Source organism: Marinimicrobium hydrolyticum (genome assembly GCF_030848505.1).
Taxonomy (GTDB): domain Bacteria; phylum Pseudomonadota; class Gammaproteobacteria; order Pseudomonadales; family Cellvibrionaceae; genus JAVDDU01.
Genome location: NZ_JAVDDU010000003.1, coordinates 1 through 115,343 on the forward strand (window position 1 = coordinate 1; position 115,343 = coordinate 115,343).

At 56.2% G+C, this 115,343-nt stretch carries 95 protein-coding genes, 1 tRNA gene, 2 pseudogenes and 1 riboswitch (1 of these 99 running past the window's edge); of the genes and pseudogenes, 37 read left to right on the forward strand and 61 right to left on the reverse strand.

The genetic code is table 11. The annotated features are described in order from the left end of the window. The first annotated feature begins 992 nt into the window (after positions 1–992). The 6 genes from rpsU to RBH33_RS06180 all read left to right on the forward strand — a co-directional run bounded on the left by rpsU (position 993) and on the right by RBH33_RS06180 (position 10,736). Entirely contained in the window at positions 993–1,208 is a 216-nt protein-coding gene (gene rpsU / locus RBH33_RS06155; protein WP_306731276.1) for a 30S ribosomal protein S21, read from the forward strand. A gap of 57 nt (positions 1,209–1,265) precedes the next feature. Next, the gene (locus RBH33_RS06160; RefSeq protein ID WP_306731277.1) at positions 1,266–1,721 is read left to right on the forward strand and encodes a GatB/YqeY domain-containing protein; all 456 of its coding nucleotides are present in this window, start codon (positions 1,266–1,268) and stop codon (positions 1,719–1,721) included. A gap of 810 nt (positions 1,722–2,531) precedes the next feature. Continuing rightward, positions 2,532–4,487: a DNA primase gene (dnaG, locus tag RBH33_RS06165; RefSeq protein WP_306731278.1), complete on the forward strand. Its 1,956-nt coding sequence runs from the start codon at positions 2,532–2,534 to the stop codon at positions 4,485–4,487. Positions 4,488–4,633: 146 nt separating this feature from the next. Further along, positions 4,634–6,469: an RNA polymerase sigma factor RpoD gene (gene rpoD, locus RBH33_RS06170; RefSeq protein ID WP_306731279.1), complete on the forward strand. Its 1,836-nt coding sequence runs from the start codon at positions 4,634–4,636 to the stop codon at positions 6,467–6,469. Between the two features lie 120 nt (positions 6,470–6,589). Continuing rightward, the gene (gene rdgC, locus RBH33_RS06175; RefSeq protein WP_306731280.1) at positions 6,590–7,495 is read left to right on the forward strand and encodes a recombination-associated protein RdgC; all 906 of its coding nucleotides are present in this window, start codon (positions 6,590–6,592) and stop codon (positions 7,493–7,495) included. Between the two features lie 286 nt (positions 7,496–7,781). After that, complete coding sequence (locus RBH33_RS06180; protein WP_306731281.1) at positions 7,782–10,736, forward strand: TonB-dependent receptor; 2,955 nt, start codon at positions 7,782–7,784, stop codon at positions 10,734–10,736. 787 nt (positions 10,737–11,523) lie between these two features. Here the strand turns inward: RBH33_RS06180 and lipA are convergent. From lipA to RBH33_RS06240, 12 genes are all read right to left on the reverse strand, one after another. Continuing rightward, positions 11,524–12,537 carry a lipoyl synthase gene (gene lipA / locus RBH33_RS06185; RefSeq protein WP_306731282.1) on the reverse strand — a complete coding sequence of 338 codons (1,014 nt, stop codon included), beginning with the start codon at positions 12,535–12,537 and terminating at the stop codon, positions 11,524–11,526. A gap of 46 nt (positions 12,538–12,583) precedes the next feature. Beyond that, positions 12,584–13,207: a lipoyl(octanoyl) transferase LipB gene (gene lipB / locus RBH33_RS06190; protein WP_306731283.1), complete on the reverse strand. Its 624-nt coding sequence runs from the start codon at positions 13,205–13,207 to the stop codon at positions 12,584–12,586. Then, complete coding sequence (locus tag RBH33_RS06195; protein ID WP_306731284.1) at positions 13,207–13,479, reverse strand: YbeD family protein; 273 nt, start codon at positions 13,477–13,479, stop codon at positions 13,207–13,209. Before RBH33_RS06195 ends, lipB begins: the two co-directional genes overlap by 1 nt. Before the next feature lie 105 nt (positions 13,480–13,584). Then, positions 13,585–14,736 (reverse strand): D-alanyl-D-alanine carboxypeptidase family protein, encoded by a 1,152-nt coding sequence (locus RBH33_RS06200; protein WP_306731285.1) that lies wholly within the window; start codon positions 14,734–14,736, stop codon positions 13,585–13,587. Between the two features lie 52 nt (positions 14,737–14,788). Beyond that, positions 14,789–15,607 carry a septal ring lytic transglycosylase RlpA family protein gene (locus RBH33_RS06205; protein WP_306731286.1) on the reverse strand — a complete coding sequence of 273 codons (819 nt, stop codon included), beginning with the start codon at positions 15,605–15,607 and terminating at the stop codon, positions 14,789–14,791. Beyond that, positions 15,604–16,614 (reverse strand): lytic murein transglycosylase B, encoded by a 1,011-nt coding sequence (mltB, locus tag RBH33_RS06210; RefSeq protein WP_306731287.1) that lies wholly within the window; start codon positions 16,612–16,614, stop codon positions 15,604–15,606. The genes RBH33_RS06205 and mltB overlap by 4 nt, the downstream gene beginning before the upstream one ends. Positions 16,615–16,641: 27 nt before the next feature. Next, entirely contained in the window at positions 16,642–17,793 is a 1,152-nt protein-coding gene (gene rodA / locus RBH33_RS06215; protein WP_306731288.1) for a rod shape-determining protein RodA, read from the reverse strand. After that, on the reverse strand, positions 17,790–19,685 hold the full coding sequence (mrdA, locus tag RBH33_RS06220; protein ID WP_306731289.1) for a penicillin-binding protein 2: 1,896 nt from the start codon (positions 19,683–19,685) through the stop codon (positions 17,790–17,792). The genes rodA and mrdA overlap by 4 nt, the downstream gene beginning before the upstream one ends. 64 nt (positions 19,686–19,749) lie before the next feature. Next, complete coding sequence (gene rlmH / locus RBH33_RS06225) at positions 19,750–20,217, reverse strand: 23S rRNA (pseudouridine(1915)-N(3))-methyltransferase RlmH (RefSeq protein ID WP_306731290.1); 468 nt, start codon at positions 20,215–20,217, stop codon at positions 19,750–19,752. Positions 20,218–20,235: 18 nt separating this feature from the next. After that, the gene (gene rsfS, locus RBH33_RS06230) at positions 20,236–20,577 is read right to left on the reverse strand and encodes a ribosome silencing factor (protein WP_306731291.1); all 342 of its coding nucleotides are present in this window, start codon (positions 20,575–20,577) and stop codon (positions 20,236–20,238) included. A gap of 40 nt (positions 20,578–20,617) precedes the next feature. Further along, positions 20,618–21,268 carry a nicotinate-nucleotide adenylyltransferase gene (nadD, locus tag RBH33_RS06235; RefSeq protein WP_306731292.1) on the reverse strand — a complete coding sequence of 217 codons (651 nt, stop codon included), beginning with the start codon at positions 21,266–21,268 and terminating at the stop codon, positions 20,618–20,620. Positions 21,269–21,301: 33 nt separating this feature from the next. Then, positions 21,302–22,567 (reverse strand): glutamate-5-semialdehyde dehydrogenase, encoded by a 1,266-nt coding sequence (locus RBH33_RS06240; protein ID WP_306731293.1) that lies wholly within the window; start codon positions 22,565–22,567, stop codon positions 21,302–21,304. Between the two features lie 179 nt (positions 22,568–22,746). Between RBH33_RS06240 and RBH33_RS06245 the strand changes: the two genes are divergently transcribed. The 5 genes from RBH33_RS06245 (at position 22,747) to RBH33_RS06265 (ending at position 26,968) form a co-directional block, all read left to right on the forward strand. Beyond that, positions 22,747–23,253 carry a glycine zipper 2TM domain-containing protein gene (locus RBH33_RS06245; RefSeq protein WP_306731294.1) on the forward strand — a complete coding sequence of 169 codons (507 nt, stop codon included), beginning with the start codon at positions 22,747–22,749 and terminating at the stop codon, positions 23,251–23,253. Between the two features lie 155 nt (positions 23,254–23,408). Beyond that, positions 23,409–23,732: a PepSY domain-containing protein gene (locus RBH33_RS06250; protein ID WP_306731295.1), complete on the forward strand. Its 324-nt coding sequence runs from the start codon at positions 23,409–23,411 to the stop codon at positions 23,730–23,732. Between the two features lie 15 nt (positions 23,733–23,747). After that, positions 23,748–24,437: a response regulator transcription factor gene (locus RBH33_RS06255; RefSeq protein WP_306731296.1), complete on the forward strand. Its 690-nt coding sequence runs from the start codon at positions 23,748–23,750 to the stop codon at positions 24,435–24,437. Beyond that, complete coding sequence (locus RBH33_RS06260) at positions 24,437–25,798, forward strand: ATP-binding protein (RefSeq protein ID WP_306731297.1); 1,362 nt, start codon at positions 24,437–24,439, stop codon at positions 25,796–25,798. The genes RBH33_RS06255 and RBH33_RS06260 overlap by 1 nt, the downstream gene beginning before the upstream one ends. A gap of 213 nt (positions 25,799–26,011) precedes the next feature. Further along, complete coding sequence (locus RBH33_RS06265; protein ID WP_306731298.1) at positions 26,012–26,968, forward strand: DegV family protein; 957 nt, start codon at positions 26,012–26,014, stop codon at positions 26,966–26,968. Here RBH33_RS06265 and RBH33_RS06270 read toward each other — a convergent pair. Together RBH33_RS06270 and galE are read right to left on the reverse strand one after the other, a co-directional pair. Next, positions 26,965–27,918: a calcium/sodium antiporter gene (locus RBH33_RS06270; RefSeq protein WP_306731746.1), complete on the reverse strand. Its 954-nt coding sequence runs from the start codon at positions 27,916–27,918 to the stop codon at positions 26,965–26,967. The genes RBH33_RS06265 and RBH33_RS06270 overlap by 4 nt on opposite strands. 68 nt (positions 27,919–27,986) lie before the next feature. Further along, a complete protein-coding gene (galE, locus tag RBH33_RS06275; protein ID WP_306731299.1) occupies positions 27,987–29,033 on the reverse strand; it encodes a UDP-glucose 4-epimerase GalE in 1,047 nt (348 codons plus the stop codon). A gap of 376 nt (positions 29,034–29,409) precedes the next feature. Here galE and RBH33_RS06280 point away from each other — a divergent pair, with 376 nt between their 5' ends. The 3 genes from RBH33_RS06280 (at position 29,410) to RBH33_RS06290 (ending at position 34,216) form a co-directional block, all read left to right on the forward strand. After that, positions 29,410–31,332 (forward strand): PrkA family serine protein kinase, encoded by a 1,923-nt coding sequence (locus RBH33_RS06280; RefSeq protein ID WP_306731300.1) that lies wholly within the window; start codon positions 29,410–29,412, stop codon positions 31,330–31,332. Between the two features lie 82 nt (positions 31,333–31,414). Beyond that, positions 31,415–32,701: a YeaH/YhbH family protein gene (locus RBH33_RS06285; protein ID WP_306731301.1), complete on the forward strand. Its 1,287-nt coding sequence runs from the start codon at positions 31,415–31,417 to the stop codon at positions 32,699–32,701. 3 nt (positions 32,702–32,704) lie between these two features. After that, positions 32,705–34,216, forward strand: a complete 1,512-nt coding sequence (locus RBH33_RS06290) for a SpoVR family protein (protein ID WP_306731302.1) — start codon at positions 32,705–32,707, stop codon at positions 34,214–34,216. A 21-nt stretch (positions 34,217–34,237) separates the two neighbouring features. Here RBH33_RS06290 and RBH33_RS06295 read toward each other — a convergent pair whose 3' ends face one another. The 4 genes and pseudogenes from RBH33_RS06295 to RBH33_RS06305 all read right to left on the reverse strand — a co-directional run bounded on the left by RBH33_RS06295 (position 34,238) and on the right by RBH33_RS06305 (position 37,255). Beyond that, positions 34,238–35,443, reverse strand: a complete 1,206-nt coding sequence (locus tag RBH33_RS06295) for a cation:proton antiporter (protein ID WP_306731303.1) — start codon at positions 35,441–35,443, stop codon at positions 34,238–34,240. A 61-nt stretch (positions 35,444–35,504) separates the two neighbouring features. Beyond that, positions 35,505–35,987 (reverse strand): GNAT family N-acetyltransferase, encoded by a 483-nt coding sequence (locus RBH33_RS06300; protein WP_306731304.1) that lies wholly within the window; start codon positions 35,985–35,987, stop codon positions 35,505–35,507. Next, positions 35,987–36,130: pseudogene (locus tag RBH33_RS17740) on the reverse strand (YdeI/OmpD-associated family protein); the annotation flags it as partial. The pseudogene RBH33_RS17740 and the gene RBH33_RS06300, both read right to left, overlap by 1 nt. Before the next feature lie 168 nt (positions 36,131–36,298). Further along, positions 36,299–37,255 carry an HPP family protein gene (locus RBH33_RS06305; RefSeq protein ID WP_306731305.1) on the reverse strand — a complete coding sequence of 319 codons (957 nt, stop codon included), beginning with the start codon at positions 37,253–37,255 and terminating at the stop codon, positions 36,299–36,301. 122 nt (positions 37,256–37,377) lie between these two features. On the opposite strand from RBH33_RS06305, the gene RBH33_RS06310 reads away from it, so the two are divergent. Together RBH33_RS06310 and RBH33_RS06315 are read left to right on the forward strand one after the other, a co-directional pair. Further along, a complete protein-coding gene (locus RBH33_RS06310; RefSeq protein ID WP_306731306.1) occupies positions 37,378–37,638 on the forward strand; it encodes a GNAT family N-acetyltransferase in 261 nt (86 codons plus the stop codon). 122 nt (positions 37,639–37,760) lie between these two features. Further along, a complete protein-coding gene (locus RBH33_RS06315) occupies positions 37,761–38,072 on the forward strand; it encodes a hypothetical protein (protein ID WP_306731307.1) in 312 nt (103 codons plus the stop codon). A gap of 7 nt (positions 38,073–38,079) precedes the next feature. Here the strand turns inward: RBH33_RS06315 and RBH33_RS06320 are convergent, their stop codons facing one another. From RBH33_RS06320 to RBH33_RS06335, 4 genes are all read right to left on the reverse strand, one after another. Continuing rightward, positions 38,080–38,868: a DUF481 domain-containing protein gene (locus tag RBH33_RS06320; RefSeq protein ID WP_306731308.1), complete on the reverse strand. Its 789-nt coding sequence runs from the start codon at positions 38,866–38,868 to the stop codon at positions 38,080–38,082. 180 nt (positions 38,869–39,048) lie between these two features. Continuing rightward, positions 39,049–41,241, reverse strand: a complete 2,193-nt coding sequence (locus tag RBH33_RS06325) for an alpha-glucuronidase family glycosyl hydrolase (protein WP_306731309.1) — start codon at positions 41,239–41,241, stop codon at positions 39,049–39,051. Between the two features lie 135 nt (positions 41,242–41,376). Continuing rightward, entirely contained in the window at positions 41,377–41,727 is a 351-nt protein-coding gene (locus RBH33_RS06330; RefSeq protein ID WP_306731310.1) for a PilZ domain-containing protein, read from the reverse strand. Then, a complete protein-coding gene (locus RBH33_RS06335; protein WP_306731311.1) occupies positions 41,717–44,065 on the reverse strand; it encodes a DUF1631 family protein in 2,349 nt (782 codons plus the stop codon). Before RBH33_RS06335 ends, RBH33_RS06330 begins: the two co-directional genes overlap by 11 nt. A gap of 436 nt (positions 44,066–44,501) precedes the next feature. Beyond that, a riboswitch (guanidine-I (ykkC/yxkD leader) is annotated at positions 44,502–44,618 on the forward strand. A gap of 80 nt (positions 44,619–44,698) precedes the next feature. Between RBH33_RS06335 and RBH33_RS06340 the strand changes: the two genes are divergently transcribed. The 7 genes from RBH33_RS06340 (at position 44,699) to RBH33_RS06370 (ending at position 54,791) form a co-directional block, all read left to right on the forward strand. Continuing rightward, on the forward strand, positions 44,699–45,742 hold the full coding sequence (locus tag RBH33_RS06340) for a putative urea ABC transporter substrate-binding protein (RefSeq protein ID WP_306731312.1): 1,044 nt from the start codon (positions 44,699–44,701) through the stop codon (positions 45,740–45,742). Between the two features lie 47 nt (positions 45,743–45,789). Further along, positions 45,790–46,608, forward strand: a complete 819-nt coding sequence (locus RBH33_RS06345; RefSeq protein WP_306731313.1) for an ABC transporter permease — start codon at positions 45,790–45,792, stop codon at positions 46,606–46,608. A 2-nt stretch (positions 46,609–46,610) separates the two neighbouring features. After that, the gene (locus RBH33_RS06350) at positions 46,611–47,417 is read left to right on the forward strand and encodes an ABC transporter ATP-binding protein (RefSeq protein ID WP_306731314.1); all 807 of its coding nucleotides are present in this window, start codon (positions 46,611–46,613) and stop codon (positions 47,415–47,417) included. A 20-nt stretch (positions 47,418–47,437) separates the two neighbouring features. Next, positions 47,438–48,172 (forward strand): urea amidolyase associated protein UAAP1, encoded by a 735-nt coding sequence (locus RBH33_RS06355; RefSeq protein ID WP_306731315.1) that lies wholly within the window; start codon positions 47,438–47,440, stop codon positions 48,170–48,172. Between the two features lie 13 nt (positions 48,173–48,185). After that, the gene (locus tag RBH33_RS06360) at positions 48,186–48,827 is read left to right on the forward strand and encodes an urea amidolyase associated protein UAAP2 (RefSeq protein ID WP_306731316.1); all 642 of its coding nucleotides are present in this window, start codon (positions 48,186–48,188) and stop codon (positions 48,825–48,827) included. 293 nt (positions 48,828–49,120) lie between these two features. After that, positions 49,121–52,735 (forward strand): urea carboxylase, encoded by a 3,615-nt coding sequence (gene uca / locus RBH33_RS06365; protein WP_306731317.1) that lies wholly within the window; start codon positions 49,121–49,123, stop codon positions 52,733–52,735. A 208-nt stretch (positions 52,736–52,943) separates the two neighbouring features. Then, positions 52,944–54,791, forward strand: coding sequence for a fasciclin domain-containing protein (locus RBH33_RS06370; protein WP_306731318.1), 1,848 nt, complete (start codon positions 52,944–52,946; stop codon positions 54,789–54,791). Between the two features lie 103 nt (positions 54,792–54,894). Here RBH33_RS06370 and pnp read toward each other — a convergent pair whose 3' ends face one another. The 15 genes from pnp to bioB all read right to left on the reverse strand — a co-directional run bounded on the left by pnp (position 54,895) and on the right by bioB (position 70,971). Then, entirely contained in the window at positions 54,895–57,027 is a 2,133-nt protein-coding gene (gene pnp / locus RBH33_RS06375; RefSeq protein ID WP_306731319.1) for a polyribonucleotide nucleotidyltransferase, read from the reverse strand. A 232-nt stretch (positions 57,028–57,259) separates the two neighbouring features. Further along, positions 57,260–57,529 carry a 30S ribosomal protein S15 gene (gene rpsO, locus RBH33_RS06380; protein ID WP_306731320.1) on the reverse strand — a complete coding sequence of 90 codons (270 nt, stop codon included), beginning with the start codon at positions 57,527–57,529 and terminating at the stop codon, positions 57,260–57,262. A gap of 119 nt (positions 57,530–57,648) precedes the next feature. Continuing rightward, a complete protein-coding gene (truB, locus tag RBH33_RS06385; protein WP_306731321.1) occupies positions 57,649–58,623 on the reverse strand; it encodes a tRNA pseudouridine(55) synthase TruB in 975 nt (324 codons plus the stop codon). After that, on the reverse strand, positions 58,623–59,036 hold the full coding sequence (gene rbfA, locus RBH33_RS06390; RefSeq protein WP_306731322.1) for a 30S ribosome-binding factor RbfA: 414 nt from the start codon (positions 59,034–59,036) through the stop codon (positions 58,623–58,625). The genes truB and rbfA overlap by 1 nt, the downstream gene beginning before the upstream one ends. A 108-nt stretch (positions 59,037–59,144) precedes the next feature. Beyond that, positions 59,145–61,751 (reverse strand): translation initiation factor IF-2, encoded by a 2,607-nt coding sequence (gene infB, locus RBH33_RS06395; protein WP_306731323.1) that lies wholly within the window; start codon positions 61,749–61,751, stop codon positions 59,145–59,147. Between the two features lie 71 nt (positions 61,752–61,822). Continuing rightward, entirely contained in the window at positions 61,823–63,304 is a 1,482-nt protein-coding gene (nusA, locus tag RBH33_RS06400; RefSeq protein ID WP_306731324.1) for a transcription termination factor NusA, read from the reverse strand. A 43-nt stretch (positions 63,305–63,347) separates the two neighbouring features. After that, positions 63,348–63,803, reverse strand: coding sequence for a ribosome maturation factor RimP (rimP, locus tag RBH33_RS06405; RefSeq protein WP_306731325.1), 456 nt, complete (start codon positions 63,801–63,803; stop codon positions 63,348–63,350). Between the two features lie 255 nt (positions 63,804–64,058). Continuing rightward, positions 64,059–64,135: transfer RNA gene (locus tag RBH33_RS06410), tRNA-Met, on the reverse strand. A gap of 143 nt (positions 64,136–64,278) precedes the next feature. Beyond that, positions 64,279–64,461 (reverse strand): DUF3094 family protein, encoded by a 183-nt coding sequence (locus RBH33_RS06415; protein WP_306731326.1) that lies wholly within the window; start codon positions 64,459–64,461, stop codon positions 64,279–64,281. Between the two features lie 92 nt (positions 64,462–64,553). Continuing rightward, entirely contained in the window at positions 64,554–65,390 is an 837-nt protein-coding gene (locus RBH33_RS06420; protein ID WP_306731327.1) for a putative metalloprotease CJM1_0395 family protein, read from the reverse strand. Positions 65,391–65,408: 18 nt separating this feature from the next. Continuing rightward, positions 65,409–65,660 (reverse strand): hypothetical protein, encoded by a 252-nt coding sequence (locus RBH33_RS06425; protein ID WP_306731328.1) that lies wholly within the window; start codon positions 65,658–65,660, stop codon positions 65,409–65,411. Between the two features lie 726 nt (positions 65,661–66,386). Next, the gene (gene bioD, locus RBH33_RS06430; protein ID WP_306731329.1) at positions 66,387–67,073 is read right to left on the reverse strand and encodes a dethiobiotin synthase; all 687 of its coding nucleotides are present in this window, start codon (positions 67,071–67,073) and stop codon (positions 66,387–66,389) included. After that, complete coding sequence (gene bioC / locus RBH33_RS06435) at positions 67,066–68,700, reverse strand: malonyl-ACP O-methyltransferase BioC (RefSeq protein WP_306731330.1); 1,635 nt, start codon at positions 68,698–68,700, stop codon at positions 67,066–67,068. Before bioC ends, bioD begins: the two co-directional genes overlap by 8 nt. Continuing rightward, a complete protein-coding gene (gene bioF / locus RBH33_RS06440) occupies positions 68,693–69,868 on the reverse strand; it encodes an 8-amino-7-oxononanoate synthase (RefSeq protein ID WP_306731331.1) in 1,176 nt (391 codons plus the stop codon). Before bioF ends, bioC begins: the two co-directional genes overlap by 8 nt. Before the next feature lie 44 nt (positions 69,869–69,912). Beyond that, on the reverse strand, positions 69,913–70,971 hold the full coding sequence (gene bioB / locus RBH33_RS06445) for a biotin synthase BioB (RefSeq protein ID WP_306731332.1): 1,059 nt from the start codon (positions 70,969–70,971) through the stop codon (positions 69,913–69,915). 193 nt (positions 70,972–71,164) lie between these two features. Here bioB and RBH33_RS06450 point away from each other — a divergent pair, with 193 nt between their 5' ends. Beyond that, positions 71,165–71,917, forward strand: coding sequence for a ComF family protein (locus tag RBH33_RS06450; RefSeq protein WP_306731333.1), 753 nt, complete (start codon positions 71,165–71,167; stop codon positions 71,915–71,917). 12 nt (positions 71,918–71,929) lie between these two features. Here the strand turns inward: RBH33_RS06450 and RBH33_RS06455 are convergent, their stop codons facing one another. Together RBH33_RS06455 and RBH33_RS06460 are read right to left on the reverse strand one after the other, a co-directional pair. After that, a complete protein-coding gene (locus RBH33_RS06455) occupies positions 71,930–72,298 on the reverse strand; it encodes a hypothetical protein (RefSeq protein WP_306731334.1) in 369 nt (122 codons plus the stop codon). A 2-nt stretch (positions 72,299–72,300) separates the two neighbouring features. After that, a complete protein-coding gene (locus tag RBH33_RS06460; protein ID WP_306731335.1) occupies positions 72,301–73,887 on the reverse strand; it encodes a S41 family peptidase in 1,587 nt (528 codons plus the stop codon). A gap of 187 nt (positions 73,888–74,074) precedes the next feature. Here RBH33_RS06460 and RBH33_RS06465 point away from each other — a divergent pair, with 187 nt between their 5' ends. Beyond that, the gene (locus RBH33_RS06465) at positions 74,075–75,064 is read left to right on the forward strand and encodes a serine/threonine protein kinase (RefSeq protein ID WP_306731336.1); all 990 of its coding nucleotides are present in this window, start codon (positions 74,075–74,077) and stop codon (positions 75,062–75,064) included. Between the two features lie 40 nt (positions 75,065–75,104). On the opposite strand, the gene hflC is transcribed toward RBH33_RS06465, so the two are convergent. The 3 genes and pseudogenes from hflC to RBH33_RS17745 form a co-directional block, all read right to left on the reverse strand. Then, entirely contained in the window at positions 75,105–76,046 is a 942-nt protein-coding gene (hflC, locus tag RBH33_RS06470) for a protease modulator HflC (RefSeq protein WP_306731337.1), read from the reverse strand. Continuing rightward, positions 76,043–77,068 carry an FtsH protease activity modulator HflK gene (gene hflK, locus RBH33_RS06475; RefSeq protein ID WP_306731338.1) on the reverse strand — a complete coding sequence of 342 codons (1,026 nt, stop codon included), beginning with the start codon at positions 77,066–77,068 and terminating at the stop codon, positions 76,043–76,045. The genes hflC and hflK overlap by 4 nt, the downstream gene beginning before the upstream one ends. Before the next feature lie 689 nt (positions 77,069–77,757). Beyond that, a pseudogene (locus RBH33_RS17745) lies at positions 77,758–78,015 on the reverse strand (glycerophosphodiester phosphodiesterase); the annotation flags it as partial. Here RBH33_RS17745 and RBH33_RS06485 point away from each other — a divergent pair. The 4 genes from RBH33_RS06485 to RBH33_RS06500 all read left to right on the forward strand — a co-directional run bounded on the left by RBH33_RS06485 (position 77,963) and on the right by RBH33_RS06500 (position 81,450). Beyond that, complete coding sequence (locus RBH33_RS06485) at positions 77,963–79,501, forward strand: phospholipase D-like domain-containing protein (RefSeq protein WP_306731340.1); 1,539 nt, start codon at positions 77,963–77,965, stop codon at positions 79,499–79,501. The pseudogene RBH33_RS17745 and the gene RBH33_RS06485 overlap by 53 nt on opposite strands. Positions 79,502–79,596: 95 nt before the next feature. Beyond that, positions 79,597–80,406, forward strand: a complete 810-nt coding sequence (gene cysE, locus RBH33_RS06490; RefSeq protein ID WP_306731341.1) for a serine O-acetyltransferase — start codon at positions 79,597–79,599, stop codon at positions 80,404–80,406. Further along, positions 80,399–80,911: a DUF411 domain-containing protein gene (locus tag RBH33_RS06495; protein WP_306731342.1), complete on the forward strand. Its 513-nt coding sequence runs from the start codon at positions 80,399–80,401 to the stop codon at positions 80,909–80,911. The genes cysE and RBH33_RS06495 overlap by 8 nt, the downstream gene beginning before the upstream one ends. A 191-nt stretch (positions 80,912–81,102) precedes the next feature. Further along, on the forward strand, positions 81,103–81,450 hold the full coding sequence (locus tag RBH33_RS06500; protein ID WP_306731343.1) for a hypothetical protein: 348 nt from the start codon (positions 81,103–81,105) through the stop codon (positions 81,448–81,450). Here RBH33_RS06500 and RBH33_RS06505 read toward each other — a convergent pair. From RBH33_RS06505 to pomA, 5 genes are all read right to left on the reverse strand, one after another. Next, positions 81,444–83,102 carry a cation:proton antiporter gene (locus RBH33_RS06505; RefSeq protein WP_306731344.1) on the reverse strand — a complete coding sequence of 553 codons (1,659 nt, stop codon included), beginning with the start codon at positions 83,100–83,102 and terminating at the stop codon, positions 81,444–81,446. The two genes, RBH33_RS06500 and RBH33_RS06505, sit on opposite strands and share 7 nt — an antisense overlap. Before the next feature lie 78 nt (positions 83,103–83,180). After that, positions 83,181–83,741, reverse strand: a complete 561-nt coding sequence (locus RBH33_RS06510; RefSeq protein ID WP_306731345.1) for an HNH endonuclease — start codon at positions 83,739–83,741, stop codon at positions 83,181–83,183. 461 nt (positions 83,742–84,202) lie between these two features. Further along, positions 84,203–84,760, reverse strand: coding sequence for a PilZ domain-containing protein (locus RBH33_RS06515; protein ID WP_306731346.1), 558 nt, complete (start codon positions 84,758–84,760; stop codon positions 84,203–84,205). Further along, a complete protein-coding gene (locus RBH33_RS06520; protein ID WP_306731347.1) occupies positions 84,757–85,740 on the reverse strand; it encodes a MotB family protein in 984 nt (327 codons plus the stop codon). Before RBH33_RS06520 ends, RBH33_RS06515 begins: the two co-directional genes overlap by 4 nt. Positions 85,741–85,752: 12 nt before the next feature. Beyond that, a complete protein-coding gene (pomA, locus tag RBH33_RS06525) occupies positions 85,753–86,514 on the reverse strand; it encodes a flagellar motor protein PomA (RefSeq protein WP_306731348.1) in 762 nt (253 codons plus the stop codon). Positions 86,515–86,732: 218 nt separating this feature from the next. Here pomA and RBH33_RS06530 point away from each other — a divergent pair, with 218 nt between their 5' ends. The 5 genes from RBH33_RS06530 (at position 86,733) to RBH33_RS06550 (ending at position 93,842) form a co-directional block, all read left to right on the forward strand. Further along, the gene (locus tag RBH33_RS06530) at positions 86,733–86,984 is read left to right on the forward strand and encodes an exodeoxyribonuclease VII small subunit (protein ID WP_306731349.1); all 252 of its coding nucleotides are present in this window, start codon (positions 86,733–86,735) and stop codon (positions 86,982–86,984) included. Next, positions 86,984–87,874, forward strand: a complete 891-nt coding sequence (locus tag RBH33_RS06535; RefSeq protein WP_306731350.1) for a polyprenyl synthetase family protein — start codon at positions 86,984–86,986, stop codon at positions 87,872–87,874. Before RBH33_RS06530 ends, RBH33_RS06535 begins: the two co-directional genes overlap by 1 nt. A gap of 767 nt (positions 87,875–88,641) precedes the next feature. Continuing rightward, a complete protein-coding gene (dxs, locus tag RBH33_RS06540; protein ID WP_306731351.1) occupies positions 88,642–90,522 on the forward strand; it encodes a 1-deoxy-D-xylulose-5-phosphate synthase in 1,881 nt (626 codons plus the stop codon). A gap of 136 nt (positions 90,523–90,658) precedes the next feature. Continuing rightward, positions 90,659–91,990, forward strand: a complete 1,332-nt coding sequence (locus RBH33_RS06545; protein ID WP_306731352.1) for a sugar porter family MFS transporter — start codon at positions 90,659–90,661, stop codon at positions 91,988–91,990. Positions 91,991–92,420: 430 nt separating this feature from the next. Then, positions 92,421–93,842 (forward strand): cellulase family glycosylhydrolase, encoded by a 1,422-nt coding sequence (locus tag RBH33_RS06550; protein WP_306731353.1) that lies wholly within the window; start codon positions 92,421–92,423, stop codon positions 93,840–93,842. Between the two features lie 90 nt (positions 93,843–93,932). Here RBH33_RS06550 and RBH33_RS06555 read toward each other — a convergent pair whose 3' ends face one another. The 8 genes from RBH33_RS06555 to grpE form a co-directional block, all read right to left on the reverse strand. Continuing rightward, positions 93,933–95,657 (reverse strand): diguanylate cyclase domain-containing protein, encoded by a 1,725-nt coding sequence (locus tag RBH33_RS06555; protein WP_306731354.1) that lies wholly within the window; start codon positions 95,655–95,657, stop codon positions 93,933–93,935. After that, positions 95,658–97,958, reverse strand: a complete 2,301-nt coding sequence (locus RBH33_RS06560; RefSeq protein WP_306731355.1) for a sugar ABC transporter substrate-binding protein — start codon at positions 97,956–97,958, stop codon at positions 95,658–95,660. 310 nt (positions 97,959–98,268) lie between these two features. Then, positions 98,269–99,858: an MFS transporter gene (locus tag RBH33_RS06565; RefSeq protein WP_306731356.1), complete on the reverse strand. Its 1,590-nt coding sequence runs from the start codon at positions 99,856–99,858 to the stop codon at positions 98,269–98,271. A gap of 66 nt (positions 99,859–99,924) precedes the next feature. Continuing rightward, positions 99,925–101,076 carry a Gfo/Idh/MocA family protein gene (locus RBH33_RS06570; RefSeq protein WP_306731357.1) on the reverse strand — a complete coding sequence of 384 codons (1,152 nt, stop codon included), beginning with the start codon at positions 101,074–101,076 and terminating at the stop codon, positions 99,925–99,927. Between the two features lie 12 nt (positions 101,077–101,088). Next, positions 101,089–102,141, reverse strand: a complete 1,053-nt coding sequence (locus RBH33_RS06575) for a sugar phosphate isomerase/epimerase family protein (protein WP_306731358.1) — start codon at positions 102,139–102,141, stop codon at positions 101,089–101,091. 291 nt (positions 102,142–102,432) lie between these two features. After that, on the reverse strand, positions 102,433–103,560 hold the full coding sequence (gene dnaJ, locus RBH33_RS06580) for a molecular chaperone DnaJ (RefSeq protein WP_306731359.1): 1,128 nt from the start codon (positions 103,558–103,560) through the stop codon (positions 102,433–102,435). 113 nt (positions 103,561–103,673) lie between these two features. Then, positions 103,674–105,599, reverse strand: coding sequence for a molecular chaperone DnaK (gene dnaK / locus RBH33_RS06585; RefSeq protein WP_306731360.1), 1,926 nt, complete (start codon positions 105,597–105,599; stop codon positions 103,674–103,676). A 154-nt stretch (positions 105,600–105,753) separates the two neighbouring features. Next, positions 105,754–106,335, reverse strand: a complete 582-nt coding sequence (grpE, locus tag RBH33_RS06590) for a nucleotide exchange factor GrpE (protein ID WP_306731361.1) — start codon at positions 106,333–106,335, stop codon at positions 105,754–105,756. Positions 106,336–106,550: 215 nt separating this feature from the next. On the opposite strand from grpE, the gene recN reads away from it, so the two are divergent. Continuing rightward, positions 106,551–108,218 carry a DNA repair protein RecN gene (gene recN / locus RBH33_RS06595; RefSeq protein ID WP_306731362.1) on the forward strand — a complete coding sequence of 556 codons (1,668 nt, stop codon included), beginning with the start codon at positions 106,551–106,553 and terminating at the stop codon, positions 108,216–108,218. A 28-nt stretch (positions 108,219–108,246) separates the two neighbouring features. On the opposite strand, the gene fur is transcribed toward recN, so the two are convergent. After that, positions 108,247–108,654 (reverse strand): ferric iron uptake transcriptional regulator, encoded by a 408-nt coding sequence (fur, locus tag RBH33_RS06600; protein ID WP_306731363.1) that lies wholly within the window; start codon positions 108,652–108,654, stop codon positions 108,247–108,249. Between the two features lie 77 nt (positions 108,655–108,731). Between fur and RBH33_RS06605 the strand changes: the two genes are divergently transcribed. Next, complete coding sequence (locus tag RBH33_RS06605; RefSeq protein WP_306731364.1) at positions 108,732–109,181, forward strand: outer membrane protein assembly factor BamE; 450 nt, start codon at positions 108,732–108,734, stop codon at positions 109,179–109,181. Positions 109,182–109,221: 40 nt separating this feature from the next. Here RBH33_RS06605 and RBH33_RS06610 read toward each other — a convergent pair whose 3' ends face one another. From RBH33_RS06610 to RBH33_RS06620, 3 genes are read right to left on the reverse strand one after another with little or no spacing between them, the layout of a single operon-like run. Then, a complete protein-coding gene (locus RBH33_RS06610) occupies positions 109,222–109,542 on the reverse strand; it encodes an RnfH family protein (protein WP_306731365.1) in 321 nt (106 codons plus the stop codon). Positions 109,543–109,546: 4 nt separating this feature from the next. Further along, on the reverse strand, positions 109,547–110,002 hold the full coding sequence (locus tag RBH33_RS06615; protein WP_306731366.1) for a type II toxin-antitoxin system RatA family toxin: 456 nt from the start codon (positions 110,000–110,002) through the stop codon (positions 109,547–109,549). Between the two features lie 16 nt (positions 110,003–110,018). Next, on the reverse strand, positions 110,019–111,386 hold the full coding sequence (locus tag RBH33_RS06620; RefSeq protein ID WP_306731367.1) for a sodium-dependent transporter: 1,368 nt from the start codon (positions 111,384–111,386) through the stop codon (positions 110,019–110,021). A 159-nt stretch (positions 111,387–111,545) separates the two neighbouring features. Here RBH33_RS06620 and smpB point away from each other — a divergent pair, with 159 nt between their 5' ends. Beyond that, positions 111,546–112,025, forward strand: a complete 480-nt coding sequence (gene smpB, locus RBH33_RS06625) for an SsrA-binding protein SmpB (protein ID WP_306731368.1) — start codon at positions 111,546–111,548, stop codon at positions 112,023–112,025. A gap of 840 nt (positions 112,026–112,865) precedes the next feature. On the opposite strand, the gene RBH33_RS06630 is transcribed toward smpB, so the two are convergent. Beyond that, the gene (locus RBH33_RS06630; RefSeq protein WP_306731369.1) at positions 112,866–114,161 is read right to left on the reverse strand and encodes an adenylosuccinate synthase; all 1,296 of its coding nucleotides are present in this window, start codon (positions 114,159–114,161) and stop codon (positions 112,866–112,868) included. A gap of 47 nt (positions 114,162–114,208) precedes the next feature. Beyond that, positions 114,209–115,343 carry the 3' portion of an ATP phosphoribosyltransferase regulatory subunit gene (locus tag RBH33_RS06635; protein ID WP_306731370.1) on the reverse strand. Its footprint extends 44 nt past the window's final position, so only the last 1,135 of its 1,179 coding nucleotides appear in the window; its start codon lies beyond the right edge, outside the window; its stop codon occupies positions 114,209–114,211.

Below are 115,343 nucleotides of genomic sequence, written 5' to 3' on the forward strand. Positions count from 1 at the left end.
GCCACCGCAGTCAACCACCAGAACATGAGCGGCGCCAACCGGCCGCTTGTTTGACTCCGGAACCATACCAACTTCCGCAAGACTCATTTTTGCTCCTTAAAATTTGGTGTTTGGTATGCACAAGCTAACCTGGATAAGTAGAATTGACTCAGATCAAACATCATGTGCAAGCAATTTGAGCAGCTATACAGACTATTCGTGAAGCATCTTTTTGTCCAGCTTACTGCCTCAAAAGCATCATTAAAGACACTCTTCCGCCTGAAGGATTCACTGAACACCGACTTTTGGCAGATTACTCTTTGCAACAAATGTCAAAGCGCGACTTTAGTCACATCGTGCAATTATTTTGTCTCCAAAAAACAGCCGTTAACGCTACAACTCTATCTTTCACGTAGCGTGTACGTTTGCTTTTCTCCTGCAAGAAAAATTTCTGACTGAAAAAATTTTTAATTGAAATTTGTGTGACTTGATAACCGATTGGCGACTTACGAATTCCCTACTTTTCTTAAAGAGTTAAAAAGTCGAAAGGCTCTAAGGGATGAATCGGAAAAACTTTTGTTCATTCGCAAACGGATACAACATACCTTTGTCGAATCAGACATACTGAGCAATGTTTCACCCCATCAGTTTGGCTCTACGCACAGAAGTGACAAGACGTTTTTTCTTCAGCTACCGATTGGCGCTTATTGATCAAATCGGCAGACGCTGTACGCCTAGCGCACCTACGCCTGTATAGACTTTGTGGAATAGCAGAGCTTCCTGGCCATCAACACGGAAAGCCGAGGAGGGCAGCGCGGGAGGAAGCTCTCGGAGCACGCGCAGCCCCCATTTCTAGCTCCTTACGATGGCTAAGAGGGGATGGCAGGCAGGGACCTGGGTATTTCCGCCTCACTGCTTGCAGAGGGTGAGAGAAATGTATAGAATCTGCGGCCCTCGGATCCCGGAGCGTTCAAGGAGCGTCTGGGAAGAATTTATAGATTAAAGGTAAAAGCATGCCTTCAGTTAAGATCAAAGAGAACGAGCCTTTTGACGTGGCCCTGCGTCGCTTCAAGCGGTCTTGCGAGAAAGCCGGCATTCTGGCCGAAGTCCGCAGCCGTGAAGCCTATGAGAAGCCCACAGCTGTGCGTAAGCGTAAAGCCGCTGCGGCCGTAAAACGGCACGCCAAGAAGGTTCAGCGCGAGTCCAAAAAGTTCCAGCGCCTATATTAAGGCGTAGTACCCGGCTTAACCCTACGTCCGACTTAGTCGTTCCGATTAGAGGTTGACATGCCCGGCTCAGAACTGAAGACAAGCATCAATGATGCCCTCAAAACCGCCATGCGCTCGAAAGAGAAGGAGCGCGTGGCGGTGTTGCGTCTAATTATGTCCGAATTCAAGCGCATTGAAGTGGATGAGCGCATTGAAGTCGACGACGCCCGGGCTTTAGCGGTTCTGGACAAAATGCTCAAGCAACGCCGGGATTCGGAGCAGCAGTACCGGGACGCCGCCCGCCCAGATCTGGCGGACCAGGAAGCTTACGAAATCGTCGAAATTCAGCGTTTTCTCCCCCCTCCTCTGACCGACGCTGAGCTGGATGCACTTATAGACCAGGCCATTGCGGACACCGGCGCCAGCGATCTGCGCGCCATGGGCCAAGTTATGGCTCAGATCAAACCCCAAGTACAAGGCCGCGCCGATATGGCGGAGGTCAGCTCTCGCCTTAAGACTAAGCTTATTGCTTAGCTCACATCTCCTGCTACACCTCAGAACATAGCTGGTACGGCTTCGGCGCTTTGATCGAATGCTACGAGTGTGGCAGGCACACCCGGACACGCCGTAAATATGTCCCTATAGGCTTGACGCCGACATCCCTGTCGGCGACAGTCCGGGAATGCCTGCCACACTCTCCGCCGTGCCATTCCGGAAGAAATGAGAAATAAGAGAGTGTGTTAGCGGATATGACATGCTTGAACATGGATTCCCGCTTTCGCGGGAATGACGAGCAGTGGCAACCTAACTTAAAGAATCACCGAAAAGCCCAGGATTACCCTATCGTCGTCCCCGCGAAAGCGGGGATCCACTCGCTAACCAATAACCCGGCTGGCGCAACTATACTTTTGGCACCAGGACGGTTGCGATTGCTTATTGGCACCCAGCGTCCCGCAAGGGTTTGGGGAGCTACCTCCGTCACCGCATGGCCAAGCGCTTGCAAGGCACCGTCTTGCGCGCAGACCGAACGATCAAAACCTACAGCGACGGGTTCGTTCAAGTGTATGGACTCTAGCCCTGCCACGCTCCCTTATTTCCCGAAACTTCCAGAGTGGCACCGCGGAGAGTGGGATAGGGGCTCCCGGACCGTATGCAGCATGGATGCTGCATCCGAGCCCCCAGGGAAGGGTTCACGGCGTGTCCGGGAGCCCCTATCCCACTCGGAGCACTCCACCGAAGAGACAGCAAATCCATGACGCATGTCGGCGACTTGAAACCCCAAATTGGTGGCCCAAAGACGCCATATAATCCATACTGGCACCCCATAACAGCGACAGACAACGTATGGCCGGCCTGATCCCCCAAAGCTTTATTGACGACCTACTCGACCGCCTCGACATCGTCGAAGTGGTGGATCACCGTGTCAAACTGAAAAGAACCGGCAAAAACTACAGCGCCTGCTGCCCGTTCCACGACGAGAAAACCCCCTCCTTTACCGTCAGTCCAGACAAACAGTTTTACTACTGCTTTGGCTGCGGAGCCAGCGGCAACGCCCTGGGCTTCATCATGGACTACGAGCGCATGGCCTTTCCCGAGGCTGTGGAGCAACTCGCCAACCTCGCCGGCCTCGAAGTACCCCGGGAAACGCAAACCCAGGCCCAGCGCGAACAGGCCGAGACCAAAAAAAGCCTCTACACCCTTCTGGAGCAGGCCGACGACTACTTTCAGGATCAATTGCGCACCAGCCCCGCCCGCAGCCACGCCGTTGACTACCTCAAACGGCGCGGCCTCGATGGGCGCATTGCCAAGGACTACGGCATCGGCTTCGCACCGCCTGGGTGGGACAACCTGCTCAAGGCCCTGGGGCAGGACGCGGAAAACCAGCAACTGCTGATTGAAGGCGGCATGCTGATCCACTACCCGGAGGAAAAAAAGCTCTACGACCGCTTCCGCCACCGAATTATGTTCCCGATTCGGGACACCCGCGGGCGGGTTATCGGCTTCGGCGGCCGGGTGCTGGGCGACGACAAACCCAAATACCTGAACTCCCCGGAAACTCCCGTGTTCCACAAAGGGCAGGAGCTGTACGGGCTCTATGAAGCCAAACTGGCCTACCGCGAACTGCCCCGGCTGCTGGTGGTTGAAGGCTATATGGATGTGGTCAGTCTGGCCCAATTCGGCATTCGCTACGGTGTTGCCACCCTGGGCACCGCGTGTGGCGAAGAGCACTTACTGCGCGCCTTCCGGCACACCAAAGAAGTGGTGTTTTGCTTCGATGGTGACAAAGCCGGGCGCCAGGCGGCTCAGCGGGCACTGCTCAACTCCCTGCCAGTGATGGAGGATGGTCGCCAGGTAAAATTCCTGTTTCTGCCCGAGGGAGAAGACCCCGACACCCTGGTCCGGCAGGTGGGCGCCGAAAAATTCACCCGCATGGTGGAAATGGCCGTCCCCCTGGAGGACTACCTGTTCGACGCTGTATCCGAGGACATCAATTTACGCTCCATGGAAGGCCGGGCACGCCTGAGCAAGCGGGCGGCGCCCCTGATCCACAAGCTTCCCCGGGGGGTTTTTCGGGAGCTGATGTTTGACAATTTGGCCACTCGCACAGGCCTGAATCGGCAGATGCTTCAGGAATTGGTCGCCGAGCCGGTTGAACTGGCAGCACTTGCGGAGCCCGAACCTCGCCGGGAACCGACCGCCTCGCCGGCGCACGAACCACCAATGGCGGCACCCGATGACTATGAAGATTACGCCGCCCAGGCCTCGGCTGCCCCTTCAGGGCCGCCTGACACCGCGCCTTCCCGGCCCGTGCTGCGCACGGGCAAGTACCTGATGCCACCGGCCCACAAAGCCATAGGTCTGCTGCTGACCTACCCTGTCCTGGCGGCAGAAGCCGATCAGGACGAGTGGCTGACCCGAGACGAGCCGGAATTACAACTGTTGGGGCAGCTTTTGACCCTTTTGAGGGAACGCCCACACTATCAGCTGTCTCATATAATCGGTTACTGGCGGGGCACTTACGGCGCCGAAGAAACCGAGCGGTTGGCCCATATTGCCGGCCACGACCTTCTGAGCGCCGCCACCGCCCAAGCCCAGCCTCGCCAGGATAAGCCGGCCCGAGCCAATTATGACACTCGGGCCGCCTTCGGCGACTGCCTGAATAAGTTGCGTCAACACTTAAAAGCAAAAAAATCCGCCCTTTCCCTGGCTAAACTCAAGGAAGCTGACTTTACTAAGATGACAAGGGAAGAACGGCAAGCCCTGGTAAAAGAGGCCCTGGCCTACAAGAATTCCCAATAAAACCTGATTGACGCAAGCCGCCCGATCAGAGGCCAAAACAGTCGCAAAATGCTGCGGGGCATTGAAGTTATAGAATCAGACCCAACATATGGGATATAATCCCGCGCTTTGCATTTCTCACCCACACCTAGGTTACAAGGTTCCGAATGGCTGAAAACGCTCAACAGCACCAGTCTCGCATCAGAGAGTTGATTGCCCGAGGCAAAGAACAGGGCTACCTCACCTATGCTGAGGTCAACGATCACTTGCCGGAAGACATCTCAGACCCGGACCAGGTCGAAGATATTATCCAGATGATCAACGACATGGGCATTCGTGTATACGAAATAGCCCCTGACGCTGACACCTTGTTAATGACCGATGGTGACGCTTCCGCCGATGAAATCGCGGCGGCTGAGGCAGCGGCGGCTCTGGCAGCGGTGGAAACCGAAGCTGGCCGGACCACAGATCCCGTACGCATGTACATGCGGGAAATGGGCACGGTCGAGCTGCTCACCCGCGAGGGTGAAATCGCCATTGCCAAGCGCATCGAAGAAGGCGTGCGCGAGCTCATGCACGCTCTGGCACACTGGCCGGGCGCCGTACAAAAAATTCTCGACGAATACCAGTTGGTGGAGCAGGAAGAGCGACGCCTGGCCGATGTAGTCATTGGCTGGCTGGATCCGGCGGATGACATTCCAGCCGTGAACACGGCCGCCAATGCCTCTGCTGGCAACGGTAAGGCCAAGGCTGAAGACGACACCGACGCAGACGATGAGGAAAGCACCTCAGGCGTCGACCCGGAAGAAGCCAAGCAACGCTTCGCTCAGTTGCGCAAGCAGCTGGCTAAAGCCGAGAAAACCGTCGCCAAGCACGGCCGCGAGAGTGCGCAGGCTGCAAATGAGCTGGCCGCCTTGGGCGAACTGTTCAAGTTCTTCAAGCTTCCTCCGCGCCAGTTCGAGCCAATCTACCGGGAAGCGCGCACTGTTCTAGACCGCGTGCGCCAGGAAGAACGTACCGTTATGAAGTTGTGCGTGCGTCAGGCGAAAATGCCTCGCAAGACGTTTATGCGCGAGTTTCCGGGTAACGAAACCAACGATTCCTGGATTCCGGACGTTATTAAGAAGAAGCGCGACTACTCCGACGCTCTGAAACCCGTTGAAGAAGATATTACGCGCGCCCAGCGTAAGCTCCTGCAACTGGAAGAAGAGAGCGGCTTGCCGCTAACCAATATCAAAGACATCAACCGTCGCATGTCCATTGGCGAGGCGCGCGCGCGTCGTGCCAAGAAGGAAATGGTTGAGGCGAACTTGCGCCTGGTGATTTCCATCGCCAAAAAATACACCAATCGCGGCCTGCAATTTCTGGACTTGATTCAGGAAGGCAACATCGGCTTGATGAAAGCGGTGGACAAATTCGAATACCGGCGCGGTTACAAGTTCTCCACCTATGCCACTTGGTGGATTCGGCAGGCCATTACCCGCTCTATTGCGGACCAGGCGCGCACCATCCGTATTCCCGTGCACATGATTGAGACCATCAACAAACTCAATCGCGTCTCCCGGCAGATGCTCCAGGAAATGGGCCGCGAGCCCACGCCTGAAGAGCTGGGTGAGCGTATGGAAATGCCAGAAGACAAGGTGCGCAAGGTACTGAAAATCGCCAAAGAGCCCATATCCATGGAAACTCCCATTGGTGATGACGAAGACTCGCATCTGGGCGATTTCATCGAGGACGGCACCATCGTCTCGCCCATCGACTCCGCCACTACCGAAGGCCTGACCGAGGCCACCCGGGAAGTTCTGGCCGGGCTGACGGCACGTGAAGCTAAAGTGCTACGGATGCGTTTCGGTATCGACATGAACACCGACCACACCTTGGAAGAAGTGGGCAAACAGTTCGACGTGACCCGCGAGCGCATACGGCAAATCGAAGCCAAAGCCTTGCGCAAACTGCGTCATCCGTCCCGTTCCGACCATCTGCGCAGCTTCCTGGACGAGTAAGTCTCCACTTGAGCCCGCCCTGCCCCCGGCCCTAAAAACTGGCCGGGCCAGGGCGCCGCTTACACCGCAAGACCCGCCGTACCGGCCCATCCCGAATCGACCCAAAACACAGGATTGCCCATGTGGTTTAGAAACCTACGCCTGTACCGTTTTACCGAAACCTTTTCTCAAACGCCCGAAGCGCTGCAGGAAGCCCTGGCTGAGCACCCGTTCCACCCCTGCGGAAAAATGGACACAAGCCGGCGCGGCTGGACGCCGCCGCTGGGTCGCGAGGGCACCGAGTACGTACAAGCAGCCCACGGCTACATCATGATTTGCTCCAAGCGCCAGGAAAAGCTCCTGCCCGCCGCTGTGGTCAACGAGCACCTGGAGGATAAGGTCGACCAGATCAAAACCGAGGAAGGTCGACCGGTGAGCCGGAAAGAGCGCCAAACGCTAAAAGACGAAGTGATTTTCTCGCTGCTGCCCCAGGCGTTCAGCAAAACCTCTCGGGACTTTGCGTATATTGCTCCCCGTGAAGGCCTGATTGTCGTCAATGCCGCATCTGCCAAACGGGCGGAAGATCTGCTCAGCCAATTGCGGGAATCTTTGGGCAGCCTCAAAGTCATCCCCCTAACGCCCCAGAGCGCACCGACTCAAATCATGACCGAATGGCTGCGTACAGGGGAGCCGCCCCAGGACTTTGAACTGGGCGAGGACTGTGAGCTTCAGGCCGGCAAAGACAGTCGGGTTATACGCTGCCGACACCAGGATTTGACCGCCCCCGAAGTCGCCAGCCACTTGGACAGCGGCATGTACGTGAGCCGACTGGCCCTGACCTGGAAGGATAGTATTCACTTTGTACTGGATGATCAGTTCGCACTTAAGCAACTGAAATTTGAAGATACCCTCAAAGACCAAGCTTTGGAGCGGGACCCCGAATCCGCTGCGGAGCAGTTCGACGCCGAATTTGCCTTTATGGCCCTGGAGCTCTCTGCCCTGGTTGAAGCTCTACTGAAATCCTTCGGCGGACCCGCCGAAGCCTAAGTCTCCACTTCGATCTTCCCCAGACCTTCCGGGGCCCACCAGGGCCCTGGAAGTGGCGCTATGCCTCAGCCTTTCCCCCTTCAAACCCCATCTGCAGCCCCCGAGGCATAAGATCACGCCCCCATCGGACGATTTTGTATAAGAAAAAAATTGTATATATAAAAATTTATAGGTATAAAGGGAGACTGCAGTTAAATGTCATATAAATACGCTCTAGAACATGACATCTCCCAAGAGCTGGTCAATCTTAAGCCAGCCTACACATAAGAAAGCATGAGGAAGCACTATGAAGCTCAACCCCAGTCAAGCAACGCGCTGGCCTAAATCCAGCCCACGTTTAACCACTAGCGTATCCGCACTGGTTTTGTGCGCCATGGGCGCGGTCTCCCCCGCCTTGGCACAAACCACCAGTGATGCCGTTGAAGAGGCAACCCTGGAAGAGATACTGGTTACCGGTCATCGGGCCAGCGTCATTACCGCCCAAGCCATCAAGCGTGACTCCGAGCAGTTTGTGGACTCCATCGTCTCCACAGATATCGGCAAGCTACCCGACACCAACGTGGCTGAAACCCTGCAACGGATTTCTGGTGTGCAGATTACCCGTAACTTGGGTGAAGGCAGCGGTATTGCCATTCGCGGCTTGACTCAGGTTCGTACCGAACTCAATGGTCGTTCCAGCTTCACCGCCAACGAAGGCCGTAGCTTGAGCTTTGAAGACGTGCCCGCTGAGCTGATGGCCGGTGTGGACGTGTACAAGAATCCCTCGGCCAAAATGATCGAAGGCGGCATCGGCGGCACCGTCGATCTGCGCACCTTCAAGCCATTCGACTTTGACGGCACCAAGATCAGCGGCACCGTTGGTGCTACCCATTACGACCTGATCAACGAAACCAACCCCAACGTCTCCGGCTTGTTCAGCACCCGCTGGGACACCGGCCTTGGCGAAATGGGTTTCTTGCTTAACCTCTCCTACCAGCAAGCCTCCTTCCGTGGTGACACTGTCTCCACCGAGCCCTACTGGCAGCGCGACGCCGCCGAGTTCGGCGGTGTTGAGGGAGAAGACGTGTTTGTTCCGGCCGGCGGCGGTATCAGCAGCCGTTTCGGTGATCGCGAGCGCTTTGGTGGTGCGGCCGCGTTCCAATGGAGCCCGACCGAAGACTTGGAGCTTTACGCTCAGTACATTCGCTCCGATTACACCCTGGACGTATACAACTATTCCTACTTTGCCTTTCTGCCCGCCGAGGATGACGGCAACCTAGTGCCCCACGATACGGCTGCCTTTAACTTCAACCACCGGGGCGAAATGCTCACCGGCTCATTCGCCGGTGTGAACATTGATTCAAACACCGACTTGAACCATCGTCATTCGGTCACCGACGATCTGGCGGCCGGCTTCGTGTGGAACGTGAACGACCAATTCCAGCTCAGCGGTGATTTGCAGCACGTGCGCGCTAAAACCGAAGGCAGCAACTTTATTGTCAGTACCAACGCCACCGCGCCAGTACTGGAAATGGATTTAACTGGCAACTTCCCCGGCATGAATGTTCGCGCCGCTGACCCGAGCCAACCAGCTACGGGTGATCTGTCGAACCCGGATAACTACAAGTGGGGCTGGATTCTTCCGCACCAGCAGGAAAGTGAAGGCACCCAAACCGCCGTACGTCTGGACGGTGTGTGGGAATTCCACGGTCACGGTCTGATTGAATCCGTTTCCGGTGGTGTGCGTTACTCCGACCGCCAGGCGGAAACCAAGTCCCTGCAGTGGGGCACTTGGACAACCGTGGACGCGGCAGACTGGACCTGTACCGACTGGGGAACCGGCGGCCCACTCACTCCAGAGTGTAACCCCAACAACCTGCAACCCGAGGACTGGAGCAACCAGGCCAACTGGGGTGCTGAATTCCCTCTGGATGACCCGCGCTTCGAAAACGCCGACGGCAGCGCCAACTGGGGTCGCAACCAGTTTGACGACTTTATGCGCGGCAACGCCAACGTCTTCGGCACCACTTTGGCCGCTACGCCAGAGCTCGCCGGAAGCCTCAGCGATGAAACCGTACGCTTCATGACTCGCAACCACCCGAACCCCGAATTCCGGTTGGACGGCATTCCTGAGTACGGCCCACAGCAGATCAATGACCAGGAAGAACAAACTCTGGCCGCTTACGGTATGGTGAATTTCTCCAGCGAAACTTTCGGCATCCCGGTCGACGGTAACGTGGGTGTACGGGTCGTAGAGACACGCGTAACGTCTACCGGTGTCACGGCTTCGTGCGATGCCGACGGGGGCAACTGTGAGTACCTGGACGCGGTGTTCACTAACGATTACGTCAATGTTCTGCCGAGCTTGAACGTGCGTTGGTCCCTTCAGGACAACCTGTACTTGCGCTTCGCCGCTTCTCAGGGCCTCAGCCGTCCTGGCTTCGACCAGATGGATCCAAACATCAACCTGAACATTTCTGTTGACAACGGTTCCGGCGAATTTGGTACACCAGACTACGTGGCACCGAGCATCAGTAACCGGTCAGCCAGCGGTGGTAACCCCGAGTTGGAGCCCATGGAAGTCAACCAGTTCGACACGGCATTGGAATGGTACTTCTCTGAGTCAGGCATGGCTTACGGTACGGTCTTCTACAAAGACGTGAAGAACTTTATCGCCAACGGCACCATCTCACGCGATTTTGATTACGAGAACCCGATCACTGGAGAAACCGATCGTGGGCCGTTCACCTCGAACGTGCCGCTCAATGGTGAAGACGGTCGAATCCAAGGTTTCGAGGTGGGCGTTTCCGGGTTCTTTGATTTCTTGCCCGCTCCTTGGAACGGTTTTGGTGGCCAGGCTAACTACACTTACGTTGACAGTGAGGCGCCCAGCCCCTTCGCCGAAGATATCGACGGCAACGCGTTGCTGGTTCCCCTGGAGGGCTTGTCCAAGCACAGCTACAACTTGGTGGGCATGTACGAGTCCGGCGATTGGGCGTTCCGTCTGGCCTACAACTGGCGGGACGATTACCTGATCACTACTTCGGGTAACGGCACCGGCAATCTGCCCATTTATAACCAGGATTATGGTCAACTCGATGCTTCGGTATCGTGGGATGTCACCGACAACATGAGCCTGCGTTTCGATGTGGTAAACCTGACCGACAGCCGTAACGACACTTATCAGGGTTACACCACGCGGCATCGTGACAGCTACCTGGGTGACCGTCGCTACGGTCTCAGCCTGCGGGTGGATTTCTAAGACATACAGTTAGTCAATCTCCTACCTTTCCGTACCATTTTGCCCCGCTTTTGCGGGGCTTTTTTTTGCCTTGTTAAACGTCGAAGTGTGTATTCATTCGCCAGTAAGACAAACGGTTTTTGGCTTTCGGGAGTTTTGGTTTAGTGCTGCGAGGTATCCAAGAAAACCGGGGCTTGATCTAGCGCTGAAAACTGGAGCTCTGGTCGAGTGCTGCGAGTGGGGCAGGCATTCCCGGACACGCCGTGAACCCGTCCGTGGGGGCTTGACGCAGACATCCTGTCTGCGACAGTCCGGGAATGCCTGCCCCACTCTCCGCCGTGCCATCCTGGAAGTTTCGGGAAATAAGGAAGCAGAGACTCTTGAGCCACAAGGTTAGGTAAAACCCAGAGCGCCAAAACCCGAGTAGGCCCCATCCGTGGGGGCTCTCTCACCGGAGCGCCGGCCGCGAGTTCCCTCTTGTGAGAGTTTCGAAAAGCCTCCTGCGAATCGCCTTTGTAGCCCCTCTTACCGCCCCGATAATTCCAGTCATGACGGCGGCAGGTGGGGTTTGCGGAAAAGAACTCGGAAACTTGGGATTACCAGGGACGTGCAGGGTGAGTGTTCAGCAAGCCTCAAAAGAGGGACCTTTTGAGGCAGTCTCCAGGGATGGATCCACGACGTTTGCTGAACACTCACCCTGCGCGGCCCGGGGACTTGCTTACGAAGTCGCTAGTCCGATATTTATTCCGGACAGCAGTGCGCCTGCGCGAGGATGACGCTTGTCTGATAAGGCTGCGATTGGCCCGGATTATTCAGCGCTTTTCAGCAGGGCGTCTATTCGCCCCACTTCTTCCCCATGAGCTTGTTTGTCCGCGTGATAGCTGGAGCGCACCAGGGGACCGCAGGCGGCGTGTTTGAAACCCAATTCATGAGCCAGGCGGGTGTACTCTTCGAACTCATCCGGGTGTACGTAACGGTCCACCGGCAGATGGTCTTTGGAGGGTTGAAGATACTGACCGATGGTCAGCATATCGATGTCATGAGCGCGCATATCGCGCATTACATCCAGGATTTCTTCCCGAGTCTCTCCCAGGCCCACCATAAGACCGGATTTAGTGAGAACATCCGGTCGGCGTTTTTTGTACTGCTTCAACAAATCAAGAGACCAATTGTAGTTAGCACCGGGCCGAGCCTGACGATACAAACGGGGCACCGTTTCCAAATTGTGGTTAAACACATCCGGAGCTTCGGCTTCGAGAATATCCAGCGCGATGTCCATGCGGCCACGAAAGTCCGGAGTGAGAATTTCCACCTGCAAATTTGGGCTGTGAATGCGCGACTCCCGAATACAATCCGCAAAATGCTGCGCACCGCCATCACGCAGGTCATCCCGGTCCACCGAAGTAATCACTACATACTTCAGTTTCATCTCGGCAATGGCTTCGGCCAAATGACGTGGCTCGTCGGCATCAAGGGGGTTGGGTTTACCGTGGCCCACATCGCAGAACGGACAGCGACGGGTGCAGATCTCGCCCATGATCATAAAGGTGGCGGTACCACCGCTAAAGCACTCCCCCAGATTGGGGCAGTTGGCTTCCTCGCACACGGACGATAGATTGTTCTTACGTAAGATTTTTTTGATCCGATCCACTTCCGGAGAGGCCGGCACCCGCACCCGAATCCAATCCGGTTTGCGCGCCACGCTGTCGGAGGCAATCACCTTGACGGGAATGCGCTCGACCTTATCGGCATCGCGTAGCTTTTCCCCCTGGCGCAGGCGCCGGGTGCGTTTGACGGGCTGAAGCTCTGGAGTATCGGACATCTTCCATCTCTGTTACGGGGACATCGGGGAAGCGAATTGTACCTGATTAGTAGCCCAATTTCTGTACGAAAGCGGCCACCAGTCGCTCCTGTACCTCTTCCAGGGTAGGCGGGGCTGAGACCAATTGGTGGATTTGAGTCATCTTTAGGCCGTTGTAGCCGCAGGGATTGATGCGCTGGAAGGGCTCCAGATCCATATCGACATTCAAAGCCAGGCCGTGAAAACTGCAGCCTCGGCGTACTCTGAGGCCTAGGGAGGCAATTTTGTCGCCGGCGACGTAGACGCCGGGCGCATCCGGTTTCGCGTAAGCCTCAATGTCGTAACTGGCGAGCACCGTCACCAGAATCTGCTCCAGGGCCGTGACCAAATCACGGACGCCCAGTCCCAGACGGCGCAAATCCAACAGGGGATAGGCTACCAACTGTCCGGGGCCGTGGTAAGTTACCTGCCCACCTCGGTCGGATTGAATTACGGGAATATCGCCCGGCAACAATAAATGCTCCGGCTTACCGGCCTGACCTTGAGTAAATACCGGGGCGTGTTGCACCAGCCACAGTTGATCGGGGGTGTCGGCGCTGCGCTGGGCGGTGAACTCGCTCATGGCTTGCCAGGTTTCCGAGTAATCCCGCAGGCCGAGATCCTGCACCCGCAAGCGCTCCGAATCGAACACTAGATCACCATTTTGGTTAACGGGCTAGCGCGCAGATCGTCGTTGATAGCCCGCAGCTGGTCTTCGCCAGTGGCAGTGATACATACCGTGAAAGATTGATAGCGACCGTTGCGGCTGTCGCGAATCTTTAAGCACGTCTGATCGAATCCGGGAGCATGACGCTCCATGACTTCAATTACCAACTGTTGCAACTCATCACCGGCATCTCCCAATACTTTTATGGGGTAGTCGTGACAGGGAAATTCAATTTTGGGCGCTTTGGGTTCGGCCATGGCAGCATAAGCCTCTTGAAAGCAGATTTGGCTGACGCCTATGGTAACAGATTCACGCCGGGAGGTGAGTGGGAGACTGGCGCTAGGCCAGCCTCCCCAGGGCTTTTAGAAACTAAACAGGCCAATAAAAAACAGTTTGATATTGGACCACAAGCGCGAGAAGAAGCCAGCTTCTGCCACCGCCTCCATGGCTACCAATGGTACATCCGCCAGACGCTCGCCGTTGAGGTCGATGGTCAGGTTGCCCAACTCCTGGCCTTTGCTAATCGGCGCTTTGATGGTGTCATCAATATGCATCTTGGCTTCAAGGGAGTTCTGACTACCGCGCGGAACCGTCAACACCAAATCCTCGGCGACGCCCAAAGCCAACTCATTGCTTTGGCCTGCCCACACTCGGCTGCGCCGCAGCTCTTCGCCAGCGGCGTACACCGGCTGAGTCTGATAGTAACGGAAGCCATAAGACAGAAGCTTCTGGGTTTCTGCCGCGCGAGCCGCTTCACTCGTGGTTCCCATCACCACGGAAATAAGGCGCATGCCATCCCGCATGGCGGATGAAACCAAACAATAGCCAGCGGCTTGCGTATGGCCGGTTTTCAGTCCGTCCACCGTGTCATCCCGAAACAACAGGCGGTTGCGGTTGGCCTGGTTGATGCCGTTGTAGGAAAAATACTTTTCCCGGTACTTGGCGTAGTGCTCTGGATAATCATAGATCACAGCCCTGGCCATAATCGCCTGATCCCGAGCTGTGGTGATATGTCCTTCGGCGGGCCAGCCCGTAGAGTTCTTGAACACGGTGTTGTGCATACCCAACAGCGCAGCTTTTTGGTTCATGATATCGACGAACGCGTCTTCACTGCCCGCAACATGCTCGGCCAAAGCGATGCTGGCATCGTTCCCGGACTGAACAATTACACCTCTCAGCAGGTCTTGCACCGATACCAGTGTCCCCTCCTGGACGAACATCTTCGAGCCACCCTTGCGCCACGCCTTCACACTGATGTTCACCATATCGCTTTCACTGATACGCCCCTGAGAAACTTCTGCGGAGACGATGTAACCAGTCATCAACTTGGTCAAACTCGCCGGCTCCACGGGCGTGTCAGCATTGTGCTCAACCAGCACTTGTCCCGTGACAGCGTCCATCAGAATGTACGCTGTTGCCGAAAGTCGGGGGGGAGCGGGAATCAGCACTTGTTGCGCCTGAACACTGATTGCAGCAAGCAGGAGCGATCCCGCCATGAGGAGTTTTTTTAACATGCTGAAAAGTCACTCTTTTTTGAACTTACGTAAACGTTTAACCAGCCTTGCTTCATCGATCGTAGACGATGTGAGCCTGACTGATTTCTCCCTGACGCAGGAGTTCCTGCACCTGGTGTAACTGTGTAGTCTCGGTAAAAGGTCCGAGACGCACCCGATAAAGCTGATCGTCACCCGCTGGTGAAATCACCAACGCCTCTTGATCGGTCAAACCCGACACCCGGTCAGCTTGAGCGCGGGCGGCCGTTTCGGACGAGAAAGCGCCCACCTGCAAGAAAGCTCCGCCTTCAACGTGACCCCCGGAGTTTTCTACCCGCAATGGTGCCGGAGCCTTACCGTCCGGGACGATGATTTCCACCTCGACCGGTGCCGTGCCCTGGTCGACAAAGCCGAGTCGTTGCGCAGCCGCGTAACTCAAATCAATGATACGGCCGTCGTGAAATGGCCCGCGGTCATTGACTCGCACCACAACGCTGCGGCCATTGTCCAAGTTAGTCACCCGTACATAAGACGGTATGGGCAGTTTCTTGTGGGCCGCGGTCATGGCATACATGTCATACACTTCGCCATTGGAAGTGTACCGGCCGTGAAATTTCTTACCGTACCAGGACGCAATGCCCCGCTCTTTGTAATCTGTCTCGTCATCCAGCAAATGATAGGTTCGGCCCAACACTGTGTAGGGGTTACTATTACCAGCGCGAGTGCGAACCTCTTGACGCGGAACAGCGTCCGGCACGTGTGACAAGTCAACTGGCTGCGCGGGCCCCCGGTCCCGCTCTTCTTCGGGCTCCCGTTCCACAGTAGGCAAGGAACTACAACCCACTAAATACAGACTGCTTAAAATCAATACGCCAGCGATCCCGTGCTTCACTCAGCTGTCTCCATCGCGGTTTTTATTTCCTGACTCAGTTGATACACAGCCAGGGCATACATGTGGCTGCGATTATATCGGGTTATGACATAAAAGTTCTGTGTTCCAAACCAAAACTCTTCGCCAAAACTTCCTTCCAACTGCAGCGCTTGAGCCGGGGTGTCATCGGGCAGCGGCAAAAGTGATTCTAGGCCGCGCTCACGCCATTCGGACAAAGGGGTTGAAGGTGGATCAATCCGGTTCATACCCACGGCCTGGAAAGAACCTTCCTGGCGGGCTCGGAACAGTACCGGCTCACCCGGCCGCCAGCCGTGCACACTGAAATAGTTGGCGACACTGCCAATGGCATCGGTGGGGTTGTTCCAAATATCCGCAAAACCGTCACCATCAAAATCCACTGCGTAATGGCGATAACTGGACGGCATAAACTGCCCATAGCCCATGGCCCCAGCATAGGACCCCTTAAAATCCAACGGGTTCTGTTCGTGCTCGCGTGTCAGCAATAGGTAATTTTTTAACTCGCTGCGGAAGAAAGGTGCGCGCGGCGGATAGTCGAAAGCCAGTGTGGTCAAAGCATCGATCACCCGATGGCTGCCCATGTTGCGACCGTAGTTGGTTTCTACCCCAATGATCGCCACCACAACTTCCGCCGGCACTCCGTATTTTTGCTCGGCCCGCTCCAGTGCCTCCCGGTGCTCCTGCCAGAACTTAACGCCGTTATTCACTCGCAGCGGCGCCACGAAAATGGGCCGGTAATCTCGCCAACTTCGCACTCGCTCAGCTGGCCGGGCAATAGCGTCGAGGATATTCTGCTGCTTTTGTGCTTGAGACATCCACTCCTTCACCTGATCGCTGGCAAATCCGTAGTCATTCACCATTTCCTCAATAAACGTCTTGGCCTCAGGGTGGAAGCGATAATCCGCACGTGCACCATGAGCCACCCCCACGATCATCAGTGCACTAACGGCGCAGCAAAGCCACTGCTTCATTCTGTTTTGTGTTATCACCATTGCTCCTGGGCCTTCGCCCCTCCTTTATATATGCCGAGTCACTCGCCGACGCTCTGTGGCAATAGCCATCAATATGCCGAAGCCCGTCATCAAGGTAACCACTGCCGTTCCGCCTTGGCTGACCAGTGGCAAGGGCACCCCCACCACCGGCAGAAGTCCGGACACCATACCGACGTTGACAAATACGTAGACAAAAAACGTTACGGTTAAGCTGGCCGCGAGCAGCCGGCTGAAACTGTCCTGGGATTTGAGCGCAATAGCCATGCAACGGGCGATAATCAGACCGTACAGCGTCAACAAAAAAAGTACCCCCAGCAGACCGAACTCCTCCGCCAGCACGGCAATGATAAAGTCCGTATGCCCTTCGGGTAAGAAGTCCAACTGTGACTGGGTCCCCTCCAACCATCCCTTGCCGGAGGTGCCGCCCGAGCCTATGGCGGTTTTGGATTGAATGATGTTCCAGCCCGCACCCAGACGATCCGACTCCGGATCAAGCAAGGTCAAAATACGCCGCTTTTGATAATCGTGGAGCACGAACTGCCACATGGGCCAGATACTGACCAACAAAGTGCCGAAGGCCACGCCCACATAACGCCAGGGCAGCCCGGAGAAAAACAGCACCATTAGACCCGCCGACGTCACCAGCAACGCGGTACCCAAATCTGGCTGCCGCGCGATGAGCACCGCCGGTACCGCAGTGAGGACCAAGGCCACACACACATGCTTGAGTCTGGGTGGTAAAAGGCGCTGGCCAAAGTAGGCCGCAATCGCAATGGGCACCGCCAATTTCATAAATTCGGAAGGCTGAAAACGGAAGCCGCCAAAGCTCAGCCAACGCTGGGCGCCTTTAGCCCCCACGCCAATCCACAAAACCAACACTAATAGGACCGCGCCCCCGGCGTAGGCCCACGGCGCAATACGGCGCAACACATGCACTGGCACCTGCGCCACCGCAAACATGGCCACATAGGCAACAATAAAATAGATGCCCTGCCGCTGTATGCCCGTCACGCTCTGACCGTTCGCACTGTAGAGCACGATCAGCCCGTAAATGGTCACGATCGTCAGCAACAGAATCAAAACAAAATCCAAGTGCAAGCGCTGCTGTATGCGGTCGCGACGCCGGAGCCCCTGGCTGGCGGAGGGCAGCCGCCGGAGAAAATCCTGATTACTCATGGTCGGCCTCCCAAGAATCCAGCCATAGGCTCTTCGTGAGGAAGCGGTTGCGCATACTGTTGATTCAGATAGGCGTCAAACAGCTTGCGCGCGATCGGTGCGGCGACGCCGCCGCCGGATTCACCGTTTTCCACGATCACCACCACCGCGATTTTGGGGTTGTCCGCGGGCGCATAACCGACAAATAGCGCGTGATCACGATGGCGCTCTTGCAGGGCTTCCGAGTCGTATTCCTCCCCCTGAGGAATCGCCACGACTTGGGATGTACCGGTTTTCCCGCCCATGCGGTACTCGGCCCCCACCCGCATGCTCCGGGCTGTGCCGCGCTGACCATGCACCACGTTTTCCATAGCTTTGAGCATGAAGTCCCAGTGCTTGTCATCAATCTCAACATACTCGTCCACGATCGGGGGACGCTCAACACCACCCACCGAGCGGACCACTTGCGGCCGCATGCGCTTGCCTCGATTGGCTAGGGTCGCGGTACTGACGGCGAGCTGCAAAGGGGTGGTAAGGGTGTAACCCTGGCCAATGGCCATATTTAAATTATCCCCCGGGAACCACGCAGCGCCGCGAGCGCCGCGCTTCCACTCACGGGAGGGCCAAATACCGCGACGCTCCGAGGGTAGGTCTATTTTGGTTAAATTCCCCAATCCAAATCGGATCCCAAAGCTGTGCATGAGGTCTACGCCCATGCGATGGCCCAGGTCGTAGTAGTAAACGTCGCAGGATTCGACCATAGCCTGCATCATATCTACCCGAGGCCCATGCCCGGTGCGGCGCCAGTCCCGATAGAGCCGGCTGCTGTTGGGCAACCGATAGAATCCTGGGTCGCGCACCCAGTGTTCCGTGTCGACAACATCATGATGGAGCCCCGCCAGACCGATTATCGACTTGAGAGTCGAGCCCGGAGGATATTGCCCCTGCAAAAAGCGATTGTAGAGAGGTAAATCCAAAGACTGATTTAGAGCTCTGAAGTCGGCAAAACTGATACCGGTAACGAACAAGTTGGGGTTAAAACTGGGCAGACTCACGGCCGCTAAAACGCCACCGGTTTCCACATCCAACGCAACCACAGCACCGCGACGGCCTTCCATTGCCTGTGCGGCTGTGCGCTGCAAATTCAAATCCATATGCAGTTCCAGGTCTTTGCCAGGCTTGGGGTCCACCCGGCCCAGTACCCTCAAGACCCGCCCGCGGGCATTAGTTTCCACATTCTGGTTGCCCACTTCACCCAGCAACTCGCGTTCATACTGAGCTTCCAACCCGTTTTTACCAATAGAGTGAGTACCGCTGTAGCGGCGCAGATCATCTTCGGCAAAACGGGCCAGATCAGACTGACTGATCCTTCCAACATAACCAATGCTGTGGGCAAACAGCTCGTGCTGGGGGTAATAGCGAACCAGTTGAGCCTCCACTTCCACGCCTTCCAGCTGGAACTCGTTGACGGCTAAGCGCGCTATTTCGGTTTCATTAAGCTGGTAGCGCAATGGCACCGCCGCAAAGGGTTTGCGGGGCTGCTGAAGCTGATCGTAGAATTTTTCCAGGTCACTGGGAGTAATACGCACCAGCGGTTTGAGCCGCTTAAGCGTTTCATCCAGATTGGAGATGCGTTCCGGGATAACAGACAGAATGTAGATGGGCCGGTTACCGGCAAGTAATTCCCCGTTGCGGTCAGAAATCAGGCCGCGCGTGGGCGGAACCGGCTGAACGTGCACCCGGTTTCGATCTGAACGGGTGGCGTAGTCCTGATGGCTGATGACCTGCAAGCTGTAGTAGCGCCCTATAAGCAATGCCATCGCCAAGGCCATAATGACCCCTGCGACGACCATGCGCACGAAAAAAATCCGCTCCTCTCGGTGGTGGTCTTTAAAGCGGTGGGATTCAGACATCGTGCCTCGAGAATTGAATGCTTGTCTTGCTGGGGGATGCGGTTGTACCGCACCCTGTTGTTATTTACTTGTGGTATGGGTGATTGTTCAATATCGAATAAGCGCGGTAAAGCTGCTCAATCACCACAATGCGCACCAGCGGGTGCGGCAGCGTTAAGGGCGAAAGCGACCACTGTATGTCCGCCGCTGCGCGACAACGGGGAGCAAGACCGTCCGGCCCCCCGATCAACAAACTGTAATTCGAACCGCTCATACGCCAATGACTTAACTGTTCCGCCAATTGCTCAGTGCTCCACGGCCGGCCGGCCACTTCCAGAGCAATCACACGGTCGCCCTTACCAATGGCCGCCAGCATCGCGTCCGCCTCTTTTTCCATGACCATCGCCGGGGAAGTACTCTTCCCCCGCGCCGCCAGAGGCAACTCCACCAACTCTATGGCCCAGTCCCGAGGCAAGCGCTTGGCGTAATCGGCATAGCCGGTTTCCACCCACGCGGGCATTTTGGTACCTAGAGCAATCAGACGAACACGCATTGGACCGGATTCCGCTCTTTAGGTTTCAGAACGGGTGCTAGGTTCCATAGACCAGAGCTTTTCAAGCTCATAAAAATCCCGGGTCTCCTGTTGCATAACGTGAACCACGGTATCCCCGAAGTCCACCAATACCCAGTCGCCACTTTCCATACCCTCAACGCCCAAAGGAGGGTGTCCTTCCTGCTTCGCGTCCACTACAACGTTGTTGGCCAGCGATTTCACGTGGCGGTTGGAGGTACCCGTAGCGATAACCAGCGTGTCCATAACTTGGCTTAGCTCGCGCACATCGAGCTGGACAACGTCTTTCGCCTTGAGGTCTTCCAGGGCGTTAATAATGATGCGATTCTTCTCTGAGGACATTCACTACCTACTAATGGTTGGTTATATAAGAAACAATGACTTAAGGCGCAGCCCGAGCGTATAACCCGTGCTGCTGGATGAATTGCCAAACCGAATCCGGGAGCAGGAACTGGGGAGACTCACCAGCGGCAATCTGGGTGCGGATATCGGTGGCCGATATGGGCAAAAGCCGAAGCGACTGTACAACAATATGACCGGCCGGCTTTTCACTGAGCACTTCCGCCGGGCCCTGATGGCGAGTAAGACAATCGGCCACGGGTCCGGTTTCGGGCAGTTTCCAGCCGGGCCGTGCTACTACCACAATGTGGCCCCAGTCCAGCAACTCCCGCCAGCGATGCCAAGTATCCAGCCCCGCAAAGGCATCGCTGCCCATAATCCAGGACAGGCTGGTCTCTGGCCCCAACTCCTCGCGCAAACCCTGCAGAGTGTCCACACTGTAGGAGGGGCCGGAGCGCTCCAGCTCGCGGGTATCCAGCTGTAAGTCGGCGCAATCACTCAGCGCCAGGCGTAACATGGCCGCGCGCTGGGCATCGCTGACTTCCGGCTCTCCCCGATGCGCCGGCCGGTGGCAAGGCACCAGACGCACTTCGTCCAGCTCCAGGGCCTGTTTGACCTCTAGGGCCAGACGCAGATGCCCGAAGTGAACCGGGTTAAAGGTACCGCCAAAAAAACCTAACGTGGTGCAGCTCACCGGTCCGACCACCTTGACCCAAGCGCAGTCGATTTACTCACGAATCTGGCCGTCGCCCAGCACAATCCATTTTTGAGAGGTGAGCCCCTCAAGCCCCACGGGACCACGCGCGTGCAACTTGTCGGTGGAAATACCGATCTCGGCGCCCAAGCCGTATTCAAAACCATCGGCAAAGCGGGTGGACGCGTTCACCATCACCGAGCTGGAGTTCACTTCGCTCAAAAAGCGCCGCGCCCGAGTGTAGTCTTCGGTCACAATCGCTTCCGTATGCTTTGAGCTGTATTGATCAATATGCTCCATGGCCTGATCCAGGTCATCCACCACGCGAATCGACAGTATGGGCGCTAGGTATTCGGTAGCCCAATCCTCTTCGGTCGCCACCTTAACGGTAATCAGCTCGCGGGTGCGCTCGCAACCTCTAAGCTCTACGCCTTTGGCGGCGTAGGCTTCGGCAAGGCGCGGCAGTATTTGCCCGGCCACGGCCCGGTCCACCAATAGAGTTTCCATGGCGTTGCAGACGCCATAGCGGTGGGTCTTGGCGTTCACGGCAATATTAAGGGCTTTGTCCAGGTCGGCTTTGGCATCAATATAAACATGGCAAATGCCATCCAAATGCTTAATCACCGGCACCTTGGCTTCGCGGCTGATGCGCTCCACCAAGCTTTTCCCGCCTCTGGGCACAATGACATCCACATAGTCGGGCATGGTAATGAGCTCACCCACAGCGGCGCGATCGGTGGTCTTGATCACCTGAACCGCCGCTTCGGGCAGGCCAGCCTGCGCTAAGCCTTGCTGTATACAGGCGGCAATGGCGGTGTTGGAGTGAATGGACTCACTGCCACCGCGCAAGATAGCCACATTGCCGGACTTTAGGCACAGGGCGGCGGCATCGATGGTGACGTTGGGCCGCGATTCATAAACGATACCAACAACCCCCAGGGGCACCCGCATTTTACCCACTTGGATGCCGGTCGGCCGATAGTTGAGGTCGGTAATGGCGCCACAGGGATCCGGCAGAGCCACCACTTGGCGTAAGCCCTCAATCATGCCATCGATGGTGGCGGGCTTAAGCGCTAGGCGATCCAGCATGGCGGCGTCCAAACCTTTGGCCCGCCCCGCGTCCAGATCTTTCTGGTTTTCGGCCACCAAAGTGGCGCGCGCATTTTCCAGCGCTTCGGCAATGGCCAGCAAAGCATCGTTCTTGGCTCCGGATGAAGCCGCCGCCACCAAGCGGGCCGCAGCTCGAGCCTGGCGGCCGACGTCGGCCATATACTGTTTCACATCGCGTGTTTCGGACATAGGGACAAAAACCGTTTGAACTTGGGGCATTTCGCAGATTATACCCTGATTTGGCGGGGCTTTTGGGGCGTAAGCCCGCACTTAAGTAAAAATAACCGCACTTTCAGCTTGGATTCAGTTTGGCGGTCGTATTCTCAACTCATGGGTGGCCCAACACCCGAAACTGAGGAGACACCGAGATGAAAAAAATCCAACTGAAAACCCTGTTCGGCAGTGTGACTCTGGCTCTGTTGTTGGCCCAAAACGCCAGCGCGGGCAATTACCGAGATTACGCCCAGGTTACTCGAGTCGACCCCATTTACGAGCGGGTCACGCAGCGTATACCCGAAACCCACTGCCGCGTGGAAACTCACCCGAATAGAAGGAGTGACTCCCATACCGGAACGATCGTGGGCGGCATCGTCGGGGCTGCCATTGGCAACGAGCTGGGCAACAAGAAACGCAACAAACAAGTGGGCGCATTGGCCGGCGGGCTGTTGGGCGCCTCCATTGGCCGGGACATAAGCCGGGGCAACACCAGGAGTGCCAGAGAAGTCTGCGAAACCCACTACCAAACCCGAACCGAGCGACAGTTGGTAGGCTACCGAGTGGACTATCGCTACCAAGGGCGTAATTACCAGACCCGTACCGACCAACATCCTGGCCGCCGTATACCGGTCTCCGTCAACGTTCGCCCAGCGCTATAACCCAGGAGCCAACAGGATCAGACCTCTGATCTTGTTGGCTACCGCTGTAAACCTGAGCCGGACGCGGTATGCTATTCACCCGACAATCCGTAACTCCGGCGACAGTAAACGTCGGGTTGATAAGCGTAACCATCCATCTTTCCTGGAACTGATCTATGGCACCGCGCCGCACCATTATCTATCGCTGTCTGTTTAGCTGCATGCTGATCGTTTTTGTCAGTGCCGGCCCAGGCACTGCTGCGACCTATGCCCAGACGGCGGCCCCCGCATCGGTGCAAAACGGGACCGCTGCCGGGGCTCAGATTGCCGCCGCCGATGCGGCGGAGATTGTGCGCAAGCAGTACGGCGGCCGGGTCATGGGGGTAGAGGCTCGTCAACGCGACGGGCGAGTGATCTACCAGGTCAGAATCCTGCAGGAAAACGGCCGTATGCGAACTGTCCGCGTCGATGGCAACTCCGGCAAAATCATAACTCGATGAGCAGGAGGAAAGTCTGTGCGCATCCTGGTAGTGGAAGATGAACTCGCTCTTCGAGAGCAAATTCAAAGCTTGCTGAGTGCTGACCAATACGCGTCTGACCTGGCCGCCGATGGTCGTGAAGGCCTGTTTTTGGGCCAGGAATACGACTATGACCTGGCCATAATCGATCTGGGGTTGCCCCTGCTCGACGGTGTAAGCCTGATTCGGCAGTTGCGCGAGGAGCGTCGCCATTACCCGATTCTGGTGCTCACCGCCCGCGGTGCCTGGCAGGATAAGGTGGAAGGCCTGGAAGCCGGCGCGGATGATTACCTCACAAAACCTTTTCACCCGGCCGAGTTGCGCGCGCGCATCAATGCCCTTTTGCGCCGGGCCAGTGGCCACGCCACGCCGGTCATGCAATTCGGCCCACTGACTATCGACACCAGTGCCCGCCGGATTCGCCTCAATGGCGAAGCAGTAGAGCTGACCAGCTACGAATACAACACTCTGGTCTACCTGGCTTTGAACGCGGGCAAGACCGTGTCCAAAACCGAACTGACCGAACACCTGTATGCCCAGGACTTTGACCGGGACAGCAACGTCATCGAAGTGTTTATTGGCCGCCTGCGCAAAAAACTCGACCCGGATTCAAGCCTGAACCTGATCAGCACCCAGCGCGGCATGGGCTACCGCTTCAACTTAGTCCCCGAGGACGGCTCCCACTAATGGCTTGGTCGCTGCGGGCACGGCTGTTTATCGCTTCAGCGTTGTTGTTACCCACCTTTCTGGGTTTAACGGGGATCATGCTGGATCAGGCCTTTCAGCGCAGCTTGCAGGCATCGGCGGAAACCCGCTTACAGGGACATATCTACCTGTTGTTCAGCGTCGCCGGTCTGGACGACGATGCGGGCTCCTTGCGCATGCCCGCCGCTTTGATGGAACCGGATTTTGAACCCTTGAACTCAGGCTTATACGCGTTTGTGTACGACGTTACCGGAACACCGGTGTGGCGCTCCAATTCAGCCCAGCTGCTCACGCCGCCCCCCTGGGAAGCACTGTCCGCGCAGGCGCAGCCGGGGGAATTTGTGCTCACCACCCTGACCTTCGCTGACGAACCTCATTGGAGCGCCCACTACGACGTTATCTGGGAGGCGGAGGACGGGAGCGAGCATCCGTTTCGGTTTGCCGTTTTGCGCGATCAAAGCGCCTACGCCGCCGAGCTGGCGGCGTATCGGGGCCAACTGTGGCGCTGGCTGGGGGCGGCGGCTCTGCTGCTATTAATCGCCCAAAGCATCATTTTACGCTGGGGGCTCAGACCCCTGCGAAAGCTGGCCACGTCCCTCAAAGCCATGCACAGCGGTGCCAGTGAGCGAATTCACGGTCGCCATCCTCAGGAGCTTCAGCGGGTCGTAGACAACCTAAACCAAGTGCTGGATCGGGAACAGGCGCTGCGCCAGCGCTACCGGGACAGCCTAAGCAACCTGGCTCACAGCCTCAAAACGCCCCTGGCGGTACTGCGCGCTCGCCTGGAAGATACCAGCACGGACCCAGCGTTACGCGCCTCGTTGGAAGAACAACTGGAGCGCATGAACCAAGTGGTTTCATACCAACTCCAGCGGGCGGTTTCCGGACAACAGCAAGGGCTCAACCAGTACACGCCCCTGGCGCCTGCTCTCCAGCGACTGTTACACGCCCTGGACAAGGTCTACCGCGACAAAGCCATCGAACACCAATGTGACCTGGAGCAGGAGGTACACTTTCCCGGTGACGAGCAGGACCTACTGGAGCTGCTGGGTAACCTACTGGAAAATGCATTCAAGTACGGCCGAACCCGAGTGAGGGTCAAAGCCTGGACGGCAGCAGGTGAGCTCATTGTGCACATTGAAGACGATGGGTCCGGCATTGAGCTGGAAGATCGGGACAAAGTGCTGCAGCGCGGCACCCGACTCGACAGCCTGCAAGCTGGCCAGGGCATTGGCTTGGCGGTCAGTGCTGACATCACCGCCAGCTACGGTGGTCAGTTGCGGATTGACCGCTCATCCCTGGGTGGGGCGTGTTTTGAGCTTCGTTTTCCACTGGCTTCTTAACCGCTAATGTCCCACCTCTTGTGCGCAAAATCGCACATCCGCTCGCTAAACTACCGCACAACAAAAAACGGAGTTTCCCACTGGGCTCATACACGAGAGCGCACCATACTGACGTCGAATCTAACAAGGGACCTTTGAACTTATTCAGAGACTCCCTCGCGCTGACGAGACAGGAATCGTTCAGCGCGCTCGACCTTCAGTGGAGGGAATACCATGTCAGCTCGCACGTGTATCGCCGTGGACTCATCCTGCGATCTCCCAGCCCAGTTCATCAAACAACACAATATTGAAATTCTGCCCATTTACATCCGCCATGCCAGCGGTCGGCAAATGGACTATCGCAACACCAAAAGCATGCTGAATTTTTATCAGAATCACAGCAGGCAACAGTTCGGTCTGGCGCAATCGGAGCCCCTGTCGGTGGACGAAATGACCGGAATCCTCCAGCAGCGACTGCTGCCCAAGTACGATTTAGTGCAAGTGGTGACCGTCAATAGTAAAAAGAGCGAGCTGTTCAAGCGCGTCTCTGAAGCGGCCATGATTAACGAACCCAAATTCCGGGCTATGGAAAAGGCCGAGCCGGGTCGCCAGCCTTTCCGCATCCGCTTGTACGACAGTATGAGCATGTTTACCGGGCACGCACTTCTGGTATACGAACTGGTTAAGCGCATTAAAATACAGCAAATGCCCATTAACCGGTCCATTCGCGCCATCGACGCCATGCGGGAGGAGGTTTACGGCTACATCGTTCCCAATGACTTATCCTACATGCGGGATCGTCGTCATCTGCGCAAGGCCGACAACAATATCTCCTGGATCAATTTCAAACTGGCCAGCCTGCTTAACTTGCGCCCCATTGTGCAGCTGCACAAAGGCGACACCAAGAAAATAGATACCGGCAAAGGTTTCTGGGGGGCCGTTGAGAAACTGTTCGAGCACACGCGCCGGCAGATCCAGCAAGGGCTGACCAGTGATGTGATTGCCATGAGCTACGGCGGGGTTTTGGACGAGATACGGGATGATCCGCGCATGGTGGCCTTCCGGGACTACTGCCGGCAACACAACATCAAAACCATGCTTTCCATGATGAGCATGACCGGAACCGTCAACGTCGGCCCACGCGCCTTCACTCTCTCGTTCGCGACCGATAAGGAGTTGGTGACGGCCTAGGGCACCATGGCACCCAGATACACCCCATAAACCAGCAACAGACAAATTGCTTCCAGTCGGTTTAGGCGTAAACCGCTGAGCAGAAAGACCATCAATGCCCCGGCCGCGCCGAGCATCACCCACTGATCCAGGGTGGCTAGGCGGCCGGTGATGGTCAGAGGCTGAACCATAGCGGAGACACCGGCAATGCCCAACAGGTTAAAGATATTACTGCCCAGGACATTGCCCACCGCCACGTCCGCGTGACGGCGCAGCACAGCAACAACCGCCACTGCCAATTCGGGCAAGGACGTCCCCACCGCCACTACGGTTAACCCGATAATGGCTTCCGGTACCCCCAGAGCCTCACCCATCCCCACGGCGCCATAGAGAAACATTCGCGCCCCAACCAGAAGGAACACCAGCCCGCCCACTACCCACAGGTTGATCAGCAATAAAGAGGGTGGCACTTGGATTAACTCATCGGCCCAGGCCTGATGAAGCTCAGCTTCAGGCCCTTCCGGCGCCACCCGCTCGGTGCGATAGGCCCAGAGCAGGTACGCAAACAAAGCCACCAATAGCATGAGCCCGTCCCGAAAGGACAAGCCGCCGTCGCGGGCAATGAGAACAAACAACAGGGAGGCGCCCAACATGGCCAGGCCATCGCGGCGCAGAGAAGCGCGGCTAATGGTCAGGGGAACCAGAACACCGCTGATACCCAGGATCAGTAAGACGTTCGCGATGTTACTGCCCAGCACATTACCCAGGGCCACGTCCGGTCGGTCGCTGAGCACCGCTTCAAGGGAGACCACCAATTCCGGCGCTGAAGTGCCAAAACCGACGATCACCAGGCCCGCCACCAGAGGCGATATGCCCAACCGGCGCGCTGCCGCCAAGGCGCCGCGCACCAGGGCTTCCCCACCGATCCCTAACAGACCGAGGCCGAGCAACAACCAGAGCAGGAGCAGCATCAGCACATCCCTTTCGTCAAAGTCCCAGAGTGCAGGTGGTCTCGAACGCTCACTAATCGCAAAGGAATTTAATAACCATCGGGATTTCGGGACTGCCAGCGCCAGGCGTCTTCAACCATGCGTTCCAGGTTGAACTCCGCGTGCCAACCCAGCTCGCGGCGCGCCAGGTCGGCGTTGGCGAAACAACTGGCAATATCACCCGGCCGGCGAGGGGCCACTTTGTAGGGTACACGCCGACCACTGGCCCGTTCAAAAGCCTCGACGACCTGAAGCACGGAGTAACCGCGACCAGTCCCGAGATTGTAGGTATAACACCCCTGCTCAGCGCCCAGCAATGCCTGTAGCGAAGCGACATGCCCGCGCGCCAAATCCACCACATGTATGTAGTCGCGCACGCCAGTACCGTCCACCGTCGGGTAATCGTCTCCGAAGATGCTCAATTCGGGGAGCTTGCCGATGGCCACCTGGGCAACATAGGGCAACAAATTGTTCGGTATGCCCGCCGGGTCCTCCCCAATTTGGCCACTTTCATGCGCGCCAATGGGATTGAAATAACGCAGCAAACTGACCCGCCACTGGCTGTCCGGCGCGGCCGCGACATCCCGAAGCATCTCCTCAATCATGAGTTTGCTCCGCCCATAAGGATTCGTGGCCGAGGTCGCAAAGGTTTCGTCAATGGGTACAGTGATCGGATCGCCGTACACGGTAGCCGAGGAGCTGAAAATCAGCCGCCACACCTGAAACTTGGCCATAACTTCCGTCAGGGTTAAGGTGCTGCCGACATTTTCCCGGTAGTAGGTCAAAGGAATCTGACTCGACTCCCCCACCGCTTTTAATCCTGCAAAGTGCATCACAGCTTCAAAAGTGTGCTTCTCGAACACCTCTTCAAGACCGGCGCGGTCGTTCAGATCAAGTCGATAAAACACCGGCTCCTTTCCGCTAATTTCGGCGACACGCCGAAGCGCTTCCGGGTTGCTGTTGCTCAGATTGTCCACGACCACCGGCTGGTAACCGGCCGCCATCAATTCCACGCACACATGACTTCCGATGTAACCGGCGCCACCGGTTACCAGGATTTGGCCGCGCTCTACTACTTGCTCTGTACTTGAAACCATAGTTTTCCCAATCCGTTAGTGGCTATTGATGCGGGTTTATCCAGAAACCCGCCCGCTGAATCGTCAGCGGCATTATCGCACAGTTTTTTTGCCGCCAAGGGCAACACTCCGCATTTTTTCCGGTCCAAAGGTTGAAGCCGGCCAGACGTGGCAAGTTTGGCCTGATTGTTGCCAGATTTTTTTGGGCGACACACTTGGGGCCTTCCCTGAGCTGGCCAGTGCCGGGACCAGCAATTTTTTTTTGCTTACGGGTATCGACAAATTAATTTGCAGCTATGCTTATAAATAGGCACTGCGGCTCACAGGCTTGTCTCCAATCGGACAAATATTTACCGTATGACGTAGGCCCAATAAGTTAAGCGTGAGGAACTGATTGATGACCATTTTCAACCACTACCGTGACCGTTACATTTCCACCCAGCAGGAGGAAATGAGCATCCAGGAATATCTGGATCTCTGTAAAACGGACCCCAGCGCTTATGCCACGGCGGCCGAGCGAATGCTGATGGCCATTGGGGAGCCTGAACTAGTGGATACCTCCCGCGACCCCAGGTTGAGCCGTATCTTCTCCAACAAGATCATTAAACGCTACGAAGCCTTCAGCGAATTCTACGGCATGGAGGAATGTATCGAAAAAATGGTCTCTTTCTTCAAGCATGCCGCTCAGGGTCTGGAGGAGAAAAAACAAATTTTGTATCTGCTCGGCCCAGTCGGCGGGGGTAAATCCTCCCTGGCGGAAAAGCTCAAAGAGCTGATGCAACAGACGCCTATTTATTGCCTAAAAGGCTCACCTATTTTTGAATCCCCCCTGGGCCTGTTTAACCCGGACGAAGATGGCGTTATTTTGGAAGAGGATTACGGCATCCCCCAGCGCTACTTAAAAACCATCATGTCCCCCTGGGCCGTGAAACGACTGCATGAGTACGAAGGCGACATTAGCCAGTTTCGCGTCGTTAAAGTCTACCCTTCCATACTCGACCAGGTGGCCATTTCCAAAACGGAACCCGGTGATGAGAACAACCAGGATATTTCAGCTTTGGTGGGCAAGGTTGATATCCGAAAACTGGAAGATTATCCACAAAATGATCCCGACGCCTACAGCTTCTCCGGCGGGCTGAGCCGAGCCAACCAGGGTCTGATGGAATTCGTGGAGATGTTTAAGGCTCCGATTAAAGTCTTGCACCCACTGTTGACCGCCACTCAGGAAGGTAACTACAACAGTACCGAAGGTTTGGGTGCCATTCCCTTTGACGGCGTTATTCTCGCTCACTCAAACGAATCGGAGTGGCAGACGTTTAAGAATAACCGCAACAACGAGGCGTTCCTGGACCGGGTCTATATCGTTAAAGTCCCCTACTGCCTGCGAGTGTCCGAAGAGGTGAAAATCTACGAGAAGCTGCTGGAGAACAGCTCCTTGTCTCAAGCCCAATGCGCGCCGGACACTCTGCGCATGCTGGCCAAGTTCATTATTCTTTCGCGCTTGAATGAACCGGAAAATTCCAACATCTATTCCAAAATGCGCATCTATGACGGCGAGAGCCTGAAAGACACAGATCCCAAGGCCAAGTCCATTCAGGAGTACCGTGATTCGGCGGGCGTCGATGAAGGAATGAGCGGCCTGTCCACGCGCTTTGCCTTCAAAATCTTGTCCAAGGTGTTCAACTTTGACGCCACCGAAGTATCTGCCAACCCGGTACACCTGCTGTATGTTCTGGAACAACAAATCGAACAGGAGCAGTTCCCTGCGGAAACGCGCGAACGGTACTTGAGTTTCATTAAACAGTATCTCGCCCCCCGTTACGTGGATTTCATCGGCAAAGAGATTCAGACAGCGTATCTGGAGTCCTACACCGAGTACGGGCAAAACATTTTCGACCGCTATGTGACCTTTGCTGACTTCTGGATTCAGGACCAGGAATACCGCGACCCGGATACTGGCGAAATACTGGATCGGGAGTCTCTCAACCAGGAACTGGAAAAGATCGAGAAGCCGGCGGGCATCAGCAACCCCAAAGACTTCCGCAACGAAATCGTCAACTTTGTGCTGCGCGCCCGGGCCAACAACGAAGGCCGCAACCCAGCCTGGAACAGTTACGAGAAGCTGCGTTCGGTGATTGAGCAGAAGATGTTTTCCAACACCGAAGACCTACTGCCGGTCATTTCCTTCAACGCCAAAGCGTCGGCAGCGGATCAGAAAAAACATCAGGACTTTGTCGCCCGCATGATTGAGCGCGGCTATACTGAAAAGCAGGTACGTCTGCTCTCCGAGTGGTATTTGCGGGTGCGCAAGTCGCAATAACCAGCGGAGGATCGCGGGTACCGCCAGCAGGAACTGATGGATTTTTTCGCCCGAATCAGTATCTGTTTAGGGGTATGTATTTATGAGTCACATTGTCGACCGACGTCTTAACGCCAAAAACAAAAGTGCTGTTAACCGGCAGCGGTTTCTACACCGCTACCGGGACCACATTAAGAAGGCCGTGTCGGATGCCGTGACCCAGCGTTCCATCACCGATATGGAACAAGGCGAGAAAATCAGCATTCCGTCGCGGGATGTGCACGAACCCGTATTCCAGCATGGCAAAGGCGGGCACAGAGAAAACGTTCTGCCCGGCAATAAAGAGTTTATTGCCGGTGATCGTATTGCGCGCCCACCCGCTGGTGGCGGAGGCGGTGGGGACGGCGAAGCCAGTGATCAGGGCGAGGGCCAGGACGATTTTGTCTTCCAAATCTCTCAGGCCGAATTTCTCGACTTTATGTTTGACGACTTGGAGTTGCCAAACCTGGTCAAACGGCAGCTTAGCGGAAGCACCGAGTTTACCCGACACCGGGCCGGCTATAGCAATCAAGGCAATCCCGGGCAAATGAATGTGGTTCGCTCTATGCGCTCAGCGCACGCCCGGCGCATTGCATTAACCGCCGGTAAGCGTCGCCGTTTGAAAGCACTGGAGGAGGAGCTTCTTCAAGAAGAGGCTAAGACGGATATACTGCACAACCCCAATCGAATTACCGAGCTCGAAGCGGAGATCGACGCGCTGCGTGCCAAAATTAAGCGGGTGCCCTGGCTGGACACCTTCGATCTAAAGTACAACTTGCACGTCAAGCACCCTATCCCCCATAGCAAGGCGGTGATGTTTTGCTTGATGGACGTTTCCGGCTCTATGACCCAGAGCACGAAGGATATGGCCAAGCGCTTCTTTATCCTTTTGTATCTTTTTCTGCAACGCAACTACGAACACACCGAGGTGGTCTTTATCCGCCACCATACCAGCGCCAAAGAAGTGGACGAAGAAGAATTTTTTTACTCCCGTGAAACCGGCGGCACCATAGTTTCCAGCGCCCTGCGCTTAATGCAGGAAATCATTGAAGCCCGCTATCCTTCTGACCAGTGGAATATTTACGGCGCCCAGGCCTCCGACGGCGACAACTGGAACGAAGACTCCACCATTTGTCATCGCTTGCTGACGGAATCCATATTGCCGCGGGTACAATATTTTTCGTACATTGAAATCACCCAGCGGGAACACCAGGCACTGTGGAACGAGTACCAATCGGTCAAGGCCCGCTTTCCAGAGCTGTTCGCCATGCAACAAATTACCGACGCGCGGGATATCTATCCGGTATTTCGCGAGCTGTTCCATAAAGACACCCACAAGCAGGCAGGTTAATTTATGGGCGTGCGCAAACCCATTTCCACCACGTCCGAATGGACGTTTGAATTAATCGAAGAGTACGACCGGGCGGTGGCGGAAATCGCGGCCGAATACGGTCTGGATACCTATCCCAATCAGATTGAAATCATCAGTTCCGAGCAAATGATGGACGCCTATGCGGCCTCCGGCATGCCGCTGGGTTACCATCATTGGTCGTACGGCAAACAGTTCGTGTCCATTGAAAACGCCTACAAGCGTGGCCAGATGGGTCTGGCCTATGAGCTGGTGATCAACTCAAACCCGTGCATCGCTTACCTGATGGAAGAAAACACCTTGACCATGCAAGCGCTGGTGATCGCCCACGCCTGCTATGGTCATAACTCGTTCTTCAAAGGCAACTATTTGTTCCGCACTTGGACCGACGCGGAATCCATTATCGATTACTTTTTGTTTGCCAAAAATTACATCGCCGATTGCGAGGAGCGGTACGGCGTGGGTGCGGTGGAAAAGATTCTGGACTCCTGCCACGCCCTAATGAACTATGGGGTGGATCGCTATAAGCGGCCATCACCAATCTCCGCTGCAACCGAGCGCTCCCGCCAAAAAGAGCGCGAAGTGCATTTGCAACAGCAAGTGAACGACCTTTGGCGCACTATCCCAAAAACACCAGAGCAAGAAGCCGAAGCGCTATCCGAGGCATTTCGCTATCCTCCCGAGCCTCAGGAGAACCTGCTCTACTTTATTGAAAAGAACGCCCCTTTGTTGGAGCCCTGGCAGCGGGAAATTGTCCGCATTGTACGTAAGGTGGCGCAGTATTTTTATCCGCAGCGTCAAACCCAGGTAATGAACGAGGGTTGGGCCACCTTCTGGCACTACACACTGCTCAATGACATGTACGATCGGGGCTTGGTCACGGAAGGGTTTATTTTGGAATTCCTGCAGTCCCACGCTGGGGTTATTTACCAACCACCCTTCGACCATCCGGGTTACAGCGGCATTAATCCCTACACGCTGGGCTTTACCATGATGAGGGATATTCGGCGTATTTGCGAAGAGCCCACCGATGAAGACCGGCACTGGTTCCCGGACATCGCCGGCAGCAACTGGGTAGAGACGCTGCACTTTGCCATGCGCAACTTCAAAGACGAGAGTTTCATTTTGCAGTTTCTCTCACCGCGGGTGATTCGAGAACTGAAGCTGTTCGCCATCGTCGATGACGACCGGGAAGCCCATATTGAAGTGGACGCTATCCACGACGAAGAGGGCTACCGCGCGGTGCGAGAGTCCCTGGCGGAACTGTACAACCTGGGTAGCCGAGAACCCAACATTCAGGTGTATTCGGTGGATATTCGCGGCGACCGCTCCATTACGCTGCATCATAGCCGTCACGAACGTAAACCACTGGACGAGTCGGCTCAGGAAGTTCTTCGGCACTTACACCGCTTGTGGGGCTTTGACGTACATCTGAACTCCATGGAAGACGGCCGGATTATGCAGGCATTTCACTGCCCCTCCAACGGCGAAGCGTGAGTGGGCTCTGAACTAACCGGGTTATTGTTGACGCAATACCCGGTTCACCATCAGTGGGCCAATGATCTCGAATATGACCGTTGAGGCAATAATTACGGTCAACAGCACTGTGGCGTATTCGGGAAATCGGTCGGCAACCAATAACGCCATGCCCATGGCAACACCGGCCTGTGGTGTCAGCGCCAAGCCCAAATCGCGTGGCAAGGTGACGCCGCGTTTCTGAATTAACCGCACGCCCAACCACCCCCCCAGGTAACGCCCCACCAAACGCAAGACGATATAAGCCAGGGTCAAACCCAAGGCATCGCCAAGCTCATAAAGATCTATCGCCGCGCCAGAGAGTACAAAGAAAAACACCAAAAACGGCCATTCGATATGTTCAATTTCCTTAAAGGAACGCGTGTGGTGGGTAGATAGGTTAACCACCAATACCCCCGCCGTCATACCCGCCAAGAGAGCGGAAACACCCAGCCAGGAAGACAGTCCGGATAACAAAAGCATCAGCGCGATGGCTTCTACTTGGGTGGGCTCTCCGGGTTTTAGCCGTCCAGTTAGCCATGCGGCGGGAGCGCCTACCAAGCCCCCAAGCAGCAGCGCTCCGCCTAACTCCCACCCGGAATAAATCAGAGCCGTATGCCCTTCAGCGTTAATCAACCAACCCAGCCACGCCATGGCCAGCCCGAAAAGGATGATGCCCCAGGCGTCGCACAAAGCAACCGAGCCCATCAACACTTGCGCCCGCAGCCGATCGTCACCGCGCCTGTGGATCATTTCACTCACCACGGCGGGCCCAGTCGTCACTGAAATCGCCGCTAAGGCAACCACTACCACAAGGGGAAAGCCCAACAGCAACAAGCCCAACGCGAGGGTTCCTCCACACACCACCACCGAAGTCAGCGATACCCAACCGATCAAAGGCCCGGTGGATCGTAGGCGCTCAACCGTCAGTTCGCTGCCCAGCAAAAAAGCCACCATCACCAACGCTAGCTCAATGAGCGGCTCGCTTAACCCGCCCAAGGGATCGTCAGCAGGCATGCCCAACACCAACTGTTGAACAACGGCCACCGCCACTCCGATGAGCACCAGCAGAGAGATACGCGGTAAGCGTGTGTGGCTGGAGACCGCATCGGCCAGGATGCTCAAGGACAATATGGCGCCCAATAGCACCATATTGGTGGCAGCCGGCGTCACATCAACGGGAAGCTGGGACAACCACTCAGCACTCACGAACTTTTACTCCCAGGAAGCGCATAGGAACACTGGATAAAAGATAGAAGGAAGAAACACGTCAACGCGCAACGTTTAAACCCAGTAAGGTTAAACTTTGTCGTTGGCCGCCCAACTCCGCCACATCAGGCAGCAGCCCCCACTGTGAAAAACCGTATTTTTTAAACAGCGCCAGACTGGCGACATTGTCGGAGAGAGCGAAAGCGACCAAACTGTGGATGTGTAACCGCGTGCAACAGCCGATGGCCCCCTGGAGTAAACACGAGCCAACTCCCCTTCCATGATACTCGGGGGCCACGTACACACTGATCTCGGCAGTGCCGTTATACGCGGGTCGGCTATAAAAGTCTTGAAAACTGAGCCAGCCCGAAATGGTGCCCTCTTGCTCCTGAACAAAGATTGGACGGACATCGGAATGGGTTTCAAACCACAGTCGGCGACTCTCGATACTCGCCCGTTCGGTATCGACCGTTGAACCCTCGGAATCGGTTGCGTTGTAGATGGCAATAATACGGGGAAGATCTTCCGCCGTGGCGCGTCGCATCACTTCTCCTTGGCGGTCGATCCGTTTTGACTTCCGCCTGCGTAGGGCATGTTCATGTAACGGTCGCCCGAAGCCAGTTCATCAAACATTTGTTGCAGCCGCCGCTCTTGTGTAGAAGGCCGTTTAGCGCTACTAATCCACGTTGCGTTGGTACGGGGGGCGTGCGTCGTAAGCTGACCTCAAACCACTCGCCGCCAACGCCGCTTCAACGAATTCCGGCCTCCACGTCAACAACAATTTTTGATCCGTTAACAAAGTTACTCATCGTGGACGACCCCGTCAAGAAGCCTCGTAAAGCGATACGCCAGCTTTTAAAGTCCTTTCTTTACCCAGCGGCCGTTTTGCTCGATTACCTCAAAACGGGCCCAATTCCGAAACTCTTCGCGGGTACATAGACCCGTGTCATAGTTATCGCCACCGGCAATATTTTTGTAGATTACTCGCCCATCCGTCGATTTACCGGTTTCTTCGGCATCAATCACCTGACGGATACACCACCGTTTGCCCAGCTCACCGTTGCTGTAAAAGCCTCCCGGTAGCACGGTTTCCGGGTGCTCAACTTGGCGCTCAGCGTGCTCACGCGCCAGCTCCATTAGTTCGGTCAGTTCTTCGGTCGTAATATCCACATAGGAATTCAAACGCTCCATTGCCGCCGCTAGATCCTCCTGAGTGAGGGCAACTCCGGGATATTGGCTGGGGGCCGTGCGGGGAGTACTGCCACGGCTCCAGTGAAAGGGGTAACGGCGCCAGGGGAAAATCGCGTTAAACAACACAGCCACCAGAACGATGGTAAGGGCATTCATCAAGACTGGTGTAATTAAATACGCATAGCCCAAGGCGTACACATCCGGGCCGCCGATCACGGCTGCCAGAGCGGTCGCCCCACCCGGAGGGTGGATGCAGCGCAGGTAGTACATGGCCGCCACAGCGCCGCCGACCGCTAAAGCGGACGCCCAAAACAGCTCAGGAATGATTAACTGGCAGGTCACCCCCACGCCGGCTGAAACCACGTGTCCCCCAATAACCGCCCATGGTTGCGACAAGGCCCCGTGAGGTACGGCGAACAACAGCACGGCAGAGGCACCCATGGACGCTAACATCAACAGAGCGCCCACGTCTGCCAGGTACCAAAGCGACAAGCCATAAACCGCAAGGATGCCCACAAAGGCACCCACGGAGGAAACCCATTTTTCCCGATGACTGGTGGTATTTCCCGCAATTCCCAAAAGGGCGCGGCTCTCACCCAACATACGCTGAAGTCTCGACACCAAGCTGTCTCTTGCACCAAATTAGTGCGCCAATGGTAGTACCTTCAGAGGGGTGTGGCAATCGTCCGCAACTCTCCCTTTCGCGATAGGTCCATAAGGAAAGACCCTGGCCAGGAGGCGTGATGCAAATAGCCATTGAACATCATCGTAAGGAGCAGCGTTTCAGCGTGCCGACAGACTCCGAACCCGCCGTGTTGGAATACCGGCTGCTCACGAGTACTTCTGAACCGGGCAGCGTGGACTTCACGTATACCTACGTGCCCGCAGCCTATCGCGGACAAGGCATTGCTGAAGCACTGGTTCGGCATGGACTAAAGTGGGCGAAGGACGAAGGTTATGAGGTGCAAGCCAGTTGCTGGTACGCGGCCAAGTTTTTACGGTAACGAGCCTTTACTATGCACCCCGGTTTGAAAGTTCGAATTTACGCAAGGACGTGATTCTGAACGACACTTGGCGGCAAACTCCGGAAGATGACGTAAATTCCATCTTGCCAGTCGGGGAAAATATGCATAACAATTTCCAATCCCACCGCGCCCTCCAAACACAGGCAATCCAGACACCGGCAATCAGTGGTCGGGTCAGTGGTATTCAGGCTGGCGGCATGGCCGCAGGCCTTATTGCCTGCGTCCTTGCCGTATTGGGCACAGTGACCCTGGCCAACGCTCTTTTGCCGCTAAGCGCCTTCGCAGCGATCTTCGGTACCATTCAGGGGCTCAAAGGCCGTTGCGCCGGCTGCATAGGGGTGAACCTGCTTGCCGGCGCCCTGGCGATATTTGGCATGGTGACGTCGCCCGAACTCATGCTCGCAGGGCTATAAAACACGCTTAACCGCCGAAACGGTACACAACCCTAAAACCGTATTCTTGCCGCGTGGTATCGACGCCAGGGGCCGGCTCACTGTAATGCACCAGTGAGGCCACAAAGCGCAATGCCAGTTGATCGGACAAGGGGTGGTCCAGAAAGAACTCACCGATGGCACTGAAATTGCCCCAGTCGCTCAATCGGGGCTGAAAGTACAGGGTGGATCCGAAAGTAGTGTTCTCACCCACCTCCGCGCGTGCGGTCAGATAAATATTGGCGCGCCAAACGTGAGAATCAACCCGGCCCGCATCCCCCACTTCCTGGCGCCATTCTGACATTACGCCCAAGCCCAGCGCGTGATCAACCGCTTCACCAAACACACCGTTCAAGCGTGTACCCGTGCCCACCAGGGAGCGCTCACGCAGAGAGGCATAGTCGTCTCTGGCGCTCTGACCAAACACCTCCCAGTTGTACAAAGCGTCATAGGGGGAGATGGCGTCCGACCCCAATGCGTGCACGTGACGCAAATGCACCATGCCCCGACGCCGGTATACGTCATTCACTTCACTGTAGGAGCCTCGGGCCACGAGAAAATTATGACTCCCGGGGCGCAACCAGTCCAAGCGTCCATTGGCATCCAATCTCACCTCATCGGAACCGCTCTGAATGGCGCTTAGAGACATTCCGACTTCACCGTTCACTCCAGGCTCCAACTCCGCGTTGCGCACCGCTTCGATATTCACGATGGCCGCGGCAGGTAGCGCCAACATTAGCATCCCGGCTGCGGCGAATGAGCGTATTACGTTGATCATGACTTTTCTCCGGCATCAGTGGTAAGTACAACAGCCCTGCCCGTTAGAGGACGAGGACTCTTTCCCGTGTGCATTCTAACGTATTGATTGTGCCCTTTTCCGCCACCTTTCTCAGTGACGGGGAACAAAAAAAAGGCACCGGGCCGGGGCCTCGGTGCCTTTTTGTTGAAGCCCTGAGGATTAGTTCAGAGCGCGGCTCCGGCTGGCCGGGTGCCAGGGATCGGGCACGTAGAAGGTGCGCTCAAGCTTTTTGTAGTGCTCCAGATCGTGCTCTGGCTGCGGGTATTGCTCCGGTATGGGCCGGCCGGAAACACTCGAGAAGTAAAGCACGCAGGAGTCGCGCCAGCGAATAGCGTCACGCAGTTGGATCTCCAGTAGTGCCTTCACATGCTCGAAGCGCTGCTGGTCAATTAGCCCTTCCACTTGGTCCCACTTACGCTGCATGGCTTCCACTTGCTCAACGCCCTTGTAGTACTTGTGTACCAACTCTTCCCACAGGGTACGACCAGACTCCATCTCGTGATCCCAGTCCACATGGTGGAACCAGAGCATGAAATCTTCCGGCACACGGTCCAGGTCGGCGAAGAGTTCCCGCACGGGCTCATGGTATTGCTCCACAGCGTTGGAGCCTGTCTCGGTGCGATCAAAACCAATGCCGGTTTCAGAAGCCCGATGGTAATAAGCGGCGGTCCAGTCCAGACGGTCCGCCTCCGCGTACCAGGGGGCGGGACCGTAGTGGTGGCCCTGGGCATAGAGGTGCGTCAGCCCCAGCGGATTGCGATAGTTCACCCCCGCCTCGCGGGAGATCTCCATAATTTCACCCACGGGATCCAGGAAACGACGGTCGTGACTGAAGGTCATGCGCATCCACTCATCGGCGATTTGCTCTGAGGTCAGCTCGTAGTCCCAAGCCATACGACCGTAGACGTACCAGCTGGACTGCACAAACGGGTGGCCGGTCCAGTTGCGATCCGTACCCGGGTTGATGACCCCGGCCATGCCGGTGTGCTTGTACTCAAACACTTCGTTGCCAAGAATTCGGCCTACCGTAGAGCCTTCGCCCTTAGCATAGGTATCCGCCTGCAGTACTTCTTCGAACAGTGGTCCTTGATACGCCAGATGGTAAGAGAAACCGAAATATTCCTGAGTTACCTGCAGCTCCAGCATGATGTTGGTGTCTTTCAAGCCACCAAATAAGGGCGAGAAAGGCTCGCGAGGCTGGAAATCAATGGGGCCATTTTTGATCTGCAAAATGACGCTGTCCTTGAACTTACCGTCCAGGGGCATGAACTCGTCGTAAGCCTCACGGAAGCGATCTTCCTGCTCTGGGTCATAGACAAAGGCCCGCCAAAAAACCAGTCCGCCAAACGGCTCCAGCGCCTCGGCCAGCATATTGGCGCCATCGGCGTGAGTACGCCCGTAGCCATGGGGGCCGGGCTGGCCTTCAGAATCGGCTTTCACCAGAAAACCGCCAAAGTCGGGGATGTACTCGTAAACCTTTTCCGCTCGGTCTTTCCACCACTGGCGCACGCCCGGATCCAGAGGATCGGCGGTATCCAAGTCGCCAAAGGCGCGCGGGGAGTCGAAGTTGATGGACAGGTACATCTTGATCCCGTAGGGGCGGAAAGTGTCCGCCAGTACCGCCACTTTCTCCAGGAACTGGTCACTGAGAATGCGGGGGTCGGCGTTGACGTTATTAATGACGGTAGCGTTGATCCCTAAAGAGGCATTCATACGCGCATAGTCGGTGTAACGCGGGTCCCGATGGTTCGGCAGAGAACCCCAGTCCCACAGGGACAAGCCGGCGTAGCCACGCTCAACCAAGCGATCCAAGTTATCCCAATGGTTGACCATGCGATGCTGAACTTTGGGTGCGGAGCTGACGTTGAGGCCATCAATGGTTTCGCCGGTTTGCAGCAAACGCAGCAGGTGGTAAACCCCGTAGAGAACTCCCACATCACTCTGTGCCGCAACGATGGTGGCCGGACGGCGATTGATACGGGTTTCCTCCAGAATAAACCCCTCGGGGCCCACCTGGGCAAGTCGGTCTTCAAGGTCCAGAGAGGCGATCAATTCTGAGCTCTCGGGAGTGCCAATGACCAGATTGCCGCGGCGAGCGAGGTTGTCGCGCTCAGCCAATTCCCGATCTAGCAGCCCGCCCAAGCCCATACGCAGCTCTTTGACAGCGGCATCAATGGTGGGTGATTGGCTGTCCACCACCAGATGACGCAGCTGCGAGCGGTAATCATTGCGCAGGCTGGTGTTTTCAATCGGATCGTAACGCAGCCACATACGGTAGCCGTCTTCGGCCAGCGCCAGGCCGGAACCCGAAATCAAGGCGAAAGTGAGTAAAAAAGCAAAGAATCTAGACATGAGGTACCCAATTATTCTTTAAAAGATACGCGCCCTTTCGGGCGGCAAGCAAGCAGTGCAGGCCCTATATTAAAGTCAATTTAACCATAAGGCCAGAACGGCTACTTGAAAGGGTAGCGCAGTGAGCGCGAAAAATCAGGCGGGTTGATCCAAAGCGGCGATTAACGCGTCCACATCCTCGGCAGACTGGGGCGAGAGGTCAATGATGGCGAAACCCGCCCAGTGCTTGCCATTGTGATCGGCATTGCGGGTCCATAGGCAATCCACCCCGAGCTGAATGGTATTGTGGCCATTGAGTGGCTGAGGTAGGTGCAGGTCCAGCTTATAAAGCTTGTCCTCCTCCAGGCGCTGATCGCCCATCAACATGATGCCACGACGGTGAATGTTGACCAGTCGACCCAGGTACACATCGCGCAAGCTGTCGTAAACGTCCACGGCGTCAGTGACTCCATAGCGCTCCAGGCCACGTTGTTGCTTAATGATCATTACCGTCCTCGATCTTGGAGCTCACACGGGAGTTTAGTTGCTGGTAGATGTTTTCCAAGGCCCGCTCGAAAAAAGGTTTGGTGCTGCCGTGGATCACTCTGGCTTTGCCCGCGATCATGTCTCGAGCCAGTTGCAAACCAGAATTCATGGCCATCTTTCGGCCCTTTTGGTCCACCAGCATGTAGTGCAAAGTACGCTTGTTGTACCAGGAGACTTTGAGTCGCCGCCCCCCTTCGTATTCAAACCAAGTGCCGAACTCAATCAATTTTAACGTATCGACGATTTTTTGCTCTTCGGGGGTTACGGGCTCATCCACACCTTCGCCTCGACCAGCTCGTTCTGCCGCCATGGATTCAAGCTTGCTGCGCATAGGGGCCGGAGCCGGAGCCGCCTTGCGGCTTTGCAGAGCCATTTTTTGCAACGAGCGGATGGCGTCAAGTAGCTTACGGCCTTTGGCTTGCTCATAGCCAATGGTATCAAAACCACGCTCCAGCCCTGCCAGCACGTCGTCCTGTATCTCCAACTGCCGGGACTTGTCGTGCTCGAGCAACTTCGGCTCCAGTGTCCACAGCAGCTCTTCGATAAGATTCAGAGCGCCTGTCCAGCTCTCTGAGCGATCGCCGTAGCGTAGAAGCACAAAAGAGAGGTAGTCCGACCAGGGCTGTAGCAATAGGAGCAGCACGGCCGAGGGCAGCTCACGGCCATCGGTACGCTGAATGACTTCGTCGTTCACCCTTTGCTTGGCTTCACGCAATTTTTCTTCGCCTTGCACTTTTTCCAGGGCGCGTCTTTCAATCAGTTCCTGTCGTCGAGCCAGGTTGTGCGTGTATCCATTGAACTCCAGCAGAACTTCGGCAAACAGGCGCACATCGTTTTCAAACTCACCCAGAATACGGAACACGGTGGCCTTGATCTTATCGTACATATCGTACTGGCAAGTTCCGTCGTTGCTGACCCAGCGCGAGCCGGCTTCCGCCAAACTGTTAAGCAGCACCCGAGCCGGATGTTCGGTTTGCTCAAAGAATCCCTTGTCGATAAACGCAATTTTCAGGAAGGGTGTATGCAGATAGCTGAGCAGGGTCTTCACGGAATCGGGTAGGTTATCGTCGGAGAGCATGTACTCAAAGAGCAAACCCACCAGATCAATGGTTTCCATGTCGGCCGCGTCAACCTGCCCCTCGTCATCATCCGCGGTAATCCGAGCCAGCATCTGCTGGCTTACTTCCTGGACCGAGGACGGCATAAGTTCGCCCCCGCTCTGGACCGCCTGGCTCGAAACGTCCAGCGCCTGAACCTGGAGGCTCTGCAACACATCCACCCATTGTTGGCTGGAATAAGCCTGCCGGAGACCCGAATGATAGGGTGTGCCGCCAATGGTGGGCTCCGCATCAACGTCTCCCGCCCCAGACACAGGCGCGCCCGCATACTGCGCCATATGGCTCTGCAGCAGTCGAATAGCGTTGAACAAGCCTGTTTGGTACTGATTATCCGCCGAGCTGCCCACGCCGCTAAGCAAGCGATCGCTGGCACGCCGTTGGGGCACAGCTTGCGGTTCTGTGCTGCCTTCGTCAGGCGCGGCCTCCTGCCCCGCAGAGACGTCCTCAACGGGACCGGAGTCGTCGACCACGGCGGCATAGCGCAAATTGGGCAACACGCCCTCATCAATCAGATAACCATTGATTTGCTCGTAAAGCTCATCAAGGTGTCCAATCAACTCCCGATCAAACGTCTTGTAGCCGATGATTTTGGATTTGTTATCCAGCTCAAGAGAGGCCAAGGAGCGCCGCAAGGCTTCACAAAATTGTACGGGGCTGGCGGGGTTGCTGCGTTCATCGGGCTTTTCCCCGTCGCTAAGCAGCGCCAAGCGCTGCTGCAAGGCCCAAAGTTGACCAGCGAACAAGCTGTCTGCGCGGTGGGTAATAGAGGTGATGGCTATGGTTTCTTCCAGGTCAGAATGCTCCACCAGGGATAACATGTCACCACTGAAACGCTCTTCCCCGGTAAGCGTGTTAAGCATCTTGTTTCTGAACTTGGTGTAGCCATTACTGAGGCGCTGACTGAACTCTTCTTCCACGCTCTTGCGGGACTCGGCCAGATTGCGGCGCACTTCGTACAGGGCCGTTTGCTCGCGATTGGAGCGGGCACGCTCGGCGTAGTCATCCAGCAGCTCGCACCAACTGCGCCAAAAGCCCGGAAAGACGTGGCGTGCATAGTCCACCGTGAGTTCCCGGCAGTGCATCAAACAGCGAGCAATTTGCTGTTGGCTGAGGGGTTGCACTTGATGCGGGGTAGGCGCTTGTGGAGCACCGGGTTGATCTGCGTCTCGGGATCTGGTCATAACATTCTTGTCCGTGATTGCCATCGTTGCGTTCCTCGGGGCATATCCATCGCGCGGTAGTTGCAAGGCTACACCTCTTCGGTAGTCATGACTAGCCAGACGACACCACTTTGCCGGACTACGTCGAGCCGAGGGACTTTAAAATGAGATGTGCAAAAGGTGGTGATACCCAACGAATAGAAGGCACGTAATGTGCCATAAACTCCTGCCTCCGTGACGCCTATCCATTTGCCTGACATTCACATGACTCAAGCCCAGATATGAACCAAATCTGTGCGTGATGCTCGATTTTGGACCATATTGGTGCACCACCCTGAGGCAATTTTCCCCTAACACCGCCAGTCTAGGCGGCTACACAGATTGGTATCGATATTGCTACACCTAAATCGACGTTTATTGTCCGCACTCTGGTGATTCGAGACAATCGCTCATAAGCAGAATGGAAGGCTAGGGTTCCGACCACACACTGGTGCCTGGACCGAGAGCCTTCGACCTTGCAGGTTTGCCTCGCTACGAGGCAGAGGTTACACGGCGGGATAAAAGCCCGGGAGACTCATAACGGACGGTGATGCCAGCGGCACACCTACGTGGCCAGAGTGCTCTTTTAACCGATGTAACCCCTGGAGGTTCACCATGAAGCGAATAACGATCATTCTCCTCAGCCTGGTTCTGTATTCCAACGCGGCCGCCGCCGATTCCTTTAAAGTTTGTTGGTCCATTTATGTGGGCTGGATGCCCTGGGGCTATGGCGAAGAGCAGGGCATCGTCGACAAATGGGCCGACAAGTACGGCATTGAAATCGATGTTGTACAAATCAATGACTATATCGAATCCATCAACCAATACAGTGCTGGCCAATTCGATGCCTGCACCATGACCAACATGGACGCCCTCACCATTCCCGCCGCAGGCGGCGTAGACAGTACCGCCTTAATTGTGGGTGACTTTTCGGATGGCAACGACGGCGTGATCCTAAAGGGTGAAGACAAAACCCTTAGCGATATTCGCGGCCAGCGAGTCAACCTGGTGGAGCTGAGCGTATCCCACTACTTGCTCGCACGCGGACTTGAAACCGTGGGTATGACCGAACGGGATGTGCGAGTGGTCAACACCGCCGACGCGGACTTAGTGGCTGCATTCGGCACCCGCGACGTTACAGCAGTTACCACCTGGAATCCTCTGCTCAACGAAATCCTTAGCCAACCCAACAACACCAAAGTGTTCGATTCCTCTCAGATTCCCGGTGAGATCATGGATCTGCTGGTGGTCAAAACCGACGTTCTGGAGCAGCACCCCGAGCTGGGCAAAGCGCTGGTGGGAGCCTGGTACGAAATCATGAGCCGGATGAGCGATGAAGGTGAAGTGGGTATCGCGGCGCGCACGGCCATGGGTGAGGCTTCGGGTACGGACTTAGCCGGCTATGAAGCCCAGCTGGCCGCCACTCGTATGTTCTACCAGCCAGAAGAAGCCCTCGAACTGGTCAACAGTAAAGACTTGCTGGAAACCATGCAGCGCGTGGCGGAGTTCTCCTTCGAACACGGCCTGCTGGGCGAAGGCGCTGCCAACGCACGCTTTATCGGTATTGAAGCTCCCCAAGGCGTTTACGGCAACACCAATAATATTAAGCTCCGCTTCAACCCCACGTTCATGCAAATGGCTGCCGACGGCCAGCTGTAGATCTGCATTTTCCTATCGGGAGGGCTCGCCCTCCTTGAGGACCTTTTATGAAACGGCTGATTAATCTCACGCCCTCCCGCCCTGTGCAGGTGCTTCTAGGGCTGCTGCCCTTCGCCCTGCTCATCGTGATTTACATGGTGGCCTCGGATGCGCGCCTGGAGATAAACCCCGATGACAAGTTACTGCCCAGCTTTTCACAAATGGGCGCCGCCCTGGAGCGTCTCGCCCTGGAGCCAAGCCGGCGCACGGGTGAGTATGTGTTTTGGCAGGATACCTTGAGCAGTCTGAAGCGTCTGGGCATGGGCATAGCCATAGCGGCCAGCATCGGTTTTACCATCGGTTTGCTCACGGGCGCTCTGCCCAGTGCTCATGCCCCGCTTGCCCCGCTGTTAACCACAATTTCCCTTGTACCGCCCTTGGCGCTACTGCCCATTCTATTTATTGTCTTCGGGTTGGGAGAACTGTCAAAAGTAGCGCTGATCGCCATAGGCGTAGCGCCGTTTATTGCTCGGGATATACAGCGATGCACGCTGGAGATTCCGCGCGAACAGCTGATCAAGGCACAAACCTTGGGCGCCTCCAGCTGGCAAATCATTGTGCGAGTGCTCATCCCTCAGTTGCTGCCGCGTCTTATCAACGCCGTACGTCTGTCGCTTGGCGCAGGCTGGCTATTTCTCATCGCATCTGAAGCCATTGCCTCCACGGACGGACTTGGCTACCGAATCTTCTTGGTGCGCCGCTACATGTCCATGGACGTGATACTGCCCTACGTGGCTTGGATCACCTTCTTGGCCTTCACCCTGGATTGGCTGCTGGCGCAACTGAGCCGATGCTGCTTCACCTGGCACCATCAAGGAGGCGCTTGAGCATGTCCGAACAACCGATGATTAAAGCGCGCAACCTGTGGAAACACTACGGCGACAACACCGTACTGGAGCGTATCAATGTACAGGTACACGCCGGCGAGTTTATTACCATGGTCGGAGCATCGGGCTGTGGTAAAAGCACGTTCTTAAAAATGTTGTTGGGCATGGAGTCGCCCACATACGGTGAGCTGCTTCTGGATGACAAGCCCATTCCCGACGAGCCGGATCAAAGCCGGGGAATTGTTTTTCAACAATACTCGGTCTTTCCGCATTTAACGGTTTTGAAAAACGTCATTATTGCCCGCGAGTTCGAGCACTCCCCGTTGCTCGGCAAGTTGTTTGGCTCCGCGCGCCGACAAGTGCATGAAGAAGCGACCGAACTCCTGGAGACTGTGGGCTTGGCTGACGCCGCCAACAAGTACCCGCACGAGCTTTCAGGTGGTATGCGCCAACGCCTGGCCATCGCCCAGGCATTGATTCGCAGGCCGCGCATTCTCCTTTTGGATGAACCGTTCGGCGCTCTGGACCCGGGCATTCGCAACGACATGCACATACTGATTCGCCAGCTATGGCGCAAACACCAGCTGACGGTCTTTATGGTCACGCACGACATCAAAGAGGGCTTTTCCCTGGGAACCCGCCTGTGGGTATTCGACAAGCTACGCCGGGACAACCAAGCGCCGGAGGCTTATGGAGCCAGCATCACGTACGACATTCCAGTGGGGCGCGCAGATCCCGAAGAGTTGGAAAAACTGACCGGCCTACACGATCCCAGCCCCGTGCTACTGCGTCAGGCAAGCGACTCTTGAGCGATAGGAGACAAACACACATGAGTACACAGTTTTATCAAACCACTCTGCCGGGCAATGGCCACTGGTCACTGCACATGCGCCGGGGCAGCGAGTTAACCATGACGGACCTGGAAGGTGGTGCCAATGTCGGAATGGTGTTTTTTAACCCAGAACTGCTCATGGAGCGTTACAACGCGCCCGATACATTAAAGTGTCAACACACCTTTAAACTCCAGCGGGGCAATTGTCTCTACTCGGACATGGGCCGAGTGTTTGCCTCCATCGTGCATGACGATTTGGGCTGGCACGATACGGTGTGCGGCAACATGAACTCAGCTCAGGTTTTGGAACGCTGGGGCGAGCGAAACTATCAAGAACAGCGCAATGACTGGCTGCAAAACGGTAACGACGCCTTTTTGGTGGAGCTGGCCAAGTACGGCCTAAGCGCCCGCGATCTTCCCGCGAACATCAACTGGTTCAGTAAAGTCGCCAGTGACGACGCAGGCAAAATCCAGCTGGACAGCAGCGCTTCAAAAGCTGGCCAGCAGCTAAGCCTGCGTTTTGAAATGGATACGTTGGTCGTACTGCATACCTGCCCGCACCCGCTCAACCGATCGGAAACGTATCCTCGCAAGCCCGTCCAGTTCGAACTTGGCCGAGCCAAACCGGTTTCCGCTGATGATTATTGCATGAACTTCCGCCCGGAAAACCGGCGCGGTTTTGCCAACAATGCCCTTTACTACAATGAAGCACTCCCCACGGGGGAGCTGTAAGGAGAGTATCCCTATGTCACTCATAGAGAGTTCACTGGATCCCGCGAGCAGCATCGCCCGTCACTGGGTCGGGGCTGGCGATTATTACCTCGGAAAAATTCACCGAGGCCAAACACTGCGCATCCTTGATCTGGAAGGCAACCAGGCGGCCGATGCACTGTTCTACAACGCAGAGGATCCCGCCGAACACTACAGCGCGATGAATACGATTCAGGCGCAGGGCAACCTCTACCTGAGCGCCGGCAGCACTCTTCTTTCGAACAGCAACCGACCACTTCTGGATATTGTGGCCGACACCTGTGGACGGCACGACACCTTGGGCGGTGCCTGCGCCACGGAAAGCAACACCGTGCGTTACGATCTGGAAAAACGCTGCATGCATGCGTGCCGGGATAGTTGGATGCTGGCCATTGCGGAACATCCGGAATACGGTATTCATAAGCGAGATATTTCCCACAACATAAACTTTTTCATGAACGTTCCAGTGACGCCCGAAGGGGGGCTGACGTTTGAGGACGGTATCTCGGCGCCGGGCAAATACGTAGAACTGAAAGCGAAAATGGACATAGTGATTCTGTTGTCCAACTGCCCCCAGTTGAACAACCCATGTAACGGCTATAACCCCACGCCGTTGGAGTTGATTGTTTGGAATTGATTGTTGGAATTGATTGTTGGAATTGGGTGGAAAGGAAAGGATACCCTGCGTTTTGAGACACGCTGTAAATACATCCCTGTACGCTCCGCGTCGGCTTCCTGCCTCCGAGGGTCTCAAAACGCAGGGTATCCTTTCCTGGCAAGTACGGAGTGTACATCAAGACACTGGGATCCTTTCCTAAGCATCCAGCAGTTAGTGGCCAGAGTCGAATATTGACTTGAAAAGTAACAACCATAACTTCAGTGGACGACCACTGTCGAACAGTTGCGCGGGACGGCCCGCCCGGAAAAGCCATGTTTACTAAAGTACTGATCGCCAACCGCGGCGCCATCGCCACACGGATCATTCGGACTCTTAAAAAACTTAACGTAAAATCGGTAGCCGTCTATGCTCAAGCGGATGCCGACAGCCTGCATGTTCGCCACGCTGACGAGGCATTCTGTTTAGGAGAAGGCGGCGCAACCGACACTTACCTGGACAAAGAAAAAATCATCGCCCTCGCTCGGGAAACCGGCGCTGAAGCGATACATCCGGGTTATGGATTTCTCAGTGAAAACGCGGACTTTGTGCGTCAGTGCGAAGCGGCTGGACTGGTCTTTATTGGCCCAAGGCCTGAGCAGATGCTGGACTTCGGCCTCAAACATCGTGCCCGTGATTTGGCACGGCAGGCCAATGTGCCCCTGCTGCCGGGTACAGAACTTCTAAAAGATTCTGCGCAAGCCCTCCAGGCCGCCAGCGATATTGGCTACCCGGTCATGTTGAAAACCACCGCCGGCGGCGGTGGTATCGGTATGCAATTGTGTCATGGCGAAGAAGAACTCAACGCAGCTTTCGACAGCGTGAAACGGATGGGCGCCAATAACTTTTCCGACGACGGCGTGTTCTTGGAAAAATTTATCGCTCGAGCCCGTCACATCGAAGTTCAAGGCTTTGGGGATGGCGCTGGAAAAGCTTTGGCCCTGGGTGAGCGCGACTGCTCCAGTCAGCGGCGCAACCAGAAAGTGGTTGAAGAGTGCCCCGCACCCAACCTTCCTGACGCACTGCGCCAACAAATGCTAGCCACCGCCGAGCAGCTGCTGTCTCAAAGCCAATATCGAAACGCGGGCACGGTTGAATTTATTTATGACCAGGACGACCAGGCGTTTTATTTCCTAGAGGTGAATACCCGCTTACAAGTTGAGCACGGCGTTACCGAAGAAGTCTGGGGCGTGGATTTGGTTGAGTGGATGCTGAGCCAGGCCGCTGGAGAGTTACCGGACCTCGAAACCCTACGCGCGCAACTGAACCCCAAAGGTCATGCGATTCAAGTTCGCCTCTACGCTGAAGATCCCGCGCGGGATTTCCAACCGTGCGCGGGCTTGCTGTCGCAGGTGATATGGCCAACCGAAGCACCGGGTGTGCGCATCGACCATTGGGTTGAATCCGGACTGGAAGTACCCGCATTTTTTGATCCCATGCTGGCCAAAGTCATTGTCTATGCTGAAGACCGTAAAAAGGCTTTGGGCAAGTTGGAGCAGACACTGCACGACAGCAGTCTCTACGGCATCGAAACCAATCTCGGTTACCTAAAAACGTTACTGCGTGATCCAGTACTCGTCGAAGGTCGAATGACCACCCGGTACCTGAACGAGTTTGTATATCAGCCAGCGCGCATTGAAGTGCTTTCGGGTGGTACTCAGACCACCATTCAGGATTATCCCGGACGCAGTGGTTATTGGCATGTGGGGCTGCCACCCTCAGGACCTTTCGACAACTATTCCCTGCGTATTGGCAATCGCCTGTTGAATAATTCCGAACGAGCGGCGGGGCTTGAGATTACTCTTCAGGGGCCGCGCCTGACATTTACGGGCGATACCACTATTGCCCTGACCGGCGCCGACATTGAAGCGCAGTTGGATGGTGAAACCATTCCCCTTTGGCAAACCGTGTCCGTAAAAGCAGGGCAGCAATTAAGTTTGGGTCGCATTAAAACCAGCGGCGCTCGGGCCTATTTGTGTATTGCCGGGGGTATTCAATGCCCGGATTACCTGGGCGCCAAGGCCACTTTTACGCTCGGCCAGTTTGGCGGTCACAACGGTCGTGCCTTACGGGCCGGAGATGTCCTGGCCTTGGATGCCAACACCGCGAAAGTGCCCGAATGTACAGCGCCGGAAACGCTCAAACCTGTGATCGAAAACCACTGGGAACTGCGGGTGATTTACGGTCCCCACGGTGCGCCCGACTTTTTCACCGCAGAAGATATTAAAACGTTTTTTACCCACAACTGGGAAGTACATTACAACTCCAGTCGCACCGGTGTACGCCTTATAGGCCCCAAACCTAAATGGGCGCGTGAGTCAGGGGGCGAAGCCGGCATGCACCCCTCCAACATTCATGACAATGCTTACGCATTTGGGACCGTGGATTTCACCGGTGATATGCCGGTGATCTTGGGCCCGGATGGTCCCTCTCTCGGAGGCTTCGTTTGCCCGGCGACGGTGATCACGGCGGATTTGTGGAAGCTGGGCCAACTGCGCGCTGGCGATACCCTGCGCTTCATACCGGTCGACTTGCCCGACGCGGTCAAGCTGGAGGCCCACCGCGAAACGACGCTGGCCAAGCTTACCGACGCCTCAGAGCCGGCCATAGAGCCACAGCCATTAGACCAATTATCCAGTCCGATTTTGGCGAAACTGGACGCCGCGCAATACGGTGAAGAGATTGTGTATCGCGCTGCGGGGGATCACTTTCTACTGGTGGAGTACGGCCCCCTGGAGCTGGATATCCGCCTGCGGTTTCGCGCTCACGCGCTGATGCAGTGGCTGGAGCAAAATCCTCTACCCGGCTTGCGCGAACTCACTCCAGGCATACGCAGTTTGCAGATCCACTACAATAGCCAGCAACTATCGGCTGCTCACCTCATTGAGCATTTGCAGGGTGGCGAAGCGGCCTTGGCCGGCCAGCTCGACGAACTCAGTTTGCCTTCCCGCATTGTGCATATACCTTTAAGCTGGGACGACGAAGCCTGTCAGTTAGCGATTCAGAAGTATCAGCAGTCAGTACGGCAGAATGCCCCCTGGTGCCCAAGCAACCTAGAGTTTATTCGGCGCATTAACGGCCTGGAGAGCATCGATGAGGTGAAACGCATCGTGTTCGATGCGTCGTATCTGGTGATGGGCCTGGGGGATGTGTACTTGGGGGCTCCCGTGGCTACACCGCTGGACCCAAGGCATCGATTGGTCACCACCAAGTACAACCCCGCGCGCACCTGGACGGCGGAAAACTCCGTTGGCATCGGAGGCGCTTACTTGTGTATTTACGGCATGGAAGGTCCAGGTGGCTACCAGTTTGTGGGCCGGACCTTACAAATGTGGAACCGCTACCGAAAGACCGAAGCTTTCGAAAATCCCTGGCTGTTGCGCTTCTTCGATCAAATTCGCTTTTACGAAGTCAGCGGCGACGAGCTGCAACAAATTCGCCGTGATTTTCCCGTAGGCCGATACCCCATAAAGATTGAGCAGACTCAATTCAGCCTGAGCGACTATCAAGACTTTGTCGAACAGAACCAGGAAGAGATCGCCCACCTGGGAGCCAGTCGTCAACAGGCTTTCGATGAGGAACTGGCGCGCTGGCACGCCGATGGACAGTTCGATTATCAACCTCCAGAGACACCGAGCGATGACTCCGAAGAAGAAATTCCGGAGGACGCCATTCGAGTCGACAGTTCTGTTTCCGGTAGTGTCTGGCAAACCCAAGTGGACGTGGGTCAGCGAGTGGAAGCCGGTACTGTCTTGCTGGTGTTGGAGTCAATGAAAATGGAAATCAGCATTACGGCGCCGTGCGCTGGCCGGGTCACCCAGATGCTAAAAGGTCAAGGAGCACGCGTCGAAGCGGGCCAAACCCTCGTGGTACTCACCGAAGACCACTGACGAATCTCTCCACCTAACCCTGCGCCTTCATCTTGATTTCTCTCAAGATGAAGGCGTTTTTTTTTGGTCAAATACTTGTGCTGAACAATGATTTTTTAATTTTTACAGAATTTAATCACAATTAATTGTGATCCAAAATTTTGTCCCCCGCGTAAAGCCTCTGGGTAGTCCTTAGATTAACAACATACTACAACCAGGAGCTATACCGATGAATATTTTCTATAAAGGCTTGGGAGTCTTAACACTCTCTTTGGGGCTTGTCGCCTGTGGAAGTAGCAGCAGCACTGGGTCTCAGACCACGAACCCGCCCACCGAAACCTTAGGCTCAGTCGTTGACGTGGCGATGGAGAACGGTAATTTCACCACGCTGGTTACCGCTCTGCAGACAACTGGCCTGGATGCCACTCTCGACGATCCCGAAGGCAACTTTACGGTTTTTGCACCTACGGACGATGCCTTCGCTCTGTTAGGCACTGAGACGATTAATGGTCTGCTCGCCGATACTGACACTCTCTCCGATATCTTGCTGTATCACGTTGTGGTGGGTGCTGAGCTGGACTCTGAAGCTGCCATTGGTGCAGCGGGCAGCACTTTGGAAATGGGCAACGATAGCAGGGTCGGTTTATCGCTTTCAGGGGGTTCACTACTGGTGAACTTGTCGACAGTAACCGTGACTGATGTTCAGGCCGACAACGGCGTAATTCATGTGATTGACGCGGTGCTTATGCCCCCGGCCGAACGAGGCGAACCTACGGAGAGCATTGTTGATATCGCGCTGGGTAACGAAGACTTCTCTACTCTAGTAACAGCTCTGGACACCGCTGGCCTGGTTGAAACATTGGCCGATGAAGACGAAACCTTTACGGTTTTTGCACCCACCAATGCGGCCTTTGCCGCGTTAGGAGAAGAAAACGTAGAGGCACTGCTGGCTGATATGGAGGCACTCTCAAGCGTTCTCTTACAACACGTAGTGGCCGGAGAAGTAAATTCCATTTCCGCTTTCGCAGCCAACGGCACCAGCATTGAAACCGCAAGCGGAGCCAGTATTGATGTCACTATCAGCAACGGCACTTTGCGTGTCGGTGGTGCCGCCGTAACCGTGACCGATATCTATGCCACAAACGGTATCGTGCACGTCATCGATGCTGTGATCACTGGTGACGTAGATCTTCCAGCCCCCCCTATGTCCATCGTAGAAGTGGCTACCGAGGCCGGCAATTTTGAAACCCTCTTAGCGGCACTGGACGCTGCTGGATTGACCGGCGCACTGGACGACATGGACGCTGATTTGACCGTGTTCGCGCCCACCGATGAAGCCTTTGACAAGCTGCCGGAGGGCACAGTAGACAGCCTGCTGGCAGACCCAGAAACCCTGGCAAACATACTGCTTTACCATGTGTACGACCAAGGTAGCGTCCTGGCGAACGACGCCATCGGCATCGCCGATGGGGACAGCTCACTGATCACCATGGCCAATGAAGACATGGCTGCACTGTCCCTGTCTGGAGACAGTCTGCTGATCAACTTGTCCGCAGTAACCACTAGCAATGTAATGGCTGACAACGGCGTGATTCACGTGCTTGATACGGTGATGATGCCCCCTGTTGCTAAAGGCGAGCCAACGCAAACCATAGCCGCCATCGCTGCCGACACCCCAGAGCTGAGCACCCTGGTTACTGCTCTGGACACCGCTGACTTGGTGGATACGTTTAATGACGAAGACGCCACCTTCACGGTATTCGCCCCCACCAACGACGCCTTCGATGCGTTAGGCGAAGACAATCTCAACGCCCTGCTGGACGACATAGACGCGCTTACCGCGGTATTGGCCCAACACGTCGTAGCCGAAGCGGAGATCAATTCGATTAACGCATTTGCCGCCAACGGCTCGTCCGTATCCACCCTGCTCGACGCGATGGTGGATGTGGAAATTATCGACGGCGCCTTGTATGTAGGCGGTGCCCAAGTGATCATAACCGACATCTACGCCAGTAACGGCGTGGTTCATGTGATCGATACGGTTATCATCGGCGACGTAGAGTTGCCCGAGTCCTGAGCACAGACGGAGGTATCAGAGCAAAAAAAACGCCCGCATATAGCGGGCGTTTTTTTGCACTTGCGTTACACCACGAACAATCCGTGGCCAACAAGTTAACGGCTTATTCGTCGGTTGAAACCTGTTCCGCCGAATCACTATCACCGTTTTTGTCAGCATCAACTTCTTTGATAGACAGCTTGATGCGACCACGCTGATCCACATCCAGGCACTTAACCTTCACGACTTGGCCTTCTTTCAGGTAATCGTTCACGTCATTGACGCGCTCGTCGGCGATCTGGGAAATGTGTACCAGACCATCTTTACCGGGCAGGAAGTTAACGAAAGCACCGAAGTCCATGATGCGAACGACTTTACCTTCGTAAATAGCACCAATCTCAGCTTCGGCGGTAATGCTGGCAACGCGGTCAACGGCCGCTTGCAGGGCAACACTGTCGTCGGCGTAGATCTTAACGGTACCGTCATCGTCGATGTCCACGGATGCGCCGGTCTCTTCAGTAATGGAACGGATAGTGGCGCCGCCCTTACCGATGATGTCGCGAATCTTGTCTGGATGCACCTTGATGGTTTCAAAACGTGGAGCATTGTCGCTCACGGTCTCACGGGACTTGGCCAGGACTTTGTTCATCTCACCCAGGATGTGCAAGCGCGCTTGCAGGGCCTGATCCAGGGCCTTCTCCATAATTTCTTCGGTGATACCCTGAATTTTAATGTCCATTTGCAAAGCGGTGATACCACTGGTGGTACCGGCAACTTTAAAGTCCATATCACCCAGGTGATCTTCATCACCCAGAATGTCGGTCAGTACCGCATAGCCGTTGTCGTCTTTCACCAGGCCCATGGCGATACCCGCCACTGGCGCTTTCAGAGGAACACCGGCATCCATCAACGCCAAGCTGGCGCCACACACGGAAGCCATAGAACTTGAACCGTTGGACTCGGTGATTTCACTCACCACCCGCAAGGTGTATGGGAAGTCGTCCGCTTTGGGCAGAACCGCACCAACGCCGCGTCGAGCCAAACGGCCGTGGCCGATTTCACGCCTTCCAGTACCGCCCATGCGGCCACACTCACCCACCGAGTAGGGAGGGAAGTTGTAGTGCAGCATGAAGGGGTCTTTACGCTCGCCTTCGAGGGCATCGATGATTTGTGAATCGCGGGCATTACCCAGAGTCGCAACCACCAGCGCCTGAGTTTCACCGCGGGTGAACAGAGCTGAACCGTGCGCTTTTGAAAGCACACCCACTTCCACGTCGATTGGACGTACAGTTTTGGTGTCACGGCCATCGATACGGGGCTTACCGGCAACGATGTTTGCTCTTACCAGCTTCTTCTCCAGGCTGGCAAAGGCGCCCTTCACATCATCACTGGTGATACCGGCGTCTTCGTTGACCAGCTGCTCAACCGCCTGATTACGCAGTTCGGTCAAACGCTCATAGCGCTTGGATTTATCGGTGACGCTGTAAGCGGTTTCCACTGAAGAGGCAAACTGCTCCGCCAGCTGAGAGGCCAGTGAAGTGTTTGCTTCAGCCGCTTGCCATTCCCAGCGTGGCTTACCGGCATCACGAGCTAATTCGGCGCACGCTTGAATGACAGTTTGCATTTCCTGGTGAGCGTAAAGTACAGCGCCCAGCATGATGTCTTCCGGAAGCTCCATTGCTTCAGATTCCACCATCAGCACGGCGTCTTTAGTGCCCGCGACAACCATGTTCAATTCGGACTGCTCAAGTTCAGCGTAATTCGGGTTGAGCAAATAGCCTTCGTCTGGTGAATAGCCAACGCGCGCGGCGCCAATCGGGCCATCAAATGGAATGCCAGACACAGCCAAAGCCGCGGAGGTGCCGATCATGGCCGGAATATCCGGGTCCACTGCCTTGCAGGTTGACATCACAGTACATACGACCTGCACTTCATTCATAAAACCCTTTGGAAACAGCGGGCGAATGGGGCGGTCGATCAGACGGGAGGTCAGAGTTTCTTTCTCGGTGGGACGGCCTTCACGCTTAAAGAAACCACCGGGAATCTTGCCCGCGGCGTAGGCACGCTCTTGGTAAAACACGGACAGCGGGAAAAAGCCCTGTCCTGGGACGGCTTCTTTTGCGCCCACGACTGTACACAGAACGGCTGTATCACCCATAGTGACCAGCGCTGCGCCGGTAGCCTGGCGGGCTATGCGGCCTGTTTCCAGCGTTACTGTCTGGTTACCGTATTGGAATTTTTTGATAATCGGATTCACTCTTCTATCCTTCTTCATCTACATTGCATGTGTTTGTACATCATCTAACTACAGATACTTTTTACAGATACTTTCTACAGATAATTCTTACAGAGACTTTCTACAAAAAGCGCCTACCGGTGTATCACCACCAATAGAATCACCGAAACGCACTCGCGTGGTCTCGGCGTGCCTGTCCGGCTAATGCCGGACAGCGGAAAAAAAAGTGCCCGCAGAGCGGGCACGAAAGACGTTAGCGACGCAGACCCAAGGTTTTAATCAGATCGGCATAACGCGAAGTGTCTTTGGCTTTCAGGTAATCCAACAGCTTACGACGCTGGTTTACCATGCGGATCAGACCGCGGCGCGAGTGGTGATCCTGCTTGTGGCTCGCGAAGTGTCCTTGCAGCTTGTTGATGTTTTCAGTCAACAGCGCTACTTGAACTTCCGGAGAACCCGTATCACCTTCACCCGTTTGATGCTTCTTAACAACTTCAGCTTTTTCAGCAGCACTCAGTGCCATAACCATTTCCTCATTTAATATGCGGTTTTTAATTACTGCCTCACCCGTGCATATTTACAGGTGGGCTAGTCGCGGTAGTCCGAAGAGTACCGCCTCTTATTTGCCCTGAGCGCTAAACCCTAGGAGCAAATTGGGTCGGGGGAACCGACGACAGCCTGATTGGCCACCAGCCGCCTGGGCGCCACTTGACCGTCATCGGTCAGTTCGCCCAGCCCCAAAAACTGCTTCTCGTCACCGAGAAAAACTCGAACCATATCACCTTCATCGCCCAGGCGGTAGACCTGCGGGTCCATCACCGGGTTGCCCAAGCGGAAGTAGTATCCACTGGCTTCCGGCAGTATCAAAGCCGGTAAACTGGCCACCGGGGCGTCACTTGGAAGCAGGTGATGATCCAGCTGTTCCGCCAGTCCTTCGCCACGCTCCGCCTCCAGGGCTTCTAATGTCGTGGCACGACTCAAATCGAACAGACCTGTCGCCACCCGGCGCAAAGCGTCAACGCGGGCACCACACCCTAAGGCTGCCCCCAAGTCTTCTGCCAGGGTACGGATGTAGGTTCCCTTGCTACAGTGCACTTCCACGTCCACTTCCGCCGCAGCGCCGGGACGAAACGCCAGTAGCTCTATGCCGTAAATGGACACTGGCCGGGCCTTCCGTTCCACCTCCTTGCCTTCGCGCGCCAGCTTGTAGAGGGGTTGCCCCTGGTGCTTAAGCGCAGAATACATAGGAGGTACCTGCATAATGTCGCCTTCCAACTGTGCTAAGGCGCTCTGTACCTGATCGCGGGTCAAGCCGTCGGTATTGGTCTGACTGAGCACCTCGCCGTCGGCATCACCTGTACTGGTCGTTTCTCCGAGGCGAAATGTGCACTGGTAGCGCTTGTCCGCATCCAGTAGAAACTGGGAAAACTTCGTGGCCTCACCAAAACAAATAGGTAAAAGACCCGTAGCCAGAGGGTCCAAACTCCCCGTATGACCCGCCTTGGCGGCGAAGAACAAACGTTTGGCTCTCATTAAGGCATGGTTCGAACTTAACCCCAAGGGCTTGTCCAGCAACAAAACGCCGTCCAGAGCGCGACCTTTTTTTTGCCGACCCATTACTTCGCCTCGTCGTCCTTCTGATCATCGTCAGCTGGATCATCATGGCGGGCACGATCATCGGCCACCGCCCGGTCGATCAAAGACGATAATTCCTGGCCGCGAATCGACGTCTTATCGTATACAAACTGCAGCCGGGGCACGGTGCGCATGTTCAGTTCTTTCGCCAGCAGGCTGCGCAAAAAACCGGCCGCCTTATTCAGTACTGCTGCGCTTTCCTGTCCGATTTCGTGATTGTCGTTGCCCACAAAGGTGACGTAGACCTTGGCATAGGCCATATCCCGAGTCACGGTTACATCGTTGATGTTCACCATGCCAATACGTGGGTCGCGAATCTCCTGGGGAATCAGCTTCGCCAGCAAGCGCTGAATAGCGTCCGATACCCGGTCTGAACGGGTAAATTCTCTAGGCATGAGCCTCTAGACCTCTCAATAAAATCGCTGTTCCGTTCTCCACAACTACAAACGAAGCGCCCCGGCACAGAGTCTCAGTCCGTGCCGGGGCGCCCGAATGGCACCGGATTAAAGCTCCCGAGCCACCTCTTTCACGTCATAGACTTCGATCTGATCGCCGACTTTCACGTCGTAGTTTTTCACGCCGATGCCACACTCCATGCCGTTGCGCACTTCGTTGACATCGTCTTTGTAACGACGCAGTGACTCCAGCTCACCTTCGTAGATCACCACGTTATCGCGCAATACCCGGATGGGTTTGTTGCGATACACAGTGCCTTCGGTAACCATACAGCCTGCCACCTGTCCAAACTTGGGCGAACTGAATACTTCACGCACGTCAGCAATACCGACAATGGTTTCCACCCGCTCGGGTGACAACATACCGCTCAAGGCGCTTTTCACGTCGTCCAGCAATTGGTAAATAATGCTGTAGTAACGTATTTCTACGCCTTCGGATTCGGCCAGTCGACGAGTCGGAGCACCGGCCCGGACGTTAAAGCCGATCACGATGGCACCGGACGTTAACGCCAAGTTAATATCGTTTTCAGTGATACCACCAACGCCGGAGGAGACGACGTGCACTTCCACCTCCTCGTTGCCGATCTCAGCCAAAGACGCCTGAATGGCTTCCATGGAGCCCCGCACATCGGCTTTAACCACAACCGGCAGAACTTTCTTCTGTTCGGAGTCCATGCCAGCGAACATGTTTTCCAGTTTCGCGGCTTGCTGGCGCTGCAGTTTTTCTTTGCGCTCTTTCTCAACACGGAACTCGGCGATTTCCCGCGCTTTGCGTTCGTCACTCAGTACGGCAAAGTCGTCGCCAGCGCTGGGGGCGTTATCCAAACCGAGAATTTCCACGGGTGAGGAAGGACCCACTTCTTTAACATCCTGGCCCAGCTCGTTGGTCATAGCGCGAACGCGACCGTAACTTTGACCGGCAAGAACCAAGTCGCCGTGCTTCAAGGTACCCTGCTGAATCAACAAGGTGGCTACGACGCCGCGGCCTTTATCGACTCGGGATTCAACGACTACGCCCTTGGCGGGTGCATCTTTAACGGCGGTCAACTCCAGGACTTCTGCCTGTAGGGACACGGCCTCCAGGAGCTGGTCAATGCCGGCGCCAGTGTGGGCGGAAACTTCAACGAATTGAGTATCACCGCCCCACTCTTCTGGAATAACTTCCTTGGCAACCAATTCATTCTTAACTCGCTCGGGATCAGCGCCTTCTTTGTCGCACTTGTTAATGGCCACAACAATGGGCACACCAGCGGCGCGGGCGTGAAGAATCGCCTCTTCGGTCTGCGGCATAACACCATCGTCCGAAGCCACCACCAGAATCACCACGTCGGTACATTGAGCACCGCGTGCACGCATCGCTGTAAAGGCGGCGTGACCCGGGGTATCCAGGAAGGCGATCTCGCCATGTTCGGTTTTCACTTTGTATGCACCAATGTGCTGGGTAATACCCCCAGCCTCACCGGAAGCCACTTTGGTTTCCCGAATGTAATCCAGAAGAGAGGTTTTACCGTGGTCAACGTGACCCATAACGGTAACCACTGGCGCGCGCGGTTGAGCTTCGCCCTCATAAGAGAGTTCTTGCTCCAGTGCTGTCTCAATGTCGTCTTCGCTGACCAACTTAACTTGGTGGCCCATTTCTTCAACAACAATTTGGGCGGTTTCCTGATCGAGAGGCTGATTGATGGTGGCCATGGCGCCCATCTTCATCAACTGCTTGATCACCTCACCCGCCTTCACACTCATGCGTTGAGCCAGCTCTGAGACGACGATGGTTTCAGGCACTTCAACTTCGTGAACAATCTTTTGTGTCGGCTTCTTAAACGCGTGCTTGTTGGACGCTTTGTGCTGAGCACGCATGCTCTTGCGCCGCGCCAATACTTCGTCGGACAAGCCTTCATCTTCTACCAGGGCGTACAATTCCGCCTTGGAGCCTTTTTTAGGCCCTAAGGTGCGTTTGCCCGCTTTGCCTGCACGCTTGCGGTGTTTGGATTCTTCATCGCCATCTTTGGGCTCACGGCGCTCTTTTTTCTTACCGTGTTTAGTGTCTTCCTTATCCGCTGGTGGCGCGGTTGGCACTATAGGGACAGGCTCCTGCTCTTTTTTGGTGTCTTCTTCACGCCGCGCTTCTTCCCGCGCTTTCAATTCAGCCTGATGGCGCTCTTCTTCAGCGCGACGCCGTTCCTGTGCGGCCAGACGCTTCTCTTCGGCGTCATCCACAAAAGAGGAGCGCGTCGGCGCCTCCGGTGCGGGCTCGGACACTACGGGTTCTACAGGCGTTTCAGCAACCGGCGGCGTTGGTTCGGGCGCCGCCACTTGCTCCGGCGCTTCTACTTCCGCTTCGGTTTCCAATTCCTGCGGATCGCGCTTAACGTAGGTACGCTTTTTACGCACCTCGACATTAACTGTCTTACGCGCGCTGCCGCTACCGGTTTTCAGCGTGGTAGTCGTCTTACGCTTCAACGTAATTTTAGCGGGTCCGGACGAGGCTTCCCCGTGGCTGGTCTTCAGGTAAGTCAACAATTGTTGCTTTTCCTCGTCAGACACCATTGCGTCTTCTGCTTTTTGGCTCAAGCCGGCCTCTTGCATCTGCTTAAGCAGTCGCTCGACCGGTGCGCCTACAGATTTGGCGAGTTCGCTAACTGTTACTTCTGCCATCGTTTTTCCTCAGTCTTTTTCATTGCCCGAGATAATCGGAGCCCCTGCTTGCGCGTGTACAACACACGCCATTAGGCAAACCAGGGCTCTCGGGCTTTCATAATCAGGGCCGCTGCGCGCTCTTCATCAATACCTTCGATGTCCAGCAGATCGTCAACAGCCTGCTCGGCAAGATCTTCCATGGTTACAATACCGCGGCCTGCAAGAACTTGGGCCAACTCGTTATCCATACCTTCCATATTGAGCAAGTCGTCCGCCGGAGCAGAACCTTCCAATTGCTCTTCGGATGCCAACGCCTGGGTAAGCAAAGCGTCTTTGGCGCGACCACGCAGTTCTTCTGCAATATCTTCGTCGAAGCCTTCGATGCCCAGCATTTCTTCCAGCGGTACGTAGGCCACCTCTTCCAACGTGGTAAAGCCTTCTTCCACGAGCACGGCGGCCACATCTTCATCCACGTCCAGGGCATTCATGAACATTTGCATGTAACTGCCCGATTCCTCTTCCTGCTTGGACTGCCACTCTTCCAAGCTCATGACGTTGATGTTCCAGCCGGTCAACTCAGAGGCGAGACGCACGTTTTGTCCACCGCGCCCAATTGCCATGGCGAGGTTGTCTTCACTCACAGCCATGTCCATAGACCCGGCATCCTCGTCCACCACAATGGATTCGATTTCGGCCGGCGACATGGCATTGATAACAAACTGTGCAGGGTTGTCATCCCACAGCACAATGTCCACGCGCTCATTGCCCAACTCATTGGAAACCGCCTGCACGCGCGAACCGCGCATACCGACACAAGCCCCCACCGGATCGATACGGCCATCGTTGGTGCTGACGGCAATCTTGGCCCGCAAACCTGGATCCCGAGCCGCGCCCTTAATCTCAATAACTTCTTCAGATATTTCGGGCACTTCGATTTTAAACAGCTCGATGAGCATTTCCGGGCAGGAGCGGCTCAAAAACAATTGTGGACCACGCGCTTCACTGCGCACATCCTGCAACAAAGCGCGAATACGATCACCGACGCGAAAAATTTCGCGACCGACCAGTTGATCGCGGGGCAACAGGCCCTCTGCATTATTTCCCAAATCAACAATAATACTATCGCGGGTAACCTTTTTCACGGAGCCGCTAATCAGATCGCCCACTTGGTCGCGGTATTCCTCGACAGTCTGGGCACGCTCGGCCTCGCGCACTTTCTGCACAATGACCTGTTTGGCCGTCTGAGCGGCAATGCGACCGAATTCCACATTCTCGATTTGCTCACGATAAACGTCGCCGACCTTCAGATTGGGATCTTTCTCCGCCGCTTCTTCGGTGGTGAGTTGGGTTCCCAACTCAGCCAGGACGTCATCGCCGACCACTTCCCAGGTACGGAAAGTTTCGTAATCGCCCGTGGCTCGGTCAATGTTGACTTCAATATGTGAGTCTTCATCGAAACGTTTTTTAGTGGCAGTGGCCAGAGCGGTTTCAATGGCTTCGAAAATAATTTCTTTGCCAACACCTTTTTCGTGGGAAACCGCGTCAACGACCAACAAAATTTCTTTGCTCATGAGCTTGCCTCGTTAAACTCCTTTGTTCTAGCCAATCAGTGGGCTAGAAACGGGGGACGATATTCGCCTTTTCAATTGTTTCAAAAGGCAGCAGAAACTCTTCAGAATCCACTACCACCAAAACGTTTTGGCCTTCAACACCTTTCAAGGTGCCCTTAAATTTGCGACGGCCATCTATGGCAGACCGCAATTTCAGAGCCAGGTCCTCGCCCACGTACTGGGCAAACTGTTCGAGCGTATAGAGCGGCCGATCCATTCCCGGCGATGACACTTCCAACGTGTAGTGCTCGCTAATCGGGTCTTCAACATCGAAAACACTACTAATCTGGCGACTGGCCCGCTCACAATCTTCAAGCGCAACGCCGCCTTCCCGCTCGATGTAGACCCGCACGGTCGACTGACGCCCCTGGGTTAAATATTCCAACCCCCAGAGCTCGCAACCCAGTGCGGACACCACTGGCGCTACCAGCGCCTGCAACTTCTGTTGTTTAGACACCATGGCGTAAACCTGTTGGTTTTGAACAATACGAAGGTCGGGCCAATACAGTTGCCGCAAACAAAAAATGGGCCCGAGGCCCATTCGCAACAACTGCCACAGGCCTCTGTGGCTGGGGGTTAACCCCATGTCAAAAACAAATACAAAAAAGCCCCAAAATGGGGCTTTTCGCTGCGAGCCTTGCTCGCCGGCTGATGCACTCCTAAGAAGTAGACACCAACCTGAAACTTGGAAGGAATGCACCAAGCTTCTTTAATTTGGTAGCGGGGGCTGGATTTGAACCAACGACCTTCGGGTTATGAGCCCGACGAGCTACCAGACTGCTCCACCCCGCAACTTCAACTCAGCGGGTCAATTACCCTAACCGAGGCCGCGCATTATAGGGAGCTGTCCCGATCGGGTCAAGGGGCGCGCGCCGATTTCTCAGCATTCGGCGCCACTCTACTTTAGCTACGGAGGCGACTTGCTTGAGCTGCCCCTACACGGCCCCCTCGAATCTCGCGAGAACGAGGCTTAGCAGACTCAAAGCCGTCAACACTACAACAATAACCCCCAGCAACATCCAGCCGCGAAAGGGCTTACGCTCCACACTATTTACCCCTGTGGACACAAACTCGTCCACACGCGCCTGATCTTCCGGCGATAGCCGAGTATTAGACATAATTAATCCACCTTTGACTGTTGGTGCTAAAAAAACATGCGCTATTGTATGCGGGGAAATGACACCAAAAAAGGGATAAGGGTCCAGCGGCTTTAAATATTGTGATCCAACCTGTGCCCTAAGGGTGTGGGATCATCATCTACACCCATATCAATCAGGCGGCGGCTTAAGTCGGAAGGTCGTTGCGCCAACTCCCGCTGCCCGCGGCTCACCTGGACACTCTGGTCTTGATTTACTCTCATGGAGTCGCCCTGATCCGCGGTATCATCCTGAATGCCACGCAAAACCTGTAGCGATTTCATGAGTTTCTGCGCTTGTTCCCGCAGCAATTCGGCTCGCGCCTCTGCTTTCAGCTGGCCAGCCTGGGCGGCCACGCGCCGGTAAACTTCTGAAGGCTCCAGCGGGGCGTAGGCCGCGCGCAGAAGCTGGCGAGCCTTTTCCAGTGTCGCCCTGGGGTCGCCGGGCACCTCCCGCAAATCCACGGGCACTTCGCCAGAAACCGCATAGTGGCTACCATCCGGCCCTCGAACATACTGATAGCGTGGCGCGCCAGCGTGACGCCCGGCCATGGCCGCGTAAACCTGTTCCTGCAGCCTTACTTTTCGATCTTGAACCGCCAGCTCCCGAACTTGCCGTGCCTCCTCCTGCTGCCCCTGCTCAGCCGATCGCCGCTCGATCGCGGACACCTCTTGCTCATCGGTATTTTGGTTGCGGCCATGGGAAAGTCGTACTTGCTCACCCGCTTCACCCGCCCGCTCGTCGGGGGAGCGGCGGTTCTCGCTCCGAGCCGTTTCAGCCGCGGCTTCAAGCGCCTTGAGGGTTGAAGCGCGGGCTTTTAGGTCAGTGTTTTCCTCACTCACAGCCTGACGCCCCAAGGGTGAAAAGGGGGCTATGGCGTTGGCGTGGTTGGGGGGGATGGTCGGCATCATTTTTGTGCCTGCTGCGGACTAGGCCTTAGTATCCAGCAGCCGACCGAGCATTTCGTCCGCCGCTTGGACTACGCGCGCGGAACTGTCGAACACTTGCTGCTGGGCGCGGATATTAAGCAGAGGCTCAATCACATCCTGATTTCCAACGGGCTCGTTGGCTGGCGCGGTGGCGACACTGGCGATTTGCTCGGCGGAACGAGTCATCTCCGCCTGGCTCCGCTGCATGCCGATTAAGCCTTGGTTGACCATGGATCCATCTATTGAAGACATGGAACCTCCCGTAGTTTGTCAGAAGTGTTGAATAGAGCGACACCTGTGGCCATTTTACCGCTGATCACGCTCAAAAAACAGCCAAAACGGGGTAACTTTAAGAAGAGTTCGGTGTAAAACGTGACCTATTATAACCAATTCGAATTCGGCGTAAGGGCCCTCTCCGCTTGCGGCCCCTGAGAAAGTGGGGGTTCGGCGGTGTGGGGGCTTTGGTCGAGTGCTGAAAGCGGGGTGGTTGGGTAGGCTATTCCGGTTTCCGCACTCTTATTGGAAAACGGAGGTTGGGTTTGGCAATCTACCTCCGGGACACGCCGTGAATACCTCCATGTAGGCTCGGATGCAGCATCCATGCTGCATACGGTCCCGGAGGTAGCTCCCCAAACCCTTGCGGGACGTTAGGTGCCTGTAAGCAATTCCAACCGACCTCAGTGCCAACTCCATCGTTTTGCGGAGCCCGATGCTGGGTTCGACCATAACCTTATGACTCCCGATACCCAACTCCCTTATTTCCCGAAACCTCCAGTATGGCACCGCGGAGAGTGGGGCAGGCATTCCCGGACCGTATGCAGCAGGGATGCTGCATCCGAGCCTATAGGGATATATTCACGGCGTGTCCGGGTGTGCCTGCCCCACTCGTAGCACTCGACCAAAGCACTATACTTTGCACTCGATCAATGCGCTGAAAGGCCACTCGAAAGAAACAGGCTACTACGGAGGTTCAGGAGGTTAACTGCCCCCTAAAAGACCAACATCCAAATGCGCTGTAGCAGCCTCGGGAGTGGCATGCTCCAAGTGCGGCACTACACCCAAACAAGGGGCCGGCAGCAGTTGCCTCAGTGTGTCGATATTCTCCTGAAGACGCGGCATGTCCGGGTCAAGCGTATTGGCGACCCAGCCTGCCAGTGGCAGGCCGTCCCGAGCAATGGCTTCCGCGGTGAGCAGCGCGTGATTCAGGCATCCGAGACGCATCCCAACCACTATAATCACGGGGAGATTGAGCTGCCGGGGCAGTTCGGCCAAAGTTTCGCGTGGATTCAGCGGCACGCGCCAGCCGCCGGCACCTTCCACCAGGGTGAAATCTGCCAGCCCCATGGCGCCTCGGCAATAACCGCTGAGACGGTCAACAGAAAGCACCTTCCCCGCTTCTTGGGCGGCAATGTGGGGCGCAATGGCTGGCTCCAGAGCCACGGGATTGATTTGCTCGTAATCCAAGGGCACGCTACTGACCGACGCCAGCAACTCCGCGTCCGCGTTGCGCAACCCTTGCGGGCCTCGCGTACAACCGGCGGCCACCGGCTTTAAGCCGAGAGTGGTTAAGCCTCGCTGCTGCGCACTGTGGAGAAGCGCACTAGCCACCAGAGTTTTACCCACATCCGTATCGGTGCCGGTGACAAAAAAGGCGTGCTTAGGCATGGGGGGTGTCCTCAGTCAATTGGCCGGCAACGGCCTGGCAGTAGTAAACGTCGTAACTGGCCGGGAGCTGACCGTCCACCCGAAAGAGTTCGTAAGCCTCCTTGAGCGCCGCTATTTTGTGGCGTCCAGTCAGCCCCTCAGGGCCGCCGCGATTCACGTTGTGAGCACCCAGGGCTTTCAGCTCCCGAGTGAGATCGCCCAGTTGCGCGTAATGAAGTACTCGCTCTTCTCTGTGCCACTGTATGTCCACAAACCCGGCCGCAGTCAGGGCCGCCTCCAAATCTTCCATGGGCAAAAAGCGGTTGACGTGTACGTAGCCATCCACCGCCTGCCAGGCTTGCTTGAGTTCACGTAAGGTACCAGGGCCCAGCGTTGAAAATGCCAGGGTTCCGCCGGGCATTATGACCCGTTGAAGCTCGTTAAAGAGCCCCGAAACCTGCTCGCACCATTGAATCGACAAGCTGGAATAGACTAAATCGAGGCTGTCGGGAGCCAGAGGCAAGGCCTCGGCATCGGCGCACAACCACTGCGCCGGCATCGATCTCTGGCCTCGGGCAAAGTGAAGCATGCCTTCGGCGAGATCCAAGCCCAACACTTGCGCACCCGGCCGATTCTGAGCCAAACGCTCAGTGATGTAGCCGGTGCCGCACCCCAAATCCAGAATTCGGGTGGCCTCCACGGCCGACTTGGGCAGGAGTTCAAGCAAGCGTTCACTTACGGCGCGCTGTAGGCGAGCCACGCGGTCGTAACTGCTGGCTGCACGGCTAAAGGAGTTGGCGACGCGGCGCTTATCCAGCTGACCGGCGTCTCGGCGCAGAAAGCGGCCTATGTGCTCAACCACTTCGACAGGGCGGCTCCAATGCAGGGCGTGGCCCGCGCCGGGAATCACGGCCACGGTTTGACGATTATTGAGCTGGGGTACGGCCTCGGCGGCGGCCAGGGGAACCAAGGCATCGGCTTCGGCATAGAGGTGCAGTCCGGGCTGGGGGAGACGAGCAAATCGTTCCCGGTTGTCCAGCTGCGCCAACAACTGCAGGGCTTCAGACCAGGTGTGAGCGCTCACATCGGGACCGGAAAACGCCTTTCTCAACTCTTTCAGCAGGGTCCGCTCCTCAGAGTCACCCTGGGCCATAAGCCCCGTGAAACGCCGCCAGGTAGCGGCAGGATCAGCCTTAAAGCCCGCGTTAAAGCGACGATTGATCGCCGGAGCCATGGCTGCGGGCCAATCCGCTCGAGCTACAAACGCCAGGTTACTGGCCAGGGTTACGACTCGCTGAACTTTATCCGGGCAGCGCTCCGCCAAAGCGACCGCCAACATACCGCCCAAGGACCAACCGATGAGTGTGGCGCGTGGCGGCAAACTGTCTTCCAGGCGCTGCAAAACCGTACCCAAATCGAAGCCCGGTACTGGCGCACTCTCTCCAAATCCCGGCAAATCGATAGCGATTACATCTCCAAATTGCCGAAGCACCGGCAGCAGCGGCTCCCAACTGCCGCTGTCGCACCCCCAACCGTGTAACAAGACCAGAGGGTCTCCTGGTTTCTCGCTCAGAGCTGGGTAATGGTGGGCCGCCAGTTGTCGGGACTGGGGAAGGTTGGCCGCCACGCTGGTAAGGGGGTTAGTCACGGGTCAATTCTCCCAGAGCATCCAACAACTGCGTCACCTGTTGTTCCGAATGCTCCGCCGACAGGGTAATGCGCAGCCGCGCGGTACCGACCGGAACGGTGGGAGGACGGATCGCGATCACCAGAACGCCACGCCCGGCCAGCTTGTCGGCCAGCTCCAGGGCGCGCGCTTCGTCACCCACCAACAAGGGCTGAATTGCGGTTTCCGAGGGCATCAAGGTCAAGCCCAGGGACTCGGCGCCTTGGCGAAACTGGTGGATCCGATTTCGCAGCGCTTCCCGGCGCCAGCTCTCCTCTTGGAACAAGCGCAAGCTGAGGCGACTGGCCGCTGCAACGGCCGGGGGCATGGCGGTGGTGTAGATGTAGCTGCGGGCCTGCTGAATCAATGTTTCTATGAGCACTTCGCTGCCAGCCACAAAGGCACCGAAGGTTCCCAGCGCTTTGCCCAGGGTGGCCATCAGAATGGGCAACTGATCCTGCCCCAAGCCAAAGTGTTCCGCGCTACCCACGCCCTTGGCGCCGAGACAACCAAAACCATGGGCATCGTCCACCATCAACCAGGCATTTTGCTGCTCGGCCAGTTGAGCCAGCTGCGGCAGGGGCGCGCAATCGCCGTCCATGCTGAAGACCCCGTCTACCGCGATCAGCTTGCGGCGGCTTTGGGTGCTGAGAAGACGCCGCTCCAGATCGCTAACGTCATTGTGCTTAAAACGCTGAAAGCGAGCACCACTAGACAGTCCGGCATCCAGCAGGGAGGCATGATTGAGACGATCCTCGAATACCGCGTCGCCACGCCCTACCAGAGCCGTGACGGTGCCGAGATTGGCCATATAGCCCGTAGAAAACAGTAACGCCCGATCCCGCCCGCAAAACGCTGCCAGCTCTTCTTCCAGGGCGTGATGCTCCCGAGAATGGCCATTGACCAGGTGCGAGGCACCACTACCGACGCCGTACTCGTTGGAGGCCTGCTGCAAGGCTGTAACCACACGCGGGTGGCGGGCCAGGCCCAGATAATCATTGCTACAGAAAGCCGTGTAGGTTTTGCCGTCCACACGCACTTCCGGCCCCTGGGCGGATTCCAGCAGCCGGCGCTGGCGGTACAAATGCCGCTCGCGACGCTCCGCCAGTGCGGGCGACAAGGCTTGTTCAAGAGAGGTGGTCTGGCTCACGGCGGTGCTCGGATGGGCCGGGCATAGCGCCCGGCACCAGTGGATTATTTGGCAGCGTTATAGAAAAAGCGGTCGTTGCGAACTTCTTCCAGGCTCTCTGCCAATTCAGCTTCCAACTTGGCTTCTTCCTCGTGGATCTGCCGCGCTTCGGGCTCAATACCCAGGCGCTTAAATAGCTGCATGTCTTTGTTGGTTTCGGGGTTGGCCGTGGTGAGGAGTTTTTCGCCGTAAAAGATGGAGTTGGCGCCCGCCAAAAAGGCCAGAGCCTGCATTTGTTCGTTCATTTCCTCGCGCCCGGCGGACAGGCGTACGTGCGACCTGGGCATAAGAATACGGGCAACGGCCACGGTACGAACAAACTCGAAGGCATCCAGCTCTTCGTTATCCCCAAACGGGGTGCCGGCAACCCGCACCAACATGTTAATGGGCACGGACTCTGGGTGGTCGGGCATATTAGACAGTTGCTGCAATAAGCCGGCACGGTCTGTTTGCTCTTCGCCCATGCCCACAATACCGCCGCAACACACCTTCATGCCGGCTTTGCGGACATTGTCGAGAGTCTCTAAGCGATCCTGATAGGTACGGGTGGTAATGACCTCCCCGTAATACTCAGGTGAGGTATCCAAATTGTGGTTGTAGTAATCCAGACCGGCATCCGCCAATTGCTTCGCCTGATTGCCGTCGAGCATGCCCAGGGTCATGCAGGTTTCCAACCCCAGGGATTTAACTTCGCGCACCATATCCGCCACATAACCCATATCGCGGTTTTTGGGCGAGCGCCAAGCGGCACCCATGCAAAACCGGGTCGCGCCACTGGCTTTGGCGGCCTTGGCCTCCTCCAGAACCTTCTCCACGGCCATAAGCCGCTCGCGCTCCAGGCCGGTATCGTAGCGGGCGCTCTGGGGACAATATTTGCAGTCCTCCGGACAGGCGCCGGTTTTGATGGAGCACAGGGTGCTGACCTGCACTTGGTTGGGATTGAAAAACTGCCGATGCACCGTTTGCGCCTGGAACATCAGGTCGCTAAAGGGTTGATTGAACAAGGCGAGAATCTCATCGCGGGTCCAGTCGTGGCGAATCAGGGGCTGAGCTATGGCGTTCATGGGCAGTTTCCGTGCAAAAGTTCGCGCCAAGTGATTGGCGGTGAGCGCTCTATATTACCTTCACCCAAGTCGCTGTCAACCTTGAGCAGGCATTTTGGTTAACAGCCGAAGCTTTGACAGATTTTTCAGACGACGCCAAAATGTGCCTGTGACTGCCAAGGACGCTACAAGCTCACTGCACAAAAGGATTTTTATGCCGATCATCGACCTTACCTCTTTAACCCGCACCTTCAGCGCCATGGGCAACGCGCTTTTGCCCTGCCACTGTGTGTTGTGCGATGCACCCCTGAGCGGGGAGCTGCTGTGCCATGATTGCCAATTGGCCTTGCCCTATCTGCGCGGACACACGTGCGAAAGTTGTGCCCTTCCCCTGACCACCCAAAGCCGCTTTTGCGGGCACTGCCTGCAAAACCCGCCTGCCTTTAGTCGCAGCTTGATCCCCTTTCGCTACGGATTTCCCATCGACAGTATGATTCATCGTTTTAAGTATCGGCGTCATCTGACTCAAGGCCGAACCTTGTCTCGGCTCTTAGCGGATCATTTGCAGCATAGCTATGACCAGCAACCCGACCTGAATTTGCCCGAGGTCATTGTGCCAGTGCCACTGCACTGGTCGAGGCGATGGTTGCGCGGCTTTAACCAGACTGAGGCACTTGGATGGGATCTCGCCCGTGACTTGAACATCCCCCTTGCCACGCGCCTTTGCCGTCGCCGCCAACGCACACCGCCCCAGCGTGGCCTAAGCCGAAAAGAGCGGCAAAAGAACCTGCGCCAGGCGTTTTCAGTGACCCGAAGAGGAAGAGGGGCATTTGAAGGAAGGTGCGTGGCGCTGCTGGATGATGTCGTCACCACCACCAGCACCACCCGGGCACTCAGCAAGTTACTTATGGAGGCAGGCGCCGCCGAAGTTCACGTCTGGGCGCTAGCCCGCACGCCCGACCGATAAGCAACCTTGTTTTTACTCTGGCTTACATTCCGTGTCGGCCAGCATCTGATGCTGGCCGCTGTCTTTGTGTACCAGAATACAGGCGCCGCCCTGAAACAACAGCTGGAAATGCTCCGGCTGATCCAGTCGGCGCCCCTGTCGATGCATGTTTTCATCCGCCCGGTAATGGGATTGCTCCAATATCAACACGCTGGACTCGGTCAACGCATTCGGCGCCAACAGTACATCCACCCCATCCAAAGCATTGCTCACCGCTTCGGAAAGCGCCGCTCGGCTGTCAGCGTCGGGCTCCACGATCAGCCCCGGCACAGGATCCAGGTCAGTTGTTTGACAGCCGCTGAGAGCGCCCATGAGCGCTACCACCCCAATAAATCTGCGCATCATTAATCTCCTGTCATGATTCGATTTTGCAGCGCTGGAGAGCGAGGAATATACCCATCCTCTACCGGGGCCACTGTGCCTTTCATGCTAGCACCGGATCCCCCGGAAAGGGTAGGGCAGGTCTCGCTCTCCCGGTACTGAAGGGCGGCCGCAAGGCGCCACTCCTCAGGATCGCCCAACTGGCGTCTCAAGTCGTCGCGGACACTACAACCGGGCAGCGATACCGCGCCCGGGGCTCCCGAGCCCGGGGCAAAGCCTTCGCTGTAATCTCCAAATCCTTTTTCGTTCTCACCCCGAAACTGGGTCATGGCGTAAGTGGTGCCACAGTTGTCTTGCGCATAGAAACCATAGGGTTTACCACAGGTGGTGGCGCCAATCAAAATGACGTCCACGTCGACGCCGCGCAAACCGTTGATGATGGCTTCGCTGGCCGAGCAGGTATTGGAACCAGAAATCACATACACGCGCGACAACTGCAAGCTCGGCAAGGGTTCACCCGCTGGTGCCGACAAGCCGACAGTTTCCGAATAAAAATTCATGGGCCTAATAGGTTGGTCGGTGACCGGATTCACGTCCGGGTGCTTATCGTTGAAACTCAACTTCTCAAAGACTTTTCCGTCCGTAAGACGAGTGTCTGCGATCATATAAGACAATTGACTTGCGATCGCCAGGTAACCGCCGCCGTTGTATCGCAGGTCCAAGATCAAATCCATCACCTCTCCTTCGAGGGAGGTGATAGCATCCACCAAGGCTTGCTCCGACACTGCCGTGTGATCGTTAAATAACAGGTAACCAACTGTGCCAGATTCAGTCTCGAACGTTTTGACTATCGGAACAGGGGAAGACGTAATAGCCTCCGCCGTGAGGTCCGCGTTCAGGTTGCCGTCAAATTTCAATTCGTAGTTATCGCCGGCTTGGGCCGGGTATAAGCCCGCATTGATGATTGCCAAAGCGGCAGTATTATTGTTGTGAACCACATCCAAACCATTCACAGCGGTTAGCTTTTGGCCACGTTTAACGCCCGCCTCGTCAGCAGGAGACCCAGGCTCCACGTAGACCACTTGGATATCTCGAGGCGGTGTGGGGGAGTGAATGGCCCATTGAATACCGTAACCAACCGATACCCCGGATTGCGCCATGGCCTGATATTCATGGGTGGGCATAGTAAAGCGAAAGTCATCCTTACTCCGCCCGGATTCGGTTCTTTCGGTAGTGCGCAAAAGGCGGAAATAAGATTCCGTTTCCGTGTAGAGCCCCGGATCGCGATCCAACACCTCGTCGTACCAAAGGTAAGTATCGTTAACCCAGGAGCGCAACCAATTGTTTTCATCCAGGATGGATCCGGCACGGTCCGGGTAGTTAGAGCCGGTACGCGGATCTGCGCACCGGTGGGCAAACTGATCGGCGGGCAAAAACTCTCCCTTCACCCAGCCTTCGCCCTCCGAAGAACTGCGATTTATATCTCGCGGGGAGCCGTCATTACCGCCACCACAGGCGCTCAGGCTCAGCGCCACAGCTAAGCACAGACCGGCGGCGGACTGACTGGTATTGGTGGCTTTCTCCAGAGGGATGTGTGTGCGAAGGGTCATAGGCGCTCCTCAAATTGTTATTTGTAGACTTCCCTGAACAGCGTCAGTAGCGACGCTGGCAACACATGATAGGCGGATTTGTGTCGCCTGTGAACGCCTGACCCGAGCAAAATGTGAAGCTGCCCCCAAATAAGCGTTGGAAAGCGCTACAATGGATGCTTCGATATTTTACAGAGCGCGAGGGACTATGACCGAATCAATGGCACATCCCTATGAAGCCCTGACGCCGGATTTGGTGTTGGATGCAGTGGAAAGTGGTGGTTACGTATCTGACGCGCGCATCCTGGCTTTAAACAGCTATGAGAACCGAGTTTATCAGGTGGGCATCGAAGATGAGCAACCCCTGATTGCCAAATTTTACCGCCCTGAACGCTGGTCCAACGCACAGATCCAGGAAGAACACGACTTTACTCAGGCTCTGCTGGAGCTGGAAGTCTCGGTGGTTCCACCCCTGCCAGATGGGCAGGGCAAGACGCTGCGTGAATACGCTGGTTTTCGCTTCGCTCTTTATCCCCGCCAGGGCGGCCACGCCCCCAACCTGGACGATTTTGATCAGCTACTGTCCCTGGGTCGCGTCCTGGGCCGGATGCACGCCCTGGGCCGGGTACAACCCTTCTCCGAACGACCCGATTTGAGCATACAAAGTTACGCTCGGGAGAGTTATGATTTTTTGTTGTCCAGCGGCTTCATCCCGTCTTCACTGGAACAGTCCTATAGCACCTTAGGCGCAGACCTGATCGACGCCTTGGAAACCGCCTTCGCGCACACTGACTACACCCCCATCCGCTTGCACGGAGACTGCCACCCGGGGAATATTCTCTGGCGTGGCGATGCCCCGCATTTCGTGGATTTCGACGATGCTCGCAATGGCCCGGCGATACAGGATTTGTGGATGCTGTTGTCGGGAGAACGAGAGCAGCAGACGGCGCAAATTGCCGAAGTGCTTGAGGGGTATCAGGAGTTTTGCGATTTCAATTTTGCTGAACTGAAACTGATTGAAGCACTGCGAAGTCTACGCATCATGCATTACAGCGCTTGGCTGGCGCGCCGCTGGAGTGACCCGGCGTTTCCCAAGAGCTTTCCCTGGTTCAACACGGAGCGCTATTGGGGAGAACATATTCTGGAGTTGCGTGAGCAGCTGGCGGCTCTGCAAGAGCCGCCGCTGGCCATCTTCTAGCAAGGGAGCTGCTGGACTAGTTCAGAGGCTCCCAAGCTATTTATTGCTTCTGATTTCTTTCCAGGTAACGGAATAAAACCGAATCGGCGCGAATCATGAGCGTGGCGTTGTCACCCAATGCCTGATAGGTATCCAAGGTGCGGATAAACGCAAAGAACTCTGGATCAGCCCCAAAAGCGTCCCCGTAAATACGGATTGCTTCGGCGTCGGCATCACCTCGGATTTCTTCCGCTTCCCGGGCGGCTTCGGAGTTGATACGGCGTAACTCCCGCTCCATTTCCCCGGTAATTTCCAGGCTACGCCCTTCCCCTTCCGCGCGGAACCGCGCCGCTATGGCCTGGCGCTCGGAAATCATGCGGTTCTCCACTTGCCGGCGCACCGAATCGATATAGTTGATGCGCTTAATACGCACATCGACCAACTCAATCCCCAGGTCTGGCATGAGGCGCGAGGCGCTTTGCAAAATTTCCGTTTCCAACCGCTCCCGGCCCAACTTCGGCCGTTGAGTCAAAGCAACGTCGTCCCGATCTTGCTCCACTTCGTCTAACTCTTCCATGTCCACCTCCCAGTCTCCCGAGCGAACGATTTCCTCCAGCTCGGTGCCTGAAATAATGTCGCGTACCACTGAATCGATAATGTCATCAAGCCGGTTTCGGCCACCGAATTCATCTCGCACGCTGCGCAAAAATTGCAGCGGATCGCTGATACGCCAGCGCGCAGTGGTATCCACTTGGATAAACTCACGACCCAAGGTAGGAATCTGAGTGACGTCTCCATCCCAAATCAACAGGCGTCGATCGTAGTAACGCACTTCTTGAATAAACGGCTTTTTCCAATGTAAGCCCGGCTCGCTGATTACCTCACCCTGAGGTTCACCAAACTGCACAATAATCGCCTGTTCGGCCTCATCCACAACAAACGCCGAAGAGAAAATGGTTACCACGATAAGGGCGCCTACAACCCCTGCAATTGCCGCTTTCATTGTGACACCCCCTTACGCGCATCATGAATATTCATCAAGGGCAGAGGGCCCACCTGGTTTTCCTGAATCATGATCACCTGGCCCACATTGGGCAGTACATTGGTCATGGTTTCCAGGTATAAGCGCGAACGGGTAACCTCGGGTACGGCGGCGTACTCCCGCAACATAGCTCGGAAGCGTGCCGTCTCACCTTCGGCGCGGTTCACTCGCTCCGTGGCATAACCCTGAGCTTCGGCAATCAAGCGCTGGGCTTCGCCTTCGGCACGGGGGATTTGTTGGTTCGCCCGCTTGGTGGCTTCATTAATCATTCGCTCGCGCTCTTGGCGCGCCTCATTCACTTCATTGAAGGCTGGGCGCACGGCCTGAGGCGGCACCACGTCCTGCAACTCTACGGTAATGATGTGCAGGCCTGAGTTGTAGCGATTCATAATGTTCTGAATTTCGTCACGCACGCCATGAGCAATTTCCACCCGGCCCACGGTGAGGACTTCGGAACCCAAACGATTCCCAACGACCCGCCGCATCACCGATTCGGAAATATCCCGCAGGGTACGATCCGGCTCGCGCTGTTGATAAAGGTACTTAATGGGATCCTGAATGCGGTACTGAACGACCCACTCCACATCAATGATGTTCAAATCACCGGTGAGCATGAGCGATTCGTCGGTAAAATCCCGCGCGGAGTATCTAGTGCGATCGCTACCGGTTTGGCTTTCAGTTCGAAAACCAAACTCCTGCTTCAGCACCCGCGCCGACGCCACGCGCTGAACCTGATCAACACCAAAGGGAATCTTAAAGTGCAGTCCTGGATCGGTGATATCCACTACAGCACCCAAGCGTTTTACCACAGCCTGTTCCTCCGGCTGCACGGTATAAAAACTGGTCATCGCACCCCATAGCGCAATAACCGCCAAAGGAATCAGAACGATGGAGACGCGCGAGGGCAGTTTCTTAAACAGGGCCCGAAGATCGTCCTCCAGCCCCCTGCTATCAGATGATCCCTGCCAGGGATTCTTATTCATGATTACTCTCCTTGAGCAAAAAACCGGAGGATTATGCCGGCCGCAAGATCGGAACACTCTCACTCACGCAAACAAATCCTCGGGTTTGCGAACTCTCGAGCGGAGGCCAGCGGGCCACGATAGCAGAAAGATATTTTGGGCGCCATGAACGCTTAGTGACTGAGCATCAAAAACGGGGGTTACGCGGTAAGGATCGGGCCATCGGTGAGTATTTCGTCCACCCCGGCCTTCAAGGCCAAGCGCGTATCGGCTTCAGTCGCTGGCAAATAAGCCAATACATTGGCGCCATGGCGCCGATAGCGAGACAAGATAGAGGGCTGCATAAGATTTATGCCGCCGATTCGTGGCGGCAGGGAATAACTAACTCCGGGCTCAATGCCTGCTAACGACGGCATTCCCAGTGCGCAGGCGATACCGGCTCGGCGACACTGCTCCACGCGTGCCATGCACCTGGCCGCTGGCTGATACCGAAGCAGGTAGTCCTGATGACTTTTGTCCCAGAACAAAAAGCGCACGCGTTGACTAAAAAAATCTCTGTAGCCAGGTTGGCGCCACCAATGCAGCAAGGTATCGATGGTGCGTAAGGCCGACTCGGGCTTGATATCAAATATCCAGTGGCTCTGTGTAAATTCCTCTAGAAACTGATCAAAGAACACCAGCCGCGCCTTTCCGCGCAGTTGCACCTGCTCTAGCAACAGGCGCGGGCTCGCTTCGATGCGATGCGTCGTGCCACTCAAACGCTCGAGCGTGGCGTCATGCGCCAAAACAATATGGCCGTCAGCCGTGGTGCGCAGATCGGTTTCCAAATGCAAAAAACCCAGTGAGCGAGCCACACGAAACGCTTCCGCCGTGTTTTCCTCGGCTTCCAGGCAGTAACCCCGGTGACTGATCCAGATGGGAGAAGCCATAAGCTGCACCTCAGATGACATTCGCGTAATAAGGGCCATTTTCCGGTACTATGGCAGTTACAACAACCGCCTAAGAGCCAGAACCGTCAACCCGCTCATGTATTATTGGTTAATCGTACTATTTCACTTGGTGGTGATGCCCATAGCCGCCCTTCACGTACTAGTCAGCAAACGCGATCACCGCGCAGCGCTGGGCTGGATTGGCGTCATTGTGATTTTTCCTGTTGCCGGCCCAGTCATTTACTTTGTGTTCGGGATTAATCGGGTGCGCACCAAGGCCCGTTTGTTTGCCGGCCGGCATTTGCCGGTGATGCACTTTGGTTATGAGCGCGCCACCCGGGAGCCCGGTGACGACCATGATCCAATGGCAAGCCACGTAGATCCTCCCTATCTGGCCGAGATTGGCGCGCGTGCGACCGGGCGCCGGCTATCCGCCAACAACCAGATTACCCCCTTCATCAATGGCGAGCAGTTTTTTCCGCGTCTTATCCAAGTCATCGATGAAGCCAAGGAATACATTCTTCTGTCCAGCTACCTGTTTTCTCCGAGCGGTGTGGGCGGTGAGGTCATTAACGCATTGAGCCGGGCAGCGGCGCGCGGCGTCACGGTGCGTGTACTGATCGACGGCATCGGCGCCTGGTACTCACTCCAGGGGGCGATTCAACCGCTGCGCAGAGCCGGCGTAAAGGTACGCCTTTTCAGACCCCCCGGCCTCTTACCGCCGAGCCTGGACATCAATCTGCGTAATCACCGCAAAATTGTTGTGGTGGACCATCAAATCGGTTTTTTCGGCGGGATCAATATTGACCAAAGACACATGGTGAATGACCCGAACAACCGCCACATCACAGAAGATGTCCACTTCGAGGCTCGGGGGCCGGTGGTGCACGATTTACACCGCTCGTTTGCCGATGACTGGCTGCTGATCACCCGCACACCTCTGGACTCTCCGCTCGACCCTGCAGAGCCCGCCGGCACCAGCTATTGCCGAGTCATTGACGATGGCCCGGGCGATAACCTCTCGCACCTCTCCATGACGTTATCCACCGTCTTTACCGCTGCGCGTGAACACATCACCATCCTGATGCCTTACTTTCTCCCCAACCAGGAGATGACCGCCGCGCTGCAGTCGGCCAGCCTCAGGGGCGTTAAAGTACAGGTGGTGCTACCGGAGCGAAGCAACCTGCGTTTCGTGGATTGGGCCACCCGCAATATGTTGTGGGAACTGTTGCTATGGGACGTGGAGGTTTACTACAAGCCCGCCCCTTTCGCGCACACCAAACTGGTGGTGGTGGATGACCACTATGTGCTGGGCGGTTCTGCGAATCTGGATGCGCGCAGTTTGCGACTGAATTACGAGCTGGGCGTGGAAGTGTTCGACGCTCCCTTGGCGGAGTATCTTCATCAGCACATTCAGGCGGCCATCGACGTAAGCACACGGGTGACACTTGAGCGGCTGGACCAGCGGCCCTTCTGGCAGCGAGTAAGAGATGCGTTCTTCTGGCTGTTTTCCAGCTACCTCTAACAGAGCGCCAACACGTACGCATTGGCAAGCGGGGGTAGAAATTGTCGCCCTCAAGCCCAATAATAGCCCCACTTTTTACCGGCCTGGTGAACCTTATGAGCGCCCATCCCGTCCCCATCAGCAGCGATCCCATTTGGGAATCCATTCGTCTGAACGCCTTGAAACAAGCCGACGGCGAACCGGTCCTGGCAAGCTTCCTGTACACCACCATTCTCAATCACGGCACTCTGGAGGCAGCGCTCAGCTATCACCTGGCCAATAAGCTGGACAGCCCGGCCATGCCGGCCATGCTGGTACGGGAAGTCATTGAGCAAGCCCTGGAGGACGAACCGACCATCGGCCGGGCGGTTCGAGCTGACCTACGCGCCATTAATGAACGCGATTCAGCCTGCTGTTCGGCAACCACACCGTTTCTGTATTTCAAGGGCTTTCATGCTTTGCAGGCGTACCGAGTGGCGCACTGGCTTTGGCAGCGCGGTCGGCGCTCCCTGGCGTTGTTTCTGCAGAATCAAATCTCCGTCGTCTTCGCCGTGGACATTCACCCAGCGGCCCGCATCGGCGAAGGCATTATGTTCGATCACGCTACCGGGATCGTCATTGGCGAAACGGCCGTGGTGGAGAACGATGTGTCAATCATGCAGTCTGTAACCCTGGGCGGCACCGGCAAAGAAGGCGGTGACCGCCACCCAAAGGTCCGCGAAGGTGTGCTGATTGGCGCGGGCGCCAAAGTCCTCGGTAACATCGAAATCGGAGCCTGCTCAACAGTCGGTGCCGGTAGCGTGGTTTTAAAATCGGTGCCTCCGCGCAAAATCGTCGCGGGCGTACCTGCTCAAGTGGTCGGTGAGAGCCGTTGTTCGCAACCGTCTCGTACCATGGACCACCGCATTGGAGATTCTCATGAATAAATACCTGGCGCTCTGGCTTCTGGCCGCGGTGGCACTGGTCGGCTGCGGCCAAGCCGGCGACAACGCCAACGACTTAACCGCATCTCAGTCCGAGCCGTTGGAAACCGTCGCTCTGACCGTGTACAAAAGTCCCACTTGTTTATGCTGCGATGATTGGGTCGTGCATATGGAAGAGCGTGGCTTCAGTGCCCAGGGTGAGCATCCGGACAACTTGTATGAATTAAAACGGGAGCTTGGCATACAGGATCAGTACGCCTCCTGCCATACCGCTGTGACTGAGTCAGGTTATGTGTTTGAAGGACACATTCCCGCCCATCTGGTGCGGCGCTTCCTGGATGCACCACCGGAAGGTGCCCTGGGCCTAGCCGTTCCGCGCATGCCCATGGGCAGCCCGGGTATGGAAATGGGCAATCGGTTTGAACCCTACGATGTGCTGCTACTAAAACACGATGGCGAACATGAAGTGTTCGCGCGCGTTGACAGCCCTCAAGAGCAATATCACTAGCACCACGCGCGCACCCACGACAATCCTATCCCTCCCGCTGCGCACCAAAAGTGCGCAGCGGTTTCCTCTCCAAACCGTTCATTCATGCGTAACAGGCGTATTCCGTCCGACTCTTTATATCTGGCGGGTTTTTTGCAAGTTTCTTCGTACCTTTCAGGCTGATGATTATCAGTTGGCGCCAGGAGACTGGAATGCAATACAGCAAACCCATGATTGAATTGGTATTCGAAATACGACGTCGCGTGCCCAGTGATCTCAAACCCGGCATAAAGCTCGCTAATCCCGAGCTGCTCACAGAGTTGTCTGATTATTATAAAAACTCAAAGGACACAATCACCAAGGCCCTGACCAAAGAACTTATGGCGCTCGCCGGTGGCCGTTGGTTGGAACATCTTGAGAACCCGAGACGGGAGCCCGGCCCCAAACAGGTGACCAAAGTTTATCGAGGCCAAGTCACTCTGGTCGATGTGCCACCCGCAAGCGAGAAGAAAATTCCCAGCCCCAGCCGCGTGTATCGCGGCCAGATTGTGGACTACTGACCCTTATTAGAGTCCAGCTCGCGAATGCGCTCTACGATCACCTCTGCCGCATCGGTAAAGGGCATCAGCACCTGATCAGCGCCAGCGCCTTGGAGAGCACCGGCATGCTCCGAACTGTGAGCGGTAAGCAGTATGTCGCCTTCAAAGCCCGCCTCACGCATGGTTTTTAACAAGGTGAGGTTACCGTGCAGCTGTGGCGTGGAGCTGATCAAGAAGCGTGTCTGATTGATGGGCAGCTGCTCCGGTAAATCGGGATCCTCCACATCGCCGTACTGGGTATCGAAACCCTGGCGTTGGTAATTTTTTACAGCCTGAGGATCAAAATCGACGCCTAGCACGGTTAAACCTTGGCGGCTTAAGCGGCGTACCATGTTGCCGCCGTAACGGCCCAACCCAAACACAATGGCATCGAAGTGGCGCACCTCGTTCTGATGTGTTTGCGCCTCCCGATAGGGATTGGCCTTTTCAAAAATTGACAGTAGCGGAGCCAAACGCTCGAACAAGGGGTGTGAATAAATAATCATGTAGGTGGACAACGCAATCGTGATAAGCCCCACCAGAGTGATTAAGCCCACCACCTCGTCGCTGATGTGCCCCAAGGTCAAACCCAGAGCGGCGAAAATTAACGAGAATTCACTGATTTGCGCTACGGTCAAACCGGCCAAAAACCCGGTACGCTTTCGATAGCCCATCAGGCCCATAATAATCAACACGATCACCGGGTTGCCGATCAGAACGAATACCGACAAAACCAGCGCTGGCCAAACTTGGGCCCCCAATAGCGACAGGTCCAACTGTGAGCCAAGGTTGATAAAGAAAAATAGCAGCAGGAAATCCCGAATACTCACCAAACGGCCACTAATGATCTCCCGGTAATGCGTGGATGCCAGCGAAACGCCCGCCAAAAAGGCGCCCACTTCTCGACTGAATCCCATCAATTCGCTGATCGCCGCCAGGACCACCGCCCAGGCAATGGCGAAGAGCACTAGCAATTCTTGGGAGGAGGCCAAATAGTTGGTCAAGCGGGGCAGAACAAACTTCATGGCCAGGCCGGTTACCACCAACAGCCCAAACCCTTTAAGCGCGACGCCGATGGCAATCTGCGCCACTCCGTCATTGCCGTCCTGTCCCAGCGCCGACAATACGATCATCACCAAAATGACCACAATGTCCTGCACGATCAAGAAACCCACGGCGATCTGTCCGTGCAGCGAGTCAATTTCTTTTTTGTCCGAGAGCAGCTTGACGATAATAATGGTACTGGAAAACGTCAGTGCCACGGCAATATAGAGAGAGGCCATGGGAGAAAATCCCAAGCCCAAAGCGATAATAAAACCAAACAAGGAGGTAAATATTACCTGCCCGAGCCCGGTAAACAGGGCGACGCCGCCGGTGGTTCGAATCAAACTCAGATCGAGCTTCAACCCCACCACAAACAACAAGATGGCGATACCGATTTCCGCCAAAAGATGAATCTGGTCTTCAGAATGAATAACACCGAGCGCCGAAGGGCCAGCAAGAATCCCAAGAACGATGAAGGCTACGATAAGGGGCTGGCGCAGCAAACGTGCGGCCACACCGAACACGGCAGCTAATAGTAGAAGGGTGGCGAATTCGACAAAGGGGTTGTCAGCCAAAACGCTGGCATCCATAAATATTCAGGCTCCATGGAGAGGTCCGGGTCGGAGGGCAGTATATCAGCACTCTCTAGCTCTGGCCCTAATTCTGGCTCAGGCCCACTCCCGCCGCCCGGTGAATTGGGGGCGGAGAAATTCCATCTGATCACCGCGGATGCGATCGCTGTTGATCAGCGCCAGATACTCCGCGGTATTCGGACAAAAAGGCAACGCCAGCAGCTCCATGCCGATTTCGCTCAAAAGCCGGTTGCCCTTGTGTTGATTACAACGCTTGCAGGCACTGACCACATTGTTCCAGCGATCGCGCCCGCCGCGGCTGATGGGGTGAACATGATCTCGGGAGAGAAAGTGGGCAGGGAAAAACCGTCCGCAATACAGGCACTGATGGTGATCGCGCGCGAACAGCGCTTGATTGGTAAGAGGAGGGACCAGGCGCATGCGCGCTAGGCGGTTGCCGCCGCAGGCGATGATCGCGGGCAAATCCATTTGTGTGCGCAAACCGGTAAGCCGCGAGTGGCCACCGTATACTCGACGCACCTGCCCACCAAGGCTCCAATGCACCAGATCCCGGGCGTAAAGACACACCGCATCCTTCCAGTGCAGCCACTCGATAGGCTGGCCGGCAATATTCAAACGTAAAATACGTGCCTCCACGGACACCTCCGCCTTCGATGCGGTGCGCCAGCGGGCTGACTACGAAACTACAAGCAGCGCCTGCCCGGCATACCGGCTTGTTCGTCATCGGCTAGACTTGTTGGAACGGCAAACTCCGACAACAAAATCTCATTACGCTGTCGTACTATGCCGGGAATAGGTAAAAAATACTACTGTTTGACGATGCTGTGGTGATCCTTCGGGGGGTTGGAAGCACCCAGATTGAGGCGGGGCCAGACGTAAAAAACCCGCGGCAGGGGGGCCGCGGGTTTCGGTACTTACAGGATATAGTCCGTCCTGGACCAGTCTGGCATAGATCCTTCCTGCTCCCTGCCGCACTCCCTGTGCCTGCGTCCATAACAAGGCTATTGTGCCGCGCCTGCCAGCATCTACGCCAGTGGGTAAAAGCGGAATGCGCTGTGAGACATGTCGCACAAAACGAAGTCCGTGCGCTAGGTGCCTCAGCCCTCCTCGGACGCCGCCCGAGTCTGACGCAGCAGTTCGCATTGGCGGCGCACGATGTGCTGAATAAGCTCCTCCTGGACGACGCTGTCCAGTTCGACAAAATCAAAGCGAACATACCAACTGTCCCCCTCCGGCGCACAAGCGACCACCTCGGCAGCGATCTGGTAACGACGGCGCTCAGGAAAAAGAAGTAGGTCCAGATCTACCAGAGCCGCTTTTGGTAGAGCCCTCTCCAGGCGCAGACCTAGACCACAGGCACTTATGTTCACGGGATACAGTTCATGCTCCCTAGGCCCATTAGGTGCTGACTCTTCCGCGAGCTGGCTGACCCGGTCAATTTTTGCGTTCAAGCACTGTATCAACTCGGCCCACTGTGGCTCGTGAGGTGCCAACTCGCTCAGCAAACGTTCGATGCTGGCATTGCAGGCGGCGAGAGTGGCGTCTGGCTGTGACTCCGCAGCCTTGGACAATTCTGTACTTAGGCGATAGATCACCCCCACTTGATCGGCAATGCGAAAGTACCGCCGCCGCTCGTCCCGCTCGACAGTGCTCAAAATATTTCCTCAGCTTCCAGGTCGAACAGATAGTCCGGCTCCAAATCCAGCTCGCGCATGATGTCCGGTCCTTCAGATTCCAGCATCTCGGTTTCGTGTTCTTCCAACTCGTCCCCCAGGCCTTGTTGAATCACCACTTCCACACGCCGGTTGCGAGCCCGGTTGGCAGCGGTGTCGTTAGGTGCAAGCGGGCGGGTATCGGCAAAGCCGGCCACCTGAAAACGCCGCTCGTCCAAGTAGCCTCCGCGCATCAACTCATGCGCCACGGAAACGGCGCGGGCGGATGATAAATCCCAGTTGGAGCGGAAACGCTCTGAGCTAATGGGCAAGCTGTCGGTGTGTCCTTGCACCTGTATACGCCCTGGCTGGAGCATCAGTACCGCACGAATTTCTTCCATCACGCCAAAATAGTCCCTGGCCAAGTCGGCTGATGCTGATGCGAAGGAGCCTTGCTCCCGAATACGAATAATAATCTGACGTCCGCGCGTTTCTATTTCAATTTGCCCCGCGGCAATTTGCGGCTGCAGCTTGGCGGCCAGCGCTCGCGCGTCCTGCCGGGTACTCTCCACCAACTCCTCCAGTCGATGTTTCAACTGCTCCCGAGCATCAATGTAATCCGGATCCCCCTGCTGAATGTCGAATTGCTCGGCGCAGTAGACCTCCAGGCTCATTTGAGGAATATCATCGGTGCTTTGGAATATTTCATTGATGGGGGTTGGCTCAGGCCGGCCGGGGCTGAATTCCTGAGCGATGATGCTGGTGCCCTTGGGTACATCGTCAAACGGTTCTTCCACTTGCACACCGAAAGCCTGCGCCATAGAGCCGGCCAAGCGCTTGAACTTCATCGCATCCATTTCAGAAAACGACAGCAAAAGCACAAAAAAGCACAGCAACAGCGCCATCAAGTCCGCGAAAGTTGCCATCCACATGGGGAGGCCTACTTTCTGACGCGGCTTTTCCGGCTCTTCATCGACGATCATGAGAAGCTCCGCTTAGGCCGCATCGGCTAAATCACGCTTGCCTTCGGGCAAGTAGGTTCGCAACATGGAGTCAATCACGCGCGGGTTTTGACCGCTCTGAATGGCCAGCAGAGCGTCAATGATTAAGCTCTTGACCAAGACCTCTTCCGAGGCACGCAGCCGCAATTTATCCGCAATGGGTAGGAACACCGCGTTGGCCAGCAAGGTGCCGTACAACGTAGTCAGCAGCGCAATGGCCATGGCCGGGCCAATGGCTTTGGGGTCATCCATATTGGCCAGCATGGCCACCAGCCCAATCAGCGTACCGATCATGCCCATGGCGGGAGCGACGTCACCTAAAGCACCAAAAATGGATGAGCCGCCGCTGTGCCTCTGCTCGGTCAGGTACCGATCTTTTGACAGCATGGCCTTCACCACTTCCGGGTCATGGCCATCGACCAACAGTTGTATGCCTTTTTGTAAAAACGGGTTACTGACCTCTTTCCCTTCCAGAGATAGCAGTCCACCTTTGCGGGCCGCATCGGCGAGCTCCACGATTTCGTCGATCAAATCGGCCGGGTCTTCCAGACGGAACACAAAGCTTTTGGCCGCCACCCGGAAAGCACTAAAAAACTGCCCCAGACTGAATTTGGCCATCACCGCAAAAACCGATCCCCCGACCACAATCAACAGGGACGGCCCGTTGACAAACATGCCAATCTCGCCGGTGAGGAACATGGCGGCGACGACCAAGCCAATAGCACCGACCAAACCCACCAGAGTTGCTAAATCCACAGATAAGTCCTCATAACCTTTTTTTATTGCCCTGCCATCAACTGCAGCGCCCACTTCACTAACTATAGTCGCCCCAGCCGGTTGCGCCTGAATATACCTGCCATCTTAGCAGCAGTACGTTTATAATGGCGCGCATAAGCGCTTGGCCTTCGGCATCTAGCAGCCCAATAGTTATACCATCGGCCAAGACTGCAATTTCTCAACCCCACAGGTGTGCCATGCCCGCAAAAAAGCCGTCTGCGGACTTCGAAGAGTCCCTCAACGCCCTTGAAACCCTGGTCAACAAGATGGAGCAAGGGGATATGTCACTCGAGGAATCACTCAAGGCTTTCGAGACCGGGATTCAACTAACCCGAGATTGTCAGGCGCGCCTGACCGCCGCTGAGCAACAGGTGCAGAAGCTAGTGGAACAGCAAGGTGAACTGAGCCTGCAGCCGCTGGACAGTCGCGACCTGGAGAACGGCGGCTGATGACCGAGCAATTCGACGCCTTCGCCGCCCAGTGCCGCGCCCGTGCCGATGCGGCACTTAAAGCGCGTCTACCAGCGCCCGACTCCCAACAGCCCGATCTGGCTGAAGCCATGGCATACAGCCTGTTCAACGGCGGCAAACGAGTTCGACCCACGCTAATTTACGCCGTCGGCGAAGCCTTGAACGCTCCCCAAGCGGCCGGCCTGGATACCGTGGCTGCAGCGGTCGAGTGCGTGCACGCCTACAGCCTGGCCCACGACGACCTCCCCGCCATGGACGACGATGACCTGCGCCGAGGCAAGCCCAGCTGCCACATCGCCTTTAATGAGGCCACCGCCATCCTGGCCGGCGATGCGCTACAAACCTTAGCGTTTCAGTTACTGGCCGAGAACAATGAATTGAGCGCCATCCTAAAGGTTGCCCTGGTCACTCGGCTGGCCCAGGCCTCCGGGATGCAGGGTATGGTACTGGGCCAAGCCATCGACCTGGGTGCGGTCAATAAGGCCTTGGATATTACGCGTTTAGAACGTATGCACCACTGCAAAACCGGTGCCTTAATCAGTGCCAGCGTCGCCATGGCCGCGTTGGTTTGCGAGGCCAGCGACTCGCAGATACAGTCGTTGGAGCGCTACACCCGCGCCCTGGGGCTCGCGTTCCAGGTCCAGGACGACATTCTGGATGTCACGTCCGACACGGCCACCCTGGGCAAGCACCAGGGCTCCGACCTAAAGCAGAACAAACCCACCTATGTGTCCCTGTTGGGCCTTGAAGGCGCACAACAACGAGCCGATGAGCTGTACCGGGAAGCCCTGGACGCCATCGCCGAATTTAACGACAGTGCCGGCTGGCTTAGGGCTCTTGCGGCTTACATAGTGCAGCGGAATCATTAACCTGAACTAAGATTGCTAGTTTTCGATTTTTGGCGCTTTGATCGAGTGCTGCGAGTGCGGAAGGCATACCCACCCCCATTTTTCGAAAGAGCGCCTACATCACAATAGTTAGTACCACGCCCAACACGTCTGGAGAACCCAATTTGGCGGGCTTTGGTCGGGAGCTGCGAGTGGGGCAGGCACACCCGGACACGCCGTGAATACTTCCCTGTAGGCTTGGATGCGGCATCCATGCCGCATACAGTCCGGGAATGCCTGCCCCACTCTCCGCGGTGCCACACAGGCAGTTTCGGGAAATAAGGGAGTCGGGTATGGCTTCAGTGCACGGAAATGGATTCCCCGTCCCCGATTAGAGCCTAGAATGACGCTCTTCGCGGGAATGACGCAGTGGTACAGAGGTACGAGGATCTTTATATCGTCATCTCCGCGAAAGCGGAGATCCAATCACGGAACAGCTTCGGGCACCACAGAACAACACAGCTGGCACAAAGGCAGACTGGGTCAGGCTTACTGGCACCGAGCGTCCCGTAAGGGTTTGGGGAGCTACCTCCGGGACTGTATGCGGCATGGATGCCGCATCCAAGCCTACATGGATGTATTCACGGCGTGTCCCGGAGGTAGATCGCCAAACCCACCTCCTTTTTCAAAAAAGAGCGCAGGACTAGAATAGCTCCACCTCATTCCGCCACGCCACACTCAAAACCCAGGCTAGGCAATACCCCCTCAGTTCCCTACAATGTGCAGCTTTCTTATGATGAAGCGCCTTCATGTTTAACGAGATTCCCACCCAGCGCCCTGATACGCCTCTGTTGGACAGGGTTCACTTCCCCGAGCAGCTGCGCGAACTCAAAGAAAAACAGCTGCCGCAGCTGGCGGAAGAACTGCGTGCGTTCTTGCTTTACAGCGTGGGACAGACGGGCGGCCACTTCGGCGCCGGCCTGGGTGTAGTGGAGCTAACACTGGCTCTGCACTACGTCTATCACACCCCGGAAGACCGGCTGGTATGGGACGTGGGCCACCAGACCTACCCTCATAAAATTCTCACCGGCCGGCGCGAAAAAATGCACACCATGCGCCAAGCCGATGGCCTGTCTGGATTCCCCCGACGGGAAGAGAGCGAGTTCGACGCTTTCGGCGTGGGCCACTCGAGCACCTCATTAAGCGCCGCTTTGGGCATGGCCCTGGGCAGCCGAATGGCCGGCAGCGAGCGCAAAACCGTGGCCGTCATCGGCGACGGCGCTATGACCGCCGGCATGGCCTTTGAAGCACTGAACCACGCCGCCCACACCCACACCGACATGCTGGTCATCCTGAACGACAACAACATGTCCATCTCACCGAACGTGGGCGGCATGGCCACTTACCTGTCCAAGGTGTGGGGCAGCAAGTTTTACAATTCCCTGCGCGAAGGCAGCAAACAGGTACTGACCAAAATTCCCACCGCCTGGGAATTTGCCCGCCGCACCGAAGAGCACCTGAAGGGCTTTATGTCCCCCGGCACTTTGTTCGAGGAAATGGGCTTTAACTATGTCGGCCCCATCGACGGGCATGACTTGCCCAGTTTGATCAGTTACTTGAGCAATCTGCGCGACGTCAAAGGTCCTAAGCTGTTGCATGTGATCACTCGCAAGGGCAAAGGATTCGGTCCCGCGGAAGAAGATCCGGTTGGCTACCACGCCCTCAACAAACTGGAGCGGAGTCCGAAAGCGGCCGCACCCGGCATGAAATACCAGCAGGTGTTTGGCCAGTGGTTATGTGATGTGGCCACTCAGGAGCCGCGCTTACTGGCAATCACCCCAGCCATGTGCGAAGGCTCCGGGATGGTTGAGTTCGCCAAGCAATTTCCCGATCGCTTTTACGATGTGGCCATTGCCGAACAGCATGCCGTTACCCTGGCGGCCGGATTGGCCTGCGAAGGACAAAAGCCAGTTGTGGCTATTTATTCCACTTTTTTACAACGGGCCTACGACCAGCTGATTCACGATGTGGCGTTGCAGAATCTGGACGTCACCTTCGCCATTGACCGCGCCGGCATGGTGGGCGAAGACGGCGCTAGCCACGCGGGCAGCTTCGACCTGACCTACCTACGCTGCATCCCGAACATGGTCATTGCCACACCCAGCAACGAAAATGAATGCCGCCAGTTGCTGCACACCGCGTGGCAGCACCCTGGCCCCGCCGCTGTGCGCTACCCCCGAGGTACCGGACCGGGCGCACCCATAGACCCGAACCTGCAATCGCTTCCTCTCGGCAAAGGCGTGCAGAAACGCCATGGCGAAACTGTGGCGATACTCAGCTTCGGTGCCTCCCTGCAGGCGGCGCTCCAAGTGGGCGAGAGTCTGAACGCCAGCGTGTGTGACATGCGCTTTGTAAAACCTTTGGACCAAGAACTCATCGAGCGCATGGCGCACGAACATAAGCTGCTGATAACACTGGAAGAGAATGCCGTGGCGGGCGGTGCTGGCAGTGCCGTAAGCGAACACCTAAACAGCCTGGGATTGGTCACGCCCTTGTTGCAACTGGGCTTCGCGGACCGCTTCGTTGAGCACGACAAGCAACAGCGGCAGCTGGCCAGCCAGGGCCTGGACGCAACCGGCATTGAACAGTCCATTCGCGCCCGTTTAGCGTTACTCCAAGCCCCCGACTAACGAGCTCAATCGTCCTATTTTTCTCAGCCGGTCCCCTCTTCCAATTGACGATGCCTTCATCTTCGGCGAGGATCTGCTGACCGGTCGTTTCCCAAGACGACCGGTTTCACTCGAAAAATAAGAACGGAGCTCTACCATGACCAATCCCAAAATCCTTTTTTGGGCCATTACCGTGGCCCTGGGTGGTTTCCTGTTCGGTTTTGACACCGCTGTTATTTCCGGTGCCGAACAGGCCATTCAACGTGAGTGGGGGCTATCCAACGCCCTCGTCGGCCAGATGGTGGCCATGGCCCTCTACGGCACTGTGATCGGCGCCTTGTTCGGCGGTATTCCCTGTGATCGCTACGGCCGCAAAACCACCCTGATCGGCATCGCCATTTTGTATCTGGTATCCGCCGTGGGTTCGGCCCTGGCGCCGGACGCCATCTGGTTAATGGTTTTCCGCTTTATTGGTGGCTTGGCGGTGGGCGCCTCGTCCGTAGCGGCTCCGGTGTACATCTCCGAAATTGCCCCCACACACCTGCGCGGTCGGCTAACAGCGATCTTTCAGTTCAATATTGTCCTGGGGATTTTGATTGCCTATGTCTCCAACTACCTGATTGGCAGCGCCGATTTCGGCAATTGGCGACTGATGCTGGGAATTGAAGCGGTGCCCGCGGCCATTTTTGTAGCCCTGGTATTCCTGGTGCCGCGCAGCCCGCGCTGGCTGGTCGTGCAGCGCGGCGCCATAGAAGAGGCCCGGGCGGTGCTGCAGCGCATCAACCCGGCTACGGCCGACGCCGAGCTAGCGGCCATTCAACACAGCCACCGCACCGCCAGCGGCCGCTCCGAGTGGCGGGAGTTTATTTCCGGCCGCTTCAATCTGCCGATTTTACTGGCCTTCCTATTCGCGTTTTTTAACCAGCTGTCGGGCATCAACGCGGTGATCTATTACGCGCCGCGCATTTTCGCCATGGCTGGCATGGAAGAAGGTGCCGCCTTGCTGTCCTCTGCAGGGCTGGGGATGGTCAATCTGACCTTCACTATCATTGGGCTGTTTTTGATCGACCATTTCGGCCGGCGTTTCCTGATGTACATCGGCTCGGTGGGTTACATCGTATCGCTGGCCTGTCTGGCGCTGATTTTCCAGGCGGAGGCCTTTGATGGCGCTCTGGTGCCGATGTTGATTTTCGTGTTTATCGCTTCTCACGCCATTGGTCAGGGTGCATGCATCTGGGTGTTTATCTCGGAAATCTTCCCCAACAATGTGCGCGGCTTTGGTATGTCCTTCGGCTCGGGCACTCACTGGGTATTTGCAGCCGTGATCGCCGGCACCTTCCCCTACTTTGCCGGGCTGCTGGGCGGCGCGCCGATTTTCGCCTTCTTCGCGGTGATGATGGTGCTGCAGCTGTTGTTTGTCCGCTACATGATGCCGGAAACCAAAGGAGTCTCGCTGGAAGAACTGGAAGCCAAGCTAAGCCGGCCCTAACCGATAGACTCCCCCGGACGAAGCAGACGATGCAACTACAGCTTCGTTCCGGGGGCCACCTTGCCTTATAAGCACATATTTTCTTATTCACACTCATGCTAACCGCTTCCGCTCAGCAGCTTGCCCGAGCTAGACAACCCCGATAGACTTGTAACCGGTTACAGTTTGGCCTGATGTATTCCCATAAGAAATGGCCTCTGCAACCACAAAATGGGCGATAACCCTTCAGGTATAAGCACTTCCCCACAAAGGAAGCACTGCCACACTATGTAACCGGTTACTTATAGTGGCTAACACCATAAGCAACCACTTTCCCGCACCTTATACCCTGGGCCGCCAAATTCACTCTGGGGACTTTTATGGCTGTACCCCAACACCAAAATAAATGAGGCTTAGCATGAAGGCTTTAATAAGAAAATGGTTGAGATGTATGGCATTCGCCACCCTCTCACTGACTGCGCTTACCGTCCACGCCGGCTTTTCCGTTTCCGGCACTCAACTCCTAGACGCTAACGGCAATCCCTTTGTCATGCGCGGCGTCAACGTACCCCACGCCTGGTATACAGGGGAAACCGCGCAGTCCTTAACTCACATTTCCAACCAGGGCGCCAATACCGTGAGGGTGGTGCTGGCCAATGGCGTACTCTGGTCCGCCACGCCGGAGTCTCAGGTCAGGGATATTATCAGTCATGCCAAAAATCAGAATCTAATTGTGGTGCTGGAAGTTCACGACACCACGGGCTACGGCGAACAATATGCGGCCGCTCTGGACCAGGCTGTGGATTACTGGATTTCTATTGCCGACGCGCTGATGGGCGAGGAAGACTACGTCATCATCAATATTGGCAACGAACCCCACGGCAATGGGCATTCCGCCAGCACCTGGGTCAACGACTGGAGCACAGCCATTCAGCGCATGCGCAACGCCGGCTTTACCCACACGCTGATGGTGGATGCCGCCAATTGGGGGCAGGACTGGGAGCAGATAATGCTCAACAACGCACAAACGGTGTTCAACAACGATCCACTTAATAACACCATTTTCAGCGTGCATATGTATGAGGTTTACCCCAACGACAACGCCGTCAATAACTACATGTCAGCCTTCAATTCCATGGGGCTGCATTTGGTGGTGGGCGAGTTTGCCGCTGATCATTGGGGCGCCTTCGTGGACGCCGGGGCCATTATGAATCGCTCCGAGCAATACGGTTTTGGATACCTGGGTTGGTCCTGGTCCGGCAACGGGGCCGGACTCGAGTCTTTGGATATTGTCCACAACTTCAGCAACAACCTAACCTCCTGGGGCGACTTGCTGTTCAACGGCGCCAATGGCATCAGCCATACCTCCCAACTGGCAACCGTGTTCACTGGTGGTGATCCGGGCAATGGAGATCCCGGAAATGGTGGCTCGAGCGGTCAATGTAATTGGTACGGCACCTTGTATCCCATTTGCGAGCACTCAGACAACGGCTGGGGTTGGGAGAATGGACAAAGCTGTATCGGATATAGCGAATGCGAGGCCAATGGTGGCATCGAAGACGCCTCTGGTGATGAGGACTCGAACGGCAACGGGGGTTCTAACGGTAATAATGGCTCTAACGGTAATGGGGGCTCCAACGGCAATGGGGGCTCTAACGGCAACGACTGCGGAACAGCCAGCAACGGCTACCCGTACTGCTGCGAAGCCTCTTCGGCTACCGGTGATGGCTGGGGCTGGGAGAGCGGACAAAGTTGTGTCGTTCAAACTGGTTGCGGAACTGCGCCAAACGGGTATCCCTACTGCTGCTATTCATCATCGAACACCGGCGGTGGTTGGGGTTGGGAGAACAACCAAAGCTGCGTTGTGCAATAGCCGGCGCAAAGGAAGCACGCAACCTCGAATGGAGGTATAAAAAACCCGGCGGAAGCCGGGTTTTTTATAGGGGGGCCTTTTCGCTAGATGTTAAGCCTTATCGTAGTACGCCGATTTGCGCGCGTACATGGCTTGGTCGGCACGCGTGATCAGCTCGTCAATCGGCGTGTGCTCAGTGGTCGCGAACCCTAAACTATAGGTGATTGGGTGACTGAACGAACCGGAATCCGTCTCGAGCGTCAAACTCAGCGCCGACTCCGTCGCGACCAGACGCCGCTCCAATGCACGAGCAGACGCTTCTCCCGCACTGCGCAACAGAATGTAAAACTCGTCTCCGCCCACCCGTGCCACTAAATCTTCATCCCGGCAGATTTTCGACAGATGACGCGCCACGGCAACAATTAATTGGTCGCCCGCTTCGTGGCCATGATTGTCATTAATCGGCTTCAGGCCGTTGATATCAAGCACCATAATGCCAAAGTGGTAACGGCCATCGGCTTTGCATCGGTTTACCTCAGCTGCCAATGCCTGTTCAAACGCGTGGCGATTGGCCATTTGGGTCAGGCTATCGGTTGCTGCCATTTTTTCCAGCCTCTGATTGAGCTTATCCAGTAACGCCAAGTTGTCTTCCAACTCCCGGGTGCGCTCTGACACGGTTGTTTCCAGATTGCTTTTTATGGTCAACAATTCATCAAACTGCTGGCTGATTTTTCCGGACATGGTATTCATCAGGTCGACGGTTTCCCGAAACTCGCGGAAGCGCATGGTATTGCTCACAGGTTCGTAATTACCCTGTGCCAACTGATGCGTTAGCCGATTGAGAAAACGCACCGGACTCACCACTCGCCGGCTGAGCAGCACCGACGTAATCACGGTAATAATCACCAGCGCTATGATGATGAACAGAGAAGTGCGAAAAGCGTCGTAAACAATGGCCAGCTGAATCGACATCGGTTGCGCCAGTTCCAGGCGCAAAGGTTGATCGGTAATTAGGCCAGTGAATTCAATTGCTGCGGTTTCAGTCACCAGATCGCCTTCACCCAGATTACTGTGTCGGGACAGGACTTGGTCGCCCAGTAAAAACGCCACCGACATGTCCTGCTGAACAATCTCCGGCAGCGATGTGATCGCTTCTCTGACCGCTGCCAATGGAATCGTGGCAACCAGTAAGCCGTTAAGTTGTATAGAGCGCGTGCCGGTGCCTTCAGAAGCGACGATGGCACTGGTAATCACCAACACCTTGTTAGCGCCCTCTTCGTCTACTACACCAACAACCGGGACGCGATTCAGCTGCGCCAGGCCCACATGATCTGCCAGGAAAACGCTTTGGCGCAAAGTATCGACGATCGACAAGGGACGCACCAATGGGTGCAATTCGGGCAGTTCGGCCAAATCGATCGTGATCCCCTCTTCGGGCACCGTCTCCATCGCAAACAAGTCCCGATCGAGAACGAAGGCGGCATTGACCATCGGGTAACGCTCAATAAACTGTTCAATCTGTTCAACAGCCCGGTGCCCGAGAAAACTACCGCTCGCCGCGCGAATCACCGGCACTTGCTGAGACAGACTGTCGAAGTCATGCAACAAATTCAGAAGCGATTGCTCGATTTCGAGCGCCGACTTTTGTGCTGTCAAACTCAGCTGCTCGCGCGCTGACTCCAAGGTCGAATCGTAGATGCGGTGCAGAAAGTACACTGACAGCAAGAGCATCGGCAGTAGCGACCAAAGCACGGCCACCTTGACCAAATAGGACTGGAACAACGGGTGACGCAGTTTCCGCTTGGGCGCTGAAGATTGATGCGCGGGCAGATTCATTTAGTCTCTCATCCGGCGGTTGTCGCGCTCGAGCTCACGCGCGATTTCGCGCTCAGCCAAACGCTGCATAAGGCTCGACGCCTCGGCGCCCGTGGCTAACCCAGCCTGATGCCGAAAAAAGCCCCGCACTATGGCGCCCCAGGCATGAGACATGGCACTTTCACTGGGTATCGGGCGAGCCTGTTCGAGCTGTTTGAACACGGTCGCCAGATGCTCATCTGCATTGTCGCGCGCGTAGCTGATCGCGCTACGCTCTACGGGCAACACCCGAAATTCATCGACCAACTTTTTTTGAGCTTCGGCGCTTAGGGCGTAGTTCAGAAATGCCATCATGGCGTCGTGTTTAGGCCCCTGCAGCCCGTGTTGGGGAAAAGCGAAAACCTGAGTTGAATAGGGAGAGATTAGGGTCCGTCCATTCAGGCTCGGTAGAAGAGCAACCCCGAGCTTGTCCCCCAATTTGGACGCGTATTCTTGCAGCGCCCAGTCGCCATCGATGGTATAGGCCGCCTGGCCAGCAACAAAGGCGCCATGGGCACAAGGGTAGTCGCACTCGGTATCGACGATCCCCTGCTCCGCCAGCCACCGGTAGTTATCCAGCCCTTTGGCCATGGCCGGAGTATTCAGAGTCAGCTCGTGGCCATCCATGGGCATTCCCCCATGGGCAGCGACATAGGGCATCAACCAGTACATAGCCTTGTAGTGCCAGGTGATGGGGATAACACCCTTTGCAGCAAGCGCCGGCGCTCGTTCTATCAATGACGCCCAATCGCTCGCCGGCTCATCAACATGATCCTTGTTGTAATACAACAACAGATGATTGCCCTGGGTCACCGGCGCGCCATAATAATGCCCATCGGCTAAACCCGTATGCCAAAGCTCATCGTTAATGTTGTGGGGAATGCGCTCGCGATCAATCCGACTGTACTCCATATAGCGGTGCAGACCGATGTGGTCCGAAGGAACCATCACAATATCCGGTGCAATCCCCTTATCGACCATATTGATTAGCTCGACCTTAATCTCGTCCTGATGAATCCAGCGGTGCTCGACCTCAATGCCGGTCTGGGCGGTAAAATCGGCGATAAATTCGAACGTCTGGGGCTGCATCCCAAATGTGTACACCAGGGTTAGAGGGTCTGGAGCGAGCTCCCGATTGATTAGGCGCAATATGATATCGGCGGTCTCCTCGGCACTGACGACTCCGGCCTGATAACGCAGCCAGCCTTTGCGGATAGCATCCCAAACTCGCACCGTGGCTTTTTCTGCGGGCAGAGGAATGGCATGAGGCAGCGCCTCGATAACGGTCTTCAGGTTGGTGCCGGCATTGGCCAGGGTGTAAGCCTGAGCCTCGGCCTCCACTGGCAACACCTTTAGTCGATCGGCTAGGCGCTTCTGTATTGGCGGACTCTGCAAGTAATTAATCAGCGCTCGTAGAGCCGCTTTATGCGGGCCATTGAGGCCGTCGCCCGGAAACACTAGCACGTGTGCCGAGTAAGTGGATCGCATCGGCTTGTCCGCCAATGCTGGCAGTGCGGACACTGCTAGGTTTTCGCCCAGCGCCTCTTGCAGCTGGCCCAGAGCCCAGTCCCCATTGATGGTGTAGGCCACCTCGCCGTTGCGGAACCGGCGCAGGGCACAATCGTCATCGCACTTGGGGTCAACCAGTTGCGCCTCGGCCAGCGCTCGGTAGTCGCTCAGCCCCCGGACCAAGGCGTCACGTTCGAGCTTAAATTCAAGCTCATTGGAGGCGGACGCATGCGCCAGCAGGAAAGGCGCCATCCAGTACATGCCCTGATAGTCCCAGGCAATGGTGTCGAAGGGTTGCGCACCGTCTCGGCGCTGCCATTCATGCAGCGCCTCCCAGGTGGTGGCCGGGGCATCCACCAACGCCCGGTTGTAGTAGAGCATCAAGTGGTTACCCAGCATCAAAGGTGCGCCATAGTAGCGATCCCCCACCCGAGCTGTTTCCCAGGCTTGCGCTTTAATGGTATGGCTAAGTGATGCAGGAATGATGTGACTGAGCTGAAAGTCCTCGTGCATACCAGCGTAGTCATTGGGCACAAGGGCAACCTCTAGGCCGCTACGGTTGGCGCTGGCCTCGTGCAGCACATCCACCATCTCCGACAGGGAAACCCAGCGGGTGCGCACGGCAACACCGGTTTCCTCAGTGAAGGACTCAACCAGATCGAGTAGGCCCTGCTGCTCATAAGAGTAATAGAAGGTCAGTTCGGTGGCGAGGGTTCGAACTGGAAGTAGCGCGCTGCCCAGTGCAACAGCAAAGCTGAGCCAGAAACGGATCATGGCGTGCGGCACCTATCGTTATGCTCTTCTTCAACAGAGAAAAAGAGATCGTTTGTCTGTGTCCGTTGCCAGGGGGTGGAGGTGACGACCTGTCGTATTTTTCATTATTTTGCCTGTCACACCAGTCCGGTGCAAGCTCGGCATTGGCCGCTCATCCTTCAAACGACTCAAGGTGTTGCAACCCCGAGCCTGTACTAAGTATAGCTGTTGCTCGCCCAAAGAAAAGCCCGGCTTCGGCCGCCTGGTTGCTCCGCTAACGTGAGCAACCAGGCGGCCGAAGCCGGGCTTTTTCGGCTTTCAATACTCGCCGTTAGCTGGCGCCGCGACCGGGATCGGACGTTTCCAGCTTCACTGCGCGGTAACCACCTTGCTTGCGGTCACGCAGGTACATGACAGCGAAGAAGCCTGCCACAATCAGTGCGATGGGGGCTACCCAGCGGAAGGCCATACGACCACCGTAGTTGTCGGCGGGACGCAGTACTGCGCCTGCTTCGGCAATCAGTTCACCTTCCTGGTCTAAACCAGAATCCAGAAGTGAACGCAGCGCGTTACCGGTCAGCTGGCCGTCGAGCTGGTTGTTATTACGGAAGTAAGTCAACGCACGCTCGTTGTGGCGAATCACCGTTTCCACGTCGTCGGCCCGGAAGCCCAGACGTGCCAACTCTTCAAGGTCGCCGGCAGCGGCTTCGGCCTGCTCCACGTAAGTCGGGAAGCGGTTTTGCACTTGCTCCATAACTTGCACGGTGCGCTGCTCATCCAGGGCATCCGGCATGTAACGGTCGGCAATTACACCCATTTGGCCTTGCAGAGTACCAGAGGCGGCCATACCCGCACCGATCATCAGTACGATGCCCACCGAACCGGCTTTGGGGAAGCGCTCGCTCATCAAGCCCACCATGGTGGGGAAGAAGAAGGCCACACCGAAGGCGAACAGGGTAGCGGCAAACAGCAATTGGAAGACGCCAGTTTCAAAGGCAGAGAACAGAATCAACCCGAGGCCGGTAAAAACGGCGGAGAAGAACAGCATGCCCGTGGGTGCCAGGCGCTCCACAACAGGACCGGCAAACAGACGCAGAACAGCCATCAAGCCGGTGATCCAGGCAAATACCAGCAGCCCGTGCATACCGGCGTTTTCCAGTACGTCTGGAATCCAACGCATGGGGCCCAGTTCCAGCGACAGGGTGACCATTTTGATCAGGATCAGCAGCAGTACGATGGGGTGGGTCAAGGTGTAACGCAGGATTTCGCTCACCGGTACACCCGCTTCGGCGGTTTCGGTTTTGGGGAACTTGAGCGGCAGAATCATCGCACCGTAAACAATAATCGGGATGTACATAACCGCGATATGGACGGTCCAGTGGCCCAAGTTAAGAGCACCGATAGAACCGATCTGGAACATTACCCAACCAAGCAGGGCACCGACCACCATGCCGCCGGGGAAGAAGGCGTGAAAGTGGTTGAGCTTGACGGTTTTTTGCTCTGGATAGAGCGCAGCCGTCATGGGGTTACCTGCGGCTTCAATCAGGCCGTTACCAATACCGAGGCAGATGGCCCCGAGGAACAGTACCCAGAAACCTGCGGGTGTGCCGGCCGAGAAGTAGGCGAGCAACAACAAAGTGACACCGACCAAGTGGCCGACGAAAGCACCGGAAGCCGCAACCCGAAGGCCGATTTTTTCCAGTACCGGCGCTACCGCGATCAGCGATAGAGCCATACCCCAAAGTACCGCACCACCGATAAAACCGACGTCTGCGTTGGTCAAGACGAACTCGGTTTTCAGCTGGCCCAAAATCCCGCCAACCAGTGCGAATGAAAAAGCCGTGGGGAACAATGCCAGACAGGCCCCAGCAAACAAGCGCGAACGGTGAATGCCGTTGGCATCCAACTTAGCTGTATTCATAAAGACGATCCTCAGTGTTATTGTTGGCACCCCGCCCCAAGACGGGGTTTGCCTGCTTTTACATTATTATGTGTTCAGCGGTGTCCAGCGACCATCGTCTTCGGACGAACGCAGTACTGCATCAATAAAACGCATACCCAGCACGCCGGTTTCAATACCGGGAATCCACGCCTCCATCGGATGCGATTCACCCTTGCGCTTGGCCACCAGCACATCTGCCACATCGGTATACAGAGTAGCAAACGCCTCCAGATAACCTTCCGGATGCCCGAAGGGAATGCGAATACCGCGCACTGCCACTTCACTATCCAGGTTATCGTCGCGCCGGGTAATACGACGGTGGTTGCCCGCCAGTGGCGTTAACCACAACTCATTGGGCTTCTCCTGCGCCCACTCCAATCCGGCCTTATCACCAAATAGGCGAATACGCAGACCGTTTTCACAGCCAGGGGCTACCTGACTGGTCCAAAGCATGCCTTTAGCGCCACCTTTAAAGCGCATCATGGCGTGGACATTGTCATCCACTTCGCGTCCGGGCACAAACGCGGTCAAATCCGCGCTTACCGCGTCCAGCTCCAAGTGCGAAATAAACGTCGCTAACTGGAAAGCGTGGGTACCAATGTCCCCCAAGCAACCGGCCTTGCCGGAGCGCTTAGGATCGGTGCGCCAGGCGGCTTGTTTGTTGTCGGCGTCTGGTGCCGTAGTCAGCCACTCTTGCGGATACTCCACTTGCACCAAACGGATGTTACCCAAGTCGCCACGCTCTACCATCTCACGCGCATAACGCACCAGCGGGTACGCGCTGTAGTTGTGGGTCAGGGCAAAAAAGGCGCCGCTTTTGGCCACGATGCCGGCCAGCTCTTCGGCTTCTTCCAGGGTGCGGGTGACCGGCTTGTCGCAGATCACATTGATACCCGCTTCCAGTGCTGCTTTGGCGACAGGAAAGTGCATGTGGTTGGGAGTCACGATGGCCACCGCTTCAATGCCGTCCTCGCGCTGGGCTTCGGCTTTGAACATGGCTTCGTAAGACTCGTAGGAGCGCTCCGGTGCAATGTGCAGTTCGTCGGCTGAGGCCTTGGCCACGTCCGGCTTGGAAGACAGGGCGCCGGCTACCAGCGTGTAACGATCATCCAGGCGGGCGGCGAAACGGTGCACGCCACCAATGAATGCGCCTTGACCGCCGCCGACCATACCCAGTCGGATCCTAGGTTCTGTCATTGTCTAACCTCCTTAAAGACCGAGAATACGGCGGTTGCTGGCTTCGTCGGCTTCGCCACCGGCGAAATCGTCGAACGCTTTTTCCGTTACACGGATAATATGGTCGTTCACAAACTTCACGCCTTCTTCGGCACCGGCTTCTGGGTGCTTCAGGCAGCATTCCCACTCGATCACGGCCCAGCCTTCGAAATCGTAGGCAGTGAACTTGGAGAAGATCTGTTTGAAGTCGATCTGACCATCGCCCAGGGAACGGAACCGACCGGCGCGCTCCACCCAGCCTTCGTAACCGCCGTACACGCCCTGCTGAGCGGTGGGGTTGAACTCGGCATCTTTAACGTGGAACAGCTTGATGCGGTCGTGGTAACGATCGATAAAGCCCAGATAATCCAATTGCTGCAGGATCAGGTGGCTGGGGTCGTAGAGCATGTTGGCGCGGGGGTGGTAGTCCACTTCCTTCAGGAAGCGTTCAAAAGTGGCGCCATCGTGCAGGTCTTCGCCGGGGTGAATCTCATAACACAGATCAACACCCGCCTCGTCAAAGGCGTCCAGAATCGGCCTCCAACGTTTACCAAGCTCAGCGAAACCCGCATCCACCAAACCGGCGGGGCGCTGGGGCCAGGGGTACATAAATGGCCAAAGTAAGGCACCGGAAAAGGTCGCGTGAGCGGTAAGGCCCAAGTTTTTACTGGCTTTGGCAGCCAACATCAGTTGATTGACGGCCCACTTTTGGCGCTCGTCGGGCTTACCGTGATATTCCGGAGGCGCAAAGCCGTCAAACATTTCGTCGTAAACGGGGTGCACCGCAACCAGTTGGCCTTGCAGGTGGGTGGTCAGCTCGGTCAATTCCAGACCGTGGCGGGAGAGCGTATCTTTTACTTCCTGACAGTATTCCTGGCTTTCCGCAGCGCGCTCCAGGTCAAAAATGCGCTTGTCCCATGACGGAATCTGTACGCCTTTAAACCCCAAGCCACCAGCCCACTCGGCGATGTTCTCCAGGGTATTGAAGGGCGCTTCGTCACTGCAGAATTGGGCTAGAAATAGGGCGGGCCCTTTCATCGTCTTCATTATAGTCTCCAGTCTATTCAGCGGTTCACAATCCGGCACCGGCGCTCCCGCTGGAGCTGCAAGCCGATACCCGTAAAATGGCCAATTACTTGAGCATCGGGATTATGGCATTCCCCGAGCAATATCTCTAACTTTTCGCGCTTTACGATTGTAAAGATTTATATGATTTATTCCAGCCTTGAGAGAAGGCACCCGGCGATAAAAGAAAAGAGAGTATAGAGGGGCAAGATCGAAGATTAGCGGGCGCAACAAGGCGCAGGCAGCGGTAATCACTGCCTGCGCACAGCGCCATTAAATCTTCATATCACCAAAGAAGTTCTTCATACCGTCAAACCAACTGCTCTGACGGGGTGAGTTTTTACCGTTTTTCATGGTGGCCTGGAACTGGCGCAGCAGCTCCTTTTGTTTGCTGGTGAGGTTCACTGGGGTTTCTACCACCACCCGGCACATCAGGTCACCAGGAGCGCCGCCACGAACCGGCGTAACGCCTTTGCCGCGCAGGCGGAACAGCTTACCGGTCTGGGTTTCCACGGGAACCTTGAGTTTCACCCGGCCATCCAGCGTCGGGACTTCCAACTCACCACCCAAAGCAGCATCAACAAAATCCACCGGCACTTCACAATACAGATCGGTACCGTCGCGCTGGAAAATTTCATGCGGGAGCACACTGACTTGCACAAACAAATCGCCTGCTGGACCACCTTCCAGGCCCGCCTCCCCTTCTCCGGACAACCGAATGCGATCACCGGTATCCACGCCGGGGGGGACTTTAACGGACAGGGTTTTGGTTTCTTCTTTGCGCCCCTGACCATGACAGGCGGTGCAGGGATCGGAAATGATAGTGCCGCGGCCACGACAAGTGGGGCAGGTCTGCTGTACGGAGAAGAAGCCCTGCTGCATGCGCACTTGGCCGATGCCGCCACAGGTGGTACAGGTCTTCGGTGAGCTACCTTTCTTGGCACCTGAGCCGTCGCACACATCGCACGCAGTCAGTGTGGGCACTTTGATCTGCACACTGGTGCCCCGAACGGCCTCTTCCAGGGTCAAATCCAGGCTGTAGCGCAAATCGGAGCCGCGACTGGCACCGCCGCGGCCACGTCCGCCACCAAAGATATCACCGAATACATCGCCAAAGATGTCGCTGAAACTGCCAAATCCGCCAGCGGCACCTGCGCCGCCCATGCCGCCCTGCTGATCCACACCCGCGTGACCAAACTGGTCGTATGCGGAGCGCTTCTGGGCGTCGGAGAGGACTTCGTAGGCTTCACTTGCCTCCTTGAATTTATCCTCGGAGGTTTTGTCGCCGGGGTTTCTGTCCGGGTGGTGCTTCATCGCCACGCGGCGGTAAGCTTTTTTCAGCTCAGCGGCGGACACGTCTTTGGAGACACCCAGTACTTCGTAATAGTCGCGTTTAGCCATGCTTGAATCGCTTGTTGTGGATCTGACACGACAAATGCGGGCCAAGCCCGCATTTGCTCTAAATCTCTGTATGTCTGTCTGAAGCCCCGCCTAAGGCGGGGCTTCGGTTCAGGCTACTTTTTCTCGTCTTCCTTTACCTCTTCAAACTCAGCGTCCACGGCGCTGTCGTCCTCTGGCTTCGCCTCGCTTTCCGGACCGGCCTGAGCTTGCTCGCCGCCCTGTTGCTCGGCGTACAACTTCTGCGCCAGTGAGCCGGAGGCTTCGGTCAGCTTAGTGGTGGCCGCTTCAATGGCTTCCTTGTCTTCACCTTTGACCACTTCTTCCGCCTCTTTGATGGCGGCTTCAATGGCAGACTTTTCTTCCTCAGTAGCCTTATCTCCGGCGTCTTTTACGGTTTTCTGGGTGGCGTGAATCAAGCCTTCCAGCGTATTGCGCGCGGTGACGATTTCCTCGAACTTGCGGTCCGCCTCGGCATTGGCCTCGGCATCCTTAACCATTTTTTCGATTTCCTCGTCTGACAAGCCCGAGGAAGCTTTAATCACAATGGACTGCTCCTTGCCGGTGGCCTTGTCTTTGGCGCTCACGTTCAAAATACCGTTGGCGTCGATATCAAAGGTCACCTCAATCTGCGGCAGGCCGCGCGGTGCCGGGGGGATATCCGCCAAGTCAAAGCGACCCAGAGACTTGTTCTGAGACGCCTGCTTACGCTCACCCTGTACCACGTGGATGGTCACGGCGGTCTGGTTATCGTCAGCGGTCGAGAACACCTGCGATTTTTTGGTCGGCACGGTGGTGTTTTTCTCGATCAACGGCGTGGCCACACCGCCCATGGTTTCAATACCCAAGGTCAGCGGGCTCACATCCAGCAACAGCACGTCTTTTACGTCACCGGCCAGTACAGCGCCTTGAATGGCGGCGCCCACAGCGACCGCTTCATCCGGGTTAACGTCTCTGCGTGGATCCTTACCGAAGAAGTCGGCCACGGCTTTTTGTACCAGAGGCATACGGGTTTGACCGCCCACCAGGATCACATCACTGATGTCGTTGGCGGAAACACCCGAGTCCTTCAAAGCCATTTTAACTGGCTCAATGGAGCGCGTGACCAGATCTTCCACCAGGGACTCCAGCTTGGCCCGAGTCAACTTAACCACCAAGTGTTTGGGGCCGGTGTTGTCGGCGGTAATGTACGGCAGATTCACTTCGGTCTGCTGGCTGGAAGACAGTTCAATTTTGGCCTTCTCAGCCGCTTCTTTCAGCCGCTGCAGAGCCAGGGGATCGGAGTGCAAATCAATGCCCTGCTCTTTCTTGAACTGCTCGGCCAAGTATTCGATCAGCCGCATGTCGAAGTCTTCACCACCCAAGAAGGTGTCGCCGTTGGTAGACAGCACTTCAAACTGGTGTTCACCGTCCACATCCGCAATTTCAATAATGGAGATATCGAAAGTACCACCACCCAAGTCGTACACGGCGATGGTGCGATCACCACGAGCTTTGTCCATACCGTAAGCCAGGGCTGCGGCGGTGGGCTCGTTAATGATGCGCTTCACTTCCAGACCGGCGATCTTACCCGCGTCTTTGGTGGCTTGGCGCTGGGAGTCGTTGAAGTAGGCGGGCACGGTAATGACGGCCTCGGTGACCTTCTCGCCCAGGTAATCCTCGGCGGTTTTCTTCATTTTCTTGAGCACTTCCGCGGAAACCTGCGGTGGCGCCTTCTTCTCGCCCTTCACTTCCACCCAGGCATCGCCATTGTCAGCGCCCACAATTTTGTAGGGCACCATTTTGATGTCTTTTTGCACCACGTCGTCTTTGAACTTGCGCCCAATCAAACGCTTAACGGCGTACAGGGTGTTGTGAGGATTGGTGACCGCCTGGCGCTTAGCGCTCTGGCCCACGAGGATTTCGCCGTCGTCGGTAAACGCAACGATGGACGGGGTAGTACGATCCCCTTCCGCGCTCTCGATGACTTTCGGCTTGCCGCCTTCCATGACCGACACACAGGAATTCGTGGTGCCCAGGTCAATGCCAATAATTTTACCCATGAACAAATCTCCTAAATTTCTTGCTCGACCCGATGTGGTCATCGGCCCGACGATTACTGAATTAGTGAACGGCTTTGCTTCGCGTTTACACTCTATATTGGCCCACTTGCCGCCTTTTCAAGGCCCCGGCCATAAACGGCTGCTCGCCAGGCGATCAGGGCGCCTTGGAAACCACCACCATGGCGGGACGCACCAGACGACCGTGCAGGGTGTAGCCCTTTTGGAACACTTCCACCACGGTATTGGGCTCCACATCCGGATTGGGCACCATGGTCATGGCCTGGTGAAACTGAGGATCGAAGGGCTCGCCCTGCGGATCCAACGGCACCACCTGGTACTTGGCCAGCACATCCGTAAAGGCCTTCAGAGTAAGCTGAATGCCTTCCGCTACGGGCTTCAGAGCCTCCTCATTCGGGTCGATAGCGGCCAATCCGCGCTCCAGGTTGTCCACTACCGGCAACAAATCCGTCAGTAGCTTCTCCTGACCAAATTTGTGGGCTTTTTCCACGTCCTGTTCGGCCCGACGGCGCGCATTCTGTGCCTCAGCCTGAGAGCGCAGCACTTGATCCTTGGCCGCCTCCATGGCTCCGGTCAGTGCTTCCACCTTGGCCTGCAGGGCTTCTACGGTGTCCTCGCCCTGCCCTTCGGTGGTCTCCTCGGCACCCTGTTGAGCCCGGTATTCTTCCGCCTGGGCCTCGGTGTTTTCCTGGGGTTCTTGCTTGTCTTGATCCGCCACGGTGATCTCCGTCGTGATTTACCTTTGCAGCAAGCCGCTGCACAATGAGTGACTTGTGCGCTAAGAAGCGCCTTGTGCAGCCCTATATGGGGCTAGCCGGCTCGGATTCAAGGCCAAAGGTCGCATTTCGCATTTCCCTCCCCTCAGACTCTGGCCGAACCGAAACAAATACTGTATAAACAGCCAGAAATCCTCACGAAAAACACGAGGCTCCCATGCTTACGCACCTCAGCATTCAGAATTTCACTCTGGTGGACCACCTGGACCTGGACCTAAAGCCCGGCATGACCGTAATTACCGGCGAGACCGGGGCGGGAAAGTCGATTCTGCTCGACGCCCTGGGCCAGACGCTGGGGGACCGAGCCGATGGCCAGCGGGTCCGAACCGGAGCCAAACGGGCCGACATTCACGCCAGTTTTGATCTCAGCGCCATCACCCGGGCGAAACGGTGGCTGGAAGAGCAGGATCTGGAGCAGGAAGAGCACCCTGAGGAGTGCCTGCTACGCAGGGTAATTACCAGTGAAGGCCGCTCCAAGGCCTACATCAACGGCCGCCCCGTGACGCTGCAACAGCTGCGTAGCCTGGGTGAAATGCTGATCGATATCCACAGCCAGCACGAACACCAATCCTTGCTGCATCGAGAAACGCACCGGCGCCTGCTGGATGAGCTGGCAGGCCAAAGCGCGCTGGCAAAGGACGTTCGGGAGCGCTTCCGGCACTGGCAGGCTCTTCGAGAAGATCTCGCTTATCGCAGCGCCAATGCCGAGGAGCTGAGCGCGCGCTTTCAGTTGCTCAGTTATCAGGTCCAAGAGCTGGACCAACTGGGTTTGGACGAAGGTGAGCTGGATGATTTGGAGAGTGAACAACGCACGCTCGCGCACGCCGAAGACATTCTGCAGGCCAGCCAGCAGCTCTCGACGCTGTGTGGCGACGAAGAACAGGGGCTCAGCGTGGGCCTGCACCGGGCCTTGAACCTGTTCCACAACCTGCCCGAAAAGTCCGCCGCGCTGCAGGAAGCGGAGCAACTGCTCACCAGCGCACAGATTCAGGTGGACGAAGCGCAGCGGGAGATTGACCGGCACATCGATAATTTCACCCTGGACCCCGAGCGCCTGCAAACGGTCGAGGAGCGTTTGAGCGCGATTTACGATATCGCCCGCAAGCATCGGGTCGGCCCGGAACAGCTGTCCGAGCTGGAGCAAAACCTACGCACTGAGCTAGAACAACTGGAGGGCGGCGACGCTCATCTGGAAGCACTGACACAGGAAGTCGCCAAGGCCGAAAAGCAGTATCGCGAACAGGCACAGAAGCTGTCTGAGTCCCGTCGCAAAGCCGGCGTCAAACTGGCGACGGAGGTAAATGCCCAGCTCCACGCACTGGCCATGGAAAACGCCCGGCTGGAAGTCAGCCTAACGCCCCTCAAAGACAAACCCGGAGCGCACGGCCTTGAAGAGGTGGAATTTTTAATCAGCACCAACCCCGGTCAAACGCCGCGTTCGCTCAGTAAAGTGGCTTCCGGCGGGGAGCTTTCGCGCATCAGTCTGGCGATCCAGGTGATTACTGCACAGACCTCCGCCAGCCCGACGCTGGTGTTCGATGAGGTGGATGTGGGCATTGGAGGCGCAACCGGCGATGTGGTGGGCCGGCTGCTGCGTCAGCTGGGCGATCGGGGCCAGGTGATTTGCGTTACCCATTTGGCGCAAGTGGCCAGCAAAGGGCACCAACACTTGCAGGTCAACAAAACCGCCAGCGCCTCCAGCGCTCAGTCAACGCTGATAGAGCTCACTGGAGAGGCCAAAGTGGAAGAAATCGCGCGCATGTTGGGCGGTATGACTATTACCGACCAATCACTGGCTCATGCGAGGGAAATCCTGGAAAAGTAGGCTGGAATTGTAAAACGCTAACAAGTTGTTATTTTTTTGGTTTCACGTACAGCACCAGGCTGTGATCCACCAACTCGTACCCGTGTTCGTCGGCGATCTGGCGCTGCAGCGCTTCAATTTTTTCGTTGTGGAACTCTATGACGGCGCTCGTGTCCATGCATACCATATGGTCGTGGTGTTCACCGCGAGCGATTTCAAACACCGAGTGGCCACCATCGAAGTTATGGCGCTCCACCAAACCGGCACTTTCAAATTGCGTCAGCACCCGATACACAGTGGCCAGGCCGACATCGTCGCCCGCTTCCATCAAGGCCTTGTAGACGTCTTCCGCGCTCATATGGCGCTCTTCGGAAGACTCCAGCATTTGCAGGATCTTGACCCTAGGCAGCGTCACCTTGAGGCCCGCTTTGCGCAGTTCCTGGTTTTCTTCGGCCATTTTTCCCCCAAACCCTTCTCAGTGTTCCTGTCAATCAGGTATTATCGCGATTCGTTTTGCCAAGTGGAAGCCCTTATATGAAAATAGCCAGCCGCCTAATCCTGGTCGCAGCCCTTCTCGCCAGCCTGGCAGGTTGTTCCTATTTCCAATTTCCCGGCGTTCACAAGATCTATATTCAGCAAGGTCACATTGTGACTCAGGACATGCTTGATCAGCTGGAGCCCGGCCTGACCAAACGCCAGGTTCGCTATGTGCTGGGCACACCGCTACTGGCCGACAGTTTCAACGAAGACCGCTGGGATTACCACTACAGTCTGCGTCAGGGCGACAAAACATTTCGCAAGCGCGCTATGACGGTCTTCTTTGAAGACGATCGCATGACGCACTTCACGGGTGACTTTGGGCGGACTAACCTTGAGGACGCCGGAGAAGGCCTGCCCGCCGTTCCGACCAACGTCGAAGAAGACGCGGGCGCATTCCCGACTGAACCACTCGAGGGCGAAATACCCCTACCGACTAATCAGTAAAACTCTAGGGCTCTGACGATCAACGTCCGTCGGAGCCCACTCAATCACTGGCTTTGTTCTTCTCGGCGCGTTTGCGCCGAATTTCTTTCGGGTCGATGATCAACGGCCGATAGATCTCTACTCTATCGCCCGGTTGTAACTCATATTCCCGTGGCGGTTTGAGTCCTTTAGTACCCAGGGCCTGCCCGAAAATACCCATTTTTGCGCTCTCCAGATCCAGCTCTGGAAAACTTTTTGCGATCCCCGAGCGCTCGGCCGCTTGGTAAGCACTGGTCCCAGGCTCCACCAACAATTCAATGATTTTTTGTTTGTCCGGAAGCGCGTAGGCCACCTCCACGGTAATTAAGTCCAGATCGGCCATACTCTTAGCGCTCTCCTGCATGTGGTAACCCATAAACGTTCTGCGCCCGCCGACACAAAGCATCCACCTGTTTACTCGCGGCGGATTCAAACAATTTACCCACCGCCATACCCAGGAGACGGCTCTTCATATCGAAGGCCAATTCAAAACCCACCCGGCAGGCACCACTATCAATGGCTTCGAAGGTCCAGCACCCCTCCAAACGGGAAAAGGGCCCCTCGACCAATTTCATGGTCATGCGTGTCGGTGGCTGTAACTCGTTGCGCGTGACGAAGCTCTGGGTCAGCCCCGCCTTCTGGAGCTCCAAACGTGCCTCCAACCAACCGGGGCCGCGCTGCAGCACCTGCGCCCCCACGCAATCGTCCATGTATTCTGGGTAGGCCTCAATGTCATTGACCAAATCGAACATCTGCTGCGCCGAATACTGCACCAGCGCCGATCGTTCTACTCGATGACTCAACAAACGTACTCCCTATTCAAGAAAACTGATCCCACAGGCCGGCCAGGAGAATCACAAGCAAAGCCGCGGGGCAAAGATATTTTAAAAGCCATAACCAGGCGGAAAATAAGGTCTCGGAGGCGGGCCTGACTTCGTGATGCAGAAGTTCACGACGCACCACCCAACCCACAAACAAAGCCATCAGAAGTCCCCCGAGAGGCAGCATGACACGCTGCGTGAAGAAGTCGAGGAAGTTAAATACGTTCATCCCCAGCAATAGGGACATATCCTGCCAGACATTAAACGACAAGACCGACCCGATCCCGAGCAGCCAAGCACTTCCGGCAATCAGCACATTCGCTGTCCAGCGCTGAATGTTAAAGCGTTCGGCAACGTAGGCAACGCCCGGCTCCAACAACGATATGGTGGAACTCCAGGCCGCCAAGGCCACCAAGGCGAAAAACGCCGCCCCAAAGAATACCCCCGCCTGCATACTGCCAAAAGCAACCGGCAAGCTAATAAACATCAACCCGGGCCCCTCGGCCGGGCTCAAACCGGGTGTGGCGAACACAATCGGGAAAATGGCCAAGCCGGCGATCAACGCCACCAAGGTGTCTAGAGCCGCGACGGCAAACACCATTTTACCAACGGAGGCCTTGCCAGGCATATAGGAGCCGTAGGCCATAATGGCGCCCATGGCCAAACTGAGCGTAAAGAACGCGTGCCCCAACGCCAGCGAGGCGGCTCCCCAGGACAACCCCGCCGGATCAAAACCAAACATAAACCGCCAACCAGCGGCAAAATCACCTGCAGTCACGGCGTAGACCAATAGCACCAATAACAGCACAAACAGCAACGGCATCAGCAAGCGCACGGCGGTTTCCAAACCACGGGTAACGCCAAACGCCACCACAAGTACAGTCATGGCGATAAAAGCGCTCTGCCATCCAAATAACCGCCATGGATTGGCCAGCAATGCGTTAAAAGCAGCGCCAGCCGTTTCGCCATCCAGGCCCACAAAGTGGCCTCGGGCGGCAGCCCCGAAGTATTCCAGGGACCAGCCAGCGACGACGCTGTAAAACGACAAAATCAAAAAACCGGCGATGACACCGCTCCAGCCTATGAGATTCCACATAGGGGAGGCACCGCTCTGGCGAGCGATCTTACTCACGGCATCGATGGGGTTGGCTCGACCGTGCCGACCAAGGGTCACTTCGGCCATCATCACCGGCACACCGATCAGCAGGATGAACACGAGATACATGAGCACGAAGGCGCCACCGCCGTTCTCGCCCGCAATGTAGGGAAATTTCCAGATATTTCCCAAGCCGACAGCCGATCCAGTGGCGGCGAGAATGAAGGTACCTCGGTGGCCCCAGATGGCGTGTTGTTTAATTGTCTTCACCAGGAGGCTCTCCAAGCTGGCTGGCCGCGATCAGCGAATTGTAACGATATTGGCGTGGAAACAACAATCATCGAACCTTCCGGTCATTGGAAGACAGAAGCACGGCTAAGCCGATATAATGCCCGCCCACTCACGGAATCACAGTCATTAGTTGGCGTTATGGGAAAGACCAAGAAGAAGCCGAGCGGCAATACCATCGCTCAGAACAAGAAGGCTAAGTTCGATTTTGAGCTGCACGAGCGAACGGAGGCGGGCGTCGCCTTGTTGGGATGGGAGGTGAAGAGCCTGCGCCAGGGTAAGGTGCAGCTGACGGATAGCTATGTGATTTTCAAAAACGGCGAGGCTTGGTTGTTGGGCTCGCACATTACGCCGTTGCCCACGGCCTCGACGCATTTTGTGACTGACCCAACCCGTACCCGCAAGTTACTGTTAAAGCGCAAGGAGATTGCCAAGCTCCAAGCCGCTGCAGAACAGAAGGGCTACACGGTGGTGGCAACGGCTTTGTACTGGAAGGCTCATTTGGTGAAATGCGAGGTGGCTCTAGGTAAGGGCAAGCAGCTGCACGATAAACGCCAAACCGAGAAAGAGCGGGATTGGGATCGTCAGAAGCAGCGAGTTTTGCAGGATCAGAATAAGTAATCTCTACGGTGGACGTCCCCTCGTCCCCGTCATTCCCGCGAAAGCGGGAATCCATCTCTCTTCGTCGCACATTTCTCTCGTTTACAAAAAGCTCTACTAAGTTCTGACGTTCGGAGCTCTGGTCAAGTGCAGCGAGTGGGGCGGCTGGGTGCGCTACTCGTGCTCGGCGCTCTTATCGAAGAACGGGGGTTGGGTTTGGCGATCTACCTCCGGGACACGCCGTAAATATGTCCCTATAGGCTCGGATGCAGCATCCCTGCTGCATACGGTCCCGGAGGTAGCTCCCCAAACCCTTTCGGGACGCTGGGTGCCACTAAGTATCGCCAACCGCCCCGGTGCCAATAGCGCTGTTTGGTGGTACCCGAAGATGTTCTATTGGATCTCCGCTTTCGCGGAGATGACGGTGTAAGGATCCTAGTACCTATGCGTCATTCGCGCGAAAGCGGGATCCATTTCGGTGCACTGAAGCCAAACCCAACTCCCTTATTTCCCGAAACTATCAGATTGGTACAGCGGAGAGTGGGGCAGGCATTCCCGGACTGTATGCGGCATGGATGCCGCATCCAAGCCTACACGGATGTATTTACGGCGTGTCCGGGTGTGCCTGCCCCACTCGCAGCACTCGACTAAAACCCAGTTCACCAAAGCAGCACTTGACCAAGTCAACGAGAGCCGTGGTGCTACTAGTTATTAAATTAGAGGAGTGCTAGAAATGGATCCCCGCATTCGCGGGAATGACGAGAAGACGTGGGAGTGACGAGAAGATGGGCTTGGGGAGTCGCAGAAAGACCAGCGACTCCCCTACCGTAATCCCCGCACAGGCGGGGATCAGTGTTTTAATTATTCAGAAAACGGATGACGAAGCACCACAGTTTCCACTCGGTCCGGGCCGGTAGAGACGATATCGATGGGTGTGTTCATCAACTCTTCCAGGCGCTTGATGTACGCGCGGGCATTCTCGGGTAGCTCATCAAGGCTGCGGGCGCCTACGGTGGAATCCTGCCAGCCGGGCATCTCTTCGTAGATAGGCTGCACTTCTTCCCAGCCTTCCGCGTCGTGAGGAATACCCATGGGATTGCCGGCGGAGTCCTGATAACCGATACAGATTTTTACCGTTTCCAAACCGTCGAGCACATCCAGCTTGGTCAAGCAGACACCGGTAACGCTATTGATGCGATTGGCGTGGCGCACGGCCACAATATCAAACCAACCGCAGCGGCGCTTACGACCGGTAGTTGCACCGAACTCGTGACCTTTTTCGCCCAGGTGCTGGCCAGCGGCGCAATCCAACTCAGTGGGGAATGGGCCGGAACCTACACGGGTGGTGTAGGCCTTGGTGATACCCAAAACATAGTCCAGGTACAAAGGACCCACACCTGAACCGGTGGCGGCACCGCCGGCGGTGGTGTTGGATGAGGTTACAAACGGATAAGTACCGTGGTCGATGTCCAGCAAGGAACCTTGAGCACCCTCAAACAAAATGCTCTCACCGCGCTCCCGCGTCTCATGCAGCAATGTGGTGACATCGTCAATCAGCGGAATCAGTTCTTTTGCCCACTCCTGACACAGGGCCAAAGTCTCGTCGTAGTCCACTGGCTTAACGCCGTAATACTGAACCAACATAAAGTTATGGTATTCCATAACTTCTTTGAGTTTAGCGGCGAAGCGCTGTGGGTTAAGCAGGTCACCCAAACGCAAACCGCGGCGGGCCACTTTGTCTTCATAAGCGGGCCCGATGCCGCGTCCGGTGGTACCAATTTTGGCGGCGCCACGGGCGATTTCGCGGGCCTGGTCCAGCTCAATGTGGTACGGGAGAATTAACGGACAGGAGGAAGACAGGCGCAAACGCTCACGCACAGGCACACCCTGGGCTTCCAGCTCAGCGATTTCCTTGAACAGAGCTTCCGGCGAAACCACGACGCCGTTGCCGATTAAGCATTGCACGTCATCACGCAAGACCCCTGAAGGGATCAAATGCAGTACGGTTTTTTTGCCATCAATCACGAGCGTGTGGCCGGCGTTGTGACCACCCTGAAAGCGGGCAACAAGAGACACTTGATCGGTCAGCAGATCGACGATCTTGCCTTTACCTTCGTCACCCCATTGGGTGCCCAGAACAACGACATTCTTTCCCATGCTCGGTTTAACTCTCTTTACGGTTTGTTGATAAAGTCAGGCTTGCATCAAGCAAGAGGCGCTACTTCGTAACCCTGCTCGGTGGGGATTAATTGCCGGTCGCAACCGAGATCTTCAGGGTTGCTCCCAGGCGCTGCACAGATGACCCGCTCGCCCTGTAAGCGCAGCTTCTGGATCACTTGCCACTGGGCTGGATCGTTAACCTCGGGGGCGTAAATTCCCCCCGCGGGCAACGTGGCCAGAATTCCCAGTTTGCTCAATGCGGTAATGTCGACAGCGAAACCGGTCGCGGGGCGGGAGCGGCCGAAAACCTCACCGATATGATCGTAACGTCCACCGCTGGCCACGGGGTTGCCATAGCCAGGAGCGAAGGCGGCGAACACCAGTCCGGTCAGATAGTGATAGCCCCGAAGCTCACCAAGATCAAAATACAGCTCGGCGCCGGGGTAGCGCTGCGTCACGGTGTCGGCTACGGCGTCCAATTGGTTGATCGCCTCGAGCACTTCCATCGGGCAGCTGGCGAAACGCTCGCGTGCCTCTGCAAGTACTTCACGTCCGCCGGCCAACCGGGGCAGATCCAGAAACACTTGTGCCATGGCGCTATCGGCAATGTTCTCCGCGACCCATTCGCGAATTTCAGTCATGGCCTTGCGCTGCAGCAATTCAAAGAAAACTTCTTCCTGATGCTCACTCAAGCCCGCGTGAGCCGCCAGGGCGCGGTAGATACCCACATGCCCCAGATCAATGTGCAATTGCGGCAACCCGGCCACCTGCAGGGATTCCAGTAGCAAGGACACCACTTCAATGTCCGCACTCACACTGGCCTCACCATAAAATTCCACACCGGCTTGTATCGGGGTGCGCGTAGCGAGTGGGTTTTTGGGGCGGGCGTGGACCACATGACCAGCGTAGCAAAGGCGGTTAGCACCGCGGCGGGTAAAGCTGTGAGCATCCATGCGCGCGGTTTGAGGGGTGATATCCGCGCGGATTCCCAGCGTGCGGCCACTGATTTGATCGGTCACTTTAAAAGTGAGCAGATCGACGTCACGGCCCAAGCCAATCAACAGGGAATCGGTGTATTCAAGTAAAGGAGGAATGACCAGGTCATATCCCCAGGTAGCGTAGAGGTCCAGCAGTCGCCGGCGCAGTTGTTCTATAGGCTTAGCCTCGGCGGGCAGAATT

Bases quoted from the DNA above. Each gene is read 5' to 3' on its own strand.
- dnaG (WP_306731278.1), top strand. From the start codon at position 2,532: ATGGCCGGCCTGATCCCCCAAAGCTTTATTGACGACCTACTCGACCGC.
- RBH33_RS06560 (WP_306731355.1), bottom strand. From the start codon at position 97,958: ATGATCCGTTTCTGGCTCAGCTTTGCTGTTGCACTGGGCAGCGCGCTA.
- truB (WP_306731321.1), bottom strand. From the start codon at position 58,623: ATGGGTCGGCAAAAAAAAGGTCGCGCTCTGGACGGCGTTTTGTTGCTG.
- RBH33_RS06290 (WP_306731302.1), top strand. From the start codon at position 32,705: ATGGGCGTGCGCAAACCCATTTCCACCACGTCCGAATGGACGTTTGAA.
- RBH33_RS06315 (WP_306731307.1), top strand. From the start codon at position 37,761: ATGCATAACAATTTCCAATCCCACCGCGCCCTCCAAACACAGGCAATC.
- RBH33_RS06570 (WP_306731357.1), bottom strand. From the start codon at position 101,076: ATGACAGAACCTAGGATCCGACTGGGTATGGTCGGCGGCGGTCAAGGC.
- RBH33_RS06420 (WP_306731327.1), bottom strand. From the start codon at position 65,390: ATGATGCCGACCATCCCCCCCAACCACGCCAACGCCATAGCCCCCTTT.
- bioB (WP_306731332.1), bottom strand. From the start codon at position 70,971: ATGAACGCCATAGCTCAGCCCCTGATTCGCCACGACTGGACCCGCGAT.
- RBH33_RS06240 (WP_306731293.1), bottom strand. From the start codon at position 22,567: ATGTCCGAAACACGCGATGTGAAACAGTATATGGCCGACGTCGGCCGC.
- RBH33_RS06340 (WP_306731312.1), top strand. From the start codon at position 44,699: ATGAAGCGAATAACGATCATTCTCCTCAGCCTGGTTCTGTATTCCAAC.
- RBH33_RS06265 (WP_306731298.1), top strand. From the start codon at position 26,012: ATGTCAGCTCGCACGTGTATCGCCGTGGACTCATCCTGCGATCTCCCA.
- RBH33_RS06565 (WP_306731356.1), bottom strand. From the start codon at position 99,858: ATGAATACAGCTAAGTTGGATGCCAACGGCATTCACCGTTCGCGCTTG.
- hflC (WP_306731337.1), bottom strand. From the start codon at position 76,046: ATGAAAGCGGCAATTGCAGGGGTTGTAGGCGCCCTTATCGTGGTAACC.
- dnaJ (WP_306731359.1), bottom strand. From the start codon at position 103,560: ATGGCTAAACGCGACTATTACGAAGTACTGGGTGTCTCCAAAGACGTG.
- RBH33_RS06450 (WP_306731333.1), top strand. From the start codon at position 71,165: ATGCCGATCATCGACCTTACCTCTTTAACCCGCACCTTCAGCGCCATG.
- rodA (WP_306731288.1), bottom strand. From the start codon at position 17,793: ATGAGTAATCAGGATTTTCTCCGGCGGCTGCCCTCCGCCAGCCAGGGG.
- RBH33_RS06555 (WP_306731354.1), bottom strand. From the start codon at position 95,657: ATGAATCTGCCCGCGCATCAATCTTCAGCGCCCAAGCGGAAACTGCGT.
- mrdA (WP_306731289.1), bottom strand. From the start codon at position 19,685: ATGTCTGAATCCCACCGCTTTAAAGACCACCACCGAGAGGAGCGGATT.
- RBH33_RS06285 (WP_306731301.1), top strand. From the start codon at position 31,415: ATGAGTCACATTGTCGACCGACGTCTTAACGCCAAAAACAAAAGTGCT.
- galE (WP_306731299.1), bottom strand. From the start codon at position 29,033: ATGGTTTCAAGTACAGAGCAAGTAGTAGAGCGCGGCCAAATCCTGGTA.
- RBH33_RS06630 (WP_306731369.1), bottom strand. From the start codon at position 114,161: ATGGGAAAGAATGTCGTTGTTCTGGGCACCCAATGGGGTGACGAAGGT.
- RBH33_RS06425 (WP_306731328.1), bottom strand. From the start codon at position 65,660: ATGTCTTCAATAGATGGATCCATGGTCAACCAAGGCTTAATCGGCATG.
- RBH33_RS06455 (WP_306731334.1), bottom strand. From the start codon at position 72,298: ATGCGCAGATTTATTGGGGTGGTAGCGCTCATGGGCGCTCTCAGCGGC.
- RBH33_RS06530 (WP_306731349.1), top strand. From the start codon at position 86,733: ATGCCCGCAAAAAAGCCGTCTGCGGACTTCGAAGAGTCCCTCAACGCC.
- lipA (WP_306731282.1), bottom strand. From the start codon at position 12,537: ATGTCCGATACTCCAGAGCTTCAGCCCGTCAAACGCACCCGGCGCCTG.
- RBH33_RS06335 (WP_306731311.1), bottom strand. From the start codon at position 44,065: ATGACCAGATCCCGAGACGCAGATCAACCCGGTGCTCCACAAGCGCCT.
- RBH33_RS06360 (WP_306731316.1), top strand. From the start codon at position 48,186: ATGTCACTCATAGAGAGTTCACTGGATCCCGCGAGCAGCATCGCCCGT.
- rdgC (WP_306731280.1), top strand. From the start codon at position 6,590: ATGTGGTTTAGAAACCTACGCCTGTACCGTTTTACCGAAACCTTTTCT.
- RBH33_RS06280 (WP_306731300.1), top strand. From the start codon at position 29,410: ATGACCATTTTCAACCACTACCGTGACCGTTACATTTCCACCCAGCAG.
- RBH33_RS06350 (WP_306731314.1), top strand. From the start codon at position 46,611: ATGTCCGAACAACCGATGATTAAAGCGCGCAACCTGTGGAAACACTAC.
- RBH33_RS06180 (WP_306731281.1), top strand. From the start codon at position 7,782: ATGAAGCTCAACCCCAGTCAAGCAACGCGCTGGCCTAAATCCAGCCCA.
- RBH33_RS06200 (WP_306731285.1), bottom strand. From the start codon at position 14,736: ATGTTAAAAAAACTCCTCATGGCGGGATCGCTCCTGCTTGCTGCAATC.
- recN (WP_306731362.1), top strand. From the start codon at position 106,551: ATGCTTACGCACCTCAGCATTCAGAATTTCACTCTGGTGGACCACCTG.
- RBH33_RS06370 (WP_306731318.1), top strand. From the start codon at position 52,944: ATGAATATTTTCTATAAAGGCTTGGGAGTCTTAACACTCTCTTTGGGG.
- RBH33_RS06575 (WP_306731358.1), bottom strand. From the start codon at position 102,141: ATGAAGACGATGAAAGGGCCCGCCCTATTTCTAGCCCAATTCTGCAGT.
- RBH33_RS06250 (WP_306731295.1), top strand. From the start codon at position 23,409: ATGGCACCGCGCCGCACCATTATCTATCGCTGTCTGTTTAGCTGCATG.
- rlmH (WP_306731290.1), bottom strand. From the start codon at position 20,217: ATGCGTGTTCGTCTGATTGCTCTAGGTACCAAAATGCCCGCGTGGGTG.
- RBH33_RS06495 (WP_306731342.1), top strand. From the start codon at position 80,399: ATGAATAAATACCTGGCGCTCTGGCTTCTGGCCGCGGTGGCACTGGTC.
- RBH33_RS06330 (WP_306731310.1), bottom strand. From the start codon at position 41,727: ATGATCATTAAGCAACAACGTGGCCTGGAGCGCTATGGAGTCACTGAC.
- RBH33_RS06325 (WP_306731309.1), bottom strand. From the start codon at position 41,241: ATGTCTAGATTCTTTGCTTTTTTACTCACTTTCGCCTTGATTTCGGGT.
- dnaK (WP_306731360.1), bottom strand. From the start codon at position 105,599: ATGGGTAAAATTATTGGCATTGACCTGGGCACCACGAATTCCTGTGTG.
- RBH33_RS06300 (WP_306731304.1), bottom strand. From the start codon at position 35,987: ATGCGACGCGCCACGGCGGAAGATCTTCCCCGTATTATTGCCATCTAC.
- RBH33_RS06550 (WP_306731353.1), top strand. From the start codon at position 92,421: ATGGCATTCGCCACCCTCTCACTGACTGCGCTTACCGTCCACGCCGGC.
- rpoD (WP_306731279.1), top strand. From the start codon at position 4,634: ATGGCTGAAAACGCTCAACAGCACCAGTCTCGCATCAGAGAGTTGATT.
- RBH33_RS06520 (WP_306731347.1), bottom strand. From the start codon at position 85,740: ATGATCGTCGATGAAGAGCCGGAAAAGCCGCGTCAGAAAGTAGGCCTC.
- bioD (WP_306731329.1), bottom strand. From the start codon at position 67,073: ATGCCTAAGCACGCCTTTTTTGTCACCGGCACCGATACGGATGTGGGT.
- RBH33_RS06245 (WP_306731294.1), top strand. From the start codon at position 22,747: ATGAAAAAAATCCAACTGAAAACCCTGTTCGGCAGTGTGACTCTGGCT.
- RBH33_RS06195 (WP_306731284.1), bottom strand. From the start codon at position 13,479: ATGGCCGAACCCAAAGCGCCCAAAATTGAATTTCCCTGTCACGACTAC.
- RBH33_RS06415 (WP_306731326.1), bottom strand. From the start codon at position 64,461: ATGTCTAATACTCGGCTATCGCCGGAAGATCAGGCGCGTGTGGACGAG.
- fur (WP_306731363.1), bottom strand. From the start codon at position 108,654: ATGGCCGAAGAAAACCAGGAACTGCGCAAAGCGGGCCTCAAGGTGACG.
- RBH33_RS06610 (WP_306731365.1), bottom strand. From the start codon at position 109,542: ATGGCCGATCTGGACTTAATTACCGTGGAGGTGGCCTACGCGCTTCCG.
- RBH33_RS06460 (WP_306731335.1), bottom strand. From the start codon at position 73,887: ATGACCCTTCGCACACACATCCCTCTGGAGAAAGCCACCAATACCAGT.
- hflK (WP_306731338.1), bottom strand. From the start codon at position 77,068: ATGAATAAGAATCCCTGGCAGGGATCATCTGATAGCAGGGGGCTGGAG.
- nusA (WP_306731324.1), bottom strand. From the start codon at position 63,304: ATGAGCAAAGAAATTTTGTTGGTCGTTGACGCGGTTTCCCACGAAAAA.
- RBH33_RS06260 (WP_306731297.1), top strand. From the start codon at position 24,437: ATGGCTTGGTCGCTGCGGGCACGGCTGTTTATCGCTTCAGCGTTGTTG.
- RBH33_RS06605 (WP_306731364.1), top strand. From the start codon at position 108,732: ATGAAAATAGCCAGCCGCCTAATCCTGGTCGCAGCCCTTCTCGCCAGC.
- rimP (WP_306731325.1), bottom strand. From the start codon at position 63,803: ATGGTGTCTAAACAACAGAAGTTGCAGGCGCTGGTAGCGCCAGTGGTG.
- smpB (WP_306731368.1), top strand. From the start codon at position 111,546: ATGGGAAAGACCAAGAAGAAGCCGAGCGGCAATACCATCGCTCAGAAC.
- RBH33_RS06270 (WP_306731746.1), bottom strand. From the start codon at position 27,918: ATGCTGCTCCTGCTCTGGTTGTTGCTCGGCCTCGGTCTGTTAGGGATC.
- uca (WP_306731317.1), top strand. From the start codon at position 49,121: ATGTTTACTAAAGTACTGATCGCCAACCGCGGCGCCATCGCCACACGG.
- RBH33_RS06345 (WP_306731313.1), top strand. From the start codon at position 45,790: ATGAAACGGCTGATTAATCTCACGCCCTCCCGCCCTGTGCAGGTGCTT.
- RBH33_RS06465 (WP_306731336.1), top strand. From the start codon at position 74,075: ATGACCGAATCAATGGCACATCCCTATGAAGCCCTGACGCCGGATTTG.
- rbfA (WP_306731322.1), bottom strand. From the start codon at position 59,036: ATGCCTAGAGAATTTACCCGTTCAGACCGGGTATCGGACGCTATTCAG.
- rsfS (WP_306731291.1), bottom strand. From the start codon at position 20,577: ATGTCCTCAGAGAAGAATCGCATCATTATTAACGCCCTGGAAGACCTC.
- RBH33_RS06505 (WP_306731344.1), bottom strand. From the start codon at position 83,102: ATGGATGCCAGCGTTTTGGCTGACAACCCCTTTGTCGAATTCGCCACC.
- RBH33_RS06545 (WP_306731352.1), top strand. From the start codon at position 90,659: ATGACCAATCCCAAAATCCTTTTTTGGGCCATTACCGTGGCCCTGGGT.
- RBH33_RS06310 (WP_306731306.1), top strand. From the start codon at position 37,378: ATGCAAATAGCCATTGAACATCATCGTAAGGAGCAGCGTTTCAGCGTG.
- RBH33_RS06320 (WP_306731308.1), bottom strand. From the start codon at position 38,868: ATGATCAACGTAATACGCTCATTCGCCGCAGCCGGGATGCTAATGTTG.
- RBH33_RS06535 (WP_306731350.1), top strand. From the start codon at position 86,984: ATGACCGAGCAATTCGACGCCTTCGCCGCCCAGTGCCGCGCCCGTGCC.
- RBH33_RS06355 (WP_306731315.1), top strand. From the start codon at position 47,438: ATGAGTACACAGTTTTATCAAACCACTCTGCCGGGCAATGGCCACTGG.
- RBH33_RS06485 (WP_306731340.1), top strand. From the start codon at position 77,963: ATGGGAGAAGCCATAAGCTGCACCTCAGATGACATTCGCGTAATAAGG.
- RBH33_RS06500 (WP_306731343.1), top strand. From the start codon at position 81,103: ATGCAATACAGCAAACCCATGATTGAATTGGTATTCGAAATACGACGT.
- rpsO (WP_306731320.1), bottom strand. From the start codon at position 57,529: ATGGCACTGAGTGCTGCTGAAAAAGCTGAAGTTGTTAAGAAGCATCAA.
- RBH33_RS06160 (WP_306731277.1), top strand. From the start codon at position 1,266: ATGCCCGGCTCAGAACTGAAGACAAGCATCAATGATGCCCTCAAAACC.
- rpsU (WP_306731276.1), top strand. From the start codon at position 993: ATGCCTTCAGTTAAGATCAAAGAGAACGAGCCTTTTGACGTGGCCCTG.
- dxs (WP_306731351.1), top strand. From the start codon at position 88,642: ATGTTTAACGAGATTCCCACCCAGCGCCCTGATACGCCTCTGTTGGAC.
- cysE (WP_306731341.1), top strand. From the start codon at position 79,597: ATGAGCGCCCATCCCGTCCCCATCAGCAGCGATCCCATTTGGGAATCC.
- infB (WP_306731323.1), bottom strand. From the start codon at position 61,751: ATGGCAGAAGTAACAGTTAGCGAACTCGCCAAATCTGTAGGCGCACCG.